At 60.1% G+C, this 114335-nt stretch carries 109 protein-coding genes and 1 tRNA gene (1 of these 110 running past the window's edge); 77 read left to right on the top strand and 33 right to left on the bottom strand.

Annotated features, from left to right (window positions below; translation table 11 throughout):
* Positions 1-85: 85 nt before the first annotated feature.
* Positions 86-1342, bottom strand: coding sequence for a DNA polymerase IV (gene dinB / locus ACQRAQ_RS00760; RefSeq protein WP_427793429.1), 1257 nt, complete (start codon positions 1340-1342; stop codon positions 86-88).
* A 201-nt stretch (positions 1343-1543) separates the two neighbouring features.
* Here dinB and rpsP point away from each other — a divergent pair, with 201 nt between their 5' ends.
* From rpsP to ACQRAQ_RS00890, 26 genes are all read left to right on the top strand, one after another.
* Positions 1544-1894: a 30S ribosomal protein S16 gene (gene rpsP / locus ACQRAQ_RS00765; RefSeq protein WP_154516223.1), complete on the top strand. Its 351-nt coding sequence runs from the start codon at positions 1544-1546 to the stop codon at positions 1892-1894.
* A gap of 42 nt (positions 1895-1936) precedes the next feature.
* Positions 1937-2182 carry a KH domain-containing protein gene (locus tag ACQRAQ_RS00770; protein WP_154516529.1) on the top strand — a complete coding sequence of 82 codons (246 nt, stop codon included), beginning with the start codon at positions 1937-1939 and terminating at the stop codon, positions 2180-2182.
* Between the two features lie 34 nt (positions 2183-2216).
* Positions 2217-2708: a ribosome maturation factor RimM gene (gene rimM / locus ACQRAQ_RS00775; RefSeq protein WP_427717603.1), complete on the top strand. Its 492-nt coding sequence runs from the start codon at positions 2217-2219 to the stop codon at positions 2706-2708.
* A 10-nt stretch (positions 2709-2718) separates the two neighbouring features.
* Positions 2719-3477 (top strand): tRNA (guanosine(37)-N1)-methyltransferase TrmD, encoded by a 759-nt coding sequence (trmD, locus tag ACQRAQ_RS00780; protein ID WP_427793431.1) that lies wholly within the window; start codon positions 2719-2721, stop codon positions 3475-3477.
* A 2-nt stretch (positions 3478-3479) separates the two neighbouring features.
* Positions 3480-4043: a signal peptidase I gene (lepB, locus tag ACQRAQ_RS00785; protein WP_427793433.1), complete on the top strand. Its 564-nt coding sequence runs from the start codon at positions 3480-3482 to the stop codon at positions 4041-4043.
* Between the two features lie 59 nt (positions 4044-4102).
* Positions 4103-5014 carry a glycine--tRNA ligase subunit alpha gene (locus ACQRAQ_RS00790; protein WP_006236091.1) on the top strand — a complete coding sequence of 304 codons (912 nt, stop codon included), beginning with the start codon at positions 4103-4105 and terminating at the stop codon, positions 5012-5014.
* A 3-nt stretch (positions 5015-5017) separates the two neighbouring features.
* The gene (gene glyS, locus ACQRAQ_RS00795; protein ID WP_427747917.1) at positions 5018-7114 is read left to right on the top strand and encodes a glycine--tRNA ligase subunit beta; all 2097 of its coding nucleotides are present in this window, start codon (positions 5018-5020) and stop codon (positions 7112-7114) included.
* A 34-nt stretch (positions 7115-7148) separates the two neighbouring features.
* Positions 7149-8024 carry a pyruvate, water dikinase regulatory protein gene (locus tag ACQRAQ_RS00800; protein ID WP_154516238.1) on the top strand — a complete coding sequence of 292 codons (876 nt, stop codon included), beginning with the start codon at positions 7149-7151 and terminating at the stop codon, positions 8022-8024.
* A 341-nt stretch (positions 8025-8365) separates the two neighbouring features.
* Positions 8366-11116, top strand: a complete 2751-nt coding sequence (gene ppdK, locus ACQRAQ_RS00805) for a pyruvate, phosphate dikinase (protein WP_427793435.1) — start codon at positions 8366-8368, stop codon at positions 11114-11116.
* A gap of 209 nt (positions 11117-11325) precedes the next feature.
* Entirely contained in the window at positions 11326-11667 is a 342-nt protein-coding gene (rplS, locus tag ACQRAQ_RS00810) for a 50S ribosomal protein L19 (RefSeq protein ID WP_117583231.1), read from the top strand.
* Between the two features lie 93 nt (positions 11668-11760).
* A complete protein-coding gene (locus ACQRAQ_RS00815; RefSeq protein WP_154516244.1) occupies positions 11761-12549 on the top strand; it encodes a ribonuclease HII in 789 nt (262 codons plus the stop codon).
* Between the two features lie 188 nt (positions 12550-12737).
* Positions 12738-13223, top strand: a complete 486-nt coding sequence (locus ACQRAQ_RS00820) for a YraN family protein (RefSeq protein ID WP_154516246.1) — start codon at positions 12738-12740, stop codon at positions 13221-13223.
* Positions 13223-14746: a YifB family Mg chelatase-like AAA ATPase gene (locus ACQRAQ_RS00825; protein ID WP_427793436.1), complete on the top strand. Its 1524-nt coding sequence runs from the start codon at positions 13223-13225 to the stop codon at positions 14744-14746. The genes ACQRAQ_RS00820 and ACQRAQ_RS00825 overlap by 1 nt, the downstream gene beginning before the upstream one ends.
* On the top strand, positions 14746-15678 hold the full coding sequence (locus tag ACQRAQ_RS00830; protein ID WP_427793438.1) for a DNA-processing protein DprA: 933 nt from the start codon (positions 14746-14748) through the stop codon (positions 15676-15678). Before ACQRAQ_RS00825 ends, ACQRAQ_RS00830 begins: the two co-directional genes overlap by 1 nt.
* 14 nt (positions 15679-15692) lie before the next feature.
* Positions 15693-17030, top strand: a complete 1338-nt coding sequence (gene trmFO / locus ACQRAQ_RS00835; protein ID WP_427793440.1) for a methylenetetrahydrofolate--tRNA-(uracil(54)-C(5))-methyltransferase (FADH(2)-oxidizing) TrmFO — start codon at positions 15693-15695, stop codon at positions 17028-17030.
* Between the two features lie 8 nt (positions 17031-17038).
* Entirely contained in the window at positions 17039-17947 is a 909-nt protein-coding gene (locus tag ACQRAQ_RS00840; protein ID WP_427793550.1) for a tyrosine recombinase, read from the top strand.
* 230 nt (positions 17948-18177) lie between these two features.
* The gene (gene rpsB / locus ACQRAQ_RS00845) at positions 18178-18906 is read left to right on the top strand and encodes a 30S ribosomal protein S2 (protein WP_055285135.1); all 729 of its coding nucleotides are present in this window, start codon (positions 18178-18180) and stop codon (positions 18904-18906) included.
* A gap of 45 nt (positions 18907-18951) precedes the next feature.
* Complete coding sequence (tsf, locus tag ACQRAQ_RS00850) at positions 18952-19821, top strand: translation elongation factor Ts (RefSeq protein ID WP_022094736.1); 870 nt, start codon at positions 18952-18954, stop codon at positions 19819-19821.
* Positions 19822-19938: 117 nt separating this feature from the next.
* Positions 19939-20661, top strand: a complete 723-nt coding sequence (gene pyrH, locus ACQRAQ_RS00855; protein ID WP_427793442.1) for a UMP kinase — start codon at positions 19939-19941, stop codon at positions 20659-20661.
* Positions 20662-20663: 2 nt separating this feature from the next.
* Complete coding sequence (frr, locus tag ACQRAQ_RS00860; RefSeq protein WP_006236112.1) at positions 20664-21200, top strand: ribosome recycling factor; 537 nt, start codon at positions 20664-20666, stop codon at positions 21198-21200.
* Between the two features lies 1 nt (position 21201).
* The gene (locus ACQRAQ_RS00865; RefSeq protein ID WP_427793443.1) at positions 21202-21996 is read left to right on the top strand and encodes an isoprenyl transferase; all 795 of its coding nucleotides are present in this window, start codon (positions 21202-21204) and stop codon (positions 21994-21996) included.
* A 2-nt stretch (positions 21997-21998) separates the two neighbouring features.
* The gene (locus tag ACQRAQ_RS00870) at positions 21999-22898 is read left to right on the top strand and encodes a phosphatidate cytidylyltransferase (RefSeq protein WP_427793445.1); all 900 of its coding nucleotides are present in this window, start codon (positions 21999-22001) and stop codon (positions 22896-22898) included.
* Positions 22898-24085, top strand: coding sequence for a 1-deoxy-D-xylulose-5-phosphate reductoisomerase (dxr, locus tag ACQRAQ_RS00875; protein ID WP_427793446.1), 1188 nt, complete (start codon positions 22898-22900; stop codon positions 24083-24085). Before ACQRAQ_RS00870 ends, dxr begins: the two co-directional genes overlap by 1 nt.
* Positions 24086-24110: 25 nt before the next feature.
* Positions 24111-25472 carry a M50 family metallopeptidase gene (locus ACQRAQ_RS00880; RefSeq protein ID WP_427793448.1) on the top strand — a complete coding sequence of 454 codons (1362 nt, stop codon included), beginning with the start codon at positions 24111-24113 and terminating at the stop codon, positions 25470-25472.
* A 13-nt stretch (positions 25473-25485) separates the two neighbouring features.
* Positions 25486-26568, top strand: a complete 1083-nt coding sequence (ispG, locus tag ACQRAQ_RS00885) for a flavodoxin-dependent (E)-4-hydroxy-3-methylbut-2-enyl-diphosphate synthase (protein WP_427793449.1) — start codon at positions 25486-25488, stop codon at positions 26566-26568.
* On the top strand, positions 26569-28290 hold the full coding sequence (locus ACQRAQ_RS00890) for a proline--tRNA ligase (protein WP_427793451.1): 1722 nt from the start codon (positions 26569-26571) through the stop codon (positions 28288-28290).
* A gap of 173 nt (positions 28291-28463) precedes the next feature.
* Here the strand turns inward: ACQRAQ_RS00890 and ACQRAQ_RS00895 are convergent, their stop codons facing one another.
* Positions 28464-29228, bottom strand: coding sequence for an aminoglycoside phosphotransferase family protein (locus ACQRAQ_RS00895; protein ID WP_154516259.1), 765 nt, complete (start codon positions 29226-29228; stop codon positions 28464-28466).
* An 87-nt stretch (positions 29229-29315) separates the two neighbouring features.
* On the bottom strand, positions 29316-31964 hold the full coding sequence (adhE, locus tag ACQRAQ_RS00900; protein ID WP_427793453.1) for a bifunctional acetaldehyde-CoA/alcohol dehydrogenase: 2649 nt from the start codon (positions 31962-31964) through the stop codon (positions 29316-29318).
* Between the two features lie 330 nt (positions 31965-32294).
* Here adhE and ACQRAQ_RS00905 point away from each other — a divergent pair, with 330 nt between their 5' ends.
* A complete protein-coding gene (locus ACQRAQ_RS00905) occupies positions 32295-33071 on the top strand; it encodes a transposase (RefSeq protein WP_427793454.1) in 777 nt (258 codons plus the stop codon).
* 196 nt (positions 33072-33267) lie between these two features.
* Here the strand turns inward: ACQRAQ_RS00905 and rpmB are convergent, their stop codons facing one another.
* Positions 33268-33456 (bottom strand): 50S ribosomal protein L28, encoded by a 189-nt coding sequence (gene rpmB / locus ACQRAQ_RS00910; RefSeq protein WP_022094725.1) that lies wholly within the window; start codon positions 33454-33456, stop codon positions 33268-33270.
* Between the two features lie 450 nt (positions 33457-33906).
* Between rpmB and pyrR the strand changes: the two genes are divergently transcribed.
* The 42 genes from pyrR (at position 33907) to hflX (ending at position 79706) form a co-directional block, all read left to right on the top strand.
* Complete coding sequence (gene pyrR / locus ACQRAQ_RS00915) at positions 33907-34491, top strand: bifunctional pyr operon transcriptional regulator/uracil phosphoribosyltransferase PyrR (RefSeq protein WP_138374176.1); 585 nt, start codon at positions 33907-33909, stop codon at positions 34489-34491.
* Between the two features lie 4 nt (positions 34492-34495).
* Positions 34496-35440, top strand: a complete 945-nt coding sequence (locus ACQRAQ_RS00920) for an aspartate carbamoyltransferase catalytic subunit (protein WP_427793456.1) — start codon at positions 34496-34498, stop codon at positions 35438-35440.
* Complete coding sequence (locus ACQRAQ_RS00925; RefSeq protein ID WP_154516264.1) at positions 35424-36713, top strand: dihydroorotase; 1290 nt, start codon at positions 35424-35426, stop codon at positions 36711-36713. The genes ACQRAQ_RS00920 and ACQRAQ_RS00925 overlap by 17 nt, the downstream gene beginning before the upstream one ends.
* A 116-nt stretch (positions 36714-36829) precedes the next feature.
* Positions 36830-37597, top strand: coding sequence for a dihydroorotate dehydrogenase electron transfer subunit (locus tag ACQRAQ_RS00930; protein WP_427793552.1), 768 nt, complete (start codon positions 36830-36832; stop codon positions 37595-37597).
* A 14-nt stretch (positions 37598-37611) separates the two neighbouring features.
* The gene (locus ACQRAQ_RS00935) at positions 37612-38520 is read left to right on the top strand and encodes a dihydroorotate dehydrogenase (protein WP_427793553.1); all 909 of its coding nucleotides are present in this window, start codon (positions 37612-37614) and stop codon (positions 38518-38520) included.
* Complete coding sequence (gene pyrF / locus ACQRAQ_RS00940) at positions 38514-39230, top strand: orotidine-5'-phosphate decarboxylase (RefSeq protein WP_427793458.1); 717 nt, start codon at positions 38514-38516, stop codon at positions 39228-39230. Before ACQRAQ_RS00935 ends, pyrF begins: the two co-directional genes overlap by 7 nt.
* A 240-nt stretch (positions 39231-39470) precedes the next feature.
* Positions 39471-39779, top strand: coding sequence for an integration host factor, actinobacterial type (gene mihF, locus ACQRAQ_RS00945; RefSeq protein WP_006236130.1), 309 nt, complete (start codon positions 39471-39473; stop codon positions 39777-39779).
* Entirely contained in the window at positions 39780-40349 is a 570-nt protein-coding gene (gene gmk / locus ACQRAQ_RS00950) for a guanylate kinase (RefSeq protein ID WP_370450596.1), read from the top strand.
* Positions 40350-40354: 5 nt separating this feature from the next.
* On the top strand, positions 40355-40636 hold the full coding sequence (locus ACQRAQ_RS00955; RefSeq protein ID WP_370450597.1) for a DNA-directed RNA polymerase subunit omega: 282 nt from the start codon (positions 40355-40357) through the stop codon (positions 40634-40636).
* Positions 40637-41881 (top strand): tRNA uracil 4-sulfurtransferase ThiI, encoded by a 1245-nt coding sequence (gene thiI / locus ACQRAQ_RS00960; RefSeq protein WP_427793460.1) that lies wholly within the window; start codon positions 40637-40639, stop codon positions 41879-41881.
* Positions 41882-42095: 214 nt separating this feature from the next.
* The gene (locus tag ACQRAQ_RS00965; protein WP_427793461.1) at positions 42096-42806 is read left to right on the top strand and encodes a helix-hairpin-helix domain-containing protein; all 711 of its coding nucleotides are present in this window, start codon (positions 42096-42098) and stop codon (positions 42804-42806) included.
* 569 nt (positions 42807-43375) lie between these two features.
* Positions 43376-45106: a DNA internalization-related competence protein ComEC/Rec2 gene (locus ACQRAQ_RS00970; RefSeq protein WP_427793463.1), complete on the top strand. Its 1731-nt coding sequence runs from the start codon at positions 43376-43378 to the stop codon at positions 45104-45106.
* Positions 45107-45184: 78 nt separating this feature from the next.
* On the top strand, positions 45185-46147 hold the full coding sequence (gene holA / locus ACQRAQ_RS00975; protein WP_427793465.1) for a DNA polymerase III subunit delta: 963 nt from the start codon (positions 45185-45187) through the stop codon (positions 46145-46147).
* Positions 46148-46280: 133 nt separating this feature from the next.
* Positions 46281-46547, top strand: coding sequence for a 30S ribosomal protein S20 (rpsT, locus tag ACQRAQ_RS00980; RefSeq protein ID WP_022094714.1), 267 nt, complete (start codon positions 46281-46283; stop codon positions 46545-46547).
* Between the two features lie 96 nt (positions 46548-46643).
* Positions 46644-48455 (top strand): translation elongation factor 4, encoded by a 1812-nt coding sequence (gene lepA / locus ACQRAQ_RS00985; protein WP_427726840.1) that lies wholly within the window; start codon positions 46644-46646, stop codon positions 48453-48455.
* Positions 48456-48459: 4 nt separating this feature from the next.
* Entirely contained in the window at positions 48460-49503 is a 1044-nt protein-coding gene (dusB, locus tag ACQRAQ_RS00990) for a tRNA dihydrouridine synthase DusB (protein ID WP_427726838.1), read from the top strand.
* 2 nt (positions 49504-49505) lie between these two features.
* Positions 49506-50738 carry a radical SAM family heme chaperone HemW gene (hemW, locus tag ACQRAQ_RS00995; protein ID WP_427726836.1) on the top strand — a complete coding sequence of 411 codons (1233 nt, stop codon included), beginning with the start codon at positions 49506-49508 and terminating at the stop codon, positions 50736-50738.
* A 58-nt stretch (positions 50739-50796) separates the two neighbouring features.
* Positions 50797-51900 carry a DnaJ domain-containing protein gene (locus tag ACQRAQ_RS01000; protein WP_427793467.1) on the top strand — a complete coding sequence of 368 codons (1104 nt, stop codon included), beginning with the start codon at positions 50797-50799 and terminating at the stop codon, positions 51898-51900.
* Positions 51901-51981: 81 nt separating this feature from the next.
* Positions 51982-53130, top strand: a complete 1149-nt coding sequence (gene dnaJ / locus ACQRAQ_RS01005; RefSeq protein ID WP_427793469.1) for a molecular chaperone DnaJ — start codon at positions 51982-51984, stop codon at positions 53128-53130.
* A gap of 9 nt (positions 53131-53139) precedes the next feature.
* Entirely contained in the window at positions 53140-54432 is a 1293-nt protein-coding gene (locus ACQRAQ_RS01010) for a MiaB/RimO family radical SAM methylthiotransferase (RefSeq protein WP_427793471.1), read from the top strand.
* Complete coding sequence (locus ACQRAQ_RS01015) at positions 54413-55399, top strand: PhoH family protein (RefSeq protein WP_427793473.1); 987 nt, start codon at positions 54413-54415, stop codon at positions 55397-55399. The genes ACQRAQ_RS01010 and ACQRAQ_RS01015 overlap by 20 nt, the downstream gene beginning before the upstream one ends.
* Positions 55396-55905, top strand: coding sequence for an rRNA maturation RNase YbeY (ybeY, locus tag ACQRAQ_RS01020; RefSeq protein ID WP_427793474.1), 510 nt, complete (start codon positions 55396-55398; stop codon positions 55903-55905). Before ACQRAQ_RS01015 ends, ybeY begins: the two co-directional genes overlap by 4 nt.
* Positions 55906-55914: 9 nt before the next feature.
* Positions 55915-56292, top strand: a complete 378-nt coding sequence (locus ACQRAQ_RS01025; RefSeq protein ID WP_427726826.1) for a diacylglycerol kinase family protein — start codon at positions 55915-55917, stop codon at positions 56290-56292.
* Positions 56293-56304: 12 nt separating this feature from the next.
* Complete coding sequence (gene era, locus ACQRAQ_RS01030; RefSeq protein WP_195838553.1) at positions 56305-57378, top strand: GTPase Era; 1074 nt, start codon at positions 56305-56307, stop codon at positions 57376-57378.
* Positions 57379-57393: 15 nt separating this feature from the next.
* Positions 57394-58143, top strand: a complete 750-nt coding sequence (recO, locus tag ACQRAQ_RS01035) for a DNA repair protein RecO (RefSeq protein WP_154516310.1) — start codon at positions 57394-57396, stop codon at positions 58141-58143.
* A 138-nt stretch (positions 58144-58281) separates the two neighbouring features.
* The gene (gene rpsO / locus ACQRAQ_RS01040; RefSeq protein ID WP_154516313.1) at positions 58282-58560 is read left to right on the top strand and encodes a 30S ribosomal protein S15; all 279 of its coding nucleotides are present in this window, start codon (positions 58282-58284) and stop codon (positions 58558-58560) included.
* 150 nt (positions 58561-58710) lie between these two features.
* Positions 58711-60957 (top strand): polyribonucleotide nucleotidyltransferase, encoded by a 2247-nt coding sequence (locus tag ACQRAQ_RS01045; RefSeq protein WP_427748021.1) that lies wholly within the window; start codon positions 58711-58713, stop codon positions 60955-60957.
* Between the two features lie 653 nt (positions 60958-61610).
* Complete coding sequence (locus tag ACQRAQ_RS01050; protein ID WP_117654800.1) at positions 61611-63281, top strand: ribonuclease J; 1671 nt, start codon at positions 61611-61613, stop codon at positions 63279-63281.
* A gap of 1 nt (position 63282) precedes the next feature.
* Positions 63283-66063 carry a DNA translocase FtsK 4TM domain-containing protein gene (locus tag ACQRAQ_RS01055; protein ID WP_427793476.1) on the top strand — a complete coding sequence of 927 codons (2781 nt, stop codon included), beginning with the start codon at positions 63283-63285 and terminating at the stop codon, positions 66061-66063.
* A complete protein-coding gene (locus ACQRAQ_RS01060; protein WP_427793478.1) occupies positions 66063-67553 on the top strand; it encodes a RodZ domain-containing protein in 1491 nt (496 codons plus the stop codon). Before ACQRAQ_RS01055 ends, ACQRAQ_RS01060 begins: the two co-directional genes overlap by 1 nt.
* Before the next feature lie 26 nt (positions 67554-67579).
* Entirely contained in the window at positions 67580-68077 is a 498-nt protein-coding gene (locus tag ACQRAQ_RS01065; protein WP_427793479.1) for a YajQ family cyclic di-GMP-binding protein, read from the top strand.
* A gap of 26 nt (positions 68078-68103) precedes the next feature.
* Entirely contained in the window at positions 68104-69453 is a 1350-nt protein-coding gene (gene rimO / locus ACQRAQ_RS01070) for a 30S ribosomal protein S12 methylthiotransferase RimO (protein ID WP_427793480.1), read from the top strand.
* 99 nt (positions 69454-69552) lie between these two features.
* A complete protein-coding gene (gene pgsA / locus ACQRAQ_RS01075; RefSeq protein ID WP_427793554.1) occupies positions 69553-70101 on the top strand; it encodes a CDP-diacylglycerol--glycerol-3-phosphate 3-phosphatidyltransferase in 549 nt (182 codons plus the stop codon).
* 27 nt (positions 70102-70128) lie between these two features.
* Positions 70129-70644 (top strand): CinA family protein, encoded by a 516-nt coding sequence (locus ACQRAQ_RS01080; protein ID WP_427793482.1) that lies wholly within the window; start codon positions 70129-70131, stop codon positions 70642-70644.
* Between the two features lie 257 nt (positions 70645-70901).
* Entirely contained in the window at positions 70902-72050 is a 1149-nt protein-coding gene (gene recA, locus ACQRAQ_RS01085; RefSeq protein WP_154516331.1) for a recombinase RecA, read from the top strand.
* 11 nt (positions 72051-72061) lie between these two features.
* On the top strand, positions 72062-72754 hold the full coding sequence (locus tag ACQRAQ_RS01090; protein ID WP_427793484.1) for a regulatory protein RecX: 693 nt from the start codon (positions 72062-72064) through the stop codon (positions 72752-72754).
* A 257-nt stretch (positions 72755-73011) separates the two neighbouring features.
* Positions 73012-74565 carry a ribonuclease Y gene (rny, locus tag ACQRAQ_RS01095; RefSeq protein ID WP_427793485.1) on the top strand — a complete coding sequence of 518 codons (1554 nt, stop codon included), beginning with the start codon at positions 73012-73014 and terminating at the stop codon, positions 74563-74565.
* Between the two features lies 1 nt (position 74566).
* Positions 74567-75652 carry an ATP-binding protein gene (locus ACQRAQ_RS01100; protein ID WP_427793487.1) on the top strand — a complete coding sequence of 362 codons (1086 nt, stop codon included), beginning with the start codon at positions 74567-74569 and terminating at the stop codon, positions 75650-75652.
* Between the two features lie 74 nt (positions 75653-75726).
* Positions 75727-76044 carry a stage V sporulation protein S gene (locus ACQRAQ_RS01105; RefSeq protein ID WP_118079896.1) on the top strand — a complete coding sequence of 106 codons (318 nt, stop codon included), beginning with the start codon at positions 75727-75729 and terminating at the stop codon, positions 76042-76044.
* Positions 76045-76108: 64 nt separating this feature from the next.
* Positions 76109-77479: a tRNA (N6-isopentenyl adenosine(37)-C2)-methylthiotransferase MiaB gene (gene miaB / locus ACQRAQ_RS01110; protein WP_427793488.1), complete on the top strand. Its 1371-nt coding sequence runs from the start codon at positions 76109-76111 to the stop codon at positions 77477-77479.
* Positions 77479-78417: a tRNA (adenosine(37)-N6)-dimethylallyltransferase MiaA gene (gene miaA / locus ACQRAQ_RS01115; RefSeq protein WP_427793489.1), complete on the top strand. Its 939-nt coding sequence runs from the start codon at positions 77479-77481 to the stop codon at positions 78415-78417. Before miaB ends, miaA begins: the two co-directional genes overlap by 1 nt.
* Positions 78417-79706: a GTPase HflX gene (hflX, locus tag ACQRAQ_RS01120; RefSeq protein ID WP_427793490.1), complete on the top strand. Its 1290-nt coding sequence runs from the start codon at positions 78417-78419 to the stop codon at positions 79704-79706. Before miaA ends, hflX begins: the two co-directional genes overlap by 1 nt.
* Here the strand turns inward: hflX and ACQRAQ_RS01125 are convergent.
* Both ACQRAQ_RS01125 and lexA read right to left on the bottom strand, forming a co-directional pair.
* Positions 79691-80395: a heparan-alpha-glucosaminide N-acetyltransferase gene (locus ACQRAQ_RS01125; RefSeq protein WP_427748033.1), complete on the bottom strand. Its 705-nt coding sequence runs from the start codon at positions 80393-80395 to the stop codon at positions 79691-79693. The two genes, hflX and ACQRAQ_RS01125, sit on opposite strands and share 16 nt — an antisense overlap.
* Positions 80395-81039 (bottom strand): transcriptional repressor LexA, encoded by a 645-nt coding sequence (gene lexA, locus ACQRAQ_RS01130; RefSeq protein WP_427717464.1) that lies wholly within the window; start codon positions 81037-81039, stop codon positions 80395-80397. The genes ACQRAQ_RS01125 and lexA overlap by 1 nt, the downstream gene beginning before the upstream one ends.
* Positions 81040-81201: 162 nt before the next feature.
* Between lexA and ACQRAQ_RS01135 the strand changes: the two genes are divergently transcribed.
* The 3 genes from ACQRAQ_RS01135 to dut are packed head-to-tail and all read left to right on the top strand — an operon-like array spanning position 81202 to position 82594.
* Positions 81202-81651, top strand: coding sequence for a LysM peptidoglycan-binding domain-containing protein (locus tag ACQRAQ_RS01135; protein WP_427793491.1), 450 nt, complete (start codon positions 81202-81204; stop codon positions 81649-81651).
* A 51-nt stretch (positions 81652-81702) separates the two neighbouring features.
* Positions 81703-82146: a transcriptional regulator NrdR gene (nrdR, locus tag ACQRAQ_RS01140; RefSeq protein ID WP_154516361.1), complete on the top strand. Its 444-nt coding sequence runs from the start codon at positions 81703-81705 to the stop codon at positions 82144-82146.
* Between the two features lie 4 nt (positions 82147-82150).
* Positions 82151-82594, top strand: a complete 444-nt coding sequence (gene dut / locus ACQRAQ_RS01145) for a dUTP diphosphatase (RefSeq protein WP_427793492.1) — start codon at positions 82151-82153, stop codon at positions 82592-82594.
* Positions 82595-83032: 438 nt separating this feature from the next.
* Here dut and ACQRAQ_RS01150 read toward each other — a convergent pair whose 3' ends face one another.
* Complete coding sequence (locus ACQRAQ_RS01150; protein ID WP_427793494.1) at positions 83033-84265, bottom strand: MGDG synthase family glycosyltransferase; 1233 nt, start codon at positions 84263-84265, stop codon at positions 83033-83035.
* A 186-nt stretch (positions 84266-84451) separates the two neighbouring features.
* Between ACQRAQ_RS01150 and ACQRAQ_RS01155 the strand changes: the two genes are divergently transcribed.
* Together ACQRAQ_RS01155 and ACQRAQ_RS01160 are read left to right on the top strand one after the other, a co-directional pair.
* Positions 84452-85390: an NAD(P)/FAD-dependent oxidoreductase gene (locus ACQRAQ_RS01155; protein ID WP_427793496.1), complete on the top strand. Its 939-nt coding sequence runs from the start codon at positions 84452-84454 to the stop codon at positions 85388-85390.
* A gap of 154 nt (positions 85391-85544) precedes the next feature.
* Entirely contained in the window at positions 85545-86156 is a 612-nt protein-coding gene (locus ACQRAQ_RS01160) for a DUF1836 domain-containing protein (RefSeq protein WP_427793497.1), read from the top strand.
* A gap of 73 nt (positions 86157-86229) precedes the next feature.
* Here ACQRAQ_RS01160 and ACQRAQ_RS01165 read toward each other — a convergent pair whose 3' ends face one another.
* The 7 genes from ACQRAQ_RS01165 to ACQRAQ_RS01195 form a co-directional block, all read right to left on the bottom strand.
* On the bottom strand, positions 86230-87096 hold the full coding sequence (locus ACQRAQ_RS01165) for a DegV family protein (RefSeq protein ID WP_427793498.1): 867 nt from the start codon (positions 87094-87096) through the stop codon (positions 86230-86232).
* 173 nt (positions 87097-87269) lie between these two features.
* Positions 87270-88391, bottom strand: coding sequence for a coiled-coil domain-containing protein (locus ACQRAQ_RS01170; protein WP_154516376.1), 1122 nt, complete (start codon positions 88389-88391; stop codon positions 87270-87272).
* 32 nt (positions 88392-88423) lie between these two features.
* Positions 88424-88954 (bottom strand): adenine phosphoribosyltransferase, encoded by a 531-nt coding sequence (locus ACQRAQ_RS01175; protein ID WP_427748040.1) that lies wholly within the window; start codon positions 88952-88954, stop codon positions 88424-88426.
* 38 nt (positions 88955-88992) lie between these two features.
* Positions 88993-89877: a MerR family transcriptional regulator gene (locus tag ACQRAQ_RS01180; protein WP_154516382.1), complete on the bottom strand. Its 885-nt coding sequence runs from the start codon at positions 89875-89877 to the stop codon at positions 88993-88995.
* A 3-nt stretch (positions 89878-89880) separates the two neighbouring features.
* Positions 89881-90315, bottom strand: coding sequence for an FHA domain-containing protein (locus ACQRAQ_RS01185; protein WP_195838557.1), 435 nt, complete (start codon positions 90313-90315; stop codon positions 89881-89883).
* A gap of 66 nt (positions 90316-90381) precedes the next feature.
* The gene (locus tag ACQRAQ_RS01190) at positions 90382-91086 is read right to left on the bottom strand and encodes a CDP-alcohol phosphatidyltransferase family protein (RefSeq protein WP_427793500.1); all 705 of its coding nucleotides are present in this window, start codon (positions 91084-91086) and stop codon (positions 90382-90384) included.
* A 149-nt stretch (positions 91087-91235) separates the two neighbouring features.
* Positions 91236-91595, bottom strand: a complete 360-nt coding sequence (locus tag ACQRAQ_RS01195) for a hypothetical protein (protein WP_427793502.1) — start codon at positions 91593-91595, stop codon at positions 91236-91238.
* A 341-nt stretch (positions 91596-91936) separates the two neighbouring features.
* On the opposite strand from ACQRAQ_RS01195, the gene ACQRAQ_RS01200 reads away from it, so the two are divergent.
* The 3 genes from ACQRAQ_RS01200 (at position 91937) to ACQRAQ_RS01210 (ending at position 96748) form a co-directional block, all read left to right on the top strand.
* Complete coding sequence (locus tag ACQRAQ_RS01200; protein WP_154516391.1) at positions 91937-92728, top strand: 7beta-hydroxysteroid dehydrogenase; 792 nt, start codon at positions 91937-91939, stop codon at positions 92726-92728.
* Positions 92729-93414: 686 nt separating this feature from the next.
* Positions 93415-94377 carry a hypothetical protein gene (locus ACQRAQ_RS01205; protein ID WP_427793503.1) on the top strand — a complete coding sequence of 321 codons (963 nt, stop codon included), beginning with the start codon at positions 93415-93417 and terminating at the stop codon, positions 94375-94377.
* A gap of 349 nt (positions 94378-94726) precedes the next feature.
* Positions 94727-96748, top strand: a complete 2022-nt coding sequence (locus ACQRAQ_RS01210) for a gamma-glutamylcyclotransferase family protein (RefSeq protein WP_427793504.1) — start codon at positions 94727-94729, stop codon at positions 96746-96748.
* Between the two features lie 850 nt (positions 96749-97598).
* On the opposite strand, the gene ACQRAQ_RS01215 is transcribed toward ACQRAQ_RS01210, so the two are convergent.
* The 19 genes from ACQRAQ_RS01215 to ACQRAQ_RS01305 form a co-directional block, all read right to left on the bottom strand.
* Positions 97599-97675 (bottom strand) — tRNA-Pro (locus ACQRAQ_RS01215).
* 80 nt (positions 97676-97755) lie between these two features.
* Entirely contained in the window at positions 97756-98970 is a 1215-nt protein-coding gene (coaBC, locus tag ACQRAQ_RS01220; protein ID WP_427793505.1) for a bifunctional phosphopantothenoylcysteine decarboxylase/phosphopantothenate--cysteine ligase CoaBC, read from the bottom strand.
* 2 nt (positions 98971-98972) lie between these two features.
* Positions 98973-99692 (bottom strand): zinc ribbon domain-containing protein, encoded by a 720-nt coding sequence (locus ACQRAQ_RS01225; RefSeq protein ID WP_427748044.1) that lies wholly within the window; start codon positions 99690-99692, stop codon positions 98973-98975.
* The gene (locus tag ACQRAQ_RS01230; RefSeq protein WP_427726752.1) at positions 99689-100498 is read right to left on the bottom strand and encodes a Nif3-like dinuclear metal center hexameric protein; all 810 of its coding nucleotides are present in this window, start codon (positions 100496-100498) and stop codon (positions 99689-99691) included. Before ACQRAQ_RS01230 ends, ACQRAQ_RS01225 begins: the two co-directional genes overlap by 4 nt.
* Positions 100495-101673 carry a cysteine desulfurase family protein gene (locus ACQRAQ_RS01235; RefSeq protein WP_427726750.1) on the bottom strand — a complete coding sequence of 393 codons (1179 nt, stop codon included), beginning with the start codon at positions 101671-101673 and terminating at the stop codon, positions 100495-100497. The genes ACQRAQ_RS01230 and ACQRAQ_RS01235 overlap by 4 nt, the downstream gene beginning before the upstream one ends.
* Before the next feature lie 6 nt (positions 101674-101679).
* On the bottom strand, positions 101680-102351 hold the full coding sequence (rpe, locus tag ACQRAQ_RS01240; protein ID WP_427717430.1) for a ribulose-phosphate 3-epimerase: 672 nt from the start codon (positions 102349-102351) through the stop codon (positions 101680-101682).
* A gap of 18 nt (positions 102352-102369) precedes the next feature.
* Positions 102370-103377, bottom strand: a complete 1008-nt coding sequence (locus tag ACQRAQ_RS01245) for an NAD(P)H-dependent glycerol-3-phosphate dehydrogenase (protein ID WP_427793507.1) — start codon at positions 103375-103377, stop codon at positions 102370-102372.
* A 9-nt stretch (positions 103378-103386) separates the two neighbouring features.
* The gene (gene plsY / locus ACQRAQ_RS01250) at positions 103387-104070 is read right to left on the bottom strand and encodes a glycerol-3-phosphate 1-O-acyltransferase PlsY (RefSeq protein ID WP_427717425.1); all 684 of its coding nucleotides are present in this window, start codon (positions 104068-104070) and stop codon (positions 103387-103389) included.
* Positions 104063-105397 carry a ribosome biogenesis GTPase Der gene (gene der / locus ACQRAQ_RS01255; protein ID WP_427726746.1) on the bottom strand — a complete coding sequence of 445 codons (1335 nt, stop codon included), beginning with the start codon at positions 105395-105397 and terminating at the stop codon, positions 104063-104065. The genes plsY and der overlap by 8 nt, the downstream gene beginning before the upstream one ends.
* Before the next feature lie 10 nt (positions 105398-105407).
* Entirely contained in the window at positions 105408-106850 is a 1443-nt protein-coding gene (locus tag ACQRAQ_RS01260; protein WP_427793508.1) for a DUF512 domain-containing protein, read from the bottom strand.
* A 2-nt stretch (positions 106851-106852) separates the two neighbouring features.
* Positions 106853-107752, bottom strand: a complete 900-nt coding sequence (locus ACQRAQ_RS01265) for a 4-hydroxy-3-methylbut-2-enyl diphosphate reductase (protein WP_427793509.1) — start codon at positions 107750-107752, stop codon at positions 106853-106855.
* A 2-nt stretch (positions 107753-107754) separates the two neighbouring features.
* Positions 107755-108483, bottom strand: a complete 729-nt coding sequence (locus ACQRAQ_RS01270; RefSeq protein WP_427793511.1) for a lysophospholipid acyltransferase family protein — start codon at positions 108481-108483, stop codon at positions 107755-107757.
* Positions 108484-108486: 3 nt separating this feature from the next.
* A complete protein-coding gene (cmk, locus tag ACQRAQ_RS01275; protein ID WP_427793513.1) occupies positions 108487-109173 on the bottom strand; it encodes a (d)CMP kinase in 687 nt (228 codons plus the stop codon).
* A 66-nt stretch (positions 109174-109239) separates the two neighbouring features.
* A complete protein-coding gene (locus tag ACQRAQ_RS01280; RefSeq protein ID WP_427793515.1) occupies positions 109240-110214 on the bottom strand; it encodes a pseudouridine synthase in 975 nt (324 codons plus the stop codon).
* Entirely contained in the window at positions 110201-110929 is a 729-nt protein-coding gene (gene scpB, locus ACQRAQ_RS01285; RefSeq protein ID WP_427793516.1) for an SMC-Scp complex subunit ScpB, read from the bottom strand. The genes ACQRAQ_RS01280 and scpB overlap by 14 nt, the downstream gene beginning before the upstream one ends.
* Positions 110930-110940: 11 nt before the next feature.
* Entirely contained in the window at positions 110941-111750 is an 810-nt protein-coding gene (locus ACQRAQ_RS01290) for a segregation and condensation protein A (RefSeq protein WP_427793518.1), read from the bottom strand.
* 84 nt (positions 111751-111834) lie between these two features.
* Positions 111835-112518, bottom strand: a complete 684-nt coding sequence (locus ACQRAQ_RS01295; protein WP_154516487.1) for a site-2 protease family protein — start codon at positions 112516-112518, stop codon at positions 111835-111837.
* 9 nt (positions 112519-112527) lie between these two features.
* Positions 112528-112824, bottom strand: a complete 297-nt coding sequence (locus ACQRAQ_RS01300; RefSeq protein ID WP_427793520.1) for a hypothetical protein — start codon at positions 112822-112824, stop codon at positions 112528-112530.
* Positions 112811-114335, bottom strand: the 3' portion of a protein-coding gene (locus tag ACQRAQ_RS01305; protein WP_427793521.1) for an ABC-F family ATP-binding cassette domain-containing protein. The gene runs 509 nt beyond the window's last position; 1525 of the gene's 2034 nt are visible here — the last part of the coding sequence; its start codon lies off the right edge, out of view; its stop codon occupies positions 112811-112813. Before ACQRAQ_RS01305 ends, ACQRAQ_RS01300 begins: the two co-directional genes overlap by 14 nt.

The raw sequence follows: 114335 nt of genomic DNA on the forward strand, positions 1-114335 counted from the left end.
TAAAAAAGCCCCGTCCCAAATTAGCTGCCCCGTACTACCCTGACAATCTAAAGTAGCTAAAAAAGCCCCGTCCCAAATTAGCTACTTAGTGGGAGGAGAAGCGTGATTGGCGGCCGAAGGATAGGGCGGTGTCGCCGAACTTGTCTCGGACCGCGTCGATGGCGACGGAGAGGTCACGGCGGTCGCTGGATTGGGCTCCGCGGTCGTCGACTTCGCAAAACAGGTCGGTCTGTATGCCGCCTTGATGATTGAAGTCGCTCATGCCTATGCCGGCAAGGCGTACATGCATTCCTTCCTGCCAGATGTTGTCGAGCAACTCGATCGCTACCGCCACAAAGATGTTCTCGTCGTCGGTGGGATGGGGGAGTCGTCGCTGTGCCGAGCGACCGCTGCCGTACGAGTACTTAAGTTTGAGCGTCACCGTGGTGCCGGTAAGCCCCTGGCGGCGCAGACGACGTCCGACGGATTCGCCCAATAGTGCAATCGCCGCTTCGATGTCCCCGCGCTCGGTCAAATCTTTCGCAAAGGTGCGCTCATTGCTTACCGACTTGACCTCACGCTCTTCATCGAGGCTCGTGACTTCGGAAACCTCGAGCCCCAACGCACGCTGGCGCATCCGCTCGCCGTTAACGCCAAAAATCGAAGACAGTGTGGATTCCGGTGCGCGCGACAGCTCGCCCAGCGTGTAAATCCGCATGCGGCGCAGCCGCTCCTCGGCCGAGCGCCCGATACCGCTCATGGCAGAAACAGGTAACGGCGCCAGAAAACGCTGCTCAGTTCCCGGGCGTACGACCGTAAGCCCAAACGGCTTGTCTCGCTCGCTTGCAATCTTGGCCACCGTTTTGTTGCAACCGACGCCGATGGAGCAGGTCACCCCCAGTGCCGCCACGCGATCGCTGATGCGTCGTACGACGAGCAGTGGGTCCTCGGGCGCAAAGCGGCCCGGCGTGATGTCGATAAAGGCCTCGTCGATGGACACGCGCTCAACGCGTGGTGTCTCGTCGGCAAGAATATTCATGACCTGTGCGCTGACCTCGTGGTAGCGATCGAAATGCCCGTGTGTCCAAATGGCCTGCGGACAGAGGCGGCGCGCCTCGGCCGAGGGCATGGCGGAGTGCACGCCAAAGCGACGTGCCTCGTATGAGCAGGTGGAGACGACGCCGCGCGATTCGGCGTCTCCGCCCACGATAAGCGGCTTGCCGCGCCACTCGGGATGATCGAGCATCTCCACGCTCGCAAAAAACGCATCGAGATCCATCAGACCCACCGCCGGACCCGTCCAGGGCGGCGGCGTGACGCCCGCAGTATCCTCATAACCGTATGTATGTTCGCATCTTTTCATGGCATGAGTATACCGCGCAGCTCATGTGGGGTGCGTGGATGTGCTTGCAAATCGCGAATTCTTGTCTAAGATATGGATTTGCCTTCGACTACACCGAAGAAGTTGGTCTCACGGACTTCACCTGCCCGCGTCGATGGCGTATTATGTTCAACTGTTTGTTTGTAGTTGCAGCCTAAAGCTGCTTGGTTGGAGGAGTTTCCTTTGGCAGTCAAGATTCGCCTTGCTCGTCACGGCGCTAAGAAGCGTCCGTACTACCGTGTCGTCGTCGCCGATTCCCGCGCCCCGCGTGACGGTCGTATCATCGAGGAGGTTGGCCGCTACAACCCGATGACCACCCCCAAGACCATCAACCTCGATCTCGAGAAGATTGCTGACTGGCAGTCCAAGGGTGCTCAGCTCACCGACGCTGTCGCTGCCCTGGTCAAGGCCGCCAACGAGGGCGAGAAGACCGAGACCGTCGTCAAGAAGTCCAAGAAGCAGCTCGCCAAAGAGGCCGAGGCCGCTAAGGCTGCCGCTGAGGCCGCTGAGGCCGCTGAGGGCGCCGAGGAGTAAATCGTGCCTGAGGTTGACGCTGCACAGCTCGAGGGTGAGGCAATGCTCTCAGATCGCATCGCCGATCTCGTCGAATATCTCGTTGTTCAGATCGTCGACGACCCGGATTCCGTGAGCCTGGAAGTTATCGATGGCGACGATGCCTCAACTATTGAGGTTTCGGTTGCCGAGGATGACGTAGCTAAGGTCATTGGCCGTCGCGGCCGTACCATCAAGGCCATTCGCACGCTCGCCCGTGCACTGGCCGCTCGCCTCGACACTTCCGTCGAGGTAGAGGTTCTGGGCTAGGACCTTGAGGTCCCAGTACAAAAACATCGCCCGTGTGGTTAAGCCGCACGGAAGGAAGGGGGAGGTCCTCGCGCAGCCGCTGCGGGGGCTTCCTTCTGTATTGGAGCCGGGTATGCGCGTCGCCCTGACGCCACCGGCGCTCAAGCGTGACCGCTTTTGCACGGTTACATCCGTTACCGATACGGGCGATGGCGATCTGGTTTCGTTTGAGGGCATTGACGACTTGACGGCCGCCGAGGGCATCACGGGTTGTTTCGTTCTGGCGAACCGTGATGACTTTGAGCTCGATTCGCTTGATGCCGCCTATACCGACCTTATGGGTCGCGAGGTGGTTGATGAGCGCTTTGGGTCGCTCGGAACGATTGTTGAGATTATGTCGACGCCCGCCAACGACGTTTGGGTTGTCGAGGGTGATCGGTATGGCGAGGTGCTGATTCCCGTGATCGAGCAAGTTGTGCTCGATCTTCCCGATCGGGGAGCAATATCCGTCCACGTTATGGACGGCTTGATCGATATGGACAAGTAGGGAGGACAACATGCTGATCGAGACCCTTTCGGTCTTTCCCGAGATGTTTGAACCCGTCATGTCCACATCGATTTTGGGCCGTGCCCGCAAGGCCGGCCTTTTTGATTTTAAGGCGTATAACCTGCGCGACTGGACGCACGACCGCCATCGTACCGTCGATGACGAGCCGTACGGCGGCGGGCAGGGCATGCTCATGAAGGTCGAGCCCATCGCTGAGGCCATCGAGGCCATCAGCTCTGAGGGTCTCAAGCCCACCGTGGTGTTCTTTACGCCCTGCGGTGAGCCTTTTACGCAGCATGTAGCCGAGCGCCTGCTCCAAAGCGAGCGCCTACTGTTTGTGTGCAGCCGTTACGAGGGTGTCGACGAGCGCGCGTATGCGTATGCCGATGAGCGCCTGTCGATCGGCGACTATGTGCTCACGGGCGGCGAGCTGCCTGCTATGGTCGTTGCTGACGCCGTCGTGCGTCTGATTCCCGGCGCGCTTGGTGACGAGATGAGCAACGTTGACGAATCATTCTCGACCGCCGAGGACGGTGGGCTGCTCGAGTACGCGCAGTACACCCGTCCTGCCGAGTTTAACGGCGAGGGCGTGCCTCCCGTGCTTGTAAGTGGTGACCACGCCAAGGTTGACGCTTGGCGCCGCAAGAACGCCATCGAGCGCACCTGTCGCTGGCGTCCCGACTTAATTGAGACGGCGCGGCTTACGCCTAAGGAACGCGCGTATGCGCAAGAGATTTTGGACGCTTCGTATTCGCAGAGCGAGGAGTGAGAATGGTTCCGTCGCAGCATTCCATGCTAAAGGGTGCGTTTGAGTGGGTCGTGGTCATCGCAATCGCGCTCGTGGCCACCTTCTTGATTCGCACCTTTGTGGTCGAGCCCTTTGTGGTGCCCACCGGTTCCATGGAGTCCACGATTGAGATTGGCGACCAGATCCTGGCGCAAAAGGTGACGCTCGAGCTCGGCCAGCCTGTCAAACAGGGCGATATTGTGGTGTTCCACAACCCCGATGGCACCTCTGAGCACGATGTGCTCGTTAAGCGCGTTATCGCTACGGCCGGCCAGACGGTCGACCTGCAGGACGGCAAGGTGGTCGTTGACGGCCAAGCGCTCGACGAGGACTATACGACGGGCATGAGCTGGCCACTTTCGGTCCAGGCGCCTGGTGCTCAGGTGAGCTATCCCTACACCGTCCCTGACGGGTGCGTGTGGGTGATGGGCGACAACCGCGAGAACTCAGCCGACTCACGCTACTTTGGCCCGGTCGACCGTTCGGACCTGATCGCCGTGGCGCTCGTGCGTTACTGGCCGCTCAACCGTCTGGGCGCTATCGACTAAAAACCGCTATAGTACAGTACCTAACCGTGTAATCGTTTCGACGAGGGGATATTAGAGGCATGAACGCTTCATCGCTTTCCTTCCAAGACATCATCCTGCGCCTCCAGCAGTACTGGGGCGAGCAGGGCTGCGTCATTATGCAGCCCTATGACTCCGAGGTCGGTGCCGGCACCTTCCATACCGCGACCACGCTGCGCTCGCTCGGCCCTGCCGAGTGGCGCACCTGCTATGCGCAGCCCTGCCGCCGTCCCGCCGACGGCCGCTACGGCGAGAACCCCAACCGCATGCAGCACTACTATCAGTTCCAGGTGCTCATCAAGCCCTCGCCGGTCAACGCCCAGGAGCTTTACCTGGGGTCTCTTGCCGCCATTGGCCTGGACCCCAACGACCATGACGTCCGCTTTGTCGAGGACGACTGGGAGAGCCCGACGCTCGGTGCCTGGGGCCTTGGCTGGGAGGTCTGGCTCAACGGCATGGAGGTCACGCAGTTTACGTACTTCCAGCAGGTGGGCGGCATCGAGGTCGACCCCGTGCCCGTCGAGATCACCTACGGCCTGGAGCGCATCGCCATGTACGCCCAGGGCGTCAACTCCGTCTATGACCTGGTGTGGAGCTATTTGCCCGACGGCACGCCCATGACCTACGGTGACGTGTTCCTGGAGAACGAGCGCGAGTTTAGCGCCTACAATTTTGAGGTCGCTAACGTCGAGATGATGCGTCAGAAGTTTGACGACTACGAGGCCGAGTGCCACTCCTGTCTGGAGCGCAAGCTGCCGCTGCCCGCATACGACTGCGTCATGAAGTGCAGCCATGCCTTCAACCTGCTCGATGCCCGCGGCGCCCTGTCCGCAGTCGAGCGCGCCAACTACATCCTGCGCGTCCGCGCCGTCGCCAAGGCGTGCTGCGAGGCCTATATGGCCGAGGTCGCCGGAGTTAACGAGAATGCCGACCAGGAAGGCGAGGTGGCGTAAGCCATGGCAGACGCTAAGGATTTCCTGTTTGAGATCGGTACAGAGGAAATGCCCTCCGCACCGCTGAACAATGCCGTCAAGCAGCTTGGCGATATGATCGCCAAGGGCCTCGACGAGGCCGGCCTGGCCCATGGCGAGGTCCGTGTGATCTCGAGCCCGCGTCGTCTGGCTGCGCTCGTGACCAACGTCGCCACCGCGACCGATGAGGTCCACGAGGTCAAGCGCGGCCCTGCGGCAAACATTGCCTTCGATGCCGACGGCAACGCCACCAAGGCCGCCCAGGGCTTCGCCCGCAAGTGCGGTGTGGCTGCCGAGGACCTGATCCGTCGCGAGGACACCGACGGCCGCGAGTACGTATTCGCCGAGAAGAACATTCCCTCCGTGCCGGCTACCCCTATTCTGACGGCCCTGTGCGAGAAGACCATTGCCGGCCTGCAGTGGCCCAACTACCGCAGCCAGCGCTGGGGCCACGAGCACGCTACGTTTGTGCGTCCGGTCCGTTGGATCTGCTGCCTTTTGGGCGAGGACGTTGTGCCCGTGACGTTTGCCGATGTGACGAGCGGCAACACCACGCGCGGACATCGCGTGCTGGGCGCCGGTGACCATGTTGTCGCCAGCCCCGCCGTCTACGAGCAGGTGCTCGAGGACGCCGGCGTGCTCTCTGCCGAGCGTCGTCGTGAGGCCATCCTTGCCGGTATTGCCGAGGTCGAGGCCGCTCGCCCTGGCTGCCATGTCGACACGCCCAAGAAGGTTTTCGAGGAGGTCATTAACCTCTGCGAGTGGCCGACGGTGCTCGTCGGTACCTTCGACGAGGAGTTCCTCAAGGTCCCGCACGAGATCATCTGCGAGTCCATGCTCACCAACCAGCGCTACTTCCCGATCTATGACGGCGAGGGCAAGCTCACGCGTGAGTTCGTGGTCGTCTCCAACAGCAAGCCCGAGAATGCCGATCGTGTGATCGACGGCAACGAGCGCGTCGTGCGCGCCCGTCTGGACGATGCCAAGTTCTTCTACGAGGAGGACCTGAAGATCTCCCTCGACGAGTTCCGTGAGCGTCTGGCCAAGGTTGCCTTCCAGGAGAAGCTCGGCAGCGTGCTCGCCAAGTCCGAGCGCATTGAGCAGCTCGCGCTCGCTATTGCCCGCGAGGCCCATCTGGGCGCCCACCTCGCTGCCGATGCCGCTCGTGCCGCGCACCTGTGCAAGGCCGACCTGGTTTCCAACGCCGTCGTCGAGTTTACGAGCCAGCAGGGCGTGATGGGTGGCTATTACGCGACTGCGATGGGGGAGAACGACGAGGTCGCCCACGCCATTCGCGATCACTATCGTCCCCGCTTTGCCGGCGATGAGCTGCCCGAGGGCACCGCTGGCTGCATCGTGGCCTGTGCCGACAAGCTCGATACCATTGCCGGTATCTTTGCCATCGGTGAGCCCCCGACCGGCTCTTCCGACCCCTACGCGCTGCGTCGCGCCGCTATCGGCATTATCAACATCCTGCGCGATCGTCTGCCGATCGACCCCACGACGCTCATCGACTTTGCCCTTGAGCTCTATAGCGAGCAGGGCATCGAGTTCGACGCCGCCGAGGTCGCCCAGCAGGTCCGTGACTTCTTCCACGGCCGTCTGGTGAGCATGGCCCGCGACGAGAAGATTCCGGCGGATACCGTCGCCGCCGTCTCCGCGGTGCACATCATCGCTCCGTCCGTCTTCTTCGCCCGCTGCGCCGCGCTCGACGAGGCTCGTAAGAACGATGCCGAGACCTTCGACAACCTGGCTACTGCCTATGCCCGCGCCGCGCACATCTCCAAGCCCAAGCTGGGTATGGAGTACGATCGCAGCCTGATGGGTGAGGCCGAGCTCGCGCTTGCCGATGCCTCCGAGGCTGCTCAGACCGCTGTCGATGGCGCCCTTGCTGCCGAGGATTACCCGGCCGCATTTGCCGCCCTTGCCGCCCTGCGTGCCCCCATCGACCGCTTCTTCGACGAGGTTATGGTCATGGACAAGGACGAGCAGCTCCGCGATAATCGCCTTAAGCTGCTCAACCGCTTCGAGGCCGTTTTCTCTGGCATCGCCAACATCGGTGAGCTTGCCCGCAAAAAGTAAGCCAGCCTGCGCATAAGCGCAAAAGGAGCCCCGCATGGATTGCCCGGTCACCGCACGTCCCACCGTTATCGTTATCTCCGACTCGCTCGGTGATACCGCTTGTGAGGTGGTGCTTGCGGCGTCCGGGCAATTTGATGAAGGGGCTTTTCGTCTCTTGCGCTTGCCCAAAGTGAACTCGGTGGAGCAGGTCAAGTCGTTTGTGGGCCCGCGCGTCGATGCGGACCATCGTGATATCGCCGTGTTCCACACTATCGTCGATCCGGCGCTTCGCGCCCGCGTGCTCGATTACCTGGGTATGCTGCATATTCGCTCTGTCGACCTGATTGGTCCGACCCTTGCCGTGCTGTCGTCGCTCATCGGTGTTCCGCCCAAGGGCGTTGCGGGCGTTATTCACAAAACGGATGACCGCTATTTCCACCGCATTGAGGCTATGGAGTATTTTGTTGAGCACGATGACGGGCGCGGTTGCGACGACCTTTCGGGGGCCGATATCGTGCTGCTGGGCGTGTCGCGTACGTCCAAAACGCCGCTGTCGATGTATTTGGCCTATCAGGGTTACAAGGTCGCAAACGTTCCGCTGGCGCACGGCATGGAGCCGCCGAAGTCGATTTACGAGGTCGACCCGATGCGCCTGTTCGGCCTGATTTCGACCGTTGACGTAATTTCTGAGATTCGCGACAGCCGCTTGGGCGATGACTACGCTCGCGCCGTCGCCGGCTCCTATGCCGAGCCCGAGAGTGTGCGCAGCGAGCTTGAGGAAGCCCGTGCCCTCATGAAGCGCCTAGGCTGCTTTGTGGTGCGTACCGACGGTAAGGCGATTGAGGAGAGTGCATCCGAGATCATCGGTCATTTGGAGGAAATCCAAGAAGCTCGAGCCCGTCGTGCCGCTCGCCGAGCCCAACAAAAGTAGCTAATTTGGGACGGGGCTTTTTTAGCTACCCCGGCTGAGGCCGCGAGCTTTTTGGCCGATTGCCGACGGGGTAGCTAAAAAAGCCCCGTCCCAAATTAGCCACTTATGGTAAAGCGATTTAGCAAAGTTCTTTCAGTTGACCTGCAAGTCTCCTACACTGGTATCTTCATAAGGTAACCACCTTTATCTACCGTTTACCGTCAGTTTTACCACGTTTACCAAACCTCGCACCCTCTACGCAAGCACTTCCAATACCAGCCGTATAGTACCCTCACGGCTCGCATCCGGCGGGTCGATTCGTTACCACGGTCGTGCGCGACAGCGCATGGAAGGGGAGTATCGTGAGCGATTGCAAGAGGGTTTACCGTTTTGGAACCGACGCCCAGGGCACCTGTGTCACTGAGGGCGACAAGTCCATGAACTTCGTGCTTGGCGGCAAGGGTGCAAATCTTGCCGAGATGAGCCGCATCGGCCTGCCGGTTCCCGGTGGCTTTACCATTACCTGCCAAACCTGTGTCGAGTACTCTGGTGCCGGCAACGTGTGGCCCGAAGGCGCACTCGATGAGATTGTTGCCGCCGAGGCCGATCTCGAGGCCCGCTGCGGCAAGAAGCTTGGTGACGCATCCGACCCACTGCTCGTGTCGGTTCGCTCGGGTGCTCCGTTCTCCATGCCCGGCATGATGGACACGGTCCTCAACTTGGGCCTTAACGACGACTCCGTTCTGGGCCTCATTGCCCAGACGCAAAACCCGCGTTTTGCCTGGGATAGCTACCGCCGCTTTATCCAGATGTTCTCCAACGTCGTTATGGGTGTCGATGCCGACTTGTTTGAGAACGCCCTGACCCAGGCTCGCTTGGTCGCCGGCGTCCGCGTCGATTCCGAGCTTTCGGCCGAGGACCTGCAGGAGCTCGTCGAGACCTTCAAGGGTATCTTCTCCGAGAACGTCGAGGCTGCCCTGTATCCCGAGCTCGAGGTTGTCGACGGCAAGCCCGTCTTCCCGCACGATCCGGAGCTCCAGCTGCGCCTTGCCATCCAGGCCGTCTTTGGCAGCTGGATGAACGAGCGCGCCTGCATCTACCGCAAACAGCATGGCATTTCCGACGAGCTCGGTACTGCCGTCAACGTCCAGGCCATGGCTTTTGGCAACAAAGGCGAGACTTCTGCGACCGGCGTCGCCTTTACGCGCAATCCGGCCGATGGCACCAAAGAGTTCTACGGTGACTTTTTGGTTAACGCCCAGGGTGAGGACGTCGTCGCCGGCATCCGCAACACTGAGCCCATCGCCGACCTCAAGACCACCCCGGGCCTCGAGTCCGCTGGCGAGGAGCTCGAGCGCGTTTTCCTGACGCTCGAGGATCATTACCGCGATATGTGCGATATCGAATTCACCATCGAGCAGGGTAAACTGTGGATGCTTCAGACCCGCGTGGGCAAGCGTACCGCTACCGCCGCGCTGCGCATCGCCATCGAGATGGTCGAGGAGGGCCTCATCACCCGCGAGGAGGCCGTGAGTCGCATCGATCCGGCGCAGCTCGACCAGCTTCTGCATCCGCAGTTCGACTCCTCCAAGAAGTACGAGGCCCTGGCCTGCGGCCTTAACGCCAGCCCCGGCGCCGCCGTAGGCGAGGTCGTGTTCTCGAGCGACGATGCCGTCGCGCGCGCCAACGAGGGCCACAAGGTCATTCTGGTTCGCTGGGAGACCAACCCCGATGACTTGAAGGGCATGGTCGCTGCCGAGGGCATCCTTACCAGCCACGGCGGCAAGACGAGCCACGCCGCCGTTATTGCCCGTGGCATGGGTACCCCCTGCGTCTGCGGTGTCGAGCGCTTCCATATTGACGCCGCCGAGAAGGTCGTGCGCATCGAGGGCAGCGACCGCGTGCTTCACGAGGGCGACATCATCTCCATCGACGGCACTCAGGGTATCGTCGTCGATGGCGCCGTCGATCTGGTCTCCGCCGAGCTCACCGGCGATCTGGACACCATTCTGTCCTGGGCAGACGAGATTCGCCTGGACGAGACCGACGGTCACGCCAACCACGTGCGCGTCAATGCCGACAACCCCGAGGATGCCGCGCTCGCACTCGAGTTTGGCGCCGAGGCCATCGGCCTGTGCCGCACCGAGCACATGTTCCTGGGCGATCGCAAGAACATTATCCAGAGCTTTATCCTGTCCGACGACGAGGCCGTGAAGCAGCGGGCCCTGGCCGACCTGCTCAAGGTTCAGACCGAGGACTTTCTGGCGATGTTTAAGACCATGTCCGGTCGCGATGTGGTCGTTCGCCTGCTCGATCCGCCGCTGCATGAGTTCCTGGATAATCCTCGCGAGCTCGAGGTCGCCATCACCAAGAAGGAAGCCGCCGGCGCCAGCGAGGAAGAGCTTGCCACCCTGCGTGCCCGCCTGCGTCGAATCGACGGCATGGTTGAGTCCAACCCGATGCTCGGCTTGCGCGGTGTGCGCCTGTCCGTTGTCTTTGGCGATTTGCCGCTCATGCAGGTTCGCGCCGTCGCCACGGCTGCTGCCCGCCTTATCAAGGAGGGCGTTGACCCGCGCCCCGAGATCATGGTCCCGCTCGTTTCCATCACAGCCGAGCACGTCCAGACCCGCGAGGTCATCGAGCGCGTGATCGCCGAGGTATCCGCCGAGGAGGGCGTCGAGCTCAATATTCCCGTGGGCACGATGCTCGAGCTGCCGCGCGCCTGCATGGTCGCCGACGAGATCGCCCACCATGCCGACTTCTTCTGCTTTGGCACCAACGACCTCACCCAGACAACCTTCGGCTTCTCGCGCGACGACGCCGAGGCCAAGTTCATCCCGCTGTACATGCACAAGAAGATCCTGAAGGATAATCCCTTCGAGACCATCGACGCGGCGGTGCTCGAGCTGGTGCGTATGGCAGTCGAGAAGGGTCGCGCCGCCAACCCCGACATGCACTTTGGCGTGTGCGGCGAGCACGGCGGCGACCCCAAGTCCATCAAGGGCCTGTTCAACGTGGCCGATGTGGACTACGTGTCCTGCTCGCCCTATCGCGTGCCCCTCGCACGACTGGCTGCCGCCCAGGCCAAGCTCGATGCCAAGCGTTCCGCCTAGCGTTTAGTGTATAGACCCCTAGCGTAGCCCCCTTCATGCCGCCCGTCTCATTTGTGAGGCGGGCGGTTATCATGTGCGGGTTTTGTCTTTTTGTCTGCGAAAAAAATTGTTCTTGCAGCAGAAACCCGCGCGTGTATACTCGAATACGTTTGTTCAACTACGTGCCGGCCAAGGTGGTACGGCACCTCTAGAAGAGTAAGGAATTGCACATGGATTACATCCGCGCAATCGAGCGTCAGCAGATCCGCGAGGACATCCCGCAGGTCCGCGTTGCCGACAACGTCAAGGTTCACTACCGCATTAAGGAAGGCGACCGCGAGCGCATCCAGGTTTTCCAGGGTGACGTCATCCGCATGGCCGGCGCCGGTGCCCGTGAGACCTTCACCGTCCGCAAGATTTCCTTCGGTGTCGGTGTTGAGCGTACCTTCCCGCTTCACAGCCCCAAGATCGCCAAGCTCGAGGTCGTCCGTCATGGTCGCGTCCGTCGCGCCAAGCTGTACTACCTCCGCGACAAGGTGGGCAAGGCTGCTCGCATCCCCGAGAAGCGCTAAGAAGATCGCAGCGTCTGTCCACTCGTTTGGACACAAGGGTCACCTTCGGGTGGCCCTTCTTTTTATCTGATTTCCATGCAAGGAGGGCCTGGTATGGCCAATATGACGAGCTCGATTTCGGCATCGCAGGTTGCCGGCGAGCTGGCGAGTGCCACGTTCGAGGAGATTCCCGCCCTCGTGGAGCACTATCGCGAGGATCCGCGCCAGCAGGTGATCAAGGCTTGCGAACGCGCACTTAAGCGCCATGCCAAGGAACTTTCCGAGCGCGAGCGCGTCAACGGCATGTACGAGCTTATGCATGAGCTCGGCGGCGATGGCGTGGTCGTTGGTGTTGACGAGGTGGGGCGCGGCTCTGTCGCCGGCCCGCTGACGGTCTGCGCTGTCTGCCTTCCCATGGAGCCGCGCGTTTGGGGCATTAACGATTCCAAAAAGCTCACGCCTGCCCGTCGTGAGCTGCTCTCGGTGCAGATTGCCGAGGTGGCTACGGCCATTGGTTTTTGCCATATCGCTCCTGCGGATATCGATGAGATGGGCATGGCCCGCGCCATCCGCGCTGCCGTCGCGGGCGCGGTGGCCGATACGGGGCTCGAGCCCGATTGCGTGCTTATGGACGGCAACCCTTTGGGCGCCGTCCCTAACGAGCGCGATGTGGTGAAGGGAGATGCCAAAATCGCCTGCATCGCCGCTGCTTCCATTATGGCCAAGGTCACGCGTGACGAGATGATGGTCGAGTACGACGCCGAGTATCCCGAATATCATCTTGCTGAGTCAAAGGGCTATGCGAGCCCCGAGCACATTGAGGCTATTCGTAAACATGGCCTTTCTCCGTTGCATCGTGTGAGCTTCTGCGGAAATTTTTTGCAGACGGAGCGTCTTTTTTAAGGCAAATATGGAGACAGGGACTTCTGGGATTTTATAAACCAGCTGGTGGGGACCGCATGCAACGCAATTGTTGCATGCGGTCCCTTTTTTGTTTGTTTTTGGTTGGTCTTTGGTTTTCTTTTGGTACCTACCCGCAAGAAAGGCGGCCCCATGATCGGGTCAATATCGTGCGCGGGAAAGGAGACCCCATGTGCGCCGCAAGTGCAAAGAGCAAGACGCAACAGCTCAAAGAGCTTTGGGAGAGCGGGGAGATTGATTGCGCGTCGATTACGCCTGGGTTCATTAAGGGCCTCAGTCCTCGAGAACTGGGCATGCTGGGCGAGCTTATTGCAATCGATTACTTTCGCGAGCGCGGTTATGCCCTCTTGGAACAGGGCTACCGGTGTCCCGAGGGCGAGGCCGATCTGGTACTGCTTGATGAACTTGATGATGTCGTGGTGATGGCTGAGATCAAGACAAGGCGCGTCGCCCTAGATTGCAACACGCGGGTCTTTCCCGAGGAGGCGGTGGACGCCCAGAAGCAGCGTCGCTACCGCCGTATCGCGAGTTGTTACCTTATGGATCACTATCCCCTTAAGGCGATTCGCTTCGACGCGGTGGGCGTTACTATCCGCGGCGGTCATATTGCGGAGATTGAGCATCAATACAACGCATTCGATTGGCAGGTATCGTGATGGCGTTTGACACCTTTGCCGTCCACGCTGCATGTATTCGTGGCGTCGAGGCGATTCCCGTCACGGTCGAGGTCTCGCTTGCCGGCGGTATTCCGGGTATCCAAATGCTTGGCATTCCAAGTATGGAGGTGATGGAGTCGCGTGGCCGCATACGCTGCGCAATGCGCTCGGCGGGATTTGAGATTCCACGGGCGGGCATTACCGTCAACTTGGCTCCGGGCGACATCCGTAAAACGGGCAGTGGTTTTGACCTGCCGATTGCCGTCGCGGTACTGGCGGCCGATGGGCAGATTCCCCGCGACCATCTAGACCATTGCCTTATTGCCGGTGAGCTCGGGCTGGATGGTAGCGTGCTGCCCGTAAAAGGCGAGGTTGCGTTTCAGTTGTTGGCGCGTGATATGGGCCTGTCCTTTATTGCAGGAAGATCGGATCAACATGTACCGCTTGCCGGTGTGGACTGTGGCTTTATCGACCATCTGTCTCAGCTCGCCCGCGGTATGGGCGAGGCGGCTCGGCATTATCTGGATTCCGAGGGTGTCGAGGCGTCGTTTGAGCCAGAACTTGATTATGCCGATGTGCTGGGGCAGGAGGTTGCCAAGCGCGGCATTGCGCTCGCGGCGGCGGGGGAGCTCGGCCTGCTTATGATTGGCTCGCCGGGTTCGGGCAAGACCATGCTCGCACGCCGCATGACGGGTATCTTGCCCGAGCTTTCTCTCGAGGATCAGCAAGAGGCGCTGTGCATCCATTCGGTCTTGGGCGAGAACATCGATGGTTTGCTGGCGGGACACCGGCCGTTCCGTAGCCCCCACCACAGCATTTCGACTGCGGGCCTTATTGGCGGCGGACGGCCGGTGCACCCGGGCGAGATTAGCCTAGCGCACGGCGGCGTGCTCTTTTTAGACGAGCTTGCCGAGTTTCCCAACAGCGTGCTGCAGACACTCCGCCAGCCCATAGAGCGCGGCTACGTCAAGATCGTACGCGTCGATGGGGCTTTCACGTTTCCCTCGAGGTTCCAGCTGCTTGCCGCGAGCAATCCCTGTCCCTGCGGCTTTTTGGGCGATCGCGAGGTACCGTGCCGCTGCTCGGCTTCGATGGTTGAGCGCTATCGGTCTAAGCTACGTGGTCCCTTGGCCGATCGTATTGACCTTATGATTGACGTGACCCGACCTGACCCGCAGGTAATTATCGAGGGCGCCGAGGGTATGTCGTCAGCTGAACTACGTGACTATGTTGTGCGGGGTCGGGCATTTCGCGCCTGGCGCGAGTCCCGTATGGACGATGCAGATGCCGAGGCCGAGGACGATGAGTCACGTTCCATCGACGGCGTCGTTTCGACCTTTGCACTCGATGGGGCAGCGGAAAAGTGCGTGCTCGGCCTGTCGAGGCGCACACATCTCACAGGGCGCGGCATCGTGCGCTTGGTGCGTATCGCGCGCACGATTGCCGATGTTGCCGAAAGTGAGCGGGTAACCCAAGACCACGTGCTCGAGGCGGCGATGTACCAGGGGAGGAGGGACCAGTAATGCCCGAGGAGACTTTTGAGCTGCATCCCGGTGATGCGTTGTATCCAGATACCGTTTTGGAGCTCTCTGATGTCCCCCAGACGCTTTATGTGCGTGGCGACCCCGCCGCACTGTCGACGCCCTCGCTCTCCATCATCGGCGCTCGCAAGGCCTCGCCGTACGGCCTTGCCGTGGCAGAGCTGGCCGCGAAAGTTGCGGTCGAGGCGGGGGTGACGGTGGTCTCGGGCGGTGCGGTCGGCTGCGACCAGGCCTCGGGTTGGGCCGCGGTCAACGCTGGTGGCAGGCACGTCGTGGTGTTGGGTACGGGCGCCGACGTGGTTTACCCGCGTTCGAGTGCAGGGCTCATCGCGCGCACGATCGATACGGGCGGCGCGGTGGTGTCCATCTCGCCTTGGGGTATGGGACCACGCAAGTTTGCCTTTCCGCGGCGTAACCGGGTGATTGCCGCGCTTTCGCAGGCGCTGTTCGTGTCGGAGGCCGGCATGCCCTCGGGCACGTTCTCGACAGCGGAGGCCGCCATGGACCTGGGGCGCGAACTGCTCGCGGTACCGGGCTCCATTTTGTCACCAGAGTCGCGTGGGACCAACTACCTCATCGCCAACGGGGCCTGCTGCATTGTTGACGAGGAGTCTATTGAGATGGCCATCTCGCGAATTTACGGCACCCTGCGCTATTCGCGTCCCGATGCGCCCGGTATCGCCGATCTGGACCCCACGCAGCAAGCCGTGATGCACGCGCTCATTGCCTCGCCGCTCAAGGTCGATGACATTGCCGCGCTCGTCTCCCTCGATGCCGTCGGCGTGCTCAAACTCCTGGGCTCACTCGAGCTCGAGGGACTCATCGAGCGCATGATGGATGGAAGGTATGCGCCCTCAAAGTTTGCGCTTCACGCTCAGACGCCCTTCGGTCACAATGGAAAGCGTGTCAATTAGAAAGGTGTTTGCAGATGCTGTTTGATCAAGTGACGGTTATCGGTGGCGGTCTGGCGGGATCGGAATGCGCGATGCAGCTGGCAGATCGCGGGTTTGCCGTAAAGCTGTGCGAGATGCGGCCGCTGGTGACCTCTCCTGCCCACCATACCGATCACTTGGCGGAGCTCGTCTGCTCCAATTCGTTTAAGTCGACCCGACCCGATTCCGCCGCCGGCCTGTTGAAGGCCGAGCTCGAGCGTATGGGTTCGGTGCTGCTCGACTGCGCTCATCGCGCTGCCGTTCCCGCTGGTGGCGCCTTGGCGGTCGACCGTGTTAAATTCTCCGAGCTCGTTGAGGCCGAGGTTGCCGCCCGTCCCAATATCGAGGTCGTTCACGGCGAGGTCACCCAGATTCCCGAGGGCCATGTGGTTATCGCCGCGGGTCCCTTGTGCTCGCCGGCGTTGAGCGGGGAGGTCATGAAGCTCGTCGGTGGTGATTCCCTGGCGTTCTTTGACGCCGCGGCCCCGATTGTCGATGCCTCGACGCTCGATATGGATGTGCTGTTCTCGCAGTCGCGCTACGAGGAGCAGGGGAGTGGCGACTATCTCAATGCCCCGCTCAACAAGGAGGAGTACGAGGCCTTTATCGAGGCGCTTACCACGGCCGATCGCGTGGTGCTCAAGGACTTTGAGGGCGGGGACCTCTTCCAGGCCTGTCAGCCAGCCGAGGAGGTTGCGCGCACGGGCAAGGATGCCATCCGCTTTGGCGCTATGAAGCCCGTCGGGCTCACCGACCCGCGCACCGGTCGCCGTCCCTGGGCGGCGATTCAGCTGCGCGCCGAGAACAAGGAGAAGACCGCCTATAACCTGGTTGGTTTTCAGACCAACCTGACCTTCGGCGAGCAGAAGCGCGTTTTTCATATGGTTCCCGGTCTGGAGAATGCCGAGTTCTTCCGCTATGGCGTCATGCATCGCAATACCTTTGTCGATGCTCCCCATGTGCTCGATGGGACCTTCGCCGTGCCCGGCACGGGCGTGCGCCTTGCCGGACAGATTACCGGTACGGAGGGTTACATGGAAGCGGTCGCGACGGGTCTCCTCGCTGCGCTCAATACCTATGCCGAGGCTATCGAGGTTGCTCCTGTCGAGCTGCCGCGCGTGGGCGCTCTCGGCGCGCTCGTGGGCTATGCGACCGATCCTGCTACGGTCGGATATCAGCCCATGCATGTTAATTTTGGCCTGGTGCCTCCCCTCGAGGACGGTAAACGCCGCAGCAAACGTGATCGCTATCAGGCCTATGCGGATCGCGCCCTTAAGGCCTTGGATTCCTATCTGGAATCGCGCTCCGACCTGTTTGGGGGCGATCGGTCATAGTCTTTGACCTGTACGATACCGTCGACTCGTTCATAGCCTATATTGCACGCGTCGAGGGGCTTTCTTCTAACACTGTTATCGCTTACGGCTCTCGTCTGGAGCGTTTTGCCGCTTGGTGCGAGCGTGGGGATATCGATGCGCGCACGGCGGACGTACGTACCGTTCGCATGTATCTGGCGGAGCTGTCGCGCGAGCAGGTGGCGCCCAGGACGATTGCGGCGCACCTGTCTGCCATTCGTTCGTTCTATCGATGGATGGCTGCCGAGGGTCTTATCGATGGAGACGCTGTCTCTGCGATTGCCTCGCCCAAGCTTCCACGCGATTTGCCAGGGGTGCTGACCACCCAGCAGGTTAAGGCACTGCTTGAGGCGCCAGACGTTTCAACGCCTGCGGGACTGCGCGATGCGGCGATGCTCGAATTGCTCTATGCATCTGGGGCTCGCATCTCCGAGCTTGCGGCACTCAATGTTGAGTCCATTGCTTGGTCCGAGCGAACGCTGCGGCTTTGGGGTAAGGGGAGCAAGGAGCGTATCGTGCCCCTGTATCGGCGTGCTCTCGATGCGACCCGCCGCTATATTGAGGAAGGAAGACCGGAGCTTCTTGCTCACGCAAAGCGTGGCGACGGTACGAACGGTGTGCATCCGCTGTTTATCTCGGCACGCGGCAACCGTATGAGCGCCGCCATGCTTAGGCGACGGTTTCATATGTTGGCGACGCTTGCGGGTATCCCTTCCGATATCGCCCCGCATGCGATGCGCCATACTTTTGCGACCGATTTGCTCGAGGGCGGAGCGGACTTGCGCTCTGTCCAGGAGTTGCTGGGGCATGCAAGCTTGTCCACCACGCAGATTTATACGCATCTCACGCCCGATCGGCTCAAACGCGCCGTTACCCAAGCTCTTCCGCGCGGCGAATAAGGCAGGAGATGGGTTCTATCCAATCGATCGCGCGTCCGTGTGTGTGGTTTTGATTTCGGGTTGGCAGAAAGATGTAATCCTGCTATCATTCATCGGGTTGCTTCACGGCAACAGGTTTTTATCACGCACGCGCGGCTACTTCATACCGTGGTGCCCGGGCTTTGGTAGCACATGTCCGGGTTGGTTTTGGAGGATGACCCCGCGCGGAGGCAAACCACAGGAGGTTTAACATGGCTACCAAGATTAATATCCGCACCCTGCTCGAGGCCGGCTGCCACTTCGGTCACCAGACCCGTCGCTGGAACCCCAAGATGAAGCCGTTCATCTTCGGTGAGCGCAACGGCATCTACATCCTCGACCTCAAGCAGACCATTCTTGACGCCGACCAGGCTTACACCTTCGTCAAGAACGTTGCCAAGGGTGGCAACGTGCTGTTCGTCGGCACCAAGAAGCAGGCTCAGGAGGCCGTCAAGAACGCCGCTGAGCGCGCCAACATGCCTTACATCAACCAGCGTTGGCTCGGCGGCATGCTGACCAACTTCGTCACCATCCGCTCCCGCATCAACCGTATGGAGGAGCTCGAGGCCATGGTCGAGGACGGCCGCATGGCTGTTCTTCCCAAGAAGGAGCAGGCTGTTCTGGGTAAGGAGCTCGCTAAGCTCCAGACCAACCTCGGTGGCGCCCGCGACATGAAGGGTCTGCCCCAGGCTCTCTTCGTCATCGACACTAAGCGCGAGGAGAACGCCATCAAGGAGGCCCAGCGCCTGAACATCCCCGTCGTCGCTCTGATCGATACCAACTCCGATCCCGACGAGGTCGAGTACGGCATCCCCTGCAACGATGACGCCATCTCCGCTGTCACCCTTATGTGCGAGCTCATGGCCGACGCTTGCCTCGCTGGCTCCGGCAAGGAGCAGGTCTCCGAGGCCGAGATGGCCGCTGAGCCCAAGGCCGAGTAAATCAGTCCTAATTAAGTCTTTTTCATCTCTTTGAAAGGAACCACAATGGCCCAGATTACCGCCGCTATGGTCAAGCAGCTCCGCGAGATGACCGACTCCCCGATGATGGAGTGCAAGAAGGCTCTCGTCGAGGCTGACGGTGACATGGACGCCGCTGTTGACGTTCTGCGTAAGAACGGCCTCGCTAAGGCTGCCAAGAAGGCTGGCCGCGAGACCAACGAGGGCGCTGTCGCCGCGTTCGTCTCCGAGGATGGCAAGACCGGCGCTCTGCTCGAGCTCTCCTGCGAGACCGACTTCGTCGGCTCCAACGCCAAGTTCACCGGCTTTGCTTCCAAGGTCGCCGAGGTTGTCGCCACCACCGAGCCGGCCGATGTCGACGCTCTGCTCGAGAAGCCGATGGGCGAGGAGACCGTTTCCTCCGAGCTCACCGAGATGATTCACATCATGGGCGAGAACATGAAGATCTCTCGCTTCGCCGCCCGCAAGGCCGAGAACGGCGCTCTCGCTTCTTACATCCACATGGGTGGTAAGATCGGCGTCCTCGTCGAGTTTGCTTTCGAGAAGGCTGAGACCGCTCAGGCTGAGTCCTTCAAGACCTTTGCCCACGACGTTGCCCTTCAGGTTGCCGCTGTCGCTCCGATCTGCGCTACCCGCGATCAGGTTCCGGCCGAGACCGTCGAGCATGAGAAGCAGATTTACATGGCTCAGGCTGCCGAGTCCGGCAAGCCCGAGGCCATCCAGGAGAAGATGGCTGTTGGCCGCCTGGAGAAGTTCTACAAGCAGTCCGTGCTCACCGAGCAGGAGTTCATCAAGGACAGCTCCCTCACCATCAAGAAGTACGCTGAGCAGGTCTCCAAGGAGCTCGGCGATACCATTACCGTCGTTGCCTTCGACCGTCTGGTCCGTGGCGAGTAAATAAGCTCTTGTAGCTGGTGATGAGCAGGCTGTGGGTTTTACTCACAGCCTGCTTTTTCATGGCTCTAAGCAGAGCCTTTGATATCATATTGAGAGTCTAATTAAAGGAGGATCGCTTTGTCCGACATCCGATATAAACGCGTGCTTCTGAAGCTTTCCGGCGAAGCACTGATGGGCGATGGCCACTATGGCATCGACCCCAAGATTACCGACCATCTTGCCAAGCAGGTCAAGGAGCTGCTCGCCGTTGGCCATGAGGTCGGCATCGTTGTCGGCGGCGGCAATATTTTCCGCGGCATGGCTGGAGCTGCCGGCGGTATGGAGCGTGCTCAGGCCGATTACATGGGCATGCTTGCAACCGTTATGAACGCGCTCGCCCTGCAGGATGCCTTCGAGCATAACGATGTTCCCTGCCGCGTTATGAGTGCCATCCAGATGAACGAGATTTGCGAGCCCTATATTCGTCGTCGCGCCATCAATCACCTGTCCAAGGGCAATGTCGTTATCTTCGCGGCCGGCTCGGGCAATCCGTACTTTACGACTGACACCGCCGCGGCCCTTCGCGCCCGCGAGATCGGTGCGGAGATTCTGATTAAGGCCACCAAGGTCGACGGTATCTACGACAAGGATCCCGTCAAGTGCGCCGATGCCGTCCGCTTTGACAAGATCACCTATCACGAGGTGCTCGTCCGCGGCCTGCAGGTTATGGATTCCACGGCTACGGCCCTGTGCCAGGATAACCGTATGCCCATTTTGGTCCTCAACATCGATGGCGAGGACAACGTCAAGCGCGCGCTTTCGGGTGAGCCCGTCGGCACGCTCGTCTATCAGGAGGATTAAGCATGGCAGAGAACATCACCGCCCACATGGACAAGTCGCTCGAGTCCCTCAAGCATAACTTCTCCAAGGTCCGTACCGGCCGAGCCAACGCTAACATTCTGTCCGACATCACCGTCGATTATTACGGTGTTCCCACGCCGGTCACGCAGGTTGCCGCCGTAAAGACCCCCGAAGCCCACATGCTGCTCATCGAGCCGTGGGATAAGGCGCTTATCAACGCCATCGTCAAGGCCATCGGCGCTTCCGATCTGGGTATTACCCCCAACTCCGATGGCACCGTTGTTCGTCTTCCGTTCCCGGCTCCCACCGAGGAGCGCCGTCGCGAGCTCGTCAAGGAGTGCCGCGAGTACGCCGAACAGGCCAAGGTGTCTATCCGTAACATCCGTCGCGACTTTAACAACAAGCTCGAGCGCGATGAGGAGCTCACCGAGGACGATGTCCGTCGCGAACAGGCCAAGGTGCAGAAGCATACCGACGAGTATGTCGCCAAGGTCGAGGAGCTTCTGAAGGAAAAAGAAGCCGAGGTCATGGAGATCTAAGGTGCAATACGACGAGAACAAACTGGTCGAGTACTTTGCCGACGCCCCTGCGGGCGTCGGTTTTTCCGACCTTGACCTCAATAACATTCCGCGCCATATCTCGTGCATCATGGACGGTAACGGTCGCTGGGCTACGGCGCGAGGTCTTGCCCGTACCGAGGGTCACAAGGCGGGTATCGTCTCCCTTCGTGAGATCATTACTGCCTGCGTGCGTCTGGGTGTCGACGTGCTTTCCGCCTATGCGTTTTCAACCGAAAACTGGAACCGCCCGCAGCATGAGGTTAACGTCTTGATGCATCTGTTTGCCAAGACGTTTATCGATGAGCTGCCGCTTCTGAAGCGCGAAAACGTGCGTGTTGTCTTTTTGGGTGATATTTCCGCGCTGCCCAAGAAGACCCGCGACGTTTTTGAATTCGGTCTTGCCGAGTGCGCCGATCACACCGGTATGACGCTGGCGCTTGCCGTCAACTACGGCGCTCGTGCCGAGATTACCCGTGCCGCCCGTCAGCTTGCGCTCGATGCCGCCGCCGGCAAGATCGACCCTGCTGCTATCGACGATGATATGGTTGCTTCACACCTGTACACCGCCGGTCTTCCCGATCCCGAGCTGGTCATTCGCACCTCCGGCGAGCTTCGCCTTTCGAACTATCTGCTGTGGCAGGTGGCTTATTCCGAGTTCTATGTCACCGATACCTATTGGCCTGACTTTAATCGTTGGGGCCTTGTTGACGCCATTTTGGCCTATCAGGGCCGTGACCGTAGGTTTGGTGGACTGAGCAAGACCGAGGAGGCTTAATCGTGTCCGATCGTTCCAAGGCATCTGCTCCCAAGACGCCTGCGCGCAAAGCTGCCACTGCGGGAGCGCCTGCAGCGAAGAGCGGCACCGGTTCGTGGCTTGCGGGCTTTATTACCCGTGCCGCCGCCGGTATCGTCTACGCCGTCGTCTTTATCCTCTGCCTGGTTTTGGGTATCGTGCCCACCGCCATTTTTGTCTCTGTCATGAGCGGGCTTTGCTGCTTTGAGTTTTTCCGTATGACGAGGCTCGACGGCAAGGTCGCCAACGAGCACTTGGGCATTATTGCCGCCGTGCTCTTTCCGTTATCGGCGCTTGGCGATTCGCTTTTGCTGAACGCCCTGCTTTTTGCACTGATGCTCGCGGTGGGCATTTGGTATGTTTGGTCGCCGCGTACCCGCATCTCTGATGTGGCCGTGACGCTCATGGGTCCCATCTACACAGGCTTTATGCTGTCGGCTATTGTGCTGCTGCGCGATGCCGTGCCCGGTTTTGCCGGAGCCCTGCTTTCAGTGGGTGTTTGCGCGTCCCTTTGGGTCTCCGATTCGTTTGCCTACATCGTGGGCAGCCGTATCGGCAAACACAAGATGGTCCCCAAGATCTCTCCCAAAAAGAGCTGGGAGGGGTTTGTCGGCGGCATTCTGGGCTCGGTTCTCATCTGGCTCATTTTGTGGGTGACGCATCTCTATAAGCTGAGCTTGCCCTATGCGCTGCTTTGTGGCGTGGTTGTGTCCATCCTGGGCGTTATCGGCGACCTTATCGAGTCGCGCATCAAGCGCGGTGTGGGCGTCAAGGATTCCGGTAACCTTATCCCGGGCCACGGCGGCATGCTCGATCGTAGCGACTCGCTTATCTTCGGCTGCATCACCGCGCAGCTGATGCTGATGATCGGAGGCGTGCTGTAATGTCCTTCCAGACGACGTATGGCTCCGATGGACGCCTTCGTGTTGCCATCCTGGGCTGTACGGGCTCTATCGGCACTCAGGCGCTCGATGTTTGCCGTCAGCATGCCGATCGTCTGCAGGTGACGGCGCTTTCCGTTAATTCCAGCACCTCCGAGCTCGTTGCAGCTGCCCGCGAGTTCTCGGTTCCGGCGGTTGCCGTGGCCGATGTCGCTCATGGCGATGACGCCGTGCTGCAGGAGTTGCCCGAGGGAACGGAGCTCGGCGTAGGTGCGCAAGCGGTTTGCGAGCTCGCGCGTCGCGACGATGTTGACTGCGTGCTTGTCGCTATTGTGGGCGCCGCCGGTCTCGAGGCGAGCCATGCGGCCTTGACCTCGAATAAGCGCCTTGCCCTTGCCAATAAGGAGTCGCTCGTTGTTGGCGGTGACCTGCTGATGCCGTTGGCTCAGCCCGGTCAGCTTATCCCGGTCGATTCCGAGCACTCTGCAATTTACCAATGCTATCTGGGTGAGAATCCGCGCGAGGCCCATTGTATTTGGCTTACCTGCTCGGGCGGTCCGTTCTTTGGCCGTTCGCGCGAGGAACTCGACCGTGTGACGCGCGCCGATGCCCTGGCGCACCCTACGTGGGCTATGGGTGCCAAGATCACGATTGACTCCGCTACCCTCATGAACAAGGGCCTGGAGCGTATCGAGGCGATGCACCTGTTCGGTTGCGACCTCGACTTTATCAACGTGGTCGTTCAGCGCCAGTCAAAGATTCATTCGATGGTCGAGTTTGCCGACGGCTCCGTGATGGCGCATCTCGGGGCATCTGACATGCGCATTCCCATCCAGTTTGCCTTCTCGTATCCCGAGCGCTGGGATACTCCGGCTCCGCGCATCAATTTCCGCGAGTTGGGTCAGCTTACCTTTGATGCGGCCGACATGGATACGTTCCGCTGCCTGGCGCTGGCCGAGCGTGCGGGCAAGACGGGCGGCACCATGCCGTGCGTGCTCAATGCCGCCAACGAGGTCGCCGTCGATGCCTTCCTGCATGATGGCTGCAGTTTTACCGATATCGATCGCATTGTGGAATCCTGTATGGATGCGCATGATGCGCAGACGGTCGATTCGTTTGAACAGCTTCGCGGTATCGATGCGTGGGCGCGTGAAAAGGCCGCGCAAGTGCTCGTCGCAACCCGTTCTTAACCCATAAGGATTGCTTTTTCGTTTTATGGAAACTGTTCTGAGCGTTCTCTCATCGGTCTTTTGGGGCCTGCTGATGCTTTCCGTCCTCGTGTTTTTGCACGAGGGCGGCCACTTTTTGGCGGCGCGTGCCTGCGGCGTCCGGGTGACTGAGTTCTTTTTGGGCCTGCCGTGTCGCTTTGATATTCACCATACGTCTCGTCGGATCGGCACCAAGTTTGGCGTGACCCCGCTGTTGCTGGGTGGGTATGCTGCCATCTGTGGCATGGATCCGACCGATGTCTTGTGTGCCGATCGCGTGCTTGCCGCCATCTATCGCCACGGCCGTGTGACGGTGGCCGATCTTGCCGTCGAGCTTGAGCTGTCCGAGGAGGATGTGCTCGAGGCCTGTGCTTTGCTGCTGGGTTGGGGCTCCATAGCTCCTTGGTATGAAGAAGGGGAAAAGCCTTCGCCTGGTTACTATCCCACCAAGTACCAGACCCTGCCGCGTGACGCGGCGGGTTATACCACCTTTGACGGCCGTCGGTTCGATCGCGAGCACGCGACTGCCGAGGGCGATGTATGGGAACTGCCGTGCGGCGAGGCCGAATTCCTTGCACGCGAGCGCTCGCACACCTATTTGGGTCAGGGCTTTGTCAAGCGTGCCTTTATGCTGCTTGCGGGCATTATCGTCAATATCCTGACGGGCTTTTTGCTCCTTATGAGCATCTATTCCATCGCGGGTGTCACGGTGCCGGTGGACACCAATGTGATCGGCCAGGTTGACGAAGGCTCGATTGCCTCCGCGGCGGGAATCGAGGATGGCGACGCGATTCTTTCGGTCGACGGAATATCGTGCTCTACCTGGATGGACGTTTACGATGCCATTGGCAAGGCTGCCGGTAAGGACGATATCGCCATTGAGTATGAGCGTGACGGCAAGAAGCATTCGACCACGGTTGCGCTCAAAGAGGACGAACGCCTAGGTGTGTATGTCTCTACGCAGGTGGTTCGTTTAGACCCCATCACGTCGGCTCGCCTGTCGTTCTCCTATGTCGTGCGGACAGCGGAGGGCGTGATGCGCCTGCTCCAGCCGCAGCATACGATGGAGATTCTCGATCAGTCCTCTTCGATCGTGGGTATTAGCGTTATGTCCTCACAAGCTGCTGCTGCCGGCCCTGCCACGTTCCTTTCGTTTGCCGCTCTCATTTCGTTCTCGCTTGGCTTTATGAACCTGCTGCCTATCCCGCCACTCGATGGCGGCAAGTTGTTCATCGAGATCATTCAAAAGATTGCGGGCCGCGAGCTTCCGCTCAAGGTCCAGACGATTGTGAGCTATGTGGGCATCGCGCTCTTTGCGCTGCTGTTTGTCTATATGCTTCGTTCCGACATCCTTCGATTTATTCTGTAGGGGAGTGTTTGGATTGTCTTTATCCCATCCTTTGCCTCGCGAGTTGACGCGCCCCGTGCATGTGGGCGGCGTGCAGATCGGTGGAGGCGCGCCGGTGGTGGTCCAATCCATGACCTGCACCGATACCGCTGATGCCCAGGCAACGCTTGCGCAAGTGTGCGCGTTGGCGCAGGCTGGCTGCGATATCGTGCGCGTGAGCGTGCCCACCGAGGCCGCACTTGAGGGTTTCCGCACCATCTGTGCCGAGTCTCCGGTGCCGATTGTTGCCGATATCCACTTTAACCATAAGCTCGCCATTGGTGCCGTTGAGGCCGGTGCTGCCAAGCTGCGCATCAATCCCGGCAATATCGGCGATTGGGCCAAGGTTGACGCGGTGATCGATGCTGCGGGTGCCGCGGGCTGTGCGATTCGTATCGGCGTCAATGCTGGTTCGCTTGAGCAGGATGTCGCTGAGCGTGACGACCTCACGCAGCCCGAAAAGCTCGTGATGTCGAGCGAACGTTTTGTCAAGCATTTTGAAGACCGCGGCTTTACGAACATTGTGCTTTCGGCCAAGGCCCATAGCGTGCAAACGACGCTCGACACCTATCGTGCCCTGTCGCGTGAGATTCCCCACGTTCCGCTCCACCTGGGCGTAACCGAGGCGGGTACCAAGCTGCAGGGCACCATCAAGAGCTCGGTGGGCCTTGGCATCCTGCTGTCCGAGGGAATCGGTGACACCATGCGCGTTTCGCTCACGGCCGATCCGGTTGAGGAGCCGCCGGTCGCCTGGGGAATTTTGCAGTCGCTGGGCCTTCGTCGCCGCGGCCCCGAGATTGTCTCGTGCCCCACGTGCGCCCGCTGTCAGGTTAATCTGATCCCAATCGCCGAGGAAGTAACCGAGCGGCTTAAGAACTATGCCGCGCCGCTTTCGATTGCCGTCATGGGATGTGCCGTTAATGGCCCCGGTGAGGCTTCTGATGCCGATCTGGGCGTTGCTTGCGGACGTGGCCAGGGCCTGCTCTTTTCGCACGGCCAGATCATTGGTAAAGTAGCGGAGGACCAAATTGTCGACGCGCTTATGGCCGAGGTCGACAAGCTTATTGAGGAGAATTAAATGACCCGAGCAATGTATATGTCTAAGCTGTATGCTCCGACGCTCAAAGAGGATCCGGCCGACGCTGAGCTTGCGAGCCATCGCCTGCTGCTCCGTGCCGGTATGATCCGCAAGGAGGCCGCCGGTCTCTATTCCTATCTGCCGCTCGCGTGGCGCTCGATTCGCAAGATTGAGAACATCGTGCGCGACGAGATGGACGCCGCCGGCGCCCAGGAGCTCATGATGCCCATCATGGTCGATGCCGAGCTGTGGCGCGAGTCCGGCCGTATCGATGCCTATGGCAAGGAGCTCGTGCGCTTTGATGACCGCCACGGCCGCGAGTTCGTGCTCGGCCCCACGCACGAGGAGACCGTGACTGCCCTGGTGCGCAACGAGCTGCGTTCATACAAGCAACTGCCGGTGAATCTCTATCACATCCAGGACAAGTTCCGCGACGAGTTCCGTCCCCGCTTTGGCCTGATGCGCGGTCGCGAGTTCATCATGAAAGACGCCTACAGCTTTTCTGCCACGCAGGAGAGCCTGCAGGAGGAGTACGACAAGATGAAGCAGGCCTACGCCAATATCTGCGAGCGCTGCTACATTAAGGCCCTGCCCGTCGTCGCCGATTCCGGCGAGATCGGTGGCGATACCTCCGTCGAGTTCATGGCGCTGGCAGAGGCCGGCGAGGCTTCGCTGGTCTACTGCGACGATTGTGGCTTTGCTGCCGATGACGAGGCGGCAAGCACCAAGGTCGTTGTGACAGAGGGCCCCGGCGACGGCACACTCACCAAGGTCGAGACTCCGGGTATGGGCACCATCGAGGCCGTCGCCAAGTTCTTCGGCTTCCCCGAGAACGGTACGCGCAAGTCGCTGGCTCTCATCGACGCCGAGGGCAAGCCGGTTGTGGCCATCGTTCCGGGCGATCATGAGCTCAACGACTGCAAGGCCGAGCATGTCTTTGGCAAGGGTTATCGCATGATGACCGACGAGGAGCTCCAGACCTACGGTCTGCATAAGGGCTTTATCGGACCGGTTAACCTGCCCGAGGGCATTCGTCTGGTCTGCGACGAGAGCCTGCGCGAGTCCAAGCAGTGGGCCTGCGGTGCAAACGAAGTCGACTATCACTTTACCGGTGCCTGCCCCGAGCGCGACTTTACCGTCGACGAGTGGGCCGACCTGGTTACCGTTGTTGCCGGCGACCCTTGCCCGCACTGCGGCAAGCCGCTCTCCGCTGCTCGCGGCATCGAGGTTTCCCAGGTCTTCCAGCTGGGCACCAAGTACTCCGAGGCCATGGGTGCCACCTTTATGGACGAGGACGGCAAGGAGAAGCCGCTTATCATGGGTTGCTACGGCGTGGGCGTGTCCCGCTCGCTCGCTGCCGTCGTGGAGCAGCACAACGACGAGCACGGTATCGTTTGGCCGGTCTCTGTTGCCCCGTACGAGGTTGCGGTGATTCCGCTCGACCCCAAGAAGGAGGAGTGCGCTTCTGTTTGCGATCAAATCGTCGAGGGTCTGTGCGTCGAGGGTATCGAGGTTGTCGTTGACGACCGTGACGAGCGTCCCGGCTTTAAGTTTGCCGACAACGACCTTATGGGCTTCCCTTATCAGGTGGTGCTCGGCAAGCGCGGCCTTAAGAACGGCACCGTCGAGCTCAAGGATCGTGCCACGGGCAAGCGCGAGGATGTGGCGATCGATGAGGTTGTCGCCAAGGTCGCTGAGCTTGTGAAAGCAGCACGCCGTTAATCGAGCCCGCTGCGTTTAGTGCACTTGTTAAGCGGCCCTGCGTCTCTCGAGGTAGAGATGCAGGGCCGCTTTTGCGTCTAAGGGACATTCGTTGCTAAAAGGAAAACCCCGCAGCCCATGCGAGCCGTGGGGTTTTCCTTTGTGCCTCCGATGCGAAATAAATCGCTCAGATATTACTGATAATCGACGACGTCGATCCAGTTCTTAAGGAACTCATCGTTCACGTTGCGCTTACGAGCGAGCTCGGAAGCGGCGACGATGCTCGTCCACTGACGCACGACCTGCATGGGCATGTCGGCGCGATCGCAGTAGAGCTCCAGGTAGGCCTCGGCCTGGTCCTTGCTGTTGAGGGCAAAGAGCAGGTAGGTGGTGGCAACGTCGGCAGCAGGGGAGCCCTGGGTGGCGTGTGCCCAGTCGCAGACGTACAGCTGGCCGTCGTCGCCAACGATGACGTTGGAGGGGTTGAAGTCGCCGTGGCAGACCTTGAACTCCTTGGTCATGCCGTCCAGACGCTCCTGAAGGTTGTAGCGCGTGGTGGCATTGAGCTGATCGAGGCTGTCGATCATGCGGGCGAACTTGTCGCGTTGACGGTTGAGTAGCGGGGAGGTGTAGCCGTGGATCTCGATCTGGAGGTCGACGAACATCTCGAGGTACTCACCAAAGCGCTGGGGCTCGGCAGTCATCTTCTCGGCAAGGGTGGTGCCCGGAACCTTCTCGGTCACGAGCGCCCAGCCGTTGGCGTTCTCGAGCTGAGAAACCTCGAGAGCCTTGGGGCTGCGGATGCCGCACTCATTGATGCGGGCAAGATTCAAAGCCTCGTTGAACACGTCGGAGACGGGCTTGGTCTCGTTAAAGACCTTGACGATCTTGTCGCCCAGGTCGTAAACGACTTTGTTGCCGCGACGGACGAGCTCGGTCTTGGATTCGGGGAGCAGCATGATTGCATCCTTTCAACGATGCGATAGAAGCAGCGGCGGGGGCGTGCGTGCGCCCGTTCACCCCCGCCGAAATAACCGTGCTAAAAACTAGCAGACGGCGTAGTCCTGGGGCTCGCGGCCATAGTAGGCGTCCAGGTAGAGCTCCTTGATCTCGCTCATGAGCGGGTAGCGCGGGTTAGCGCCGGTGCACTGGTCGTTGAATGCCTGCTCGGTCATCTCGTCGAGGGTGTCGAGGAAGTACTGCTCGTCAACACCGTAGTCGGCGATGGTCTTCTTGACACCGATGAAGTCCTTGAGCTCCTCGAGCTTCGTGATGAAGTTCTCGAAGACTTCCTTGTCGTCCTTGCCCTCGATGCCGCAGTACTTGGCCATCTCGGCGTAGTTGTGCAGCGCGTTGGGGTAAGGATACTGGGAGAACGTGCCCATCTTGACGGGGGCCTCGGCGGCGTTGTAGCGCATGACGCGAGTCAGGATGATGGCGTTGGCGATGCCGTGGGGCAGGTGATGGAAGGCACCGAGCTTGTGGGCCATGGAGTGGTTGAGGCCCAGGAAGGCGTTGGCGAAGGCCATACCGGCCATGCAGGAGGCGTTGTGCATCTCCTCGCGGGCATGCGGGTCCTTGGCGCCGTTTTCGAAGCTGGAGGGCAGGTTCTCGAAGACGAGCTTGGCAGCGCGCTCGGAGAGGCCCTTGGTGTAGTCGGAGGCCATGATGGAGACATAGGACTCGATGGCGTGGGTCATGACGTCGATGCCGGAGGCGGCGGTCAGGCCGCGCGGGGCGGTCATGCAGTTGTCGGCGTCAACGATAGCCATGTTGGGGAGCAGCGCGTAGTCGGCGAGCGGCCACTTGATGCCGGTCTCCTTGTCGGTGATGATGGCGAACGGCGTGCACTCGGAACCGGTGCCCGAAGAGGTCGGGACGGCGACGAAGTAGGCCTTCTTGCCCATCTCGGGGAAGGTGAAGATACGCTTGCGGATGTCCATGAAGTCCATGGCCATGTCCTCAAACTTGCACTCGGGGTGCTCGTACATCATCCACATGATCTTGCCGGCGTCCATAGCGGAGCCACCGCCGACGGCGATGATGACGTCCGGCTCAAAGAGAGCCATCTGCTTGGCGCCGCGACGTGCGCACTGCAGCGACGGATCGGGCTCGACGTCGTAGAAGCAGTCGTGGGCGATGCCCATCTCGTCGAGCTTGGCCTCGATGGCGCGGGTGTTGCCATTCTTGAAGAGGAACTGGTCGGTGACGATAAAGGCGCGCTTCTTGCCCATGACGCTGCCCAGCTCGTCGAGAGCGACGGGCGTGGAACCCTTCTTGAAGTAGACCTTCTCGGGAGCGCGGAACCACAGCATGTTCTCACGGCGCTCGGCCACAGTCTTAACGTTGATCAAGTGCTTCACCCCAACGTTCTCGGAGACGGAGTTGCCGCCCCAGGAGCCGCAGCCCAGGGTCAGAGACGGCTTCATGCCAAAGTTGTACAGGTCACCGATGCCGCCGTGCGAGGACGGGGTGTTGATGACGATACGGCAGGCCTTCATGACATGCTCGAACAGGCTGATCTTCTCGGCCTGGGCGGGATGCACGTACAGAGAGGCGGTGTGGCCCGGGCCACCGGCGAGTACCAGGCGCTCGGCCTTGTCGACGGCCTCCTGGAAGTCCTTGGCGTGATACATTGCCAGGACAGGGGAGAGCTTCTCGTGGGAGAACTCCTCCTTGGCGGGGTCGGTGGAGGTGACCTCGGCGATCAGGATCTTGGTCTTGGCGGGAACCTCGATACCGGCGAGCTCGGCGATCTTGGCGGCAGCCATGCCGGGGATGCGGTGATCGAGAGCGCCGTTCTTGAACATGGCGCCGCGCAGGGCCTCCATCTCGGCACCCTGCTTGACGAAGTAGCAGCCGCGCTTCTGGAATTCGGCCTTAACCTGGTCATAGATGGTGTCGATGACGGTCACGGACTGCTCGGAGGCGCAGATCATGCCGTTGTCGAAGGTCTTGGAGTGGATGATGGAGTTGACGGCGAGCAGCACGTCGGCGGTGTCGTCGATGATGACCGGGGTGTTACCGGCGCCAACGCCCAGGGCGGGCTTGCCCGAGGAGTAGGCGGCCTTGACCATGCCCGGGCCACCGGTGGCGAGGATGATGTCGACATCGCGCATGACCATGTTGGTCAGCTCGATGGAGGGGACATCGACCCAGCCGATGATGCCCTCGGGGGCGCCGGCCTTGACGGCGGCGTCAAGCACGAGCTTGGCGGCGGCGATGGTGCACTTGGCGGCAGCCGGGTGCGGGGAGATGATGATGGCGTTGCGGGTCTTCAGGCTGATCAGCGTCTTGAAGATCGCGGTGGAGGTGGGGTTGGTCGTCGGGATGACGGCGCCCACGATGCCGATGGGCTCAGCGATCTTGGTGATGCCGTAGGCCTCGTCGCGCTCAATGACACCACAGGTCTTGGTGTTCTTGTAAGCGTTGTAGATGTACTCTGCGGCGTAGTGGTTCTTGATGACCTTGTCCTCAAGAACGCCGCGACCGGTCTCCTCGATGGCCATCTTCGCCAGCGGGATACGAGCCTTGTTGGCGGCCATGGCGGCCTCGTAGAAGATCTTGTCGACCTGCTCCTGCGTGTACGTAGCAAAAAGCGCCTGGGCCTCTCGCATCTGAGCGAGCTTAGCCTCAAGCGCCTCTACGTTGTCCACAATTGCGGGAGTAGTGTTTTCCGGTGACTTTTTCACCATTTGTGTCTCCTTGCGATCGGAGATTTACCCTACGTGTTGCATGATAGCAAGAAATTATTCGGCGAACGGTAAGATTCCCGTAAAAGGCACACTAAAACGCTTCAATCTACTGAAGCGTTTTAATTAAAAATATCAGCCTGGCATCGGCCTGCTCATTGGGGACAGACTTATATGAGTGCTTTCACTCATTTGGGACAGACATCGTTTTGCCATTTCGCTGTTCTGGACCTGTTATTGCCGCTTATTGGATATAAATAGATCACAGGCTCAGCATTTCGCGTTGCTTCTCTCCTTTTAGGTGTTGCCTGTACAGTTTTGAAAGGAGAGATTATGCCCCGATGTGCCCGCGCCGTTTCGATCACCGGCTATTACCATGTTTATGACCGCGGCAATTCCAAGCAGATTATTTTTGAAGATGACTCCGACCGCTATCGTTTCTTGTCGGATATCTCGGACAGGTTTGCACGCCATAAAGTGGCGGTGTTAGCTTGGTGCCTTATGGACAACCACTTCCATTTGATGGTTGATGACCCTTATGACAACCTTTCAAAGGCGATGCAGTGCGCATTGACGGCGTATGCTAAGTATTTCAATGGGAAAACGGGAAGAACGGGTCATCTATTTGACAATCGCTATTCGCGGGTCGCGGTTGAGTCGGACACTCAGGCGGTGCAGTTGCTCGATTATATCCATCTCAATCCTGTGAAAGGTTCGCTCGACTCACTCGAGGCGTACCGATGGTCAAGCTTCAAGGCATATCAGCTGGGCTACGATCCCTTTGACATTTGTGATGCGGCCCCTATGCTCGATATTGTCGGAGGCTCCCGTTGCTATTGCGAACATCTCAAGGAAGCTGCCGGGCGCATCTGGTCGGTGGAGGTTCTTCCACGCCGTCGGATCCCCGATGAGGAGGTCCTTTCCGTTGCGCGCGAAGTCCTGCCGAGCATAGATCCTACGCTGCTTAAGGCCCTGCCACGCCCCGAACGCGATGCCTGCCTGCTGAGGCTCAGGCAGGCACATCTCACGGTCAAGCAAATTGCCCGTATCACCGGTATCGGCGCTACAAGTGTGACCAAGGCCACCGCGGGCTGGAAGGAAGCTGCGTGAGGCAGGGGCCGGAGCTAGTCGGGGCGCCGCAGACACGCATCATGTCTGTCCCCAATGAGTGAAAACACCCATGTAAGTCTGTCCCCAATGAGTGCAAAAAGGCGCCCTCCACAAGAGAGGACGCCTTTGGTAAGTTCTATGTGAACGCGAGGTCTTTGACCCGGAGAGTCCGAGGTACTTGTTGGTAAGACCTTATTTAGGAGCGCGCAACCTTGCCAGACTTAAGGCAGGTGGAGCAAACGTTCATCTTGCGACGGTGACCATCGACGACGACGTAGACGCGCTGGATGTTGGGGCGGAACTTACGGTTGGTGACGCGGTGAGAGTGGCTGATGGAGCGACCGGCAACGGGGTGCTTACCGCAAACTTCGCAAACTTTGGACATAACTGACCCTCCTTGGGCGACAAACGAACATGTCGCGTTAACAAACAAGCCTGAACTATAGCACAGAAGCAGCTCCCTGTGCGTAATCTACACAGAGATATTTCTCTTATGGCGATAGTGCCCACGCTACGGCCCTGGACGTAGATCCGTTTTGCGTGTAGCAGAGGGGATTATGCCAGCTCGCATCGACGTTTTCAAGCTTGTCCCGCAAATATATATAGGTTTATGGAGCGTTGAGTCCGTTTGCGGATTGCTCCGTATTAATGCTCGCAATTAAGCTCGGGGTTGGCTACACTATCCCTTGACCATTAAAGGGGTACGAGATACCCACATGGATTTATATTGCTGCCATAGAGCAGTCCTTCCTGTGGGTGTCTGGTCCGCTTTGAGCGGTCGGGCATCTATTTTTTTGACTGTATCAGCAGTCAAGACATGTGAGGAAGGAGATCGATGGGCACGACTTCCCCCAAGGCGGTCATCATGGACGAGACCGCCGTCAACCGAGCGATGACCCGCATCGCGCACGAGATTCTCGAGCGCAACGAGGGCTGTGAAGACCTCGCTCTGGTCGGCATCGTCACGCGCGGCGACCTTCTGGCAAAGAAGCTTGCCGAGGCGATCAAGGAGATCGAGGGTGTTGACGTTCCGCTCGGCAGCCTGGACATCAGCTTCTACCGCGATGACTATGCGACTAACTTCGCTCCCGCGATCCACGCTACCAACATTCCCTTCAGCGTCGACGGCAAGCGCGTCGTTTTGGTGGACGACATCCTGTACACGGGCCGCACCATCCGCGCCGCTCTGGACGCCGTTATGGACCTGGGCCGTCCGAGCCGCATCGAGCTGGCAGTTCTCGTTGACCGCGGTCACCGCGAGCTCCCTATCTCGCCGGACTTTGTCGGCAAGAACGTTCCCTCGTCGCACGAGGAGAACGTGCACCTATATATGAAGGAAGTCGACGGCCGTACCGCTGTCGAGATCAACGACGTCGCGCCGGGTTCCCACGTGGGCTCCGCGCCGCTGGGAGGTGAGTAGTACCGTGGCGTTCAATCATAAGCACCTGATCGACATTACCGAGTACTCCGAAGAGGACATCAAGCTCATCCTCGAGACCGCCAAGGCGTTCTCCGAGGTCAACGAGCGTGCCATCAAGAAGGTCCCCACGCTCAAGGGCAAGACCATCGTCAATATGTTCAATGAGCCCTCGACGCGTACCCGCAGCTCCTTCGAGCTTGCCGAGAAGCGTCTTTCGGCCGACAGCCTCAACTTTGGCGGCTCCTCGACCTCCACGGTCAAGGGCGAGAGCCTCGTCGATACCGTCGAGACGCTCAACGCCTACAAGATCGACTGCATCGTCGTGCGCGACAAACATGCCGGTGCTCCCTACATCGTCACGCAGAATTCGCCCGCGAGTGTTATCTGCGCCGGTGACGGTAAGCACAATCACCCCACGCAGGCTCTGCTCGACCTGTACACCATCTGGGAGCACAAGGGTGACTTCCACGGTCTGAAAGTCGCCGTCGTCGGCGACATCGCCCACTCCCGCGTTTGCGGCTCGCTGATCCCCGCGTTGAAGATCATGGGCTGCGAGACCTACGCCGTCGCCCCCGGCACGCTGCTGCCGCCGGCGCCCGAGGTTCTGGGCTGCGACCACGTGACGAGCGACCTCGATTCCGTCATGCCCGAGCTGGACGTCGTCTACATGCTGCGCGTACAGCAGGAGCGCCTCGAGGGTGCCCCGTTCCCGACCATTCGCGAGTACCACAAGCTCTTCGGCCTGACCAAGGACCGTGAGAAGCTCATGAAGCCCGACGCGATCATTTGCCACCCGGGTCCCATCAACCGCGGCGTCGAGTTCGACTCCTATATGGCCGACCACCCGCAACGCTCCGTCATCCTGGAGCAGGTCTACGCCGGTATCTGCGTGCGTATGGCTATCCTGTATCTGCTGCTTGGAGGTGCCGATAATGGCCTTGCTTCTTAAGAATGCCCACGTCGTCGATCCGTCCGTCGAGCTTGACGGGGTCGTTGACGTCCTGATCGACGGCGACAAGATCGCCGAGGTCGGCGAGAACCTCGCCGCCGAGGGAGCCGAGGTCCGCGACCTTTCCGGTAAGTACCTTGTCCCTGGCCTGGTGGACATGCACGTCCACCTGCGCGAGCCCGGCTACGAGGTTAAAGAGGACATCGAGAGCGGCACCCGCGCAGCTGCCAAGGGCGGCTTCACTGGCGTGTGCGCCATGCCCAACACCGACCCCGTTACCGATAACGGTACCGTTGTTGAGTTCGTCAAGTCCCGCGCTGCCGAGGTCGGCCACTGCCGCGTCTATCCTTCTGGCGCCATGACCCGCGGTCTTAAGGGCGAGGCTATGTCCGAGATGGGCGATATGGTCGCCCACGGCGCCGTCGCCTTCACCGACGACGGTCGCGGCGTGCAGGGTGCGGGCATGCTCCGTCGCTGCATGGACTACGGCAAGATGTTCGGCAAGGTCTTCATGAGCCATTGCCAGGACGAGGACCTGGTCGGCCACGGCCAGATCAACGAGGGCAAGGTTTCGACTCGTCTGGCCCTCGAGGGCTGGCCGGCTGCCGGCGAGGAGCTCCAGATCGCCCGCGACATCGAGATCGCAAAACTGACCGGTGCCAAGCTGCACATCCAGCACATCTCCACCGCCCATGGCCTGGAGCTCGTGCGTGCCGGCAAGGCCGCTGGCGTTCAGGTTACCTGCGAGGCCACCCCGCATCACATGTTCCTGACCGAGAACGACCTGGACGAGACCTACAACACCTCGCTCAAGGTTAACCCGCCGCTGCGTACCGACGAGGATGCCGAGGCCATCCGCCAGGGTGTCATCGACGGTACCGTCGACGTCATCGTCACCGATCACGCTCCTCACACGCCGTGGGAGAAAGCCCGTGAGTTCGAGCTCGCGCCCTTTGGCATGATCGGCCTCGAGACCTCGCTGTCGCTCGTGCTCACCGAGCTGGTCAACACGGGCAAGATGGGTATGGGCCGCATGGTCGAGCTCATGGCTATTAAGCCGCGTGAGATCCTGGGCCTTGATCAGGTTCAGGTCAAGGCGGGCTCTGTTGCCGACCTGACCGTCTTCGACGCGTCTGTCACCTGGACGGTCGGCGAGGACGGTTACGAGTCGCGCGCCGAGAACTCCGGTTTTGCCGGCCGCACGCTCACCGGTCGTGCCACCGATGTGTTTGTCGGCGGTAAACAGACGCTTGCCGACGGCTGCATCTGCTAGCATAGCCTTATCGCTTTTGCGCGCGGTGCCCTTGCGGTGCCGCGCTTTCTGTTCGTTTGGTCCATGCAACTGCATGGGGGATTGGAGCGTCTATGCCCACACCTTCCACTGCACGCATGCACGACTTCGAGGTCGTCTCGAACCAGGAGATCGCCGACGGCATCTTCTCGCTCGTTATTTCGGCCCCCAAGCTTGCAAGTGCGCTCAAGCCCGGTCAGTTTGTGAACATCGCCGTGCCCGGCGATGCCTCTTCGCTGCTTCGCGTGCCCTTGAGCTTCTATCGCTCTGACGCCGAGGCCGGTACCGTCGAGCTGTGGTACGCCGTCGTGGGCGATGACACCCGTCGTCTGTCGCAGATGGGCCCCGGCTCCAAGTCCAACCTGTTGGGCCCTGGCGGCCGCGGCTGGCTGGTACCCGAGGGCACCAGGAAGGCGCTGCTCGTGGCGGGCGGCATCGGTGTTCCGCCCGTGCTGTGCCTCGCTGGCATGCTTGCCGAGCAGGGCGTGGCCGTTGATGTGTGCCTGGGTTTTGGCACCGCGTCCAAGGTCGTGGGCGTCGATGAGTTCCGCGCGCTGGGAGCCACGGTCAACGTGTGCACCGACGACGGCTCGTTGGGTACGCACGGCTTTTGCACCGATCCTGCCGCTGAGCTGCTCGGCAAGGGCGGTTACGACTACGTCGCCAGCTGTGGTCCCGCCGTTATGATGAAGAAAGTCGCCGCCGCTGCCGCCGAGGCCGGCGCGTACTGCGAGGTGTCGCTCGAGCGCATGATGAGCTGCGGCTTTGGCGCCTGCAACACCTGCAATGTCGAGACGGTCGACGGTATGAAGGGTGCCTGCATGTGCGGCCCCGTGTTTGATGCTTCCAAGGTGGTGGTCTTCTAGTGGGTACCGTGAATATGTCCGTCGATTTCGGCGGCGTCAAGATGCAGAACCCCATCAACACCGCAGCCGGTACCTTTGGCTACGGTTGGCAGTTCCAGAACTTCTTTGATGTCTCCCAGCTGGGTGCCATCACCACCAAGGGTTGCGCTGCCGAGCCCTGGCCCGGCAATCCTGCACCCCGCATGGCCGAGATCCCCGGCGGCATGATCAATTCCGTGGGCCTGCAGAACCCCGGTGTGGCCGCTTTCGCCCGCGAGTCCGGTCCGTGGCTCGAGCAGCTCTCCAAGGACGGTTGCCAGGTCATCTGCCAGGTTGCCGGTCACTCCGTTGATGAGTTCGTGCGCGCGCTCGATATGTATGTCGAGCTGTGCCCCTGGGCTGCCGGCTATGAGATCAACGTGAGCTGCCCCAACATTGCCGCCGGCGGTGCCGCCATGGGCTCCACGCCCGAGGGCGCCTCTTCCGTTATGGCTGCCTGCCGCAAGGTGACCGATAAGCCGCTGTTCGTTAAGATGGCTCCGGTCAACGTCGCCGAGATCGCCCGCGCCCTCGAGGCTGCCGGCGCCGACGGCCTTTCGGTCATCAACTCCATCCAGGGCATGGCCATTGACGTGCACACCCGCAAGTCCCGTGTGGCCAAGCCCAAGGGCGGCCTTTCGGGCCCGCTGTGCCACCACATCGCCGTGCGCATGGTCTGGGAGGTCGCCCAGGCCGTCGATATCCCCATCAACGGTGTCGGCGGTGTCATGACCGGCGAGGATGCGGCCGAGTTTATCCTGGCCGGCGCCACCTGCGTGTCGGTCGGCATGGCCAACTTCGTTGACCCGTGTGCTTCGCTTAAGATCGCGCACGAGCTCGAGGCCTGGGCGGAGTCCCAGGGCGTAAAGGACATCAACGAGCTGGTAGGTGCGTTCGAATGCTAGAGACCGATGCCCGCGACCGTGTTATCGTCGCCCTCGACTGCGACCGTGAGCGCGCACTCGAACTCGCCCATGAGCTTTCGGGCCATGCCGCCTGGCTCAAGGTGGGCATGACGCTCTATTACGCCGAGGGTCCCGAGATCGTCAAGACGTTTAAGGATTTGGGCTTTAAGGTCTTCCTCGACCTCAAGTTCCATGACATTCCGCATCAGGTGCGCGGTGCCGCTCGCTCGGCCTCGCTTGCCGGTGCCGACCTGCTCTCGGTCCACGGCTTGGGTTCGGGCGCCATGCTCGCTGCCTGCCGCGAGGGTGCCGAGGAGGCGCGCGAGGACCGCGCCAAGCTCGTCGCCATCACCGTACTTACGAGCATGAATCAGGATGCGCTGGCGGAGATCGGCATCGAGTCGCCCGTGGCCGAGGAGGCCGCTCGCCTGGCAAAGCTCGCTCAGGCCAACGGCATCGACGGTATCGTGTGCTCGCCGATGGAGGCTCACGACATGCGTGAGCTGCTCGGCCCCGACGCGCTGATCGTGACTCCGGGTGTGCGTCCGGTGGGTACCGCCCTGGGCGATCAATCCCGTGTGGCGACACCTTCCCAGGCTATCGAGCGCGGTGCGAGCCACATCGTGGTGGGCCGTCCTATTACCGGCTCCGACGATCCGGTTGCGGCCTTTGACGCCATCGTCGCCGAGCTGGTCGAAAACGTCGCGTAAAAGATTCCCTCAAGTCACCACTTTTGCGTCTTATTAGCACAAATTAGCCCTTGTGCCTGCGAAAACTTTCCCATCCTTTGTGTGGAATCACAGGTCAGGGGCTCAACTTTGACCTCCGTATATTGCACTTTTCGCAGGTATCGTCTAACCTATGGAGCCGTCGATTGGGCATTTAGTGCGTTTGACGTGCTAAAATGCCAATTATTGCATCAGATATAACCCAACTATTTGGAGGTTCGAATGGCACTCCCTCAGCTTACCGACGAGCAGCGTAAGCAGGCTCTTGAGAAGGCTGCCGCCGCACGTCACGCCCGCGCTGAGCTTCGCGAGCAGATCAAGAAGGGCGAGAAGTCCCTCGAGTCCGTGCTCAACTCCGATGATCCCATCGCTTCCCGCATGAAGGTTTCCACCCTCATCGAGTCTCTGCCCGGTTATGGCAAGGCCAAGGCCGCCAAGATCATGGAGGAGCTCGGCATCTCCGCTACCCGTCGCGTCCAGGGCCTCGGCGTCCGTCAGCGCGAGCAGCTCCTCGAGCAGCTGACCAAATAAGTGAGCGCTCAGGATTCAAAGCTCTTTGTGATTTCTGGACCGTCAGGTGCAGGCAAGGGCACGCTCGTCACTCGTGTGCGCGAGCGCCGCTCGAACCTGGGCCTGACGGTTTCGGCTACCACGCGAGCGCCACGTAAAGGTGAGGTCGACGGCGTCAACTACTTTTTCCTGACGCGCGAGGAGTTCGACCGCCGCGTGGCAAACGGTGAGTTTGTTGAGTGGGCCGAGGTCCACGGTAACTGCTACGGTACGTTGGTGAGCGAGGTCGCATCCAAGCTCGCCTCTGGCTCGTCTCTGATTTTGGAGATTGATGTCCAGGGCGCCCTGCAGGTCAAGGAGCGTTTCCCCGAGGCCGTGTTGATCTTTATCAAGCCGCCTTCGCTTGAGGTGTTACGCGATCGCCTGGTCGGTCGCGGTACCGAGACGCCCGAGACGATCGAGCTGCGTATGGCAAACGCCGCCGATGAACTTGCCCTTGCCGACCGCTACGACGACGTCGTGGTGAATGACGATCTCGACCGCGCGACCGATGAGCTCGTTCGCGTTCTCGATATGCATGAAAGGATCTGAGGTCCGTGTCCGTTGTAAAGCCTTGTATTGACGATCTTCTGGAGAAGACCGATCACAACCGCTTCCTGCTCGCCTCGCTTGCCTCCAAGCGCGCCTGCGACATTAACAGCATGCTGCGTGGCCAGCACAACCGCGTGCTTGCCGTTCAGGATGTCGATGACATTACCATTGGCCTCTCCGGCGCCGATACCATCTCGATGGCTATGGACGAGATTGTCGACGGCGATATCTCCTACGACGAGGCTCGTTACAAGAAGGCGCTCGGCCACAAGGTTGCTGAAGCCTAAATGGCAGCTCGCGTCTGCCTGGTCCACTATCACGAGGTTGGACTGAAGGGCAAGAACCGCGCACATTTTGAGCATATCCTCATGGATAACATCAAGGCGGCCTTGGCCGCCTTTTCCGTGAATGCCGTGTCTCGAATTTCCGGTTATATCCTCGTGACCTTTAACGAGCATCAGGCCGACGAGGCGGCGCGTGTCATTCGCACCGTCCCCGGCGTTGCCCGCGTGTCCCTGGCATATCACACCAACCGCGACCCGCAGGAGTACTGCGCCGCCGCCGTGAAGGCGCTGCGTGAGTTTGGTCCCTTCGATTCGTTTAAGGTGCATGCCAAACGCTCTAACACCGACTACGAGCTCACCTCGATTGATATCAATCGTCAGGTTGGCGAGGTACTGTGCGAGGCCTTCCCCGATAAAAAGGTCCAGATGCACGACCCCGACGCGATGGTGCACGTACTGGTGGTCCAGGGTAGCGTTTACGTGTATGCGCGCTCCGAGCGCGGCGTGGGCGGTCTGCCGGTGGGTTCCGCCGGCAAGGTTGTGACGCTTCTGTCGTCGGGCATCGATTCTCCGGTGGCGACCTGGATGCTCGCGCGTCGCGGCGCGGTGTGCGTGCCGGTACATTTCTCCGGTCGTCCGCAGACACCCGATACAAGCGAGTATTTGGTGCAGGACATTATCCGTGCGCTTGCGCCGGGCGTCCAGATCGGCCGTCTGTATGTGGTGCCGTTTGGCGATTGCCAGCGTGAGATTTCCGTGGCCTGCCCCAGCAACCTGCGCGTGATCATGTATCGCCGCATTATGTATTCGGTTGCCGAGCGCATTGCGCATATCGAGGGCGCCAAGGCTGTCGTGACCGGTGAATCGCTCGGTCAGGTTGCCTCCCAGACGCTCGAGAACATTATGGCCGTCAACGAGGCCGTCAAGATCCCCGTGTTCCGCCCGCTGATCGGTTCGGACAAGCAGGAGATCATCGCGCGTGCCGAGGAAATCGGTACCTTCGATATCTCGACCGAGGCTGCTCCCGATTGCTGCACGCTTTTTATGCCGCGCCGCCCCGAGACGCACGCAAAACTCGATGCCGTGCATGAGGCGTGGGAGCTGTTCGATCACGAGGAGATGATTGAGCGCTTGCTCAAACAGACCGAGTACATCGACTTCGAGAGCAACACGTACAAGGCTCCTAAGACCTTAAAACGTAAACATCCTCAGCTTGCTCCACGTGAGATTTACCAAGATCACGAATAATGTTGTGTATAGACCGGCGGTGCATTTGTATCGTCGGTCTTAATCTACCTGGGCATTAGGCGATAAACGGTTCATTTGTCGACGTGTATCTGAATAAATGGACACTATCCTGCAAGGTTTTGGTCAGCTTTTGGTTTGACTTCGATAACCGGTGTGGGCGTGCGGAGGCTACGGCGCTCGTTTCCTGACACGATGGTGTTGGGAGGTGTTTGCTATGGCGCAACGCGAGCAACACGAACGGGTTAAACGGATGGACCGCTGGGCAGAAAAGCTGCTCGGCCATAAGGCGATGGTCGTGGCGATTCTGATTGTCATTGCCGCCGCGAGCGGCTTGGCGATGGCAAGTTTTGGTGGCCGCTCCAGCGGCGTGTCGTTTGAGCGTAGTGATGAGGCGGGCGCCTCGGATGTGCGCGGGGCCGGGGATGGGTTACCTGGTGATGCCGATGAGTCGTCTGCCAAGAGTTCTTCTGCTGCTGAGGTGTACGTCGATGTCGATGGCGCCGTTGCGAGGCCTGGCGTGTACCGGCTCAAAGACGGAGCGCGGGTGTCCCAAGCGATCGATGCCGCCGGAGGGCTCACGGCTGAGGCGGATGTGACAGGGCTTAATCGTGCGTCCAAGATCACAGATGGTCAAAAGATCTATGTTCCGATGGTGGGGGAGCAACAAGCGGCTGCGGCGGTCGGCGGGGTCGATAGCGGTGCTGCCATGACTGCTGGTGCGGGGTCTTCGTCGGGGCTTGTGAATATCAATACGGCAAGCGCGGCGGAACTGCAGACGCTTTCGGGCATCGGGCCTTCTACGGCCCAGTCGATTATCGATGAGCGGACTCAAAACGGGGCCTTTGCCTCGGTCGATGACCTCATGCGCGTATCGGGGATCGGTGAGAAAAAGCTCGCCAAAATTAAAGATTGCATCTGCGTATGAGTGTGTCCGAGCGCGAGCATGTGATGCCGCCGCGGCCCCTGATGCCGTGGACGATGGCCCTTTGTTCTGGCTTGTGTGCGAGCTGCGGCCTGGTGCTTAACGTGGCAGCCGATTTGCTGCTGGGAGAGCGGGCAGCGCCCGTCACATTGCTTATGGCCATTCCCGTTGCGGCTGCCGCGTGTATCGTATTGGCTCGGTTTTGTATGCGTCTTGTGCGGTGGAGGCGATGGCTGTATGCCGCGGCCCTCGGCCTCCTGGCGGGAGCGGTCGTGTCCGCGGGTTGGGCGATAGGGGCGCTGCGTGCTTCGGGGGCACTGGATAATCGAGCTGCGAGCAGTCTCGAGTTTGTTGTACAGGGCGATCCATCCATCAATGACGGGACGTACTCCTATACCTGTGATTCATATGCGGGTGGAAAGCGCTTGGGCGAGATACGACTGTCGTGTGACCGTGAGCTCGGCGCCGGTTCGCATGTGCATGCTATCGGTCGAATGTCGCGGTTTGAGAATGATGCGTATGGGCGCTCACGCGTGCTTCGGGGCGAGCTTCGACGAGTTAAGGTTATCCGGTTGGTATCGGTTGACGAGGGCTTTCCGGGGCCGTTGCCCTGGCTGCGAAATGAACTCCTTGCCGTTATCGCGCCCGAGACCGATCCGGCGCGCTCGCTCATTGCCGGCGTTGTCTGCGGACGCTCCTCCGAGCTGCGTGCTCAGCCGGCGGGCGATTTGTTTTCGGTAACGGGCACCGCACATCTTATCGCCGTCTCGGGCAGCCATCTTGCCATCGTGGGGTTTGTGATTGAGAGCGCCCTGCAAAAGACTCGCCTCTCTCGTGGGCTGCAGAGAGGGCTGTTGGTGCTGGCCCTCGCTGCCTATGCCGTCTTTACGGGCGCTTCGCCCTCGGCCGTGCGCGCGTGCTGTATGGTGGCGGTGACGCTTGTCGTCAACGGCGCCGGACGTCGTCGGCATGGCCTTTCGGCTCTATTTTTGACCATGACAATCTTTATGTTGCTGCGGCCGACAGTATTGTTCGAGATGGGTTTTCAGCTATCGTGCGCCAGTGTTTTTGCCATCCTTTGTTTTTGCCCCTACGCTACCTACGCCTTGGGCGAGCTGAGCGTGCCATCGGGGGTTGCCAGTATTTTGTCCGTCACGCTGTGCTCACAGATCGCGACACTTCCCGTAACCATTCCCGCATTTGGGATGTTTTCGCTCATTGCTCCGCTTGCAAATGCCGTGATCGGTCCGGTGATAAGCGTGCTGCTCGCATCTTCGGTTGTGCTGGTGCCTTGCTCGCTTGTGCCGCTCTTGCGTCACGGGGCGCTTGTGGTGCCCATGGCTATCGCTCGCTGTGCCCTGTTCTTTGAGCAACTCTTTGCTGCCGTTCCGGGCGCATCCGTAAGCGTGCCGCCCGATACGCCCTTGGTATACGTGGTGCCTTTTTCGCTGGTGGTCCTCTTGGTCTTGTGGCCACGCCCCAGCGCGCGGCCCATGGCAGTGGGGCTGCTGTGTTTGATGCTTGCAGCGGGCGTTCCGTATGTCTATTGGGATCGATGTGCGCCGCCTTCGGTGACAGTCCTTGATGTTGGCCAGGCCGATGCGATTCTGGTTCGTCAGGGTGGCGCCGTGGCGCTCGTCGACTGTGGGCTCGATGACCGCGTGGTGTCGGCGTTGGTTCGCAATAACGTCCACCATATCGACGCCGTCTTCGTGACACATTGGGATGAAGACCATTGGGGCGGTCTTCCCGACGTACTCGATCGGTTTTCGGTAGGAACCATTGCGGTTGCGGCGGATGCGCTGGGCAGCGCGCCTGCTGAGGTTCTGAATCGCCCAAGCGTCACGTATCGGCAGGTGGCTCGCGGAGACACAGTCGATATCGGCGCATTTCGGGCTCGTGTGATGTGGCCGTTTGATACGGTTGACGGTGAGGGCAATGAGGACTCGCTTGTCTTGCTGCTCTCCTATGCTCAGGAAGGCAAAAGCCTGCGTATGCTCCTCACTGGTGATGCCGAGCTCGATCAGGAGCGCGAGTTTGTACAGGAGGTGGGTGATATCGATGTGCTCAAGCTGGGGCATCACGGCTCAAAAGATTCTGTCGATACAGACCTGCTGGAAACCCTTAAGCCCGAGCTCTCTATTGCGAGCGCGGGCGAGGGCAACCGCTACGGCCATCCATCCGATGCCTGCATCGATGCCGTTAGCGATGCGGGCGGCGCGTTCGCATGCACTATCGAGAGAGGCGACATTACCGTCTCGCCGACTGCGGCCGGTTTTGCCATGCGATGTCAGCGACCGTGATGCTGCCGTTGGCGCGGGACCAACCCGTGGGATAGAATGGCACGGTACGAACAGGAGAGCCTGCGGGAGGGGAGCGCGATGTCTGAAACCGGTCTGCTGCCGGCATATCTGATCGTCGGTACCGACGGAGTCAAGCGCGACCACGCCGTCTCGCGTATGAAAGCACGTCTGGAAAGGTCGGGTATGGTCGAGTTCAACCTCGACGAGCGCGACATGACCAAGGACCCCGATATCGAGTCCATTATCGGATCGCTCAACACTTTTCCCATGGGCAGCGAGTTTCGCTTGGTAATCCTTGACGGCTGCTCAAAGCTCGCCAAGGCGGTCTCGGAGCCGCTTGTCGAGTATTTAGCGAGTCCAAGCCCCACAACGGTCTGTCTCATCATCGCCGACTCGCTTGCCAGGAACACGCGCCTGTATAAGGCGATCGCCAAGATCGACAAGAAGGCCGTGATCGATTGCTCCGGCACCAAGCGCTGGGAGCTACCGCGCCGCGTGCAGCAGATGGCGACGCAGCACGGCAAGTCGATCTCGACGGCGGCCGCCGAGGAACTCGTCTCGCGTTCGGGTGAAAACACTCGCATGCTCGATAACGACTTGGCCAAGCTTGCCCAGATGGTCGATGCGCCGCAAATTGAGCTTGCCGATGTGGAACGCTGGATCGTGCGCACGGCCGAAGTTCAGCCCTGGGATTTTCTTAACGCGGTCTCGGCTCGTGATATGCGCCGCTCGCTTGAGCTCTTTGGGCTGCTACCCGCCAAGAGCTATGTGTGGACCTACACGCTGCTGTGCGGACGCATTCGCGAGCTTATCGTCGCCAAGGCGCTCGATGCGCGTGGGCAGGGTCGCGAGCTTGCCGCGACGCTCAAGCTTCAACCCTGGCAGGTTAAGAATCACCTGACCTGGGCACGCCGCTTTTCGATGGCGGAGCTCGTCGCGGCGCTCGAGGGCGCGGTCGATGTTGAGCTCGCTCTTAAGGGTTCGGCCGATTCTCAGAACGCGCTTTTGCTCTGGATTACGAACATCTTGAGAAAATCGTGATGATACCTGTCTATTTGACAAATTCGTTCTATCCCTTTGAGGGGGAGCGTGCTATAGTAGGCGCTTGCATGACCTCACCGTGTCTCAGAGGTGTCATACATTTTTTGCAAGGAACTCGAAAGGAACTCCAGAAGTGGCAAACATCAAGTCTCAGAAGAAGCGTATCCGCACCAATGAGGCAGCTCGCATGCGTAACAAGGCTGTCAAGTCCGAGCTCAAGACGCTGACCAAGCATGTCCAGTCCGCCGTCGCCGAGGGCGACGCCGAGAAGGCCCAGGCTGCCCTCAAGACCGTCACCAAGCGCCTCGACATGGCTGCCGCCAAGCATGTTATCCACAAGAACCAGGCTTCCAACCGCAAGTCCGGTCTTGCCAAGCTCGTGAACAGCATCAACGCCTAAGTTGTAAATTTCACACCACACAGATTACGCGCATAAATGGAGCCTGTTTTATGGAACAGGCTCCATTTTTTGTACCGCTCGGGTAAGATAGTCCGCATGAATACTTCAATTGACATTTCCCACATCCGCAACTTCTCGATCGTTGCGCACATCGACCATGGCAAGTCCACGATCAGTGATCGCATCCTAGAGCTCACCCATACCGTCGACGAGCGCGACATGGAATCGCAGCTGCTCGACACCATGGATATCGAGCGCGAGCGCGGCATCACGATCAAGTCCAATGCCGTTCGCGTTTCCTATGACGCCGACGATGGCGAGACGTATCAGTTCAACCTGATCGATACGCCGGGCCACGTGGACTTCACCTACGAGGTCTCGCGTTCGCTTGCCGCTTGCGAGGGTGCAGTGCTCGTCGTCGACGCCACGCAGGGCGTCGAGGCGCAGACCGTCTCCAACGCGACGCTCGCCATGAACGCCAACCTGGATATCGTGCCCGCTATCAACAAGATCGACTTGCCGTCGGCACACCCCGACGAGGTTAAGACCGAGATCGAGGATGACCTTGCGATTCCTGCCGACGATGCCGTATGCGTATCGGGCAAGACCGGCGAGGGCATCCATGATCTGCTGGAGTCCATCGTCTTTTTGATCTCACCGCCCAAGGGCGATGCGACGGCGCCGCTCAAGGCGCTCATCCTGGATTCGTATTTTGACGAGTACCGCGGTGTCGTCGCCACGGTCCGCGTCTTTGACGGCTCCATCAAGAAGGGCGATACCCTGCGCATGATGCAGGCCGAGGGCGACTTTTTGGTCGATGGCGTGGGCGTCAAGCGTCCCGCCGAGACTCCGGTCGACGCGCTGACGGTCGGTGAGGTGGGCTACGTGGTCACGGGCCTGAAGGACCCTGAGGCCGTTCGCGTGGGCGATACCCTCACGTGGGCGTCGAATCCCTGCCCTGAGCCGCTTCCCGGTTACCGTGAGGCCAAGCCCATGGTCTATACGGGCTTGTTCCCGATCGACAACAAGGATTACGAGAACCTGCGTGACGCTCTCGATAAGCTGCATGTCAACGACCCGTCGTTGGTGTGGGAGCCCGAGACCTCGGTGGCGCTCGGCTTTGGCTTCCGCGTTGGCTTCTTGGGCCTGCTGCATATGGAGGTCGTCAAGGAGCGTCTGGAGCGCGAGTTCAACCTGGACCTCATCGCCACGAGCCCTTCGGTGGACTACCACGTCTACAAGACCGACGGCGCGATGATTGATGTCCGCAGCCCGCAGGATCTGCCCGAGGCTACGCGCATCGAGCGCATTGAGGAGCCCTACCTCAAGGCCAAGATTATCTGCCCGCCCGAGTATACGGGAGCCGTCATGCAGCTCGCTATCGAGCACCGCGGCATTACGACCGACATGATCCACCTCACGAGCAAATCGGTCGAGATGCGCTTCGACATGCCGCTCGCCGAACTCATCCTGGACTTCTTTGACCAGCTCAAGAGCCGCACCAAGGGCTATGCGTCGCTCGACTATGAGTTCAACGAGTATCGTCCCTCCGAGCTCGTCAAGCTCGATATCCTGCTTTCGGGCGACGAGGTGGACGCGCTTTCGTTTATCGTGCACAAGGACAAGGCCTATGGCCTGGCCCGCGGGTTGTGCGACAAGCTTAAGGAAATTATTCCGCGCCAGCTGTTCGAGGTGCCCATTCAGGGTGCCATCGGCAACAAGATCATTGCCCGCTCGACCGTCAAGGCGCGCCGCAAGGACGTTTTGGCCAAGTGCTATGGCGGCGATATCTCGCGTAAGCGCAAGCTGCTCGAGAAGCAGAAAGAGGGCAAGAAGCGCATGAAGGCCATCGGTTCGGTCGAGGTCCCGCAAGAGGCCTTTATGGCGATCCTCAAGGTGGACGAGTAGTTCCATGGCGCTTTCTGAATACAGTACGCGGCTGCTGGGTGCCTATGCCGAGCAGCCGTTCCTTATGGCTCCCATGGCCGGCGTGACCGATCCCGCCTATCGCATCATGTGCCGACGCCGCGGCGCCAATCTTGCCTATAGCGAGATGGTGAGCGTGGCGGGCCTTGCCTATGCCAGCAATAAGACGTGGCGCCTGGTGCTGCCGGCAGACGAGGAGCGGCAGATCTGCGTACAGCTCTTTGGCTCCAAGCCCGATCAATTTGCGAGTGCCGTCGCTGCCGTCGAGGAGCGTGTGGGCGATCGCCTGTCGCTGATCGATATCAACATGGCCTGCCCGGCTCGCAAGGTCGTCACCAAAGGCGAGGGCTCGGCGCTCATGCGCACGCCCGAGCTGGCCGAAAAGATCGTCGAGGCGGCGGTGGGCGCGGCGCACGTGCCCGTGACCGTTAAGATCCGCAAAGGCTTTTACGCCGAAGATCGCAATGCCGCGACGTTTGCCCAGATGCTCGAGGGGGCGGGCGCCGCTGCTGTGGCGGTGCATGGTCGCTGTGCCACGCAGCTCTATACGGGTCAGGCCGATTGGTCGGTCGTCGATGAGGTGGCCGATGCCGTCGAGATTCCCGTTATCGGTTCGGGCGACGTGTTCTCGGCCGAGGATGCCGCGGAGCATCTGCGCAACTCGGGTGCCAGCGCGGTGTTTATCGCACGCGGTATCTACGGTAATCCCTGGGTCTTTGGTGATGCTCGCGCCCTTGCGCTCAATGGCGTACAGGTGCCGGTGCGCAGCTCTGTCGAGCGCCTGGACGCCCTGCGCGAGCATCTCACGCTGACGCATGAGCTTCTGCCGCTCATGTCTCGTGCCCGTACGTATGCAAGCTGGTATCTAAAGGGCATGCCCCATGCTGCCGCCTGGCGTGCCCAGGTGGTGCGTTGCTCCACATATGAGGAGTTCATGGCATTGGTCGATGATATCGAGCACGATGTGGTGGCCTGCGAGGCCGCACTTGCCGCTGGCGAGTCGGTGCCCGCTCATCCGCTGGAGGCCTAACGGTGGCCGTTACCGCGCTGTACGTGCATGTGCCGTTTTGCGCTCAAAAGTGTCGGTACTGCGACTTTGACTCACGCAGCTTTGCTCCGTGCGACCTGAGCGCTGCGCTCGATGCCTATTTTGAGCAGCTGTATACGCGCCTAGATGCCTTTGGAGACACCGGGGCGCTTGCGCAAGTCCGCACCGTCTATGTTGGCGGCGGCACACCGTCGCTGGCGGGAGAGCGTCTGGTGGAGCTTGCCCGGCGTATTTGCATGTGGTGCAAGCCCGTTGAGTTTACCTGCGAAGCTAATCCTGAGTCGCTGACCGCCGAGCTTGCCGCTGCGCTTACCAAGGTTGGTGTCACACGTGTCTCTCTGGGTGTGCAAACGCTCGATAATGCCGAACTTACCGCCATCGGCCGTATTCACGATGCCGATCGGGCGCTCGCTGCCATCACGACGGTTAAGGACGCTGGACTCGATGTGTCGTGCGACCTTATGTGCGGCCTTCCCGGGCAGACCGCAGCGAGTTGGAAGCGCACGCTCGATGGCATGTTGACAGCGGCGCCGCATCATGTGTCGGTGTACCCGCTCACGCTCGAGGAAGGCACGCCGCTCTACCGCATGGCGTGTTACGACGAGTCGCTCGAGCCCGACGAGGATTTTCAGGCTGCGTGCATGGAAGCGGCGCGCGAGCGTCTTGGTGCGGCCGGCTATCACCCGTATGAGGTGGCAAGCTATGCACTCGACGGACATGAGTGCTCGCATAACATCGCCTATTGGACCGGACGGGGCTATCTGGGCCTGGGTCGCTCTGCCGCGGGCATGCTCGACGCCGAGGATTTCGATCGCTTGGCCGGGCTTTATCCCGACGTGCCCGCTCGCGGCGATGCGTATCGCGTGCGTCTGGTGCAACGCGACGATGCCGCGACGACGTTTGATGCCGAGTATCTCTCGCAGCGCGAGGCGGCGGCGGAGGATTTGATGCTCGCCTGCCGCATGACGCGTGGCATTGGGCCCGACCTGTTGGTTCGCTCGGCAAGCGTGATTCCTGCAGACGAGCTGGCGGCGTCCTGCGACCGTGCGCTCGAGTTGGGCCTTGCCACCTGGGTACCCGATAATGTCGAGGGGCATGCGGGGCGCATCACCTCAAAAGATGTTGTAGCAGGTCGCGCCCGCGCCCGTTTAGCGCCCACCCACTTGGGCTGGCTCGATGGAAATATGCTGTTCGAGCTGTTTTGGGGTCTAGCTTAGGCCGCTCGGGTAGAATTACCGCAATATATACGCTGCTGTGAGCAGGAGGTTGCCGCGCATGGCGACGATGAACGAAAAAGATTACTACGAGATCTTGGGTGTCTCCAAGGACGCCACCTCGCGTGATATCCAGAAGGCCTTTCAGCAAAAGGCCCGCAAGCTCCATCCGGACGTCAACAAAGAGCCGGATGCCGAGGAAAAGTTTAAAGAGGTTTCCGAGGCCTATGCCGTGCTTTCGGACGAGCAGAAGCGTGCGCGCTATGATGCCATGCGCTCGGGCAATCCCTTCGCCGGCGCTCCTTCTGCTTCGCCCTATGGCGGCGGCTACGCCGGCAGCGCAGGCTATGGCAATCCCTTTGAGGGCGGCTTTCCCTTTGGTGGCGCCTGGGGCCAGCAGCGTCGCAGCCAGGCTGCCTATAATCCCGAGAACGGCGCCAACGTGGTGGTCGATATTAAGCTCGACGCCAAGGAGGCCAAGGGCGGTGCCCGCAAGACCGTCCGCTATACGCGCTTCGATACCTGTGGTCATTGCGGAGGCTCGGGCTCTGTCTCGTCCGAGCATGCACATACCTGTCCGAGCTGCGGCGGTCGCGGCCACATCGACGTCGACCTGTCCTTCCTGTTTGGTGCCGGAACGTTCCAGTCGGTCTGCCCCGAGTGCGGCGGTTCCGGTAAGGTCGTCGCCGACCCCTGCCCCTATTGCGGTGGCAGCGGGCGGACCCGTGTGACCTCCGAGCAGACGATTGAGTTTCCCGCCGGCACGCATGATGGCGACGAGGTCCATATTGACGGCATGGGTCACGCCGGCACCAACGGTGCCTCGGGCGGCGATTTGGTCGGGCGCGCCCATGTCGAGGCCGAACGCCTGGAGGGCAAGGCTCGTACCGGTTTTTACCTGATGGGCATCGTGGCGCCTTTTTTGGTGCTGTCGGCCATCTCGGGCGTGTTCTCGGCCTTTGCCATGATGTGCTTTGTTCCGTTTGCCATGGGCTTGTTCATGGTGCTCTCGGACGGCGTGCTTCACCGCAGCCTGCTGTGGTGGAAGCGCGGCGCGATGCAGTTTGCCAACGGTTTTGCCAACGGATTTATGTTTGCTCTCGTGTCGGTTTGGTTTGCGAGCTGCTCGCAACGTGCCATGCTTTCGCCCTACGCAATGCAATAACATCAAACCCTTTGTTTGCGGTCGGCCCAGCTTGGGTATAGGACGCACTGTGACAATAATGAAAGTCGGAAGGATTCGGTCGTGTCGGAAAATAGGGATTACTACGAGGTACTTGGCGTCGACAAGGATGCCGACGCGCGGACGATTAAGCGCGCGTTTCTAAAGAAGGCCCGTATCGTACACCCGGACGTTTCGGACGACCCCGATGCCGAGGCCAAGTTCAAAGAGCTCAACGAGGCATATTCCGTTCTTTCCGACGAGCAGAAGCGTGCAAACTACGATCGCTACGGTTCGCCCGACGGCCCCGGTGGCTCCGGCTATGTCGACATTAACGATATCTTTGGCGGCATGGGCATGGACGACCTCTTTTCGTCGTTCTTTGGCGGCGGTGCCGGCGGTGGCGCCCGAAATCGCCGCGAGCGTCGTCGCGGCCGCGATATGGCCATCTCCCTTTCGGTGACCCTTGAGGAGGCGGCGCTCGGTTGCAAAAAGACGATCAGCTATGACCGCCTTGCCCCCTGTGATGATTGCAATGGCACCGGTAGGGCCGAGGGTGCGGCCGAAAAGCAGTGCAGCCGTTGCCACGGCACGGGCTATGTCACGACGGTCCAGCGCTCGTTCCTGGGTCAGGTTCAGTCCTCTTCGCCTTGCCCCGACTGCCATGGCGAAGGCACGGTCATCGACCATCCCTGCGAGACCTGCGACGGTCAGGGCCGCACGCCTTCGCACGAAAAGATCGACATCGATATCCCCGCTGGCGTCTCGACCGGTCGTCAGCTGCGCGTGAGCGGCTTTGGCGAGGCAGGCCTTCGTGGTGAGCCCTCGGGCGACCTGATCGTCAACGTGCGCGTCGCCGATCACGAGCGTTTTAAACGCAACGGCGACGACCTGTACCTCGTGAGCGATATCTCGATTGCGCAGGCTGCGCTCGGCTGCGAGATTAAGGTTGAGGGCATTTTGCCCGACGAGATCGTCAAGGTGTGCGTCCCCGCCGGTACGCAGTACGGCGACACCGTGAGTGTCAACAACTACGGTATGCCCCGTATCGGCGGTGGCGGCTCGCGTGGACGCTTGATCGTTCAGCTGCGCGTGCTCGTCCCCACGAACCTTTCCGCCAAGCAGCGCGAGCTGCTCGAGGCTTTCGCCGCCGAGTCGGGCGACGATGTCGCTTCCGGCAAGAAATCGGTGACCGATCGCATTAAGAGCGCTCTCGACGACATCCTCGATTAAGGAGCCCGCGTGCTCGCACCTCATATCTCTGTTGTCAACCTCGGCTGCCGTGTCAACCGGGTTGAGTCCGACCGTATCACTGCCGATCTTATGCGCCTGGGTTTTGCAATGGTGGAGCCTCAGGATGCGGAGCTGATCGTCATTAACACCTGTGCCGTTACGGGCGAGGCCGAGGCCAAGACCCGTAAGGCCGTCCGCCATGCGCTGGCTCATCCAAAAGAGCCCTATGTGGTCGTGACCGGGTGCGTTGTCAATTTGCACCCCGAGGAGCTTCTGGAGCTTTCGGACCGTGTGATCGCGGAGCCGTCTAAGATCGATGTCGCCGAACGCGTTTGCGAGGTGCTGGGCGTTGAGTCCGATAGCGTGGCCGCCTGTAGCGACGGCGATGTGGTCGACGCGCTCGGTCGCTCGCGTCTGGGTGTGAAGATCCAGGACGGCTGCAACCATCGTTGCACCTATTGCATTGTGTGGAAGGCCCGCGGCCCCGAGCGCTCCGTGCCGGTCGAGTCTGTGCTCGAACAAGTTCGTGAGGCTCAGGAGGCCGGCGTGCCCGAGGTGGTGCTGACGGGCGTGAACCTGGGCGCCTACGATGGCAAGAGTGCGACCGACGAACACGTCGAGATCGATGAGCTGCTCGAGGCAATCATGGAGCGTACGTCTATTCCTCATGTGCGCATTTCCTCGGTCGAGCCCATGGATATCTCCGAGCCCCTGCTTAAGGTCATGGCGCGCTATCCGCAGCGCATCGCCCCGTTTTTGCACCTGCCCGTGCAGTCTGGCTGTACGGCGACCCTGCATCGCATGGGCCGTCCCTATAGCGCCGAGGCATTTGAGGAGACGGTGCGTATGATCCGCGCCAACTTGCCTCAGGCGTCCCTTTCGTGCGACGTTATCGTCGGTTTTCCCGGCGAGACGGACGCGGAATTTGAGGAGTCGCTGGCGCTGTGCCGTCGCGTGGGCTTTTCGCGCATGCATGTCTTCCGCTATAGCAAGCGTCCCGGTACCCTTGCTGCCGACATGCCCGACCAGGTGCCGCCTGAGGTTATGGCTGAGCGCAGCCGTCGTATGCGAGCCGCGGCGCAGGAACTCGCCATTGCCGACGCCCGCCGTCGCGTGGGCACCGTCGAGCGTGCCGTGCTCGAGTATGACGACAACCTGACGCTCGGTTCGTTCCATCATGCCCGTCTTGACGATACCTGCGGACTCACAGCCCCGTGCCTGCTCGATGTTGCTATCATCGGAGTCGATGATTCCGGCTTGGTCCATGCACGCAGGGAGGTTCATGGAAGCCTCGAAGATTAGACTTACCGTTCCCGATGGAATTGATCCCTCGCGCGTTTTGGGTGCCGGCGACGGCGTCCTTCGTGCGCTCGAGAGCTTGGTTCGCGCCCACGTGGTCGCCCGTGGCGACCGTATCGCCGTGTGCGGTGACCCGGACGAGGTCGAGCTCGTGGCGCGCTTTTTCGAGCATGCTTTTCGCGAGGTTGCCGCCGGACGGACGCTGTCTGTCGACGATGTCTCACGCTGCCTGGCCGTCTTGCGCGACGGTGAGTACGGGGCTACGTCGCTTCGCGATGATGTGCTGCTTTCGTATCGCGGTCGTGCCATTCGCCCCAAGACGCTCGGTCAAAAGCGCTATGTGGATGCCATCCGCTCGCATACCATCACGTTTGGCTTGGGTCCTGCCGGTACCGGTAAGACCTATCTGGCCATGGCGCTTGCCGTTGCCGCACTCAAGCGTCACGAGGTGGGCCGTCTGATCTTGACGCGTCCGGTTGTCGAGGCGGGGGAGAACTTGGGCTTTTTGCCCGGTACCCTCGAGGAAAAGATCGATCCCTACATGCGTCCGCTCTACGACGCTCTTTTTGACATGATGGATCGCGAGCGCACCGATGAGCTTATGGAGCGTGGCGTGATCGAGATCGCCCCGCTTGCCTACATGCGCGGTCGTACGCTGAGCGATGCCTTCGTCGTGCTCGACGAGGCTCAAAATACCACGCCCGAGCAGATGAAGATGTTCCTGACGCGCTTGGGCTTTAACTCCAAGTTTGTGATTACCGGTGACCTGAGCCAGCGTGACTTGGTAGGTCGTCGCGGCGGTCTTGCCGACGTTGAGCAGATTTTGGGTCGTGTCGACGATGTCGCGTTTTCGCACCTCGAGCGTGCCGACGTGGTGCGTCACGCCCTGGTGGGGCGAATCGTCGAGGCATATGATGCTTATGATGACGTGCGCGAGAAACGCGTGCGCGACCGAAAGGAGTCCCGTTGAGTGTATTGATCAGCAACGATGCCGAGCTCGATACGCTGCTTGACGCGCGGGAGGTAGAGCACATCTGCGAGGTCGTGCTTGCTGCCGAGGGCGTTGAGCGAAAAGTCGAGATTTCCCTTTCGTATGTCGATGAGGATGAGATGTACGAGCTCAACCACGAGTGGCGCGGTATCGACCGTACCACCGATGTCCTCTCGTTTGAATGCGACTCGGCCTTTGACGAGGATATCCCAGCCGACGAGACGCTCGAGCTCGGCGATATCATCTTGGCCCCGCAGGTCATTGCCCGTCAGGCTCCCGGCTTTGGCAATAGCCCTGCCGATGAGTGCCGCCTGATGCTCGTGCATGGCATGTTGCATTTACTGGGCTACGATCATATCGTGGACGACGAGGCCGAGGTCATGGAGGCCCGCGAGGACGCCATCCTGCGCGATTTGGCGCTCGAGCGCGGCGAGGACCCCAAGCTGGTTCACGTCGGCCCCATCACCAACCATGCCCACGACTAGGAGCCGTCTATGATTCCCGGATCGAACAAGGACCATCCGTCCTTTTTAAAGTCGTTCTCCTACGCCATGGAGGGCTTCGTTACCGCCGTCAAGACCGAGCGTAACATTAAGGTCATGCTCGTGGCGGGTGTGTGCACTGTTATTGCCGGCTGCATCGTGGGGCTCGACATTGCCGAGTGGGCTACGATTATCATTTGCTGCGGCCTGGTGATTCACGGCGAGCTGTGCAACACCGCCATGGAGGCGATTGTCGATTTGGCGACCCAGGAGTTCCATCCGCTGGCAAAGCGTGCAAAGGATATCGCCGCCGCCTCCGTATACGTTCTTTCCATCACCGCCGCGATTGTGGGCTTGTTGGTATTTGCCCACGCGCTCGGCTTTATTTAGAAAGGGATCTTCATGTCCGACAATATGCAGCCTATCGATGAAACGCTGGACGACGAGCCCCTGGATGCTGTGGATGCCGAAGCGACTGAGGCTTGCGAGGTCGAGGAGTTCGACCCGTTTGAGGGCATGAGTGACGAGGAGCTCGACGCCCTGTGCGACGAGGACGACAGCCTCGCGGGCTTTGGCGACGTTGAGCCCGGTTTCCGCAGCGGCTTCGTGGCCCTGGTCGGTCGCCCCAACGCCGGTAAGTCCACGCTGCTCAACGCCTGCTATGGCAAAAAGGTCGCCATCACCTCGCCGGTGGCCCAGACGACCCGCCGTCGCATGCGCGCCGTCGTCAATCGCCCCGGTTACCAGCTGGTTTTTGTCGATACCCCGGGTATTCACAAACCCAAGGACGGCCTGGGGTCCGAGCTCAACAAGAGCGCGCTGTTCGAGCTGAACGATGTCGATGTCGTCGCGTTTTTGATTGATGCCACCAAACCGATCGGCAGGGGAGACGCCTGGGTTGCCGAGCGCGTTAGATGCGCCCGTTCCAAGAAGGTCCTGGTGCTCACCAAGGCCGATGAGGCCGATCCCGCACAGGTCATGGAGCAGCTTAAGGCCGCCCACGAGCTCATGGAATATGACGATGAGATCGTGACGTCGTCGGTCAAGAACTTTAACGTCGATGCCTTCATCGAGACCGTTGCGCACTTTTTGCCCGAGGGCCCGCGTTGGTTCCCCGAGGACATGGGTACCGACGCTTCCGACGAGACGCTCGTTGCCGAGTTTGTGCGCGAGAAGGTCTTGCGCCGCACCCGTGATGAGATTCCGCACTCCGTTGGCGTAATCTGCGATGCGCTCGAGCAGACCAAGAAGGTGCTGCGCGTGCATGCCACCATTTACGTCGAGCGCGAGGGCCAAAAGGGCATCATCATCGGTAAGGGCGGCGAGATGATCAAGCATATCGGCATCGACGCCCGTCGCGATCTTGAGCGCATCTTTGGCACGCAGGTCTTTTTGGAGCTGGATGTGAAGGTAAAGGCCGGCTGGCGTGACGACGAGGCCCAGATTCGCCGTTTTGGCTACAACGCCGAGGACTAAGGGCGCGCGGCGCTCATGGCAGGCTCACGGACATATCGCACAAAGGTACTCGTCCTCGATAAGACCAAGCTCAAGGAGACCGATCTGATCTTGACGATGCTTGATGAGCGTGGTCGGCAGGTCCGTGCCGTGGCAAAGGGCGCGCGCAAACCCGGCGGGCGCCTGGCGGCGCGCTGCGAGCTGTTCTGTACCGTCGATATGCTGCTCGCGCACGGACGGTCGCTCGACGTGGTTTCCCAGGCCGAGCTTATGGAGGCGCCGCTCGGCGCCGCGCCCGATTACGAGACGACCTGCGCCGCAAGCGCGATCGCCGAGGTCGCGCGCGTGTGCTCGTTCGAGGACGCCGAGGACCCGTTTACCTTTGCCATTACGCAGCGAGCACTTGCCCTGGTGGGCAGCAGGCTCGACACGGCACATATGGACCTGCTTGTGGCGGCATATGTATTTAAGCTGCTGTCGCACGTTGGCTATCGACCCGATTTTTCGGCCTGCGTACTGTGCGGAGACCCCATGCTGTCGTATTTTTCGCCCCAGGCGGGCGGGCTCATGTGCGGGTCGTGCGCGTCGAGCGTTCCGGGTGCCGAGCTGGTGTCGACCGGCGAGGTCGCATGGCTGCGCGCCCTCATGTCCATGACCTTCGATGCGCTCATGGCCGAGAGGGTCGATCCCCATACTGCCGCCTTTTTGCTGGGGCTTTCGCATGTTTGGGCTGCGACGCACACCGATCAGCGTCTTCGCGCGATGGAATTCATGTTGGGTCGGTGATGATGGGCATACGCGGTCCGCTTGTGGTAACATACCGACCTGTTGGTACCTCGACCTTGGATGCTCGCTCCACCGGCGGCTTCCCAGTCCGAGGCGAATAGAGTCGCCCGCGGGCGACGCGAAACGAAAGGTGAAACAATGACTGTTTCCAAAGAGCGCAAGGCGGAGCTGACTGCCCAGTTCGGTAACACCCCGGTCGACACCGGCAACCCCAAGGTTCAGGTCGCCATCCTGACCGAGCGCATCAAGGAGCTGACCGAGCACATGAAGTCCCACCAGAAGGACTTCCACACCCGTCGTGGTCTGCTCATGCTCGTCGGTCGCCGTCGTCGTCTTCTCTCCTACATCAAGAAGAACGACGTCGTCGAGTATCGTGAGCTCATTAAGGCTCTGGGCATCCGCGACAACATCCAGTAAGGATTTGTACATGCTAAGAGCGTCCTGCGCAGCGGGGCGCTCTTTTTGTGTAAGGGCGTGAACAATCACGCTCTGAAGCGTGGCGGGGGCAGGGGGCCCGCGTCACATGAGAAGCCCGCAGGCAAGGGGCCTGCGGGGTAAAGGAGAACAATGACACTCGTATCCAAGACCTTTGAGCTGTACGGCAAGACCTACACCTTTGAGTCGGGCGAGCTTGCCAAGCAGGCCACCGGCGCCTGTCTGGTCAAGCAGGGCGACACCACGATGCTCGACACCGTGGTCGTCTCCAAGGAGCGCAAGAACTACGACTTCTTTCCGCTGACCGTCGACTTCAACGAGAAGATGTACGCTGCCGGCCGTATTCCGGGTGGCTACCTCAAGCGCGAGGGCCGTCCCAGCGAGAAGGCCACGCTCACGGCCCGCATGATCGACCGTCCTATTCGCCCGAGCTTCCCGGACGGCTTCCGCAACGAGGTGCACATCGTCGCCACCTCGCTCGTCGCCGACCAGGTCAACCCCTTCGACGTCATCAACGTCATGGGTGCCTCCCTGGCCATGACGCTCGGCGGCGTGCCCTTCGAGGGTCCTCTTGCGTGCGTGCGCATCGGCCGCAACGTGGAGACCGGCGAGTTTATCGTCAACCCCACCTATGAGGAGCGCGAGAACTCCGATCTGGACCTGGAGCTGGGCGGCTCTGCCGACTTCATCTCGATGGTCGAGGCCGGCGCCGATGAGATCTCCGAGGACGATATGCTCGCCGCCATGAAGTTTGGCCAGGAGGCCCTCGCTGCCTTCTGCCAGGCTCAGGACGAGTTCGTTGCCGAGTGGGAGCAGGTCAACGGCGCTATCGTCAAGAAGGAGTACCCGCTCGACCAGCCCGTCGAGGAGGTCCAGGAGCGCATCTTCGCCCACTACGACGAGATGGCAGCCGCCCTTCGCGACGCCGACAAGCTGTCCCGTATCGGCAAGGTCGAGGCTCTGAAGGAGTCCATCCGTGCCGAGTTCACCGAGGAGGAGCAGGCCGCTTGGGAGCGCGAGATCCCCGTGGCACTCAAGAAGCTCGAGAAGAAGGCCATGCGCACCATGGTCGTCGAGACCGGTGAGCGCGTCGACGGCCGTGCCGCCGATGAGATTCGCCCCATTATGGTGAAGGACAACTACCTGCCGCTCGTTCATGGCTCCGGCCTGTTCCAGCGCGGCCAGACCCAGGTGCTCTCCGTCCTGTCGCTCGGCATGCTCAACGAGGGCCAGCGTCTGGATACCATCGAGCCCACCGAGGGCAAGCGCTACATGCACCACTACAACTTCCCGCCGTTCTGCACCGGCGAGACCGGCCGCATGGGTAGCCCCAAGCGCCGCGAGATCGGCCACGGCAACCTGGCCGAGCGCGCCCTGCTTCCGGTGCTCCCCGACGAGAACGAGTTCCCCTACGCCATCCGCGTGGTCTCCGAGGTCATGGAGTCCAACGGCTCCTCTTCGATGGCTTCGACCTGCGGCTCCACGCTCGCCCTTATGGACGGCGGCGTGCCCATTAAGCGCCCGGTCTCCGGTATCGCCATGGGCCTGATCCAGGAGGAGGGCAAGACCGTGGTCCTGTCCGATATCCAGGGTCTCGAGGACTTCCTGGGCGATATGGACTTTAAGGTCACCGGCACCACCGAGGGCATTACCGCTCTGCAGATGGACAACAAGGCCACCGGCCTTACCTTTGACATCCTGGCCCGCGCCCTGCAGCAGGCCAAGGAGGGTCGCGCCTTCATCCTGCAGAAGATGCTCGATGTGATCCCCGAGCCGCGCCACACCACGCGCAGCACCGCTCCGCGCATCGTCTCCATCCAGGTTCCGACCGACAAGATCCGCGACGTCATCGGTTCCGGCGGCAAGGTCATCCGCGGCATCCAAGACGAGACCGGTGCTTTGGTCGACATCCAGGAGGACGGCACTGTCTTTGTCGGCGGCACCGGCGAGTCCGTCGACCAGGCTGTCGAGCGCATCAAGCTCATCATCAAGGTTCCCGAGCCGGGCGAGGAGTACACCGGTCGCGTGGTCTCCATCCAGCCCTTCGGCGCCTTTGTCAACCTGCTGCCCGGTAAGGACGGCCTGCTGCACATCTCCCGCGTCGCCAAGGGCCGCGTGGAGAAGGTCGAGGACGTCCTCAACGTGGGCGACGAGGTTAAGGTCGTCGTCATCGAGGTCGACGATCGCGGCAAGATCTCGCTCGATCGTCTGGATAAGCCCGAGGCTCCGGCTCGTGCCGAGGGTGCCTCCGAGGACGACGGTGAGCACTTCCAGCGCCGTGAGCGTCCGCGTCGCGAGCGCTCCGAGCGCAGCGACCGTCCGCGCCGTCCCGGCGACAACGGAGGCCGCAAGCCCCGCCGTCACCACGACGCCGAGTAACAGCCGTACATAAGCAGCTCAACAAGGGCGACTCCGGACAGGGGTCGCCCTTTTACTATTCCCGGCGGGGTCCGCGGGTAAAGTTTCCTGCTCTACAGTCCTGCTCGCACGGAGAGCACATTAAGTGCTCTCCGGCTCGTGCGGAACTCGCGATAAACTTTACCCGCGGCCCCCGCCGGGAATAGCAAAAGGGCTGGTGGGTGCTGCTTGCGATTTGGTTAGACATTTCTACATAGTCATCAGATTTCCGAGCTGTTGGTAGCTGAACTTTCGGCATATTCCCAGATAAAACCGACCAAAATAAACCTGTCCCTTTTTGGCAGGTCTGGGGCCATCGGGGGCCGGGGCGGGTTAAGTTTGTCGCGAGTTCCGCACGCAAAGGAAAGCACTTAATGTGCTTTCCGTCTTGCGCGGGACTGTAGAGCAGCAAACTTAACCCGCCCCGGCCCCCGATGGCCCCAGACCGGCGGGATACACGGCTGCAGATGGGGCTTTGATGCATGGGTGGTCTGTTGGTGGGCAAATGGGTATCATAATGCGGTTACTGCATCGACTCCGTGATGCATGTTTGTACGTTCCCGGCGGTCGGTTTGCCAGAAGCGCCCCGTCGGTTGTTCCAGACCCGTTTCGAAGAAAGGAAACCGCACGAACCTATGGCAGCTAAAAAATCATCTCCCTTGAAGATCATTCCGCTCGGAGGCCTTGACGGCATCGGCAAGAATATGACGGTCTTCGAGTGCGGCGACGACATGGTGCTCGTCGACGCCGGCCTTATGTTCCCCGACGACTCCCAGCCCGGTATCGATTTGGTGCTTCCCGACTACACCTATGTTCTGGAGAACGAGGAGAAGCTCCGCGGCATCATCGTCACCCACGGCCACGAGGACCATACCGGTTCGCTTCCGTACCTGCTGCAGGACCTCAACAACAAGGTGCCCATCTTCTCGAGCAAGCTGACGCTTGGTTTCATCGAGGGCAAGCTTTCCGAGTTCCGCATCCGCGCGCCCAAGTTCCGCGAGGTCAAGGGCGGTAGCCATGTCAATCTTGGTGGCATTTCGCTCGACTTCTTCTCTATGACGCACTCAATTCCGGGCGCTTTGGGCGTATTCATTCGCACCAACCAGGGCACCGTTATGCACACGGGCGACTTTAAGCTCGACCAGACGCCCATCGATGGCGTCACGCCCGATTATGCCGCCATCAGTCGCTTTGCTAAACAGGGCATCGACCTGTTGCTTTCCGACTCCACCAACGCCACGGTTCCGGGCTTTACCAAGTCCGAGGCCGAAGTCGGCCCCAACTTGCTGCACGCCATCAAGAATGCCCCGGGCCGCGTGTTCGTCGCGTCGTTCTCGAGCCATATCCATCGCCTGCAGCAGATTTGCGACGCCGCCCGCAAGTGCGGCCGCAAGGTCGTCGTGACCGGACGTTCCATGCTCACCAACACCCGCGTGGCGCGCGAGCTGGGCTACCTCAACATCGACGATGCCGATATCATCGATGCCTTCGATATCGATAACCTGCCTGACGACAAGATTGTCGTCATGTGCACCGGCTCTCAGGGCGAGCCGCTGTCGGCGCTGTCCCGCATGGCTAACGGCGAGCACAAGACGCTCTCCATCCACGAGGGCGATACCGTCATCCTCTCGGCAACGCCGGTCCCCGGCAACGAGAAGGCCGTCCAGCAGGTCGTCAACAGCCTGGCCAAGCTTGGCTGCGACGTGTGGGACAAGAACCGTGCCCTCGTCCATGTCTCGGGTCACGGCAGCCAGGAAGAGCTCAAGCTTCTGATGGCCATGGCCAAGCCCACCTACTTTATGCCGGTTCACGGCGAGGCCGTGCACCTGCGTGCCCATGCCCAGCTTGCCCGTAAGATGGGCATTAAGGATGATCACATCTTTATCCTCGATAACGGCGACACGCTCGAGATGCGCGGTGGTATTGTCAAGCGCGGCACGCCCGTCGAGTCCGGCGTCGTCTACGTCGACGGCCTGCGCATCGGTGATACCGACCCCATCGTCCTGCGCGATCGTCAGAAGCTCGCCAATGACGGTATGGTCACGGCTGTCGCCATCGTCTCGCTCAAGCACAAGAAGATCGAGGCCATCGAGTTCTCGGGCCGTGGTGTTTCTTTTGCCATCGACGATCAGTTCTCCGAGGATGCCTCCGCATCCATCATGAAGACAATCGAGAAGGGCAAGTTTAGCTTTACGAGCAGTGGCTCCGATGCCATTCGCAAGGCCGTGCGCGATTCGCTCTCCAACTTCATTTGGAGCCGTACGCGCACCCGTCCGATGATCATCCCGGTCGTCATGGAGGTTTAGTTTGGCGCGCGGATCTGCACAAAACGCCAAAGGCAATAAAGCCAACAACCAACCGGCATCTGCTAAGGGTGCCGGTTCCCATCTTCGTGCCAATAAGGGCCACGAGGCCGAGTTCGACGATGTTGAGCCCCTGATCGAGCCTTCGGCCAACCGCGATATCGCCGGCGTGGTCATTGCCGTTTTGGCGATTGCGTCTTTCATTGCCGTGATTTCTCCGGCAACGGCACCCGTGACGGCAGTGGTTGCCGGTTTCTACCATCTTGGCTTTGGCCTGGGCGCCTACGTGCTGCCGATCGTCATTTTGCTGTTTGCCGCCACGCTCTTTTTGGGTGAGGACTCGCCGCTCAACATTCGCTCGGTCGCGGGTGGCGCCGTTGTCTTTATCGCCGTCGTCTCCATTCTTTCGTTGATGGTGCCGGGCACGAGCGATTCGTGCGACCTCATGTTTGTGCCGCAAAACCTGTCTGCCTCGGGTGGCTACATCGGTGCGTTTATTGCGAGTGCGCTGCAGAATGCCCTGGGTAAACCTATCGCGATGGTGGTCCTGTTGGGTTTGGCCGTCGTTGGCTTTGTCATCATCGGCTTTTCGGTGGGTGGCGTTTTGCGCTCTGCGCGCGATCGCGCTGCCGATTTTGCCGAGCGTCGTCGTGCCGATGTCAATGCGAGCCCGTGGGGCGATGAAGAGGCCCTGTCGGTTCCCGGCATCGCCCGTCCGCACCTGAGCATTCTTCGTCAGAAGGGCTCCGATATGGCCGTGACCACGGTCATGGGCAATGACGCGGACCCGGTTTTGGACGATGACGACGAGGACGATGATCCGTTTGTCGACGTGTCCGAGGCTGTGGAGGCCGAGCGCGCCAAGACCACGCTGCTGCCGCGTCGCCATGCCAAGCATGGCAAGTCCGCGCCCAAGCTCAACACGAGTGAGCCCGACCCGTCTTGGTCCGATAGCGAAATCGAACTCACCGAGGGCGATGACGAGGATGACGAGTGTCCGCTCGATACCGCCAAGACAACTTTGCTGCCGCGTCGCCAAGACAGGCGCGGACAGGTCACCGGACAGCTTTCGATGGAAGACGACCCGGACAAGGTCGACGAGTCCGAGCCGCCGTTTGCCGTGAACCCCGTGTCTGCTGCCCCGCAGATCCCCGATTTCCTGAAACACCCCAAGGTTGCCGACGCCTCCACCCCAACGGCTTCCGCTGCTCCTGTTGCAGCCGGCGATGGGGGAGCTGACGGCACTGCTGCCGATGTCGAGGGCGAGCAAGAGGATGGCCTCAAACTCCCGCCGCTCGAAATCCTGCACGCCAACCCGCAGTCGGCGTCCGCCGCGTCTTCTGACAAGGAGTTGGAGCAGACTGCCGAGTCGCTGCAGTCCACGTTGCTGGAGTTTGGCCGTAGCGCTCGCGTCGTCGGCTGGATTGCCGGTCCCACGGTGACGACCTTTAAGCTGCAGCCCGGCGAGGGCGAGCGCGTGAGCAAGATTTCGAGCCTCGAGGACGATATCGCGCTTTCGCTTGCCGCCCAGTCGGTGCGTATCTTTGCGCCGATTCCCGGCACCTCGCTTGTGGGTATCGAGATTCCCAATCGCAAGCGCCAGAACGTTAACCTGGGCGACGTGCTTCCCTATGTGAAGGGCGGTCCGCTCGAGCTGGCCATCGGCCGCGATGCCGAGGGTACGCCGGTTGTCGCCGACCTCGCCAAGATGCCTCACCTGCTTATTGCCGGTACCACTGGTTCCGGTAAGTCGGTCATGATCAACTCCATCATCACGACCCTGCTCATGCGCGCGCTTCCCGAGGACGTTCGCTTGATCATGGTCGACCCCAAGCGCGTTGAGCTTGCCGGCTATAACGGCCTGCCCCATCTCTATGTGCCCGTGGTGACCGAACCCAAGCAGGCTGCGAGTGCCTTGCAATGGGCTGTGTCCGAGATGGAGCGTCGCCTGAAGGTCTTCGAGCGCCTCAACGTTCGCAAGATCTCGACGTATAACGAAAAGCAGGCCGCCGGCGAGTTCGAACACTACGATAACCCGCCGCAAAAGATGCCCTATCTGGTCATTATCATCGACGAGCTATCGGACCTGATGATGGTTGCCGGCAAGGATGTCGAGGCCTCGATCGTTCGTATCGCCCAGCTGGGGCGTGCCGCCGGTATTCACCTTATCGTGGCTACGCAGCGCCCCAGCTCCAACGTGGTGACGGGCCTCATTAAGGCCAACATCACCAATCGTATCGCCTTTAACGTGGCCACGGGCATCGATTCCCGCGTCATTATCGACCAGATGGGAGCCGAAAAGCTCACCGGTTTGGGCGACATGCTGTTCTCCAAGGTCGACTGGGGCAAGCCCCGCCGTATCCAGGGCTGTTTTGTCTCGGATGATGAGATCAACGAGATCGTCGAGTTCGTTAAGTCGCAAAGCGAGCCCGACTATCACGAGGAGATTCTGTCTGCCGTGGCGCCTGCTTCCATGTCCATGGCTGGTGGCGGCATTGTTCGCACGGGCGTTGCCGAGCCGCAGGATGACGACCCGCTTATCTGGGAGGCCGCCCATATTGTGGTGGAATCGCAGCTGGGCTCCACATCTGGCCTGCAACGCCGCCTCAAGGTTGGCTATGCGCGCGCCGGGCGTATTATGGACATGCTGGAAGAAAAGGGCGTCGTCGGCCCGCCCGACGGTTCCAAGCCGCGCGAGGTCCTGCTGGATGACGAAGGGCTTGCCGCGCTGGAGTCTGTCGACGCCGAGATGGTACGTGAAGATCGTGAGTTTGGAGGATTCTGATGGCTGCACGCTTTGGTGACATGCTGCTCGAGCAGCGTCGCCGGATGGGCCTTTCCATCCAGCAGGTCGCCAACACCATCAAAATCAGGCCGCAGATCATCGAGTTTTTCGAGACTGGTAACTTTGCATCGATGCCCCCGCGTGGCTATGCGCAGGGCATGATTTCGAGCTACGCTCGCTTTTTGGGGCTTAACCCGCGCGAGGTCGTCAACGCTTATTTTGACGACCTCATGGCATATGAACGCGATACCTCGCAGCAGGGCGGTCGTTTTCAGGATGCTGCCGGCTACGTTAACTCGCGTTCTTCGGTCGATAACGGTCGTTTTTTGATGGTTCAGGGTGGTCGTACGACACGGTACGGCCAGCGCCCTCCGCAGGCGGGCTATATCACCGAGACGGGCTCCAGCGAGGAAATTCGTTCTCAGCGAGATCGTTTTCGCAGTACGCCCCTGCCAGATGACCGTGCGCTTCCCGCCGCTCGCGGGTTGAGTCGCGATCCTCGCGCCGGTTACGGCGACGGTGGATACTCCGGTCGTAGCTATCGCGGAGTACCCGCCGGGCGTTCCCGCGATGGCTATTCCGACGCCGATACCACGCAGGTGACGCCGCGCCTCCGTTCGCAATCCCAGCCCTATGGGCAGCGCTCTTCGGTGCCTCGCTCTGGCCAGCGCGGCTATCAGGGCCGTGGCGAGCTTGCGCCGCGTCCGGGCCGGCGGGGTTCGCAGCGCCAGAGTAGCTATCGTGGTCGTCCCGATAGCGGTCGCGGCCGCATACCGCAGGGTAATGGTCGTGGTAGCTCCAATCGCGGACGCGGCGTTGGGCGCGCCTCTCAATACAACACGATCGATCCGCGCATTATGTACGTCGGCATCGGTGCCGTGGTGCTGCTGTTGATTTTGCTCATCGTGGTACTCCTGCGTGGTTGCGGCTCTGCTGCACCCGAGTCGACGCCCGAGACACCCGTGGCTACCAAGACGACGACTAAGAAATCTTCCAAGAAGACCGAATCCACTGACGAGGACGAAGACGCCGACGAGGCGACGGATGCGGCCGGTTCCGATGCTGCCAAGGCGACGGTGGAAAAGGAAGAGGACGAGGTCACCAAGGTCAAGGTCTCTGTTGCCAAGGGCAAGACCGCCTGGATCGAGGTCAAGGTCGACGGTAAATCGGTCTATGGCGCTCAGGCGACCGGTCCTTTTGAGCAGGAGTACACGCCCGAGTCCTCGATTGAGATCACCACGTCCAAGCCCTCCGATGTCACGGTCACCAAGAATGGTGAAAAGGTTCGCTATGACACCAAGACATCGGGTGTGGCGCGCGTGACCATTACCGTTCCCAAGAAGGAGACCGCTGACTCCGAGAACGGCGTTAATGCCGGCGGTACCGATAATGCCGACGGCACCGATGCCCAGTCTACCGTCGGCACCGACACGGCATCCGACGACCAGACAGTGAACAATACAGATGACTATTCGTACGACAGCTACTAAGGCTCCCCGTACCGAAAGGAAGAACCATGGCTAAAGATTCCAGCTTTGACGTTGTGTCCGAGGTTAACATGCAGGAGGTCGATAACGCCTTCCAGCAGACCGCCCGCGAGATTTCCCAGCGCTATGACCTTAAAGACTCCGGCGCCACCATCGAGCTTTCGAAGGGCGACAAGCTCTTTACGATTAACGCTCCGGCCGATTTTGTCTCCAAGCAGATCATCGATGTTTTGAGCTCCAAGCTCATCAAGCGCGGTATCGACCTCAAGGCTGTCTCTTGGGACACCCCGCAGGCGGCTTCGGGCGGTACCGTGCGCGTGCTCGGTCATATCGTCGAGGGCATCGACCAGACGACCGCAAAGAAGATCAATAAAGACATCAAGGATCAAAAGCTTAAGGTCAAGGTGACCATCGAGGCCGATAAGCTGCGCGTTTCCTCGGCTTCTAAGGACGCTTTACAGACGGTGATTCAGTTCCTGCGCGACCAGGACTACGGCCAGCCGCTGCAGTTTACCAACTACCGCTAATTTACTCGAAAGGACCGCTCTCCAACATGGATACTCCGTTGGGTTCCGTACTCTATATCACGCTTGGCTGCGCCAAGAACGAGGTCGATACCGACCGCATGCGTTCGCTGCTGACCGCTGCGGGCTACGAGGAGGCATTCGATCCTCAGGATGCCGATATCGCCATTGTCAATACGTGCTCGTTTCTTACCTCGGCGACGTCTGAGAGCATCGAGACCACGCTCGAGCTCGCTAACGAGGTGCAGGACGGCGTTCGCTCCTGCCCCATTGTCATGTGCGGTTGCGTGCCGTCTCGTTACGGCGACGACCTGCCCGACGAGCTGCCCGAGGTCGCGGCATTTGTGAAGGCCGATGAGGAAGACGGTATCGTCTCTGTCATCGATGGCGTTCTTGGTGTGGAGCGTGAAATCGCTGCCTATATCCCGCAGGTCAAGCGTACCGTCGAGGGCGCTGTCGCCTACGTCAAGATCTCCGATGGCTGCAATCGTTTTTGCAGCTTCTGCATGATTCCCTACATTCGCGGTCGCTATCATTCGCGCAATGCCGAAAGCATTATCTCCGAGGTGCGCGACCTGGTTGCCGGCGGTGTGCGCGAGATCGTGCTGATCGGCCAAGACACGGGCATTTGGGGCACCGACTTTGCCGATGAGGAGACCGCTGAGGCCTCACCGCGCAATCTGGCGCAGCTGCTGCGTGCCGTCGCCGAGGCTGTGCGCCCGCACAACGTCTGGGTTCGCGTGCTCTATCTGCAGCCCGAGGGCATGACCGACGAGCTTATCGAGACGATTCGCGATACGCCCGAGGTATTGCCCTATATCGATATCCCCGTGCAGCACTGCGACGCGCGCATCCTCAAGGCCATGCGTCGCTCCGGTTCGCGTCAGGAGCTCGAGGAACTGTTCCGCGATCTTCGTGATCGTATCCCCGGCATCGTGATTCGCTCCACGGCCATGGTCGGCTTTCCGACCGAGACCGACGACGAGTTCCGTGATCTTATCGACTTTATGGACACCGTCGGCTTTGACTATACGAGCGTCTTTGCCTACTCGCGGGAGGAGGGCAGCCTGGCCGCCAATATGGAGGGCCAGGTCGATGAGGAGGTCAAGCTCGAGCGCGCCCAGGAGGCCATGGATCTGGCCGAGTCGCTGGGTTTTGCCGCCACGGCAGCCCATGTGGGCGAGCGCGCCCAGGTAATCGTCGACGGTATCGAGGAGACCGAGGACGGCGCCGAGCTGATCGGTCATGCCTGGTTCCAGGCGCCCGATTCCGATGGCGCGGTGCATCTGGACGCCAGCGAGGCGTCCGTGGGCGATATTTTGACCGTCGAGTTTACCGATAGCTTCTGCTATGAGCTTATCGGCCATGTTGTGGAGTAGGAGAGCGTCGTGGCAAACGAGAGCAATAAGGAACTGACGAGCGTTTGGACGCCCGCCAACATCGTGACGTGCGTTCGCATCGTCTTTATTCCGGTGTTCATGATCGTCTCGGCCCTGTCTCACGGGGGCGTTGCCGGTACGGACTGGAGCACCTTCGACGGCCCGCTCGCCGCCGCTGCCTTCATTCTGTATGTGATCCTGTCGTGCACCGATAAGGTCGACGGCTATCTGGCGCGCTCACGCAACGAGATCACCGATTTCGGCAAGTTCTTGGACCCCATCGCCGACAAGTTGCTGGTGTTCTCGGCCTTGCTGCTGTTCTTGGATTTTGGCGCGGTGACCGTGTGGTCCGTGTTCATTATCCTGTTCCGCGAGCTGTTGGTGAGCGCACTTCGCATGGTCGCGAGTGCTGCCGGTGTGGTCGTTGCCGCCGATAAGCTCGGCAAGTACAAGACGGCGACCACGATGGTCTCCATCTGTGGCTATCTGTGCGTCTTTGCGATGGCCGGTCTTCAGCTGGGGCCGGCGTCGCTGCTGCTCGGTGTCTATTCGGTGTCGCGCTTCCTGTACGTCATCGCCGTCATTTTGACCATTATCTCGGGGGCCCAGTACTTCTGGAACTGCCGTAAGATCGTCTTTTCGGTCTAGGTCCTGGTGGGTATGACGGAGCCTTATTTGCAGATCGCCGCAAACAACGAGGAGCTGGCGCGCGATATTGTCGAGCGCGCGAGTGCCTGTGGCGTGACGGTGTCGACGGCGGAGTCGCTGACGGCGGGCATGATCGCCTCGACGATTGCCGATATCCCGGGTGCCTCGGCGGTGCTTTGTGGCGGTGCGGTGACCTACTGCGATGAGATCAAACATCGCGTGCTCGGCGTCGAGCAGGAAACGCTCGATCGGTTTAGCGCCGTTTCGCATCAGACGGCGCGGGAGATGGCCGCGGGCTCGCTGGACCTCTATCAGAGCGATGTCGCCGTGAGCGCAACGGGCTACGCTGGGCCCGGCGGCGGTACCGAGCAAGACCCCGCCGGCACGTTCTATATCGGCTGGGCGTATCGCGCGGCCGATGGGGGAGCGACGGTCGTTGAGTCTGCGCGCTGTCACTACGAGGGTGATCGGTCGTGCGTCCGTGCCTATGCGGTCGCTGAGGCTTTGGAACGCATTGTCCGCGTGCTCAATTCCATGGAATAGAAGTGTTTTAAGGGGCCTTAGGGCCCCTTAATTGTGGAGATAGGGACCTTTGGCAAGGAATGCGCTTGCGCTGGCACATGTCTTTAATTTGTACGAACACTCGTATTTGCGATTGGCATGGTCAAGCGTTTGGTCGGTGATTGGTCGGCGTTTGGTCGGGTTTTGGAATGGACGGGTGCATATGATGAACCTGAACGGTTGACCACGAACAGCCGTTCGTTTATCATCGATTCAGGTTGTTAAGAGGAGGGCTATTCATGGCCAAGAATTCAGGTCCCGTACGTACCGTTCATACGCGCACGACGGGTAAAGAGCGCGACGAGATGATCGCCACTACCAAGGCCGAGATCGAGAAGAAGTTCGGCCAGGGTTCTATTATGAGGTATGGCGACGGCGGTCCCGAGCTCGAGGTCGAGGCTATTCCGACGGGCTCTCTGGCGCTCGACGCCGCCTTGGGTATCGGCGGCGTGCCGCGCGGCCGTATCGTTGAGATTTATGGCCCCGAGTCCTCCGGTAAGACAACGCTTTCGCTTGAGATTCTTGCAGAGGCGCAGGCCATGGGCGGTGTCGTGGCTTTTATCGACGCTGAGCATGCGCTTGATCCCACCTACGCCGCGCGCATCGGCGTCGATATCGACGAGGTGCTGATTTCCCAGCCCGATACGGGCGAACAGGCGCTCGAGATCGTTGACATGCTTGTGCGTTCCGGTGCCATCGACGCCATCGTCGTCGACTCTGTTGCCGCTTTGACTCCACGTGCCGAAATCGAGGGCGAGATCGGTGACACGACGGTGGGTCTGCAGGCTCGCTTGATGAGTCAGGCGCTCCGCAAGCTCGCCGGCTCGCTTGCCAAGTCCAACACAACCTGCATCTTCATTAACCAATTGCGCGAGAAGATCGGCGTCATGTTCGGCAACCCCGAGACCACCACAGGCGGCCGCGCACTCAAGTTCTTCTCTTCCGTGCGTATCGATATTCGTAAAATCGATACCATCAAGCTCAAGGACGAGGTTATCGGCAATCGCGTACGTGCCAAGGTCGTTAAGAACAAGGTGGCTGCTCCGTTCCGCTCGGCCGAATTTGACATCATGTATGGCACCGGCATTTCTAAAGAGGGCTCGATTCTGGATATGGCTGTCGAGTGCGGCATATGCAAAAAGATGGGGTCTTGGTTTGCCTATGGTGAGGACAAACTCGGCAACGGTCGCGAGGCCGCTAAGACGTTCCTGCGCGAGCATCCCGATTGCGCCGACGAGATCGAGCACAAGGTTCGCCTTGCCTGCGGTCTTGAGTATGACGATGATGCCCCCTCCGAGGTTGAGTTGACCGATCAGCCCGCCCCCGAGGAGTTTGACGAGCTGTATGCCATCGATGGCTCCGCGATGCTCGACGATGACGACGAGTAACGGATGCCGACATGTCGTATACGGTGACCGAGGCTAGGGTCGTTTTTCCGGATAAGAAGACGGCCTCCTCGTTCTCGAGCGGTTATGCGTCTAAAAAGCCCTGTGCACATATCGATTGCGATCTGGAGGGCGGTTTTGAACGGTCCATTTGGATTCCCGTGCGTGTGGCACGTGTGTACGTTCAGAACCGCCTCGATCTTCCCTGCGACTGGGATGACTTTCGCGAGGCGGTGAAGCTTATCGAATGCAAATGTGCGCTCACCATGGTGACCGAGATGCTTTCGCGTCGTGATCATGCTACGGGCGAGGTGCGCGATAAGTTGGCGCGCTATGGCTTTCGTCAGCCCGCGATCGACTTTGCCGTCAATCGTGCCATCGAGTACCGTTTTTTAGATGAGAACCGCTTTTGCTCGTACTTTATCGAGGAGCGTAAACGTCGTGGTTGGGGACAGCGCAAAATCGAGACTGAACTCAAGCGTCGCCATGTTGCACTTGATGAGATTCCAGGGTATCCCGAGGCTTATTTTGCCGAGGATGACGACTTGGCTCGCGCATCGGCTTTGCTCGCTAAGCGTCGCGTTCCCGAGGCACGTGCATTTGAAAAGCTCGTCAGATTTTTGATGGGCAAGGGCTTTTCCTATCACATTGCCGCGGATGCCGTTAAGGCGCGCCTTGATGCCTTAAGCGAGAAATGCGACGTTTAAGCATGCGCACGTTACGCTCCTGCCGTTCACCGCTCGATAGGCGCCGTGCTGGGTGCGTTAATTTGACAGTTGTTGCGGTTCAACGTAGGATAATTACTGTCATTTGCATTGTGATATGTGCTCATCTGCGATGAGTTTGTTTATATGTTTATCTGTATCCGACCCGCATAAGCTGCGCCCATATTACTCAAATGTCGCGAGCCGTTCGTATGGACGGTTCGCTTTGTTGTGTAACGAATCCATAAAAAGGAGTGAGCATGCCGCCTATCATTGCAGCGCTCGTTGGCATTGTTTTGGGTGCCATCGTCGCCATTGCCTACATGCGCACCGCCAAGCAGGGTAGTCTTCACGAGGCCGAAGAAAAGATTCAGTCGGCACACGCGCAGGCAGAGTCCCTGATCGGTGATGCTAAGCGTCAGGCCGAGACCCTCAAAAAAGAGGCTCTGCTCGAGGCTAAGGAAGAGATCATCAAGAACAAACAGGCCGCCGAGGCCGAGGACAAGCAGCGTAAGAGCGAGATTCGCGCGCTCGAAAATCGCGTGATGCAGCGCGAGGAATCGCTCGACCGACGCAACGATGCGCTCGATAAGCGCGAGCATCAGCTGTCCAGCCAGGCCGGTCAGGTCGAGAAGCGCTCTCGCGAACTTGAGGAGCTTTGCGCCAAGCAGACCTCCGAGCTCGAGCGTATTGCCGACCTTACGCGCGAGGATGCTCACAAGGAGCTGCTCGACAAGGTCCGCGGCGAGGTTACCCATGAGGCGGCCACCATTATCCGTGAGTCCGAGCAACAGGTCCGTGCCGAGTGCCACAAGACCGCTCAGGAGATTCTCTCCCTGGCGATCCAGCGCTGTGCTGCCGACCATACCGCCGAGGTCACCGTCACGTCCGTTCATATTCCCTCCGATGACCTTAAGGGCCGCATCATCGGTCGCGAGGGTCGTAACATCCGTACTTTCGAGCAGGTTTCCGGCGTCAACCTTGTGATCGACGACACCCCCGAGACTGTCGTGCTTTCGAGCTTTGATCCGGTCCGTCGTGAGACCGCCCGCGTGGCGCTCGAGAACCTCATTGCCGACGGTCGTATTCACCCCGCCCGCATCGAGGAGATGTACCAGAAGGCCGCTGACTTGGTTCAGCAGCGTGTGCTCGAAGCCGGCGAGCAGGCCGCCTTCGATACCGGAATCCACGACCTGCATCCCGAGATCGTCAAAACCCTGGGCGCTCTGCGCTACCGCACCTCGTTTGGTCAGAACGTGCTACAGCACTCGCTTGAGGTCTCTGACCTGTGCGGCATCATGGCCTCCGAGCTTGGTCTGGATGTTGTGACCGCCAAGCGCGCGGGTCTTCTGCATGACCTGGGCAAGGCCATCGACCACGACGTTGAGGGTCCGCATGCTGTGATTGGCGCCGAGCTTGCCCGCCGTTATGGCGAGAAGCCCGTTATCGTCCACGCGATCGAGGCCCATCATGCCGATGTCGACCCCAACACGGTGCTCGACGTTCTGGTCCAGGCTGCCGATGCCGTTTCCGCTTCTCGTCCCGGCGCCCGTCGCGAGTCGGCCGAGAGCTACATCAAGCGCCTTGAGAAGCTCGAGGAGATTGCCAACTCTCATGACGGCGTCGAGCGTACCTATGCTATGCAGGCCGGTCGCGAGGTCCATGTCATGGTTCAGCCGGACAAGATTTCCGATGCCCAGTCCACGGTGCTTGCGCACGATATCGCCCATCAGATCGAGGAAGAGATGGAGTATCCCGGTCAGGTGCGCGTTGTCGTGATTCGCGAGAGCCGTGCCGTCGATATCGCTAAATAACATGAACGACGCGAACGAGCTCATCTCATTTATCGCGTCGATGTCGGGGGAGGGCAGCCTTCGCGTCGAGGAAAACCTTGGCGAGGGGTATGTCCGCCTCCGCGTTTCGGAGGCCGAGCGCCGTCAGGCCAAGCATGACATTCAGCATGTAGAGGACATTGTCATCGAGATGCTGCGTAATGCTCGCGATGCCGGAGCCGATAAGGTCTATCTAGCCATGACCAAGGAGGAGGGTGTTCGTACCCTCCTCTTCCTGGATAACGGTTCGGGTGTGCCGCAGGATATGCAGGAGCGTATCTTCGATGCCCGTGTCACCTCCAAGCTCGAGAGCATGAAGATGGACCGTTGGGGTGTTCACGGTCGTGGTATGGCGCTGTTCTCTATCAAGCAGAACACCGATGAGGCACGCGTTGTTACATCGGGCGTCGATTTGGGCTCAGCGTTTAAAGTGTGCGTTGATACCGATCGCTTGGCTGAGCGCGCCGACCAGTCGAGCTGGCCTCAGGCGGTTAAAGGCGAAGACGGCCGCTATGTATGCGCTCGCGGTCCTCACAACATCATTCGCGCAGCCTGCGAGTTTGCCCTTGAGGAGCTGCGCGACTGCGACGTGTATCTGGGCTCTCCGTCCGAGATCGCTGCGACCCTGTACGCCCAGGCTTCCAGTCGTCTCGATTCGTCACGCCTGCTCTTTATCGATGACGAGTGTGAGCTTCCGGTTATCGATCGTTTGGGTCTCGCTTCGGATGCCGAGGATTTTATCCGGATTTGCTCCGGGCTGGGTCTCGAGATGTCCGAGCGTACTGCCCATCGTATTCTTTCGGGACAGATTAAGCCCGTTCGCGGCGTGTGTGCGCGCCTGCTGCGCGAGCGCGATTCCACCTCGCATTTGCCGGCTCCAGTCGATCTTGCCAAGGACCGTCGAGGCCTTCGCATTGCCAAGGATGATATGGCGCAGTTTTCGCGTGCTGTTGAGCGCGACTTCAATGACCTCGCCGCCCGGTATTACCTCAATCTGTGCGGCGACCCTAAGATTCGCGTTTCACGTGATCGCATCACCGTGACGTTCGATTTTGCCAAAGAGGAGTAGCATCTTTACCGAGTCCGCTCGGTACGATACAGTTATTGCAGTTAAAACGTACTTTTAAACGCAGGAGTTTCTTCATGGATTGCCTGAAGGTATCAAGCAAATCATCGCCCGCGTCCGTTGCCGGCGCCATTGCCGGTATGGTCAAAGATGGCGTTCCCGTCAACATTCAGTGCGTCGGTGCCGGCGCCGTCAACCAGGCCATAAAGGCCGTTGCCATTGCGCGAGGTTTTCTGATTCCGACTGGCTTTGATGTCTCTTGTGCGCCGGTGTTCTCTGACATCCTCATTAACGGGGAGTCTCGCACGGCAATCCGTCTCTCTATCTACGTTCACCAGATTAATCGGGCTGCTATGGACAATGTCGTCATGGACGACGTTAAGCCTGTTGCGTAAGCGAGTTTTCGCACGTTTGTAGCACCTTTGTGCCCCGTCGATATCATCGTTAGGATGTAAGCTCATGGACCAGCGTTCCGTACGCGATATTCTTGCCGGTAAAACCTATTTTATCCGCACATTCGGCTGCCAGATGAATCAGCACGACTCCGAGCGCGTGAGCGGTTTGCTCGATTCCTATGGCTGTCTTATGGCGCTCGATCCGGAGCATGCCGATATTGTCGTATTCATGACGTGCTGTGTGCGCGAGGCTGCCGATACGCGCCTGTACGGACAGTGCAATTCCTGCAAGAGTCTTCCTCCTTCTCCTTCGGGCAAGCGTGTGGTCGCCGTGGGTGGCTGCATCGCTCAGCGCGATGGCGAGGGCCTGCTCACCAACGTCGATAACGTCAACGTTATTTTTGGTACGCATTCGATTGCGCACGTGGCGGAGCTTATCGCCGAGGCGTTTATGGATGGCAAGCGCCATATCCGCACGAATGAGCATGAAGATACGGACGCCATGAGTATGCCGTGGCATCGCGAGACGCAGTATCATGCATGGGTGCCCATCATGACGGGCTGCAACAACTTCTGCACGTACTGCATCGTGCCGTACGTCCGTGGTCGCGAGAAGAGCCGCCCCTTCGAGGAGATTGTCGACGAGGTGACGGGTCTGGTGCGTCAGGGTGTGCGCGAGATTACGCTGCTGGGACAAAACGTTAACTCCTACGGTCGCGATCTCTTTGGCAAGCCGCGTTTTGCCGACCTGCTGCGCGCCGTGGGTGATACGGGCGTCGAGCGTATCTTCTTTACTTCTTCGCACCCCAAGGATTTGCTTCCCGAGACCATCGATGCTATGGCCGAGACACCTGCCGTTATGCCGCAGCTTCACCTAGCCGTCCAGTCGGGTTCCACGCGTATCCTTAAAGAGATGAATCGTCGGTACACGCGCGAGGATTATCTGGGCCTGGTCGATCGCATTCGTAACCGTATGCCCGAAATTGCGCTTTCGACCGACATCATCGTGGGCTTCCCGGGCGAGACCGAGCAAGACTTTGAGCAGACGCTCTCGCTTGCCGAGACGGTGCGCTATGCCCAGGCCTACACGTTTATTTACTCCAAGCGCGCCGGTACCCCGGCAGCTGAGATCTATGATCCCACCCCGCATGAGGTTATCCTTGAGCGCTTTAACCGTCTGGTCAAGGTTATCGAGACGACGGCATACGAGTATAACCAGGGCGAGCTTCACACCGTGGTGCCTGCGCTTATTGAGGGCACGAGCAAGAAAAACGACGCTGTCCTTCTTGGTAAAAGTCCTAAGAACCAGACAGTGCATGCGCCGATTCCCGCTGGCTATAGCATCGATCAGCTTATCGGCAAAATCGTCGACGTCGATGTGGATGTTGCCAAGACGTGGTATCTGTCTGGCTCCGTTGTGGGTGAGCCTCGCTAATGGTTTCCCCCGGCACAAACCTTTCTGCCGTAGCGATCGTCGGTCCGACGGCGGTCGGCAAGAGTGATGTTGCCGACCGCCTGGCTGCTCGTCTGTCGTCTGAAGTGTTATCGTGTGACGCGATGCAAATCTATCGCGGTATGGATATCGGTACGGCCAAGATGATGCCCGAGGAGTGCTCGGTGCCCCTGCGCCTTGTCGATATCGTAGACCCGGGCGTCGCGTATTCTGCTGCGCTCTATCAGTCTGATGCCCGGGCGCATATCGAGCGTTTGCTTGATGAGCAACGGCTTCCGGTCTTTTGCGGCGGCACGGGCTTGTATCTTAAGGCTGCACTCGATGAAATGGATTTTCCTTCGGGAGAGCTCGAGGACGAACGTCGCACGGGTTATCAGGAGCTTGCCGAGCGTATTGGCGAGAAAGCTATGCATGCCCTGCTTGCCGAGCGTGATCCGGAATCGGCTGCCGTGATTCATCCCCATAACGTGCGCCGCGTGATCCGTGCGCTCGAGATGCACGATGACGGTGTGTCGTATGCCCAGCAGAAGTCCAAATTCAGCGTTCCGCGTGAGCGTTATCATGCCTTGTGGTTTGGTCTGACGCGTAGCCGTGAAGTGCTGTATGAGCGCATTAACCTGCGTGTCGACCTTATGTTTGAGCAGGGGCTGGTTGATGAGGTCCGTGGCCTTATGGACCAGGGCCTGGGTGATGCACTCACGTCGATGCAGGCAATCGGTTACAAAGAGATTATTGATGCCTTGCGAGGCGCTATTACCATGGATGAGGCCCGCGAGCTTATCAAGATGCGCTCACGTCGCTATGCCAAGCGCCAACTTTCATGGTTTAAGCGTGACGATCGCATCGTGTGGTTCGATATGGATGAGCTTACGATCGATGAGGTCGTCGATGATATCTACCGTCGTATCGAGGCTGCCTAATGGCACGTTTTCCCTTGGTTCCCACGGCGCCTGAACCTGAGCGTGCCGTCTTGGTTGGTGTTGAGTGGCGCGATAACGCCTGGCCGCTCGACCGTTCGCTCGACGAGCTCGAGCGCTTGGCTCACACTGCTGGAGCCCAATGCGTGGCACGCTTGTCTCAGCGTCTGGTCAAACCTTATCCCAAATCGTTTATCGGCTCCGGTAAGGTCGAGGAGCTATGCGGTTTGGTGCATCGTATGGATGCGGATGTTGTAATCTTCGACGACGACTTGACTCCTTCACAGCAGTCCTATCTTGAGAAAGCCGTGGGCGAACCGGTCAAGATTATTGACCGTACGGCGTTGATTTTGGATATCTTTGGCCTGCATGCTCAGACGCGTGAGGGTCGCTTACAGGTGCAGCTGGCTCAGTTACAGTATCTGCTGCCTCGTCTGCGAGGTATGTGGAGCCACCTTGCTAAGGAACAGACGCGTGGCGGCATTGGATCGCGTTTTGGCCAGGGCGAAAGCCAGCTCGAGGTCGACCGTCGCCTGATTCGCGATAAGATCGCTGCGCTTCGACGCGAATTGAAACTGGTTGAACAACGTCGTGATGTGCAATCGAAAAGCCGTATTGAATCGCCGGCGTTTCGCGTAGCGTTGGCTGGCTACACCAATGCCGGTAAGTCGACGTTGCTTAATCGATTGACGGGATCCACGGTACTTTCGCAGGATAAGCTGTTTGCCACGCTCGATCCTACGACGCGTTCGTATCGTTTACCCGGTGGCCGTGGCATGACGATCACTGATACCGTTGGCTTTATTCAAAAGCTGCCCCATGGCCTGGTCGACGCGTTTAAATCTACGCTTTCCGAGGTGCTCGGCGCCGATTTGGTTCTTAAAGTTGTGGATGCTTCCGATGAGGATTACGAGCGTCAGCTTGAGGCGGTTGATCGTGTCCTTGACGAGATTGGTGCCGGTGAGCGCCTGACGCTTACCGTGTTCAATAAAATCGATCTGCTCGATAGCGTCGACCGCTTGAGCTTTCGCCGGCGCTATCCCGAGGCGGTATTGTTCTCGGCTCAGACGGGTGAGGGCCTTGATGACTTAGTCGACCGTATCGCTCGTGAGGCGGCCGCTACGGACGTGTTGCTCTCGGCCGATATCCCGTATCGAGAGGGTGCGTTAATCACGCTCGTGCACGAACAGGGAACCCTTCTGCACGAGGAATACCTCGAGGACGGCGTTCGTATTGTGGCAAAGCTTCCAGCCCGTATCGCACCGCGTCTCGAGCGTTATCGAACAGAGTAAATCAGCTCCAGTACACCCAAGATAACCGGTTGATGCAGCAGGTAGAACGGCAGCGCATGGCGCCCGAGACTTGCGAGCGCCGGGATGGGATTCGCATAGGCCCATCCCGGCGCCTCATAGTTTGCTTCCTGAGTCGTGTGGGCGGCAAAGAAGCCTGCAAGGTACATAAATAAGAATGGTATGACTGGATAGTAATCACCAGAGACAAAGTCTGGACTTGGGAAACCCAGCCAAGCTAAATAGGGGATAGGATAAACCGTTTTAGGAATGCTCCAGGTAAGGGTAAAAAGTGTGAGGCAAATTGCTATACCCCATACCGACGGCACTTTAACGATCACCGGACGCGCGAGCGCGACAATGGCGGTGCAGGCCGCCATGCAGAACATGATGCCGAAGTTCACCGAGTCATCGACTGAGACGAGCGTCGTCGCGACCCATACAACAAAAGCGGCAGCGGCATATTTGACGGCACGCTTGATGTTGTTGCGCGAGAGGGTGCACATCCAGCCGGCAATAAACAAAAATACCCAACTGATGCTGGCACGCCAGATGTCTTGGAAGATGGTCTGAGTAAACCAGGGCATATCCCAACCATAAAGATAGGCAAGATCGTAGCAAGCATGAAATCCTGCCATCGACAGCATGGTAAATCCGCGAATGGTATCAAAGACCGTGATGCGGTTTTGCATTACGAGAACCGGCGCATCAATCCAACAACCTTGCCCAGGATCGTCGGATTTGTCGCATAGATGGGCTCCATGGTGTCGTTTTCGGGCTGCAAGCGAACTCGTCCCTGCTCCTTGTAGAACGTTTTGACCGTTGCGGAGCCATCGATCATGGCCACAACGATCTCGCCATTCATGGCACTCTTCTGTTCGCGAACGATGATATAGTCGCCGTTAAGGATACCGACGTTAATCATCGAATTGCCGTGGACCTCGAGGATAAAAGACCCCTGGTCCGTTGCGATCTCGGTCGGGATGGTAAAGGTGTCCTCGATATTCTGCTCGGCAAGGATGGGGATCCCCGCGGCGACACGGCCCACGAGGGGTAGCGATACGGTTCCGCGGGGTGCCGTGGGCTCATCGGACTTTGAGATGGAGACGGAGGCTCCGTCCTCGTCAAAGAGCTCTAGGGCACGAGGCTTGGTGGCGTCACGTTTGAGCAGGCCGCGTGCTTCCAGTGCGGAGAGATGTGCATGTACGGTGCTAGGGGAGGAAAGACCCACAGCCGAAGCCATCTCACGCACGCTGGGCGGATAACCCTTTTCCTGCTGATACTCCTTGATGAAGTCGTAAATCTGCTGCTGTCGCTTGGTAATTTTGCGAGCCATCAGGGATTCCTCTCTACCTAACCCAAACAAATGTTCTATGTTTGCTTGACAGGAACAACTGTTCGAAGATAATAATAACCGAACACTCGTTCCCGCGCTAGACTTTTTTGTCCTCGCGGCTTGATAAAACAGTTCTCGTCAAAAACGCGAGAGGAGAACATGATGAATGCAACGGATATGGTCCAGGGAAACCTCGCCCTTAAGCTCGAGACGCCTGCGGCGCCGGCTTTCACGGTTGTCAAAGGCGGCCGATCTGGTTTTCAAACACTGCCTGGCAAGTCCGTCCGAAGCCAGTGCGTCGCCACGACTTCGGCCCCCGTTGCTCTGAAGGCCTCGACGATTGTCGCCCTGGCCGTTGCGCTCACGCTCTTCTTTGTACTTGCTACCTCGATCTTCAGCGCTCGTCACGCCGCATATGCCGAGTCGGCATCTAACGTTACCTATGAGACCGTCCGTGTTCAGTCCGGAGATTCCTTGTGGTCGCTTGCTCAGGAGCATTCCGTTGACGGTCTTACTACACAGGAGACTTCTGACATAATTCGCAGTGTCAATCATCTGGAGCATGGGTCACTCGATGCGGGTGACGTTCTTAAAGTTCCTGCGCGTTCGTAAGATTTAAACTCCGGCACATGGTACCCTTGTTATCGTTTTGGAGGAGGTACCATGCGCTGTCCCAGATGCGGCAATGCACATACCCGTGTTGTCGATTCCCGTATGCAGGAATCTAATAACACCATTAAACGCCGCCGTGAATGTTGTTCGTGCAACTATCGCTTCACAACATTCGAGCGATGCGAAGACCCCATCGAGGTCATCAAATCTGATGGGTCAAAGCAGCGGTTCGATCGCAATAAGCTGCTGGTCGGCCTAATGCGCGCTACGATTAAGCGCGACATCGACACGAAAAAGCTCAATGAGCTCATCGATGACATCGAGGTGGAGCTGCGTTCCCGTACGCTGACGGCTGTTACGTCCCACGACCTGGGCGACATGGTGCTTAAGCGCCTGGCCAAGATCGACAAGGTGGCCTACATTCGCTTTGCCTCGGTCTATCGCGATTTCAAAGACATCGATGAGTTTTTGCAAGAGCTCGACAAGCTAAGGTGATTATATGTCCAACATTACAGTCAACATTAAGCGTCTCGACCCTACGATCGAGCTTCCCAAATACGCCCATCCCACAGATGCCGGTTTGGACCTCCGTGCCAATGAGAACTGTACCCTTAAGCCCTTCGAGCGGCGCTTGGTCTCTACCGGCCTTGCGATCGCGCTGCCCGATGGATACGCTGGCTTCGTTCAGCCTCGCAGTGGCCTGGCTATTAAGCAGGGTCTTTCTATAGTCAACACGCCCGGTCTTATAGACGCCCACTATCGAGGTGAGCTTAAAGTCATCCTTATCAACCTGGATCCATCCAATGAAATCCAGATCAACAAGGGTGACCGAATCGCTCAACTCGTCATCCAAGAAGTTCCCACGGTCAATCTCGTGGAGGTAGACGAACTAGACGAAACCGACCGAGGAGCCGGCGGTTTCGGTTCTAGCGGCGTTTTGTAATGTCCGCTCACCCGTGGGCGGCCCCTATATATCATTCCATGCTCAAACATTCTCGCTGCGCTGCGAAACTGCGCGTGGAACGATATATAGGGGCCACCCACGGGTGAGCTACGTTTAGATGCTTGCAACTACCGTGCTTCTTCGCTAGAAGTCGATAGCCATATTCAACTAGCGAGCCGGTGCGATAAAGGTATTTCTCCTTTGTCATACCGGCTTACTACTTGGATTTCAATTTGTTTTCTAGCGAGTAGCCGCTCGCCCGCTTCTCACACATATCGTTCCACGCGCAGTTTCGCAGCGAGCGAAGCGAAGCGAGAATGTTTGAGCATGGAATGATATGTGTGAGAAGCGGGCGGGAGGGATACGAGCGCCCAGCGAGAATGTTTGAGCACGGGATGATATATAGGGGCCTCCCGCGGGTAAGCGGACATTAAGACCCTAGCGGATATGCGCGGGTTTTCCGCCCCAGTAGAAGCGGCAGAAGGCTCGTTTGCGCTTTTGGGGCTTGCCTGCAAGCTCCATGGTTGCGATGGCGATGTCCTCGGCCGCGTGTGGACGGCGTAGCACTTCGCCATTGATGAGCAGTGCCTTGAGCGACTCGGGATGATCGTGGAGATGGCGCAGCGTCACGATGAGCTCGCGTGCGGTGGTGACATGCATGCTGGCGCCCAAGTCGGTGAGCATGGTGGTGTTGGCCTTTTCCTGGCCATAGGACTTGCCCAACAGAATCATCGGCAGGTGTGCACACAGGCATTCGGTAACAGTGAGTCCGCCCGATTTGAGAATTGCCAGATCGCAGCCGTGCATGAGCGCTGCCATGTCATCGACATAGTCAAGAACCGTGACGTTTTCGAGTTTCATGGCTTCGAAGAGCGTTTCCAGGCGCGTAGCGTATTCCGTGTCCTTGCCCGGCAAAAAGACAAAGTGCATGTCCTCGAAGCTACGGAGGAAGGGGAGGGTTTGGTCCATCGACGCGCGAAAGCGAACGTACGGTTGAGGCAAACTGGCGCCGGCCATTACCAGCACAATGGTCTTGTCGATAGGGAGATTGAACTTCTCGAGTTCTTCCTCACGATTGTAATCCGTGTCAAATCCAGTGCGAATAGGGATGCCCGTAATGCGTATCTTTGCCTCGGGAACCTTGCGTGGGCGGAGCGTCTCGGCCATAAACTCGTTTGCCACGCAGAATAAGTCAGTGTCCTTATGGGGCCACCAGCCCTCGACTTCGTAATCGGTCGGAACGCAAATGACGGGATAGTCGATGCCCGTAATGACGCGCGCACCAACCGCAACGTTGGCTGCCGTGATATGTGTGGCGACCACGGCAATAGGCCTACGAGTGCGAACGTATTCGTTAAATGCGGGGAACATAATGCGCGACCATGCCGTGCCGCCGCCCCAAAGCAGGTGTCCAGTAAGGGTATATCGCCAGGTCAAGTCATAAATTGGGCGTGTGGCGCCGGTAAACGATGCGGCCGTTTTGTTGCCGTCGAATTTTATGCGTCCAAAATCGAGGATATCCAAGACCTCAATCTCGACATCCTGCGGTATGCCCTTGGTGCCGCGTATAAGCTCGAATGCTTGTGCGATAGCGTTTGCTGCCGCTTTGTGTCCCGAACCAACCGATGCGTGGACAATGGTCACTAAGGGCTTTTGTCCAGGTGACGGCATCAATTGTTCCGTTTGGGGGGCGATTTGCGTGGGCAGGGGAGCGTCATTGCCCATCTGCGTTTGATCCATCGATAACTCCCCTTCATCGTAGTTTCGCAAAGAATCATTGTAGTGCATGACTGTCATGTTCTCCTAAATTTGGGTATGAGCGCAAAGAACGCCAATGTTTCGATGAGAGGACACTCCATGACTACCAATCAGCCGATCGATGTTGCGATTATCGGCGGCGGCCCAGCGGGCTATGCTGCAGCCATTTATGCTGCGCGATCCAATCTAACGACGACCGTGATTGAACAGGGCATGTCGGGAGGACAGATCGCCACAACCAATGAGGTCGAAAACTATCCGGGCATTCCGCTCTTGAGCGGCGCCGAACTCGGCGAGCGTTTTCAGCAACATGCAGAGGGCCTGGGTGCGCAGGTCGTATGGAGCATGGTTACGGGTATCGATTACGATGCGGATGCGGCGCTGTTTACGGTGCATCACGATACGGGCGATACGCTGGCCTCGAGTGTTATCGCTTGCATGGGCGCCACGCCGCGCTCTGCTGGCTTTATCGGCGAGGATACGTATCGCGGTCGCGGCGTTTCGTATTGTGCGACGTGCGACGGCATGTTCTTTCGTGGCAAACAGGTCTTTGTCATTGGCGGCGGTAATGCTGCCTGCGAGGAAGCCCTGTTCTTATCAGAAATTGCCAGCAGCGTGACCATCGTCTTGCGCCGCGATCAGTTCCGTGCTCCCGATGGCGTGGTTCAAAAGGTGCTCGCTAAAGATAATATTTCTGTTAGGTACCAAACTAGTATTGTGGAGCTATCGGGCGAGGCCATGCCTACAACTATCACGTTTAAGGACAACGCCACCGGTGATACCTATTCCGAGTCCTTCGATCCAGGTTCGTTTGGCATCTTTGTCTTTGCCGGAACACAGCCCCATACCGAGCTTGTACAGCATCTGGTGGATCTGGCGCCTGACGGCGGTATCGTTACCGACGACTCGATGGCCACGTGCACGCCGGGTTTGTTTGCTGCCGGCGATATCCGTTCCAAGCGTTTACGCCAGGTTGTGACCGCCGTTTCGGACGGAGCCATAGCGGCTACCAGCGCATACGCCTTCTTACGAGGATAAGTACGATAATATATCTTATGTAAGGTTGCTATCTATATGCAAAGTGGTTGGACGGTGCGTCAATGTGCTGTCCAACCACTTTTACTTAGCGGCTATGTGGTATGCAAAACTAGATAATCTAGAATACAATATAGAAAACGAACGGAGGCCTCTTATGAACCGCGTCAAACATGTTATCCCGATGTCCGATACATCGGTCAGCATTAAGCCGGAGGATATTCAGCCGACGGTGCTGCCGGATGCATTTATTCAGTCCGATATGGTGGGTAAACTCAATGCGTTGAGTCTGCCACGCTATGACCAGCTACCCAACGTAACACTCTATCGAGATCAGGTTATTGAATATGTTGCGCTGTGGATGGAGCCGCTTTCGATTTGCGTAGATCAGCCCGTTATCACGCCTTCGATGATCAATAACTACGTAAAGGTCGGCCTCGTTCCTGCTCCGGTTAAAAAGCAGTATGGCCGTGAGCAGATTGCGCGTCTCATTGCCATTTGTATCTTTAAGCAGGTGCTGCCCATCGCTGCGGTTCAGGCGCTCTTTAATATTCAGCGCTTGAGCTACGACGCTCCGACGGCTTTCGATTATGTAGTCGATCAACTTGAGGCATCGATTCGTGCGGCTTTTTCCCTTGAGCAGACTCCCGTGCCCGATACCGCACATCAGGTTACGCGCGAATCGCTGCTCGTACGCAGTGCGGTTTCGTCTTTTGTATCGAAGGCGTACCTGATGAGCTACCTCAAGTTCAATGGGTTTAATAGCTAGGCGACGTATAACGCGGGCGGGATAAAGAGCCATCAGTCACTTTGTCCCGCCCGCGTTTTTGCTTGGTTGAGCTTTATCGGCCCGAAGCCATGCCCATGCCGTAGCCGATGATGAGACCATGCATCTCGGCGTAATAGGAATCTAGGCCGTTGCAGGGCATGATGATAGTCTTGGAGCCTGGCCAGTGCTCCACAATGCGGTCGGCAAGCGCCTGGGCTCCAGCTTCGTTCTCAACGTGATCGATGATGACCTCGCCGCCCGTGAAACCCTCGGCCTCCATGGTGTCGACAATCTTGTTGAGCATCTTCTTTTCGCCACGCGTATGCCCAACGAGTTCAATTTCGCCCGCTTCGCTCGCCGTGCCCAAAATGCGGATGTTGAGCTTGTTGGCAATAACACCGGCCGCCTTGGGGATACGTCCGGCCTTCGCAAGGTTTTCGTAATTGCATAAACTAAAGAGGATCTTGCTGTTCTGCTCCAAGCTATCGAAGTAGGCGCAGGCTTCCTCAAAGGAGGCATCCGGTTTACTTGCAAGATAGCGATCAAACAGTAAGAAGATCAGGTCCATCTTGCCGCCTGCTGCGCGCGAATTAACCAGGTGAATCTTACGATTGGGCTCTTCGGCAAGCACCATGTCACGCGCAGTGGCCGCGGCATTGTAGCTTCCCGAGACGCCCTCGGAGATGGGCATGCAGATCGTCTTTTCGGCGAGCTTAAAGAGCTCAGCCCACTCCCCTACGCTTGGGCAGGAGCTCGATGATGCGCTGGATTCCGATTGAATGGCAACATTAAGCTCGTGAACATCGAGCGAGAGATCGTCGACAAATTCACGCTCCCCCACTCGGATCTTAAGGGGTGCAAATGCAAAGGTGGTATGAGGTGCGGTTGGTTGCCAATCGCGAAGATTGCAGCTCGAATCTGAGATGAGTGCCCAGCTCATTGAGGGTCCTTTCTAGTTGTTCCTCAACAATTATAGCTATCTTTTGGATAGATGCTGCGCATATCTAGTATTCAAAACTAGATTGTAGTTTACACATAAAATGGGCGGTCGAGATAAATGGACCTCGCTCCCAAAGGATACGAGGTCCACTTTCGTTAGCTGAGTTAAAACACTTAATAGCGAACGAAAATATAATTGTTGTTCATGCCAGCGGCAACGGAGCTGATGATAACGCCCGTGCTGTAGTCGGAAGCATGGATCATCTGGCCGTTACCAATGTAGATGCCGGTGTGGTAAGAGTTAACAACGACGTCGCCCGGCTGAGGATCAGAAACACGGGGCCAACCCATGAAGGTGCCGGTAGTGCCCAGGCGACAGTAGCGACCGGTGAGGCAGTAGCTTACAAAGCCGGAGCAGTCAAAGCTGTTCGGGCCAATGCCGCCCCAGGAATAAGCGCAACCAAGCTTGCTATAAGCGCGAGAGACAACGCTGCCGCCGTCAACGGACTGGCTCGGCGCGGAAGGGGCCGGTGCCGGGGCGGGCGTCGAGGGCTGCGGCGTGGGAGCAGGAGCGGGCGCGGGCGCAGGCGTGTTACCGCCGCCGTTGTTGGTCGTACCGCCACCATTGTTGGTGTTCTCGGTCGTACCGGCGGTGTCGTTGCTCACCGTGGCCTTTTCGGCAGTGCTGGCATTTATGCCAGCCTGCAGTGCGGCGTTGGCCTCGGCCTCGGCAGCAAGCTCGGCCTGCAGCTGTGAATCCAGGGAGTTCACGACACTCTGGGCCTCAGCCTGCTGGGCGTTGAGTTCGTCGACCTTCTTCTGCGTCGCGGCGACGTTCTTCTCCTGCTCGGCCTGCTTATCGGTGAGCTGCTGCTTAAGGTCCTTGACCTCCTGAATGGTCTGGGCCTGCTTGTCGGAGACCTTGCCGTAGTAGAACAAACGGTTGAGCATATCGCCCAGATCGTCGACGCCCGTCAGAACCTGAAGGAGACTCAGACCGCCGGTCTTGTACTCACCGGCAACGTAGCTCGAAAGCTTTGCCTGGCCCTCGGCAATCTCTTGCTGCTTTTGCGTGATCTCGCCTGCAGTCTGATCAAGCTCCTGTGTCTGTGCGGAGAGTTCTTCATGAATTTGCTGGGTTTGCGTACCGATCTGCTCGAGTTTGGTACGAGCAGCGGCAAGATCGGACGCGGTATCGGCATAGGCAGGAGCCGCGAGGCCCAAGCCCAAAACACAAGCGAGGGTTGCCGTAGCTGCGCAGCGTGCCATGTTTTTGTGCGTGTTTGCTGTGCGCATGGAGCTTCCTTTCCAGTATCTAAGGGTAGCGGCTAGTCCACCGTTACCAGGCTAAAGAGCTCAACGTCCTCGTTAGAAGGCGTGAGCTTCTTGCGCGGATTAAGAAACGCAAGCTCAAGGATACAACCATAACCTACGAGCTTTGCGCCCATATCTCGCACTAGTTTACCTGTTGCCTCGACGGTTCCGCCTGTCGCGACCAAGTCGTCCAGAATCAACACGGTATCTTTAGAGCTGATGGCATCGACGTGAATCTCAATCGAATCGGTTCCATATTCGAGCTCGTATTCCTGGCTAACGGTCTTACGTGGCAGTTTTCCCGGTTTACGTGCAGGAACAAAGCCCGCGCCGAGTGCCACGGCAACAGGCACGCCTACCATAAAACCGCGAGCCTCGGGTCCTACAACCTTAGTGATGCCCATACCGGAGAAATGCTCCGTTAGCGCGTCGACCATGGCTTTAAGCGCTTCGGGATTGCTAAAGAGCGGCGTGATGTCCTTAAAGACGACTCCGGGCTCGGGATAGTCGGGGATGTCGACGATGTGAGATTCGAAGTCGTACATGGTGTGACCTTTCATGGGAGGCTGGTTTGTAGAAGCGTTTATTTGTCCGCGCTGGCGGTGCCGGTGTGCGAGGGGGCAACAACCTTAAGCGGCTGCACGAGGGATTCCTCGCGCACGGGGACCGCGGAGGCAGATGCCTCTTCGCTTTTGGCCTTGGTTGATTCGGAGCGTGCGATCTCCTCATCGAGGGCATCGATATCGGCGTCCTCGACTACGGCGTTGAGTGACTCAAACACGCGGTTCTTGAGCAGCGCGGTATGCACGCCCTCGGTGAGGTCATGTAACTTCTTAAACGCGCGTTCGAGCTTGGCATCACGTTCGTCATCGGAGGTGTCCATGCCAAGCATACTCACGAGCACTTGCTCGAACATCGAAGACTCGCGGTTGGCGGATGATACGTACTGACGAAGGTTTCGCGGCTCGATATGAAAGCGTGACAGTTCAGAACAGTAGCGGATAATCGGAAAATCGCGCCCGTCGACGAGCTCGCGGTTCTGCGGACTCTTGATAATGCGAATAAGGTCGTTTTCGGCCAAGGAGCGAATAAACGAGATCTCGACGCCCAACATATCCGGAATGGTCTCGATGGGGTGCAGTTTCTGCTTGGTTTCCTTTGGTTCCGTCTTGAGCGGAACATCGGACAGCAGACCCACCTCGTAGGCAAGCGTGGAGAGATCTGTAGCGTTTTCCAGACGTTGCTTGATCACGTTGAGCGGCATGTAGCGAGTCTTCTGCAGGTGCAGAATGACCTCTAGACGGTCAACGTCCTCCTTGGAGTATTGGCGATACCCCTTAGGCGTACGATGAGGGGTGATGAGCCCCTCATCTTCTAGAAATCTAATTTTTGAGTTCGAAAGATCGGGGTATGCGCCTCGAAGTAAATTGACGACCTGGCCGATACTCAGATAGTTGCGTTCGGCCATGCCCTACTCACCGGTTTCGATGCGCTCCGGCGTGCTCTCGTGGTAGATGAGCGTGAACGTACCGATCTGGACGGAAGATCCGTCGTGCAGCGGGGCGGCGTTGACGATAGCGCCGTCAACCCACGTGCCGTTGAGCGAGCCTAAGTCCTCGATGCGAGCAGCCAGACCCTCGCGAATAATGCGTGCGTGGCTACGCGATACGGTCATGTCATTGAGGAAAATGCCGTTTGCCGGATCGCGGCCAATGGTGGTCACATCATCCTCGAGTTCAAAGGCAGCACCGGTCTGCGGCCCCTTGACAATAGACAGAACGGGGGCAGTGATGCGAACGTTCGCCATAAGATCGGGAACGGTAACGTCGCTCGAAGGCACACGGAAGACGCAGGTTGCGTCGGCAGTCTTATCGTTTTGAGGCATATTGTTAACCATGTTGTCCATGACAACCCCTAACTTAACGCGGACATGCCGCAAAGAATGAACTGTACGTAATAATACCCCAATGGCTTAGTCTTCAATTTCGGGGTTAAGAAAGTCGACGTCTTCGTCCTCTGGATGCGCAACAGCCTGTTTAATGGCCGCTCCACCCTTAATGGAGTAGATGACAGCGGTGAGCATGGAGAAGATGACGCCGCCATACACAAAGAAGATGCCGAGCGGTACCGAGCTGCCGTTGAGGCCCGGGAAGGCCGTGAACGTGGCGGGCAGCAGATGCCAGCCATCCACGGTGGGAAAGCCCAGCAGCATGAGCGAGAAGCCGGTCATGAGCAGCGCCGTGGCAATCTTGCCGGGAAACACTACGTCGATGGGGCGGCGGTGGTAGTGGCGCACGATGAGCGTGCCGATGCCCAGGTAGATATCGCGCCCAATGATGAGCACGCAGACCCAGATGGGAAGCTCGCCGCGAACCACGAGACCCAAGACGCCTGTAAATAGCAGCGCACGGTCGCAGATGGGATCCATAACCTTGCCGAGCCACGAGACCGTTTTGGTCGTGCGGGCAATCTGACCGTCCATCCAGTCGGTGGAGGCCGCGATGGCATAGATGACAATGGCGACGACACGGTTGTTGTCCGTCACAAACAGGTACAGGAAGACCAGCGTGAGGATCAGGCGCGTGAAGGTAATGAAATTGGAGATCGTGAAAATCTTATTCGACGGGTAATCGGAGGTGCCGATAAGCTCCTTTTTGATCTTCTTTTTGATGCCCACAGGACTCCCCCGCTGGTAAACGACAAAACTCTCGATACTATACCCGTTCTGGCGACGTCTATCCAGCGTAAGCATAGAGAGTCCAGACATGTGGAGGACGCTGCTGGGTGCCACGAGGACTCTCGCGCCGTTGCTTTAACAAAAAACTCTCACAGGAAGTAGCCGCGAGGGCTATGTTGGTAGTTGCAGCTACAGTTATTGTTGAGGGTGAGCAGCGCGTCGCGCACGCCGTAGAGGTAGCCGCTGATGAGCGCCCAGCGCACGCGCTCGTCGAGCGCAGCGAGGCAGAGCGTCTGCATGGCACCGCCGGAAAAGCCGACGCAGCCGAGTTCGCGCAGAGACTCCACGCGCCGCGCGCCGCAACGTAGTCGATGAGGCGCATGAGGTCCCAGGTCTTCGGTATCGATGTGCACATCGAGCATCACGCCGACCATGAACATTGCGAGAAACGTATTTGCCGAGCCTACCGAAGCGGTGACGTCGAGCACCGGCGCAGAATAGCGATGCATCCCTTTGTACATGGGCACACAAGGGGATACAGCAAAGGCGACCGAAGGTCGCAATGCCCTCCTGGTGAATAGCTACCAAGGTGGGTAAAACCACATCGAACGCCGCTCACGCCAGGGCGGCGTTCACCTTTTGGTTCCACCCGCCAGCACCTCCTCTCTCGATGCCGCAAGGGTTTCTTCGCGGTGATAGACCGACACCGTTCATCGTTGTTTCGGGTTCGTTCGCAAAGTCGTGAACGCACTCCCCTCTTGTTCAGCGCATAATGGCGTACCGTATGCGGCTGAGCGGCCGCACGCTAAAGGAGAGGTGCCCGCATGGGCATCGAGAGAGAGGATGCAGTATGAACCTGAGGGAAAAGTACGGTGAGTGGGGCCTGATCCTGGGCGCGACCGAGGGCGTCGGCAAGGCGTTCTGCGAGAAGATCGCCGCCGGCGGCATGAATGTCGTCATGGTCGGCCGTCGCGAGGAGAAGCTGAACGTGCTCGCCGGCGAGATCCGTGAGACCTACGGCGTGGAGACCAAGGTCGTGCGCGCCGACTTTAGCCAGCCCGACGCTGCCGAGACCGTCTTCGCCGCGACCGAGGGCCTGGACATGGGCTTCATGAGCTACGTGGCCTGCCTGCACAGCTTCGGCAAGATCCAGGACACTCCCTGGGAGAAGCACGAGGCCATGATCAACGTCAACGTCGTGACCTTCCTCAAGTGCTTCCACCACTACATGCGGATCTTTGCCGCCCAGGACCGCGGCGCCGTGATCAACGTCTCGTCGATGACCGGCATCAGCTCCAGCCCCTGGAACGGCCAGTACGGCGCGGGCAAGGCCTTCATCCTCAAGATGACCGAGGCCGTGGCCTGCGAGTGCGAGGGCACCGGTGTCGACGTCGAGGTCATCACCCTCGGCACCACCCTAACCCCCAGCCTGCTGTCCAACCTCCCCGGCGGCCCGCAGGGCGAGGCCGTCATGAAGATCGCCCTCACCCCCGAGGAGTGCGTCGACGAGGCCTTTGAGAAGCTGGGTAAGGAGCTCTCCGTCATCGCCGGCCAGCGCAACAAGGACTCCGTCCACGACTGGAAGGCCAACCACACCGAGGACGAGTACATCCGCTACATGGGCTCGTTCTACCGCGACTAGCAGCTGCCGCGGCGCGTGCGCGAGGGCGCGTGCGGGTTCGCAGGTAGAGATGCGAGTGCGAGGGTTTCTTTGCGGGGGCGTGCGGATGCGGCGCCCGCAAAGAAACCCTCTTTTCATGGGTGGGCGCGACGGAACCTCGGCGCTCACCGTCGAGGGCGACCTGCCCGGCTCCCCCGCGATCTCCCTGCACGGGACCCTGCGCTCCGGCATCCTCTGGACCGTGTCCCGCTCGTGCCCAGTGGGCCGGCCGATCCGGCCCTCAGGGTATCGGATTCCCGCATTCATCCGTACATGTTCGTGTGAATGCGGGAGGTGTTCGGATGAGGTTGATATTCAAGGTGTAGACCGTTTTCTTGGTACTCCTCAAATGCGGCAGGGTTTTTCGAGTTTGTAGATGCTAATATAACCCTGCTCTCGAAAGAGGGCTCAGTCCCGGCTGGTAAACCTGACGTTTGGCGTGGTGTGCGTGACACGCATAGCGGGCATGGCCGCGATAGAATTTTCCATGCGGAGGGGTTCGACCCCACAGCGCCCCGAGGGTTTCGGGGGGCGAACTGGCAGGCAGGGAACCGGGGTGCAGGCTGTCCAGAAGGAGGGGTGTAATGCCTCTTCTTCTTTTTTGCCACATCAATCTTCTGGCTTGATAGGTTTTTCGTGCGTGTGATTGGGTTGCGGAAGGGATTGGCATGAGAGTTGCGGAAATTGCGGAAAGGGTCGGTTGCGATCCTGAGTCTGCGTATTCGAAATTCGCCGACACACGTGAAGGCACACGCTTTCACAACATGCAGTGGCCCATTTTCGTCACCGACGAAAACTATCGCTCGTTTTGCAAGGCGCTGGCAGATTATGCCAACTCAGAGGAAGGCCCCCAAAGCAACGGCCGCCATGAATTGTTCCTGAGCGTGCACGAGCTGTTCGAAAAGGGCAACGAGATTGGCGGCGCCCTGAAAAAGCGCCACTACAACTTGGACAAATCGTTCATAGGCACGGACGAGGCAAATCTCATGCTGCTCAAAGCGGCGCATAAGGGAATGACCCAGCAAGCGATCGCCGCGTACCTGGGCTGCTCGCGCACGGCGGTGCAAAAACGCCTGAGCGCCCTGGCAGGCGGCGTGCGTTTTGGCGACTCCTACATCAAGGCCGAGCCGACAAGCCGCGGCGGCCTGAAGTCGACGGCTCACCCGATCTTCCTGCCGCTGCGATTGCATGAGGTGTACCTGATGCTGTCGGCATTAGGCGAGTTTCGAGCGGAACGGTCAGGCGGGGACCCAGAGCGCGTCGTGGCCGATGATCTCGCTGGCAGAATCTATTCCCAGCTGAGCGACTACGCAAAGGGCGGGATCGACAGGGCATTGACTGAACGAGGGATTCGCCGCGGTGGGCAAAGGCCCGACTTCGACTCAAGCGAGGTGTCCGTTTTAGATCGCATTGTCATGTACGAGAAGATGGGCCTCGACCTTAAAGTCGTGCTTGTAAATGGAGATAAGCTCGTCGGCCGCTACGCGCGCCACGCCGATCTTCAGAAATGCGTAAACGCCGCCGAAATAGGCAAAGATGACCGCTGTTTCGTGTTGCGACTCTTGGATGGAACATACTGGGCGGTCTACGATTCTCAAGTAGTGAGCGTAGCAGCCGCACCCGGGGATTAGGTTGCGGCCAAGTCCCTCGTCCGCCCTCCCAGGCGGTACCGCTGCGGCCGATTTCATGTTTGCTTACAGGCGAAACAGCCGTCCTTGCGTTTTTCTAAACGCAACCTCTTCGTGCGCTCGTAAAAAATCGAATCGATAAAAACTGGCAACAACCCTTCTGAACGGGTATCCTTTCGCAGGATTCGCCTCGAACAGCGCTTTCTGCCTGCGCGATTTCGTGCATGGCCGTCCTTTTCGTTCTATTTCTTAAAATGACAATCTCAGGTTTTCACGCCTTTTCGGCTTCAGACTGTATGCTGCAATCAGCTCGAGCGACCGAAGCCCATCACAACACCGAAAGGCGTGAACCATGAAGTACAACGAGAAGCGCAACAACGCCTCAGCCCGTCACCCCGAGACTGCACCCTCGATCATCAACTTCGCGTACGGTAGCAACCTTGATATCCATCAAGTTGAAACCCGCTGCCCCGGCGCGGTGCTGCTGGGCAAAGCGACCCTGAACGGCTATGAACTGGCGTTCGACACCGCCGGATACCTCACCATCACCAAGCGCGAGGGGTCGCATGTGCAAGGCGCGCTGTGGGCGCTCGATAGCTCTCACGTGGCGTCTCTCGACCGCTACGAAGGCATTGCATCTGGTTGTTACCGCAAGGAAACGGTGACCGTTGGGCGCGAAGGCGATGTGGTTCCCGCAACCCTTGAGGCGATGGTCTACGTCTCTGAGCGCACCCCGCTGCGCAGGTACACCGAAAAGTACGATTACATCGACCGCGTGGTCGAAGCCGGCCGCGTGATGCAGCTTGATGAGGCAACCTTGGCGCAGATGTCCGACATGCGCGCCGACAGCCTGGACCGCTTGCGCGCGCAAGAAGAGTCGGCGGCGTATGGCGCAGCCAAGATCGACCTCCCCGCTGCACGCGAATACGCCGACTTCGTGTGCGGTGAAGGTCACCAGATCGCCGATTGCACATGCCGTTACACCGGTTACTACGCACGCCGTTTCCCCCGTGGCCTTCAGCAGCATGGACGCATCCTGCGCTCTAAGCGCTACCAGGTGATGGAAGCGAGTGAGGCCACCTTCTGCGGGTCTCACCGCATCTACTTGGCAATCAAGATTCCAGGCGAGTTCGGTTACAAGATTGACGTCCCCGAAGGGTTCCGCGCAGTGCGCAGCAGCGACCCTGCGCTGCAGGCAGACCTTAGTTACTCCCTTACGCTGGATGAGTTCGAAAAGCAGCGCAAGGCCCTGCTGCGCACCCTGCTCGGCTGGTGCAACAGCCTGCCTGAGTTTGACGCGCACAACTTTAATCGTCCCTCTGTCCCGGTGTTCAGCGCGCGCGAACACTCCGCCGACACCCGCGAGTATGCGGAAACCCCGTACTTCGCATATGGCTTTGACATCAGCCATGACCGCATTGCCAAAAAGCTCGAAGGCGGTCACCATGTTTATGCAACCAAGGCGAAGCTCTATGGCTACACGCTGGCGTGCGACGCGAAGGGCCGTCCCACCATCATGCGCATGGAAGGATCGTTTGTGGAAGGCGTGCTGTGGCATGGTCTCACGCGGGGTGAGGTCCAGGCGCTGGACAAAGCGAACGGCGTGCAGTACGGCACCTATGCAAAAGCCGGCGTTACGGTGAAGATTGAGGGCGAACCCACTGCGAGGGAAGAGAACGCATTCGTGTACATCTCTCAGCGAACCTCGCTTTCTGCAGTTACGAAAGACATCGAGGCGTTTGGCGCAATGCGCGACGAAGCCATCGCTCTGGAAATGGAGCGCGCCACCGTGGCGTGCATCGACGCCATTCTGCGTGCAAGCGGATGCCCCTGCGTGCAGCCCGAAGCCCCTGCGGCAGAAATCGCAGCCCTGGGCATCACAGAGCTCACGTCCGAGCAAACCATGAAGTGCATGCTGTTCGTGTGCCCGAAGTGCTTTAAGCCCTTGAGCGAATGCGAATGCGGCAAGCGCCCTGATCACCTGGTAGCGATCGACCACGAGCTGCAGCCCCATGTGCGCATACTGAACGATAAGGGTTATAAAACGCAGTTCTGCTGTGCCGGGCATGCAGACAGCGGTTGCCACGGTTACCTGAGCTTCGGACGCCGCTTCCGCGCACTAGAAGAGATATGCGGCGGTCAGCTGCCCAACGAGTCTCTTACGGAGGCGCCGCAACGCATTCGCAGCACGCGCCATGTAGCGCTGAACCTGCCCGGCGCCCCCGAAAGCTATGACGTGTACCTGGACAACAGGGGTTACGTCATTCGCTTTGAGCCGCGCCGTGGTGTGAGGCGTGAGCAGTTCGTGCAAGACAAGCCCGCTATGTTGAGCGCATTGCTGCAGTGGTGCGAGTCTCTCCCGCAGCGCGAATAGCCTGCAAGCCGTCTGAACTGGTAAGAATCGCCAAGCGCGTGGGTCGATGTTCGAATCCTGACCCGCGACTTCCGAGCCCCCTTCTAGTCCCAAGCCCCGATCCTCAAGCCCTCAGCCCTGCCCCTCAATGCGCCCTTGAGCGTGCGCATGCGGCGTCTATGAAGTTCCTACAGCGCTTCGGGGCGTTCTCGACGATGAAGTCGATGACGGTGGCGAGCTCGCCCTAGTCGAGCCCGCGCCGACGCACTCTCTTGAGGTCGCACGAGAATGACGGCGCGAACGCCGCCCTGAGCCGCACGCTCACGCCGTCGCCTAGGACTTCGCCGGCATGGCGGCCCAGATGGCGGACTCTGGGGCGATTACGCCGCAGGTGCCCGCAGCGATGGCCGGTGGCACCGTAGCGGTGTCGGCTTAATACCCGCGGCGTTAGCTTTTTGGAGCGCAGTGCCTTGTTTCGGCAGGCACGGAAGCCTTCCTCTCGCTGCCGAAAGAAATCGAAAAAGTATCGCGGCCCTTGGGCGGTGTCGGGGTTCCGTGCGAACGTGCGGGGAATTAGTGAAGCAGGGCGGGACAGTTGGCTTGGATGTCGTAGCCGCAGTAGCTAGGCACAGGTAGGTGATTTTCGCGTATGTAGAAAAATTTAGGCTAGATAGACTACAAATGTGGAATCAAAACGAATCAGTGAATTCAACAAATATGGAAAGAAAGTGAAGGGGGGATCCATTAAAACCGAGATTCTACAAAAGTGCAGGTAGAAGGGCGTGTCTTTATTGGCTAAAAAACAGCCGGTGATTCCCTGATGATTCCTGATAAAAAAGGCCAGGCACTAGGTGCCTGACCTGCAAACTTCTGGTCGGGACGACTGGATTCGAACCAGCGACCCCTTGACCCCCAGTCAAGTGCGCTACCAAGCTGCGCCACGTCCCGAAGCTTTTGTTTGTTGCTCTGCTCTCGCTCGCAACAGGGAGTATAGTAACCCGAAACTTTGTCCTTGTGCAAGAACTTTTTTACAAATTTTGAAGCAAGTCTAAAATTGTATCTGCGAGCTGGTGTTTTGTTAGTACGGGAAGTTCTTGCGTGCCCGCTGTACTTACTATCCAGGCCTTGTTGGTATCGGTCCCAAAGCCCGAATCGGCGCGCGAGACATCGTTGGCGATAATGGCATCGCAACCCTTGCGCACGAGTTTGCGCTGCGCGTACTCCACGACGTTATCGGTCTCGGCCGCAAAGCCGATCACACGGCGATCGCCCTTTTGGCGTGAGAGCTCGGCCAGGATGTCAACGGTCTCGACGAGCTCAATTCGATCCAGGCGCTCGTTGGCCTTTTTGAGTTTATGGTCCGCCGGGGCCGCAGGCGTGTAGTCGGCAACGGCGGCGGCACAAATGGCCGCGTCGGCCGTCTGGAAGGCGCTCAGCGCAGCCTGGAGCATTTCCGCGGCGGTTTGTACGCGCACGCACGCTACACCGCGGGGAACGTCGAGCGATGTCGGTCCCAGCACAAGCGTGACGGCGGCACCGCGGCGCGCGGCCTCCCCCGCCAGGGCGATGCCCATCTTGCCCGATGAACGGTTGCCTATGAAGCGCACGGGGTCGATCGGCTCGTACGTGGGGCCGGCGGTGATCACGATGCGCTTGTCCACAAGGTCCTGAGGGGCGGGGTCGAGCAGCTTGCAGACGGCCTCGACGATGTCCTCGGGCTCGCTCATGCGTCCCGTGTCCACATCGCCGCAGGCAAGGTAGCCGCTACCCGGACCCACAACGTGGACACCGCGCTCGCGCAGCGTGGTTATGTTTGCCTGCGTGGCCGGCGCCTTCCACATGCCATTGTTCATGGCCGGCGCGACCACGATAGGACGCGGCGTGGCAAGCAGCGTGGTGGAGATGAGGTCATCGGCGATGCCGTTGGCCATCTTGGCGATGATATTGGCCGTCGCGGGCGCCACGACCACCAAGTCGGGCTCCTGCGCCAGCGAGATATGGTGGATGGGGTCGGAGGGGTCGTCGAACAGACCCACAGCGACCGGCTCGCCCGTGAGCGCGCGAAAAGTGAGCGGGCCCACAAACTCCGTGGCATGCTCGCTCATAACGACCTTGACGCGTGCGCCGCGCTTTTGCAGCAGGCGCACGATATTGCACGACTTATAGGCGGCGATCCCGCCGGTAATGCCCAGCAGGATCGTTTTTCCCTCAAGTTGCATTGAATTTTCGGGTGCCGTCGTCATTGTTAGGCTTCCTTGTTGGGGAGCACGAGCAGGCGGTGGCAGTACGGGCAGTGCGTAATCTCACTACCGTCGTGGTTGAGGTCGCTCATGGACGATGCCTGCAGCGCGGTGTGGCAGACCGTGGGGATGTTGCCCTTGATGGTCTCGACGGCCAGGCCACGGAACTGCTTGAGCAAACGCTCGTAGTCGGTGAGGACGTCGGTCGGCAGCGTGGCGGCGAGCGCGGTACGCTCCTTGGTGGCGGCATCAATCTGGGCCTGGAGGTCGGCGGCCTTGGCACGGGCGGCCTTGGTGTCGGCCTTTACGCCCTCCTCGAATTTGGCGATGATGGCCTGCGCGCGAGCCTCACGGTCGAGCGCCTCCTTGTGGGCGACAACGACATCCTTGCGGGTGTGCTCAATCTTGTCCAGTCGCTTGGCCAGGGTGGCGAGCTCGTTTTCCAGATCCTGGACCTCGCGGTAGTCAGAGCCGTCGACGTGGCGTTTCTTGGCGGCCTCGATGGCGTTGTTGGTCTGGATCTCGGTGGTGTTGAGATCGTCCAGCTCAATGTCGAGGTCCTTGCGCTGAGCATAGAGCTTGGTCATTTCGGACTTAAGCTTTACATAGGTTTTGCGCTTTGAGGCGAGCTCCTTGAGCTCCGGCATATTGGCAAGTTCGCTCTTGTTGCGGGCGAGCTCCAAATCGATCTGTTGCAGCTTGAGTAGCGTAGCGCCGGCGCTCATAAGTTCTCTCCTTTTGTCACAGTCCACCATTGGCAAGGGTTCAGTATTTTAATCGCATGACGGGGGTCGACCCCGGCGTCAACCGCAGAGTTCATCAAGATATCCACGAACGGCTCCTCGGAGCGATCGTGGCCGAGCAAGATCACGCTCAGCCCGCGCAAGGCAAGATCTTGCGCCACGTGATAGCCCGCCTCGCCCGTCACGATGACATCCGCACCGGCGGCGATGGCAAGCTCGCCAAAGTCGCCGAGGGAGCCGCCCAGAATGGCGACGGTGCGGCACGGGCGCTCGGCATCGCCCCATACGCGTGGGTCGCTGCCAAAGGCCGTGGCAGCACGGGCGGCAAGATCGCACAGCGTGCACGGGTCGTTGAGTGTCGCAAGCGCGCCCAGGCCGGTCGACTCGGGGTCGTCCACGTGCTCCAGCGAGCTATCGGGCACGGCGTCCAACAGCTTACTTAGGCAGATGCGTGCCTCGTGCGAGCGGTCCAGGTTGGTGTGGAGCGAGATAATGCTCACCCCGCAGCGGGCCGCCTCGTAGAGCGCCGCGCTGCACTGGGGGCGCGTTGCGCTGGGCGGGCAAAACGACTCGGGCGCCTTGATGTAGACGGGATGATGCGTGAGCAACACGTTGGCTCCGGCTTCCAAGGCGCGCTGCACGTTGTCCCTGGTAGCGTCAAGCGCGCAGGCAACGCCGCGGATCTCGTCGTCGGGGTCGCCAACGGATAAGCCTACGTGGTCCCAGGGCTCGGCGTCCGTCTTGGGATAGCGTGCCAGCAGGGCGCGCTCGAGCTCGGCGACGATCATGCGGCACCTACGATCGAGAGCAGCGTCTGGGCAAAGTCGTCCAGATCGCTCGGATTCACGCGGTCATCGAAGGAGATGCGCAGTGCGCCCAGCGCCTGCTCGCGACCAATGCCCATGGCGCTGAGCACGTGGCTCGGGTCCATGCTGCCGCTCGAGCAAGCCGATCCGGCCGAAACCTCAAAGCCGGCGGCGTCGAGCTTGATGATGAGCTCCTCGGAGTCCATGCCGTCAATATAGATCGAAACCATGCCGGGCAGACGGTCGGCCTGCGTGTAGTCGCCCATGGTAGCGTGAAAGCGTGGATTGGCCGTAAGCGTGGCGTAGAGCTTGTCGGAAAGGGCTTGCAGCTTCTCGCGCTCCTGAGCCACATGGGGCGCCAGAGACGAGGCGGCAGCGGCAAAGGCCAGCTGCGTGCGCAGGTCCTGCGTGCCGGCACGACGTCCGGCTTCCTGTCCTCCGCCAAAGATGCGGGGGCGCAGCGGCGTGCGGCTTTTTAGGTATAAGGCGCCGGAGGCTACGGGGCCGCCAATCTTGTGTGCTGCAACGGTCATAGCATCGACGCCCAGCTCGGTCACATCGAGCGGAATATGCAGATAGCCCTGGATGGCATCGGTGTGGAACAGGGCACCCGCGGTGTGCGCAGCCGCGGCAAGCTCGCGAATAGGCTGTACCACACCGGTCTCGTTGTTGGCGGCCATGATGCTCACGAGCGCGACGTCGTCGCCCAACAAGTCGCTCAGCTCGGCAGGCTCGATGTAGCCCGCACGGCAGGGCTGCACCAGGTCGACGGTAAAGCCGGCGGCTCGCAGCAGCGGCAGGTTGTCCAGAATCGAATCGTGCTCGATCGCAGACACGATCACGCGCTCGCGCTTACGATCGCGCTGACGAGCACCCTCGGCAAGTCCGAGGAGCGCCAGCTGGTTGGCCTCGGTACCGCCGTTGGTTAGGACGATCTCGGACGGGCGAACGCGCGCGCCAAAGCTGCGGGCGATCTCGCGGCGTGCAACCTCCAGACGTGCGGCAGCCTTGCGGCCGAGCGAGTGCAGCGAGTTGGGGTTGACGCCTGCAAGCTCGCTTTCGTCGTACTCGCGCTGCGCAAGGAGCGCCTCGGCGCGCATGGGCGTCGAGGCGGCATAGTCAAGATTCACGGGTATGCGGTTTTGACCTGCGGTCATAAGGGTTTATGCCTCCTGTGCGGCCTCGTTGCCCAGCTTCTGCAGCAGCGCAACCTCGGCGGCGGGATCTTCGGACTTAAATACGGCGGAGCCGGCTACGAGTACGTTGGCGCCGGCCTTGACGACCTCGGCGATGTTTTTGGAAGAGATGCCGCCGTCGACCTCGATCATGGGCGACACACCGTGGCGCTCGCACATGGCCTTGAGCTCGTGGAGCTTATGCAGCGTGCCCGGGATAAAGCTCTGGCCGCCAAAGCCGGGGTTCACGCTCATGAGCAGCACCATGTCGACGACCTCGATAATGCTCTCGAGCACGCAGACGGGGGTGGCGGGGTTGAGTACCACGCCGGCCTTGACGCCGCGCTGCTGTAGGTGTGTGAGCGTGCGGTGCAGGTGCGTGGAGGCCTCATAGTGCACGGTGATCATATCGGCGCCGGCGTCGGCATACCAATCGACGGTCTCGTCGGGGTTCGACACCATCAGGTGCGCGTCGACCGGCACCTTGGTGGAGCGCTTGACGGCCTTGAGGATTTCGACGCCAAAGGTGAGGTTGCCGGTAAAGTGACCGTCCATGACGTCGAAGTGCACATAGTCGGCGCCGGCGATCTTGTCGAGCTCGCCCTTGAGGTTGGCCATGTCGGCTGAGAGGACGGACGGAGCGATTTTGATGGAACCCATGGTAGTAGCCTTTCTGCGCTAGTCGGTGAGTCCGTAGAACTCTTGAGAGGGGACGCGGTCGGTAAGGATCTCGAGCGCCCTATCCAAAGTAACACCGTTGTAGAGCGTTTGCTCCACGGCAAAGGTGAGCGGAATGTCTACGCCCAGCGAACGGGCGAGCTCGCTCACGCTGCGGGCGGCGACGGCGCCCTCGACCACCATATGCGTGCGCGCCTGGTACTCGTCGAGCGATACGCCGTGGGCAAACTCGTAGCCGAAGGTGCGGTTGCGCGAATGCTCGGAGGTGCAGGTGGCAATAAGGTCGCCCATGCCGGCAAGACCCATACAGGTCATGGCCTGGCCGCCGCGGGCGTGCACCAGTCGGCTGATTTCTGCCAGGCCGCGCGTCATGATAAGGGCGAGCGTGTTGTCGCCTGCGCCGGTACCGGCGGAGATGCCGCACACGATGGCGATGACGTTTTTCATGGCGCCGCAAACCTCGACGCCGGTCATGTCCTGCGTCAGATAGATGCGGAAGGCCGTGGATAGGAGCAGGTCCTTAAAGGTCTCCCCTACCTGCGAGTCTTTGCTGGCGATGACGGCGGCGGAAAGTCCGCCGCGGCATATCTCCTCGGCATGGTTGGGGCCCGAGAGCGCCGCCACACGCATCTCGTTGCCGATCTCGCTGGCGATGACCTCGCTCATGAGCATGCCGGACTCGGGCTCGATGCCCTTGGTGAGGCACAGGACCGGAGTTTCGGTATCGATAAACGGCGCTGCCCGATGGCACACGTCGCGCAGGTGCATGGAGGGCACGGCAAAGATGATCGCATCGGCACCGTCGAGCGCTCGCGACAGGTCCGTGGAGGCGACGACGTTGCCGGGCAGCTCGTAGTCCACCAGATAGCGCGGGTTGCGGTGCTCACCGTTAATGCCGGCGGCCGTCTGCTCGCTGTGGGCCCACATGGTCACGCGCTCGGCTCGCGCGGCGGCAAGGCCGGCGACGGCGGTTCCCCAGGAGCCGGAGCCAATCAGCGCAACATTCATGACTCTCTCCTACTTATCGTCGGGCTCGGTGACGCGCTTGGTAAACGAGAGCTTGGATTCCTTACCCGTCATGAGCTTTTTGATGTTCGCGCGATGGGCCCACACCACGGTGATGCCGATCATCGCCATGCAAAACTTGAGGCCCAGGCTGCTGTACGGAAAGACCGCGCAGGCGGCGATGGGAAGACCGATGGCCGCGGCAAGCGAGCCCACCGACACATACTTGGTGATGGCGACGGCCACGATAAACATGCCCAGTAGCGAAAGTCCGATGGGCCAGTACCAGGCCAGTATGACGCCCAGCCCCACGGCAATGCCCTTACCGCCGTGGAAGTTGAGGTAGGGCGAGAAGATGTGTCCCCACACGGCAGCCAGGCAAATGACGCCGAGCATCCAGTCGCCGGCGGCACCGGGAGCCATGATGCTCACCGGGAAGGCATAGCCCACGCTCGCGATGAGCGGACGCGCGATAAGGACGCAGATGGCGCCCTTTAAGCAGTCGAGCAGCAGCGTGAGCGCGGCGACCTTGGGACCGGCTACGCGCAGGGCGTTGGTGGTGCCGATGTTGCCGGAGCCCGCCTTGCGAATATCCGTGTGGTTGAACACACGGCCCAGGATCAGGCCAAACGGAATCGCTCCGATAAAGAACGAGACCACGGCGCAGATGGCGGTCAGCAGAATCGGATTATGCATCCTTTTGCTCCTTCTTCCTAAAGAAGAGTCGAATGGGCGTGCCGGCAAAATCGAAGGTCGAGCGCATGCGGTTCTCCACGTAGCGCTGGTAGGTGTCGTTGACCAGGTCGCTGTGGTTGACGAAGAACGTAAACGTCGGCGGGTTGACGCCCGTCTGGGTCACGTAGTGCATGCGCAGGCGACGCTTGCCGTCCACCACGGTGTGGCCAAACTCGCGCAGGTCGGTGAGGAAGGTGTTGAGGCGCGAGGTACTGATCTTTTGCGAGCGCGTCTTCTCGGCAGCGTCGACCATCGCCCAGATCTTCTCGACGCCACGGCCAGTCAGGGCCGAGATGCGCAGGTACTGGGCCCAGGGAGCCATGACGCCCAGACGGCGGTCGACGGTCTCCATGCAGGCCTCGCGCTTGCGGTCGTCGTCGAGCAGGTCCCACTTGTTGAGCAGAACGACGATGGCGCAGCCGCGTTCGATGGCCAAGCCCATGACCTTCTGGTCCTGCTCGGTAACGCCTACGGAGGCGTCGACGACGAGCAGTGCCACGTCAGCACGGTCGATGGCGCGCAGGCCGCGGACCATGGAGTAGTACTCGATGTTCTCGTACACGGTGCTCTTCTTGCGAATACCCGCGGTGTCGACCATGCGGTAGTGCTTGCCGTTGCGCTCCACGACGGTGTCGATGGCGTCGCGCGTCGTGCCGGCGATGTTGGACACGATAGAGCGGTCGGCGCCCAGGATACGGTTGAACAGCGACGACTTACCGGCGTTGGGGCGGCCGATGATGGCGACGTTCAGCGCGTCGGGGAACTCATCGGCGACCTCGTCCTCTTCCTCGGGGAGCAGGGCCACGATGTCGTCGAGCAGGTCGCCCGTGCCGTGGCCGTGTAGGGCCGAGAGCGGCGTTGGCTCGCCGATGCCGAGCGAATAAAACTCCCAGATGCTGTCGTTTTCGCGATCGGGGTTGTCGAGCTTGTTCACCAGCAGAAAGACCGGCTTGTCGCAGCGCTTGAGCATGCGGGCGACCGACTCGTCCTCCTCGGTGACGCCGGTGCGGCCGTCGACCACAAATAGGATGACGGCGGCTTCCTCGGCGGCGGCGAGGGCCTGGTCGCGGATGGACGTGGCAAAGACGTCATCGCTCTTGAGCGGCTCGATGCCACCCGTGTCGACGATGGTGAACTCGCGGCCGTTCCAATCGGCCGTGTGGTAGGAGCGGTCGCGCGTTACGCCGCGGGACTCATGGACGATGGCGTCCGAGGTCTGGGCCAGGCGGTTAACGAGCGTGGACTTGCCCACGTTGGGGCGTCCGACGACGGCGACGATAGGTTTCATCTGCACTCCTTTAATGGGTAGGGTCAGTGGAATTAGTTGAGTCGGCAGGCACAATGCCAAGGATGTGCTCCAGGGTATCGAGCAGCTCATGCGGCATGGTCGACACCACATGAACCTCGGCGCCGCGAGCTTCAAGGCTTGCGAGTAAATCGTCACGATGATACTCGTCAAGGGTCATGCCGTCAGCGTTGAACATGAGCTTAGGCACAAAGAGCATAACCCCCGAGAGGTCCTGCGGCAGCTGCTCCAGAATGTCGCAGGCGACGATGAGGCCGGTCACGTCCACGTTGCCGCCAAAGTAACGGTTTTCGATAGCGGTGACGGTGCCGGCAAGGCCCCGTGGCGACTCCACAAAGCGGGCCACCGTATCGCGCGCGCTGGCGCCGGAGAGGCACAGGAGGCGCTGGTTGCGCCCGGCGATGCCAGCGCGGACGCGGGCCAGACGCTCGGCGTCGGCGGCAAGCACGTCGTCGGTCTCGTCCAGATACGAGCGAATCATACCGATGCCGTCGTAATACTGCGGGTAGCCGTCGTAAAAATCGGCTTGGGGTGGCTCGATGCCGGCGTCCAGATAGAACTCGTCGCTCATCTGGAAGGTGTGGCGGCCAAAGCGCTTGTAGGCACGATCCTGGAAGGGACGGATCATGGCAATGGTTTCGCGCGCGAGCTCAGGTTTGTCGCTGTAGGACCACGTAAAGCGGTTTTGATGCTTGGTGAAGCCCAGTGGCACAATGCCCAGGCTCGTGATCTGTTCGTGCTCCTCGCAAAAGCGTAGGGTCTTTTGCAGCTCCTCGCCGTCGTTCATGCCGGGACACAGCACAATCTGCGCGTGAATCTCGATGCCGGCGGCCATGATGGCCTCGAGCACGTCCATGCCGCGCTGGGCGTTACGGCCCATCATGCGGCGGCGGACGTCGGGGCTTACGGCATGGACCGACACGTTCATGGGACTCATATTGCGGTCGATAACGTTTTGCACGTCCTCGTCGGAAAGGTTCGTGAGCGTGACAAAGTTGCCCTGTAAAAAGCTCAGGCGGTAGTCGTCGTCACGAATGTAGAGCGTTGAGCGGCCGCCCTTGGGCAGCATGGTCATAAAGCAGAACACGCAGGCGTTCACACAGGTACGCATGCCGTCGAAGATGGGGCCGTCGAACTCAAGGCCCCAGTCCTCGCCGGGAAAACGGTCGAGCTCCACGGGGGTGACGGTGCCGTCGCGCGGGTCGAGAACCTCTAGGTCGACGGTGTCCTCGTCGGCCTCCCAGAGCCACACGATCATGTCGGTGAGTGCCTCACCGTTGACCGTGAGCACGCGCATGCCCGGCTCAATACCCACATCCCATGCGGGCGATTCGGGACGCACGTTCTTTACGAGCGCGCCCTCACCCGGCTCGGGGTCGCGGCTGCGCCCGTAATCGGCCACCTCGGCGGCGTATGCGGGTACGGTCTGGTCCATGATTAGCGACAAAGCTCCTTGATGCGCGCAACGGCGCGTTCGATGTGTTCTTGCGGAGTTGAGGCTCCGGCGGTGATGCCGATGCGGCGCGCGTTGGCAAACCATGCGGCCTCAAGCTCGGAGGCTTCCTCGATGTGATGGGTGTGCTCGCAGACATCGGCACAAATCTGCGCCAGGCGGCGCGTATTGCCCGAATTTTTGCCGCCCACGACGACCATGCAGTCGCAGCGGTTGGCAAGTGCAGCGGCCGCCTGCTGGCGCTCGCTCGTGGCAGCGCAGATGGTGTTGATCACGCGTAGTTCCTGCACACGCGGAGTGATGGAGGCCACGACCTCGGCCAGGTTCTGCGCGGTTTGGGTGGTCTGCACAACCAGGCCCACCTTGCCCTTGAGCGGCAGCGCGTCCGCATCGGCGGCGCAACTCACGACCTGCGCGTCATCGCCGGCGTGGCCCAGGATGCCCTCAACCTCGGGGTGGCCCGGCTCGCCTACGACGAGCACACGGTAGCCCTCGCGCACCAGGCGCTCGGCCGCCACGTGGACCTTCTTGACGTAGGGGCAGGTGGCATCGACCACGGTAAGGCCGCGCTCGCGAGCAGCCTCGATGACCTGCGGCACCACACCGTGCGCGCGAATGACCACGGTGCCCGATGCGGCGTCGTCCAAGGTGTCTGCCAGACCGACGCCTGCCTCGGCGAGCTCGCGCACCACGATGGGGTTATGGATGAGCGGGCCCAGGGTGTGGACCTGAGCGCTCTCCCCTGCCTGCGGCGCGGCGGCCAGCGCCATGTCGAGTGCACGCTGAACGCCGTAACAGGTGCCGGCATGCGCTGCGATTTCGATGGTGGGGGCGTCTGCCTTGCCGGGCGCAGCCTCGACGGTGTTCATGACGATCTCGCCCATGGCTAGAACCTGCCGGGGTGCTCGGCACACAGGTCGTCGCGCATGGCGTAGACGCGGCTCATGGCCTCGGACTCAAACCATGCCAGGCGCTCCTTGCGCTTGAGCTCGGCCGGTGCATCGGATAGCGAGATGGCCTTGCCGGCACGGATCCAGCACTTTTTGGGGCGCATGAGCTTTTTGCCCGCAGGCGTGATATCGGACCAGCCGCAGATGGCGAGCGGGTTGACGGGTGCCTTGCCCATCTGGGCGATGAGTGCAAAGCCGCCGTGGACCTCGGGCTTGATCTCGCGCGAGCGGATTCGTGTGCCCTCGGGGAAGATCAGGACGTCCTCGCCGCGCTGCAGCGCGTGCTGGGCGGCACGTAGGCACTTCATGTCGGCGGTGCCGCGCTCGACGGGAATGCCGCCCACGCGGCTAAAGGCCCAGCGCACGATCTTGCTCTTGGCAAACTCGGACTTAAAAATGGGGCGAATGCGGCGGCCGCCAAAGAATAGCGCCGTCTCTACAGCCAGGAGCTCGGCCATCGAGGTGTGGTTGCAGATGACCACGCTGCCGCGGCCTTCCTGGCGCTCAAACAGCAGGTCGCTGTCCTCGACCTTCCAGCGCCACATGAGCTTGGAGAAGACCCACAGGATGCCCATGACCACAAAGACGGTGCCGCGGATGAGCACGGGGAACTCGGCATAAGGCGCGTTGTAGTAATCCTCGGGCGTCTGCTTAAACAGGCGCATGAGCTACCTCCTTTGGTTGATGAGGTCCTCGATTATCGAGACGACCTCGTCGATGGTATGTGCGGTGGAGTCGACGTGCACGGCGTCCTCGGCGGGCACGAGCGGCGCGACCTCGCGGCTGCTGTCGAGCTTGTCGCGCTGCTTGAGGGCGTCGAGCGTCTCGTCGACCTCGGCCTCGAGCTGCTCTTCGGTGGGCGGCTGGGCGTCGTTTTGGTGGCGCTGCAGCACGCGGCGACGGGCGCGCTCGCGCGGGTCGGCGGTCAGGAACACCTTGACCTGCGCGTTGGGGAACACGACGGTGCCGATGTCGCGGCCCTCGGCCACGATATCGCGGCCCTCGGCGGCGCGGCGCTGATGGATGAGCATGGCGGCGCGTACGCCCGGGTAGGCCGAGACCTTGGAGACGTTGGCGTCCACCTGCGGGGTGCGAATGGCAGCCGAGGCGTCCGCGCCGTCGATGGTCAGGCGCGTGTCCTCGCCGGTGCCGTTGGTAAAGCGAATCTCGATTTGCTCGGCGAGGGCGTCGATGGCAGCCTCGTCGTCCAGATCGATGCCGCGGTCGAGCGCGGCGAAGGTGACGGCGCGATACATGGCGCCCGTGTCGAGCTTGTTAAAGCCCAGCTGGCGGGCGATCTCCTTGGCGATGGTGGACTTGCCGGAACCGGCGGGGCCGTCGATGGCGACGATCATGCAATGCTTCCTTTCGGTGGTTGACGTGCTGGTATGGGGCGCGGGCGCTGCGGCTTGGCGGACTGGCTAGCCCGTGTAGCGCTCGCGGTAGGTGTTGCGCTTGGGCGCGGAGCCGTGGCTGCCGTGGTGGCGCGTGCGAGTCGCGGGGTTGGCCGCCGGCGCGGCGGAGCGCTTGGCGCCGGCCTGCTTGGGCGGGATGCCGCCGGCCTTGAGGATCTGCACCTCGCGGTCGGTGAGCTCGCGCCACGAGCCCTTGGCCACGTCCTTGAGCTCCAGGCCGGCAAAGTTGCAGCGGTGCAGGCGGATCACCGGGTGGTGGATCTTGCTCAGCATGCGCTTGACCTGGTTTTTGCGGCCCTCGCGGATGATGACTTCCACGGCGGTTGTGCCGGGCTTCACACCCTGCGGGGCCACCGCCTCGGCCTCGCGCGCGGTAATGACGCGGCAGATCGCCGGCTGGCACAGGCCGTCGTCGAGCTCGATGCCGCGGCGCAGCGGTTCCAAGTCGCGATCGTTCAGGTCGCCGTCCACGAGCGCCTGATAGGTCTTGTAGACGTGCTTGCTGGGGTGCAGAAGGTCCTGCGACAGGTCGCCGTCGGTGGTAAAGAGCAAAAGGCCCGTGGTGTCGCGGTCCAGGCGACCCACCGGGAACAGGCCCGGAAAGCGGTCGCGCGGGACCAGGTCGGCCACGCAGGGGCGCTCCTGCGGATCGCTCATGGTGGTGAGGTAGCCGGTCGGCTTGTAGAGCATCAGGTACACGGCGCCCTGGTTGAGCTTGACGGGCATGCCGTCAACCTCGATATGGTCGCGGTCCACATCGACCTTGGTGCCCAGTTCGGTCGCGACCTGGCCGTTGACAGTCACGCGGCCGGCGGTCATCAGGTCCTCCGAGCCGCGGCGGCTCGCAACACCCGCGCGCGCCAAAAAGCGCTGCAGGCGCATGGTGTGCGGGTAGACGGGCTGGGGGTCGGTCGCGGGTGCGCCCGTGGCACCGGCGGCGTGTGAGGTACGCATCTCCCCTGCTTCGTTAGTCCTCGTCATGCGTATCCTCCGCAGCGTCGTCGGTGGCAAGTGTTTCCTCGCCGCCGGCTGCCTCGACATCCTCAACATCGGTATCCAGCAGCTCTCGCTCTTCGTCTAGGTCCTCGACCTGCTCCTCGAGCGTAGACTGAATGCTGCGGCCGCTTAGGCGCTCGCGGATAAATTGACGCGACTGCTCGTCGGGGGCAAACTGCTCCAGATCGGGAAGGTCGCGGGTGGAGCGCAGACCGAACTTCTCCAAAAAGGCGTTGGTCGTGCCGTAAATGATGGCCTGACCGCGCTGGGGGTCGCGACCGAGCTCGCGCACCAGACCCTTGTCAACGAGCGACGCGATGACGCCGTCGGAGTTGACGCCGCGGATGCCCTTGACCACCTCGCGCGTAACGGGCTGGTGGTAGGCGATAACGGCCAGGGTCTCGAGTGCCGCCTGCGACAGTTTTTGCGTATCCCAGCTCAGCACATAAGCTTCGACCACGTCGTGGTAGGCGGGGTGCGTGAACAGGCGCCACCCACCGGCGACCTCGCGCAGCTGAAAGCCGCGGTTGGCCTCCTCGTACTCAACTTTGAGCTCGGCCAAAAGCGACGCGCACTCGCCCGGGGCGATATCCAGCGCACCTGCCAGCGCGGGCGCGCTGACGGGATCGCTCGAAACCAGCAACAGCGCCTCGAGGGCGCCTTTGAGGCTGTTTGCCTCTAGCGTAGAAAAGGTTGACATGGTTGCCGCTCCTATTCGGTGAGCTCGGGGCCCTCGCCGGGCACGTATGCCTCGGCGCCCTCGACGCGGTTGATGCGGATGGTTCCAAAGATCTCGTCCTGGCTCAGGGTGAGCGAGCCTCGCTTGGTGAGCTCCAGCATGGCCAGGAAGGTGACGACGAGCTGCTCGGTGGTGGCGTCGCCGTCTAACAGCTCGCGGAAGGTGCAAGTTTGGTGCGCCATGGTAAAGCGGTCGACCGAGGCCACCGTCAGGTCGAGCGGCACGCGATGCGGCGCCACGTGCTCGGCCTCCAGCAGGAAGGTCTGGCGCTTGCCGTCAAGGTCGGCGCAGATGACGGCGAGGCCGCGCAGGGTAATGCCGGCCAGGTAGTCGGGCATGAGGCCCAAAAACTCGGGGTCGGGACCGGCCACACGCGGATGCATGCGGCTTTCGGCCTGCATGCGCGCGCCAAGGGCCGCCGCCGCGCCCTTAAACTGCTTGTAGGCGATCAGGCGCTGGATCAGGACCTCGCGCAGGGCGTCGCCGTCGAGTGCACTGAGCTCTTCGAGGTCTTCGTCAATCTCGTCATCGTCGACGGATTTGCTGGGGGCCTCCTGCGGCACCAGCGAGGCGGCCTTGATGTCCAAAAGGGTTGCCGCGACCAGTAAAAAGTCGCTCGCCACGTCCAGGTCCAGCGCCTCAATACGCTCGACCTCGGCCAGGTACTGCTCGGCCACCTCGCTAATAGAGATGGCGCCGATATCAACTTTTTGGCGGGTTACCAACTGCAGCAGCAGGTCGAACGGTCCGCTGTAGACCTGCGTCGACACGCGATACGACATCTTCGACCTCCTTTGACGGCGCCTTCGCGGCGCGGTTTGGGTGCATGTTGCGACCGTTTTGCACGGTCGACCTGTAAGTTTACCTTAGATGCCGGCGATTGCGAAGTTAAGCAGCTGCCCAGCGAGCGGATACACGGTAACGTCGAAATATCGTCCGATCACATCGATGCCGGTCCACATGGGCAGCAGATACAGCACGATGATAAGAATCGGCATGGCGTATTGCTGAAGTTGGTAGTAGTTGGCGAGTGCCTTGCCTTTAAGGAACGGCACGATGATCGACGAGCCGTCAAGCGGCGGAATCGGGATGAGGTTAAAGAACGCAAGCGACAGGTTGACCACGATAAAGGTGGCGCCGAAGTTCATGATTTGGGACGCCACGGCAAAGGACATGCTGGTGTAGAGGTTGCCGTATGCTGCGTGCATGATGGCGGCCGCAAGGCACGCCAGTGCGATGTTCGATGCGGGGCCGGCCGCGCTCACCAAGACCTCGTCGCGCTTGGGGTGCTTAAGATTGTTGAGGTAGACGGGCACGGGCTTAGCGAAGGCGAACACCGGGCCGCCGGCCGCGAGCATGAGCAGCGGTAGGATGATGGTGCCAAACGGGTCGATATGGTTGAGCGGGTTGAGCGAAACGCGGCCGCGCGAACGGGCCGTTTTGTCGCCGAGCGCCCAGGCCGCGGCGGCGTGTGCGCTCTCGTGGATGACGATGCCCACGATGACGGCGACGGCGCTCGCGAGCAGGTTCATGAGGTAGCTACTGGACATGGCGCTCCCCTAGCGGACGCGGCGCGAGGCGCGCGTGAGCAGGTAGTCGACCACAAACAGGATTACCGCGACGATGGCGTAATCCAGGCGGAACACGCCGCCGAAGGGCGATGTGATGACGCCGTATCCGGCGATGGCGCTCGGCAGCGCGCGCGAAAGCTCAACGACAAAGCCCACAATCTGCAGCTTGGCGGTAAGGCCGCTAAAGCACAGCAGCACGGTCATCGCGCTCATAAAGATGCCGCAGATGCGGCACGCGATGGCGATGATGCTCATCGCCACGGCAGCGGCCTTACGAGAGTTCACGCGCGGTCTCCTCTTCGATTTGGGTGGAAAGCTCGAGCCATTCGTCCTCGAGCTTGGGCAGCTCTTGCTTAAGCCCGTTATATTCCCCCAGCGCGGCGTTGAACTTATCCTGATCGGCATAAAGCTCTTCGCTCGCCATCAATTCCATAAGCTCGTCATAGCGGGCGCGCTTTTTGTCGAGCTCGGCCTCGATCTTCTTGAGCTGGTTGCGCACGCCCTTGAGCTTTTTGTTGAGCGCGGCGCGGGCCTGGGCCTCGGCACGCTTTTGCTCCTTGGTCTTTTTGCCCTCGGCCGGCTTAGGCGCTGCAGCGGGGGTATCGGCCTGGGCGGCGCTGGCTTTGGTGAGCTTGGCCGCGGAAGGTGTGCTCTCCCCTGCCGCCTCGGCGGCGGCGCGGGCCGCGAGGTCCTCGCGCTTGTAGAGGTAGTAGTCGTAGTCGCCGTCATAGACCGTGACCTTGCCATCGCGGATGTCGATCACGCGGTTGGCCACGGCTCGCACCAGGTGCTCGTCGTGACTGATCAGTACAATGGTGCCGGGGAAGTTTTGTAGGGCGTTCTCGAGCATGTCCACCGAGTCGATGTCCAGGTGGTTAGTGGGCTCGTCCAGGCACAGAAGTGCCTCGGGGGCCACGAGCATCTTAGCCAGGGCCAGACGCGCCTTTTCGCCGCCGGAAAGAACGCGGACCTGCTTTTCGATAGAATCGTTGTCACTAAACAGGAAGGCGCCCAGCAGGCTGCGCTGCTGCGGCACGGTCCATTTGGGCGTGACGGTGTCGATTTCTTGCAGGACGGTGTTGGACTCGGTCATGCCTTCGAGCGCGTGCTGGGCGTAATAGGCCACGCCCACGTTGGTACCCAGGTCGCGCGTGCCGGTAGTGGGCGGCTCCAGGCCGGCGATGATCTTCATGAGGGTGGACTTGCCGGCGCCGTTGGGGCCGACGAGCGCCACGTGCTCGCCGCGATAGAGCTTGAGGTCGATATCGCTATAGATGTGCTTGTTGCCGTAGGACTTGGACACGCCCTCCAGGCCCACGACCATGTCGCCCGAGCGCGGCGGGTCGGGGAACTTAAAGTCGATGTGCTTGTGGCCCTCGGGCAGGATGACGAGCTCTTTTTTGATCTGCTCGATCTTGCGGATGCGCTCCTGCGCCTGGGCGGCCTTGGTGGGCTTGTAGCGGAACTTGTCAACGAAAACCTGCATGTGGGCGATGTCGCGCTCCTGGGCGGCACGCTTGGCGCGCATCTGCTCCAGATTGTCCTCGCGCTGCTTGAGGTAGCTGCTGTAATTGCCGGTGTAGGTGGTCACGCGGCGGTTCTCGAGCGCGGCGACGTGGTCGACGCAGGCGTCCATAAAGGCGCGGTCGTGGCTGACGATGAGCACGGCGCCGTCGTAGTTGGCGATAAAGCCGCGCAACCACTGGACGCTTTCGAGGTCCAGGTGGTTGGTGGGCTCGTCCAGAAGCAGCAGGTCGGGATGGCGCAGGAAGAGCTTGGCCAGCGCGATGCGCATC

The organism is Collinsella sp. SGI.178 (assembly GCF_050313495.1).
Classification (GTDB): domain Bacteria; phylum Actinomycetota; class Coriobacteriia; order Coriobacteriales; family Coriobacteriaceae; genus Collinsella.

What these genes read in the sequence shown, in the direction of transcription:
- lexA (WP_427717464.1), bottom strand. Translation starts at nt 81,039, where the DNA reads ATGGCTCGCAAAATTACCAAGCGACAGCAGCAGATTTACGACTTCATC.
- ACQRAQ_RS01045 (WP_427748021.1), top strand. Translation starts at nt 58,711, where the DNA reads ATGACACTCGTATCCAAGACCTTTGAGCTGTACGGCAAGACCTACACC.
- era (WP_195838553.1), top strand. Translation starts at nt 56,305, where the DNA reads ATGTCCGACAATATGCAGCCTATCGATGAAACGCTGGACGACGAGCCC.
- ACQRAQ_RS01090 (WP_427793484.1), top strand. Translation starts at nt 72,062, where the DNA reads ATGTCGTATACGGTGACCGAGGCTAGGGTCGTTTTTCCGGATAAGAAG.
- ACQRAQ_RS01225 (WP_427748044.1), bottom strand. Translation starts at nt 99,692, where the DNA reads ATGAGCGCCGGCGCTACGCTACTCAAGCTGCAACAGATCGATTTGGAG.
- ACQRAQ_RS00895 (WP_154516259.1), bottom strand. Translation starts at nt 29,228, where the DNA reads ATGCTGCTCCCCGAATCCAAGACCGAGCTCGTCCGTCGCGGCAACAAA.
- ACQRAQ_RS01165 (WP_427793498.1), bottom strand. Translation starts at nt 87,096, where the DNA reads ATGAGCTGGGCACTCATCTCAGATTCGAGCTGCAATCTTCGCGATTGG.
- ACQRAQ_RS01125 (WP_427748033.1), bottom strand. Translation starts at nt 80,395, where the DNA reads ATGCAAAACCGCATCACGGTCTTTGATACCATTCGCGGATTTACCATG.
- trmD (WP_427793431.1), top strand. Translation starts at nt 2,719, where the DNA reads ATGCTGATCGAGACCCTTTCGGTCTTTCCCGAGATGTTTGAACCCGTC.
- recA (WP_154516331.1), top strand. Translation starts at nt 70,902, where the DNA reads ATGGCCAAGAATTCAGGTCCCGTACGTACCGTTCATACGCGCACGACG.
- pyrF (WP_427793458.1), top strand. Translation starts at nt 38,514, where the DNA reads ATGCTAGAGACCGATGCCCGCGACCGTGTTATCGTCGCCCTCGACTGC.
- ACQRAQ_RS01290 (WP_427793518.1), bottom strand. Translation starts at nt 111,750, where the DNA reads ATGTCGTATCGCGTGTCGACGCAGGTCTACAGCGGACCGTTCGACCTG.
- ACQRAQ_RS00965 (WP_427793461.1), top strand. Translation starts at nt 42,096, where the DNA reads ATGGCGCAACGCGAGCAACACGAACGGGTTAAACGGATGGACCGCTGG.
- trmFO (WP_427793440.1), top strand. Translation starts at nt 15,693, where the DNA reads ATGCTGTTTGATCAAGTGACGGTTATCGGTGGCGGTCTGGCGGGATCG.
- ACQRAQ_RS01180 (WP_154516382.1), bottom strand. Translation starts at nt 89,877, where the DNA reads ATGGCCGAACGCAACTATCTGAGTATCGGCCAGGTCGTCAATTTACTT.
- ACQRAQ_RS00800 (WP_154516238.1), top strand. Translation starts at nt 7,149, where the DNA reads ATGGATTGCCCGGTCACCGCACGTCCCACCGTTATCGTTATCTCCGAC.
- ACQRAQ_RS01050 (WP_117654800.1), top strand. Translation starts at nt 61,611, where the DNA reads ATGGCAGCTAAAAAATCATCTCCCTTGAAGATCATTCCGCTCGGAGGC.
- pyrR (WP_138374176.1), top strand. Translation starts at nt 33,907, where the DNA reads ATGGGCACGACTTCCCCCAAGGCGGTCATCATGGACGAGACCGCCGTC.
- ACQRAQ_RS01015 (WP_427793473.1), top strand. Translation starts at nt 54,413, where the DNA reads ATGGAAGCCTCGAAGATTAGACTTACCGTTCCCGATGGAATTGATCCC.
- miaB (WP_427793488.1), top strand. Translation starts at nt 76,109, where the DNA reads ATGGACCAGCGTTCCGTACGCGATATTCTTGCCGGTAAAACCTATTTT.
- ACQRAQ_RS01205 (WP_427793503.1), top strand. Translation starts at nt 93,415, where the DNA reads ATGAGAGTTGCGGAAATTGCGGAAAGGGTCGGTTGCGATCCTGAGTCT.
- glyS (WP_427747917.1), top strand. Translation starts at nt 5,018, where the DNA reads ATGGCAGACGCTAAGGATTTCCTGTTTGAGATCGGTACAGAGGAAATG.
- tsf (WP_022094736.1), top strand. Translation starts at nt 18,952, where the DNA reads ATGGCCCAGATTACCGCCGCTATGGTCAAGCAGCTCCGCGAGATGACC.
- ACQRAQ_RS01175 (WP_427748040.1), bottom strand. Translation starts at nt 88,954, where the DNA reads ATGTACGACTTCGAATCTCACATCGTCGACATCCCCGACTATCCCGAG.
- ACQRAQ_RS00935 (WP_427793553.1), top strand. Translation starts at nt 37,612, where the DNA reads ATGTCCGTCGATTTCGGCGGCGTCAAGATGCAGAACCCCATCAACACC.
- ACQRAQ_RS01210 (WP_427793504.1), top strand. Translation starts at nt 94,727, where the DNA reads ATGAAGTACAACGAGAAGCGCAACAACGCCTCAGCCCGTCACCCCGAG.
- ACQRAQ_RS01185 (WP_195838557.1), bottom strand. Translation starts at nt 90,315, where the DNA reads ATGGACAACATGGTTAACAATATGCCTCAAAACGATAAGACTGCCGAC.
- ACQRAQ_RS00815 (WP_154516244.1), top strand. Translation starts at nt 11,761, where the DNA reads ATGGCCAATATGACGAGCTCGATTTCGGCATCGCAGGTTGCCGGCGAG.
- ACQRAQ_RS00825 (WP_427793436.1), top strand. Translation starts at nt 13,223, where the DNA reads ATGGCGTTTGACACCTTTGCCGTCCACGCTGCATGTATTCGTGGCGTC.
- rny (WP_427793485.1), top strand. Translation starts at nt 73,012, where the DNA reads ATGCCGCCTATCATTGCAGCGCTCGTTGGCATTGTTTTGGGTGCCATC.
- ACQRAQ_RS00830 (WP_427793438.1), top strand. Translation starts at nt 14,746, where the DNA reads ATGCCCGAGGAGACTTTTGAGCTGCATCCCGGTGATGCGTTGTATCCA.
- adhE (WP_427793453.1), bottom strand. Translation starts at nt 31,964, where the DNA reads ATGGTGAAAAAGTCACCGGAAAACACTACTCCCGCAATTGTGGACAAC.
- cmk (WP_427793513.1), bottom strand. Translation starts at nt 109,173, where the DNA reads ATGATCGTCGCCATCGACGGCCCCGCCGGTTCCGGCAAGTCCACCATC.
- ACQRAQ_RS01195 (WP_427793502.1), bottom strand. Translation starts at nt 91,595, where the DNA reads ATGCATCGCTATTCTGCGCCGGTGCTCGACGTCACCGCTTCGGTAGGC.
- pgsA (WP_427793554.1), top strand. Translation starts at nt 69,553, where the DNA reads ATGATCGTCTCGGCCCTGTCTCACGGGGGCGTTGCCGGTACGGACTGG.
- ACQRAQ_RS01060 (WP_427793478.1), top strand. Translation starts at nt 66,063, where the DNA reads ATGGCTGCACGCTTTGGTGACATGCTGCTCGAGCAGCGTCGCCGGATG.
- ACQRAQ_RS00880 (WP_427793448.1), top strand. Translation starts at nt 24,111, where the DNA reads ATGGAAACTGTTCTGAGCGTTCTCTCATCGGTCTTTTGGGGCCTGCTG.
- ACQRAQ_RS01135 (WP_427793491.1), top strand. Translation starts at nt 81,202, where the DNA reads ATGAATGCAACGGATATGGTCCAGGGAAACCTCGCCCTTAAGCTCGAG.
- ACQRAQ_RS01270 (WP_427793511.1), bottom strand. Translation starts at nt 108,483, where the DNA reads ATGCGCCTGTTTAAGCAGACGCCCGAGGATTACTACAACGCGCCTTAT.
- ACQRAQ_RS01235 (WP_427726750.1), bottom strand. Translation starts at nt 101,673, where the DNA reads ATGACCGCAGGTCAAAACCGCATACCCGTGAATCTTGACTATGCCGCC.
- holA (WP_427793465.1), top strand. Translation starts at nt 45,185, where the DNA reads ATGTCTGAAACCGGTCTGCTGCCGGCATATCTGATCGTCGGTACCGAC.
- ACQRAQ_RS01245 (WP_427793507.1), bottom strand. Translation starts at nt 103,377, where the DNA reads ATGAATGTTGCGCTGATTGGCTCCGGCTCCTGGGGAACCGCCGTCGCC.
- recO (WP_154516310.1), top strand. Translation starts at nt 57,394, where the DNA reads ATGGCAGGCTCACGGACATATCGCACAAAGGTACTCGTCCTCGATAAG.
- nrdR (WP_154516361.1), top strand. Translation starts at nt 81,703, where the DNA reads ATGCGCTGTCCCAGATGCGGCAATGCACATACCCGTGTTGTCGATTCC.
- miaA (WP_427793489.1), top strand. Translation starts at nt 77,479, where the DNA reads ATGGTTTCCCCCGGCACAAACCTTTCTGCCGTAGCGATCGTCGGTCCG.
- ACQRAQ_RS00905 (WP_427793454.1), top strand. Translation starts at nt 32,295, where the DNA reads ATGCCCCGATGTGCCCGCGCCGTTTCGATCACCGGCTATTACCATGTT.
- ACQRAQ_RS01265 (WP_427793509.1), bottom strand. Translation starts at nt 107,752, where the DNA reads ATGGGCGAGATCGTCATGAACACCGTCGAGGCTGCGCCCGGCAAGGCA.
- ACQRAQ_RS01280 (WP_427793515.1), bottom strand. Translation starts at nt 110,214, where the DNA reads ATGACGAGGACTAACGAAGCAGGGGAGATGCGTACCTCACACGCCGCC.
- ACQRAQ_RS01105 (WP_118079896.1), top strand. Translation starts at nt 75,727, where the DNA reads ATGGATTGCCTGAAGGTATCAAGCAAATCATCGCCCGCGTCCGTTGCC.
- ACQRAQ_RS01170 (WP_154516376.1), bottom strand. Translation starts at nt 88,391, where the DNA reads ATGCGCACAGCAAACACGCACAAAAACATGGCACGCTGCGCAGCTACG.
- ACQRAQ_RS01295 (WP_154516487.1), bottom strand. Translation starts at nt 112,518, where the DNA reads ATGTCCAGTAGCTACCTCATGAACCTGCTCGCGAGCGCCGTCGCCGTC.
- frr (WP_006236112.1), top strand. Translation starts at nt 20,664, where the DNA reads ATGGCAGAGAACATCACCGCCCACATGGACAAGTCGCTCGAGTCCCTC.
- lepA (WP_427726840.1), top strand. Translation starts at nt 46,644, where the DNA reads ATGAATACTTCAATTGACATTTCCCACATCCGCAACTTCTCGATCGTT.
- ACQRAQ_RS00790 (WP_006236091.1), top strand. Translation starts at nt 4,103, where the DNA reads ATGAACGCTTCATCGCTTTCCTTCCAAGACATCATCCTGCGCCTCCAG.
- coaBC (WP_427793505.1), bottom strand. Translation starts at nt 98,970, where the DNA reads ATGACGACGGCACCCGAAAATTCAATGCAACTTGAGGGAAAAACGATC.
- ACQRAQ_RS00930 (WP_427793552.1), top strand. Translation starts at nt 36,830, where the DNA reads ATGCACGACTTCGAGGTCGTCTCGAACCAGGAGATCGCCGACGGCATC.
- rpmB (WP_022094725.1), bottom strand. Translation starts at nt 33,456, where the DNA reads ATGTCCAAAGTTTGCGAAGTTTGCGGTAAGCACCCCGTTGCCGGTCGC.
- ACQRAQ_RS00890 (WP_427793451.1), top strand. Translation starts at nt 26,569, where the DNA reads ATGACCCGAGCAATGTATATGTCTAAGCTGTATGCTCCGACGCTCAAA.
- ACQRAQ_RS01200 (WP_154516391.1), top strand. Translation starts at nt 91,937, where the DNA reads ATGAACCTGAGGGAAAAGTACGGTGAGTGGGGCCTGATCCTGGGCGCG.
- ACQRAQ_RS00770 (WP_154516529.1), top strand. Translation starts at nt 1,937, where the DNA reads ATGCTCTCAGATCGCATCGCCGATCTCGTCGAATATCTCGTTGTTCAG.
- rpe (WP_427717430.1), bottom strand. Translation starts at nt 102,351, where the DNA reads ATGGGTTCCATCAAAATCGCTCCGTCCGTCCTCTCAGCCGACATGGCC.
- dusB (WP_427726838.1), top strand. Translation starts at nt 48,460, where the DNA reads ATGGCGCTTTCTGAATACAGTACGCGGCTGCTGGGTGCCTATGCCGAG.
- ACQRAQ_RS01000 (WP_427793467.1), top strand. Translation starts at nt 50,797, where the DNA reads ATGGCGACGATGAACGAAAAAGATTACTACGAGATCTTGGGTGTCTCC.
- ACQRAQ_RS00925 (WP_154516264.1), top strand. Translation starts at nt 35,424, where the DNA reads ATGGCCTTGCTTCTTAAGAATGCCCACGTCGTCGATCCGTCCGTCGAG.
- ACQRAQ_RS01230 (WP_427726752.1), bottom strand. Translation starts at nt 100,498, where the DNA reads ATGATCGTCGCCGAGCTCGAGCGCGCCCTGCTGGCACGCTATCCCAAG.
- lepB (WP_427793433.1), top strand. Translation starts at nt 3,480, where the DNA reads ATGGTTCCGTCGCAGCATTCCATGCTAAAGGGTGCGTTTGAGTGGGTC.
- scpB (WP_427793516.1), bottom strand. Translation starts at nt 110,929, where the DNA reads ATGTCAACCTTTTCTACGCTAGAGGCAAACAGCCTCAAAGGCGCCCTC.
- der (WP_427726746.1), bottom strand. Translation starts at nt 105,397, where the DNA reads ATGAAACCTATCGTCGCCGTCGTCGGACGCCCCAACGTGGGCAAGTCC.
- ACQRAQ_RS01100 (WP_427793487.1), top strand. Translation starts at nt 74,567, where the DNA reads ATGAACGACGCGAACGAGCTCATCTCATTTATCGCGTCGATGTCGGGG.
- rplS (WP_117583231.1), top strand. Translation starts at nt 11,326, where the DNA reads ATGGATTACATCCGCGCAATCGAGCGTCAGCAGATCCGCGAGGACATC.
- ACQRAQ_RS01150 (WP_427793494.1), bottom strand. Translation starts at nt 84,265, where the DNA reads ATGCCGTCACCTGGACAAAAGCCCTTAGTGACCATTGTCCACGCATCG.
- ACQRAQ_RS01160 (WP_427793497.1), top strand. Translation starts at nt 85,545, where the DNA reads ATGAACCGCGTCAAACATGTTATCCCGATGTCCGATACATCGGTCAGC.
- rpsO (WP_154516313.1), top strand. Translation starts at nt 58,282, where the DNA reads ATGACTGTTTCCAAAGAGCGCAAGGCGGAGCTGACTGCCCAGTTCGGT.
- ACQRAQ_RS01155 (WP_427793496.1), top strand. Translation starts at nt 84,452, where the DNA reads ATGACTACCAATCAGCCGATCGATGTTGCGATTATCGGCGGCGGCCCA.
- hflX (WP_427793490.1), top strand. Translation starts at nt 78,417, where the DNA reads ATGGCACGTTTTCCCTTGGTTCCCACGGCGCCTGAACCTGAGCGTGCC.
- ACQRAQ_RS01260 (WP_427793508.1), bottom strand. Translation starts at nt 106,850, where the DNA reads ATGGACCAGACCGTACCCGCATACGCCGCCGAGGTGGCCGATTACGGG.
- rpsB (WP_055285135.1), top strand. Translation starts at nt 18,178, where the DNA reads ATGGCTACCAAGATTAATATCCGCACCCTGCTCGAGGCCGGCTGCCAC.
- ACQRAQ_RS01065 (WP_427793479.1), top strand. Translation starts at nt 67,580, where the DNA reads ATGGCTAAAGATTCCAGCTTTGACGTTGTGTCCGAGGTTAACATGCAG.
- thiI (WP_427793460.1), top strand. Translation starts at nt 40,637, where the DNA reads ATGGCAGCTCGCGTCTGCCTGGTCCACTATCACGAGGTTGGACTGAAG.
- dinB (WP_427793429.1), bottom strand. Translation starts at nt 1,342, where the DNA reads ATGAAAAGATGCGAACATACATACGGTTATGAGGATACTGCGGGCGTC.
- dxr (WP_427793446.1), top strand. Translation starts at nt 22,898, where the DNA reads ATGTCCTTCCAGACGACGTATGGCTCCGATGGACGCCTTCGTGTTGCC.
- rimO (WP_427793480.1), top strand. Translation starts at nt 68,104, where the DNA reads ATGGATACTCCGTTGGGTTCCGTACTCTATATCACGCTTGGCTGCGCC.
- dut (WP_427793492.1), top strand. Translation starts at nt 82,151, where the DNA reads ATGTCCAACATTACAGTCAACATTAAGCGTCTCGACCCTACGATCGAG.
- mihF (WP_006236130.1), top strand. Translation starts at nt 39,471, where the DNA reads ATGGCACTCCCTCAGCTTACCGACGAGCAGCGTAAGCAGGCTCTTGAG.
- ACQRAQ_RS00820 (WP_154516246.1), top strand. Translation starts at nt 12,738, where the DNA reads ATGTGCGCCGCAAGTGCAAAGAGCAAGACGCAACAGCTCAAAGAGCTT.
- plsY (WP_427717425.1), bottom strand. Translation starts at nt 104,070, where the DNA reads ATGCATAATCCGATTCTGCTGACCGCCATCTGCGCCGTGGTCTCGTTC.
- ACQRAQ_RS01025 (WP_427726826.1), top strand. Translation starts at nt 55,915, where the DNA reads ATGATTCCCGGATCGAACAAGGACCATCCGTCCTTTTTAAAGTCGTTC.